Raw genomic sequence first — 115,343 nt, forward strand, 5'->3', positions numbered from 1 at the left:
CCGGCTTTATTCTGCACATAGTCGTTATCGGTGCGGATAAACACGCGGTAGTAGTAAATTTCCGGCTTCACCTCATCCTGAATGGTATCCGGCGAGATGCTCTCCACCACGCCGTTCAGGCCGCCATAAATGGCGTAGTCATAAGCTGAGATCTTCACTACCGCCCGCTGGCCGGGATGAATAAAGGCGATATCGCGCGGTGACAGGCGTGCCTCAATCAGCAGCCGATCGTTCATTGGCACGATGTTCATCAGCTCGCCATTCGGTGGCACCACGCCGCCCACGGTCGAGACTTTGATGTTTTTCACGATGCCGCGCATCGGCGAACGGATGGTTAATCGCGTCACCGTGTCTTCGCGTCCTCTCACAACTTGCGCCATGCTGTCGGCTTCGGCATTGGCTTTCGCCAGCTCCTCGCGCGCCTGCACGTAATATTGCGAACGCATATCGGTGAGTTTCAGCTCCAGATCCGATTTATCGCGCTGCAAACGCAGCACTTCCACGCTACTGGCGGCGCCGGTTTTCGCCAGGCGCTGCGTGATGGCCAGCTCGCGGTTGGCCAGCGCTAGCGACTCTTTAAACTGCGCGGTGGCATCAGTCAGCTGCGCGCGGCGGGTTTTGTACAGCCGCGTTTCTGAGGCGATCAGATCGGGAAACTTATTCAGCTCCGCCGGGAAACTCAGCGGCTGATCGTTCACTTCCGCATTGAGGCGCGAGGCGGCAGCCAATGCCGCACGATAGCGCGCCGCACTTTCCCCGACGTTAGATTCCGATCGCGTGGCATCCAGACGTGCCACCACTTGCCCGGCCTGTACCTGATCGCCTTCATGCACATACAGCTCGGTGAGAATGCCGCCTTCCAGCGATTGCAGCACCTGATCGCGCGAACTGGGGATCACTTTACCGGTACCGGTTGAGACTTCATCCAGCACGCCAAACCATGCCCAAATCACCGTAACGAGGATCAGTGCGGTGCTGATGACGATCAGTCGCACCGCGCCGGTGTAATGGGTTTCGGATCGCAGTTCACCCAGCAGATCGTCGGAGGAATCCACTTCTGCCGCCGTGACTAAACGCAGTCTTGCCGGTAATTGTTTGATCATGATTGCGCCTCCGGCGGAATGCCGTTCGCACGCGGTGCCGGCAAGGCGTTCTCTTTCGGGCTATCCATCACCAGTTGTCCCTCTTTCAACACCAGCACACGATCCACCAACGCGAGGATCGCCGCACGGTGCGTCGCCACGATCAAGGTGCGGCCGTTGAGCCACTGTCCGAGCCGTTCGATAAACTCTTTCTCGGTATGATCGTCAAGCGCCGCCGTCGGCTCATCCAGCAGAATAATGTTGGGATCGCGCAGCAGCATGCGCGCCAATAGCAGCGACTGACGCTGACCACCAGAAAGCCCGACGCCGCCTTCCATGATCGGATGATCAAGGCCGAGCGGCAGACGACGAATGAAATCCGCGCCGCCGCTGACGGTGAGTGCGCCGAAGATGGCATCATCAGTGGCGTGCGCCGCGCCCATGGTGAGATTTTCTCGCAGCGTGCCGTGGAACAAGCGCGCGTTTTGCGTCAGCAGGCCCACGTTGCGTCGCACATCCGCTACATCTATGTGCGGCAGGCTGAGGTTGTCCAGCCGCAGTTCACCGCCGACCAAATCGATGCCGCCGATCATCGCCTGCAGCAAGGTTGATTTGCCCGATCCGTTACGTCCCAGCACCGCGATGCGCTCGCCCGGTTTGATGGTCAGGCTTTTAATGCGCAGCGCGATGTTCAGCGAATCGGTGTAGTAACGGAACATTGCGTCAGTGAATTGGTAGTGACCAAACAGCACCGGCGTGTGAATGCGCGTTTCATCTTTGCTGTTTTCCACCGGCAAATTCATCAGCGCATCAAGGCTGCCTTTCGCCGCTTTCACCTGTTGCCAGCGCGCCAGCACGCCGCACAGCGTGGCCATCGGCGCAATCATGCGTGAAGAGAGCAGCGACGCCGCCACAATCGCACCGGTGGTGATGTCGCCGTTGATCACCATCGGCGCACCGATCACAATCACGCTGGCATACACCAAGCCCTGCACGGTGACGCCCCAGGTAATCAACGAGTGCATCACTTTGCGCATCTCCACGCCGGATTGCGCGGTAATGCGAATGTAGCTGTTCCACTGTTGCAGGAAGCGATCTTCCGCCTGCATCAGCTTGATATCCTCCAACCCTTGCACGCTCTCCACCAGCACCGCATTACGCAGCGTCGACTCTTTCAGGTTTTGCTGCGCCAGCTTCGAAAGCTTTTTCTGGCTCAGTACGCCCGGCAAGATCATCAGCAGCACCGCCACCGGCGCAATCCACGCCAGCTGCGGCGCGATAATCGCCATCACCAGCATGAACAGCAGGAAGAACGGCATATCGACAATCGCGGTCACTGTGGTTGAGGTGACCATTTCGCGGATCGCTTCCAGCTCGCGCAGCTGCGAGATAAAGGTGCCGGTCGAACGCGGCACCGCGCTGTTTCGCAGCCGCAGCGCGTGACCAAATACCCGATCGGAGACGCGCATATCGGCGCGCTTGCCCAGCAGATCGGTCACGTGATCGCGCCCGACGCGCAGGATGTAAGTGAACACCACCGAGATGATCACGCCAATATACAGCACGTAGAGCGTGGGATAGGACTGCGCCGGAATCACCCGATCGTACACCTGCATCGAGAAGATAATGCCGACCAGCGCCAGCAAGTTGATCAGGAAGGATCCGAGCATCACGTAGCCGTACGGCCGCAGATCGTGCAGCACCAGACGGCGCAGCCAATCCGGTTTCACCGTGGCGAGATAGCGATCGACGCGGCTGTCTTTGGCTGCGGTAACCGGACGCAGCGCGGCGGCAAAACGGATTTCCGGCAGCAAGGTTTCCAGCGCAATCGGCGCGGGCTGTTCATCACCCGCGAAATGCACCCGCACTTCATCATTGCCATCAAACTGGGTGATCACGCCCACCTGACCGTCGGCCAGTTCGATCGCCAGCGGCAAGCGCCAGCTGGTGATCTCCCACTTGTTCTCTTCATACAGCTGCAACGATAAACCGGCCTGGCGCGCCAGATGGCGCAATGCTTTATCGCGCGACTGTTTGCCCTGCCATTCGGCAGCAGCCATGATCATACCCGGCGAACAGGGCAAGCGATAATGGGTGGCAATCAGGATGATCGCGGTGGCCCATCCGTGTAAGGGCACGTTTCCCCCGGACGCGCTGTCGGGCGCGTCGGGGATCTGTAATTGCGTCATGGCTGGATCTCCACGGACTGGATCCGCTGATTATTCAAGGCAAACGCTGACCGCATATGCCCGGTGCTGTAGAGGCAATCGAGCTGCAGTGAGCGCAACTGGCTGATGGTTTGCTGGAGTGTAAAACGGGTCTGGAACACTTCCTGCTCGGCGTTGAGTACATCCAGCAGCGGACGCGTGCCGAGTTGCAGATACTGATCCTGATAGAGCGACTGGGTTTTCTCGCCCAGCGCCTGTTGCCGTCCCATGATCGCCAGGCTGAGCGACAGGCTTTGCGATTCGTTTTGCGACTCGCTCAGCTGCTGACGCGCTTTAAGCCGCGCCGAGTTAACCGCGGCATTGGCCGCCTGCAGCGCATTGGCGGCTGCGTCACGGCTGGCGGTGATGCCGCCGCCCTGATAAAGCGGCATTTCCACTTTCACAAATGCCGAATATTGCGTGCGATCCAGCGTTTCGCTGCCGGAGTAGTGATTGTTGAGATAATGCGTCACCTGCGGTTCCAGCGAGATGGTCGGCATGTTTTGCGCGTTAGCATTATCGAGTTTGGCCTGTGCCTGATTAGCCTGCGCCCAGGCGGCCAGCACCGACGGATTGAGCTTGTCATCGGCTTTCGCCACCTGACAGGATTGGGTGAGTTTGGTGGGGAAATCGTCGCTGACTTTTTTCACCAGCGGCCAGCCAAGATAGGTCGCCAGCGTGGCGCGCCAGCGGTCGAGGTTGGCTTGATACTGCGTTAAGGTGGTTCGCGCACCTTCGATACGCGCATCGGTTTGCGTGGCATCCGAAAGCGATGCCGCGCCCTCTTCATTACGCTGGCGCGCCAGATCGCCAATCTTGCTCAGCGCCGTGAGCTGCTGTTGCGCAATGATCACCAGTTGCTGATAACCCTGCACTTCCACCAGCGCTGCGGCGGTATCGTGCGCCACAGTATCAATGCTCACCAGCACGTTGGCCTGCTCCTGCGCCACGCCCGCTTCGGCGGATCGTACTGAACTGCTGACCTTGCCAAAGTCATACAGCATCTGTGAAACCGACAGCACAAACGACGGGCTGAAACCCTTTTCGCTGTAAGCGTTGCTGTAGCCGTTGTTCATGCCCGCGCTGATTTGCGGATAATATTTGGCTTTCGCCACATCAACCTGATTGGCCTGCTCCAGCATTTTCCCTACCGCCTGCGCGATATCGGGATGCCACTGAATGGCGCGCTGCACCGCCTGGTTGATGGTCAGAAAATCGGGGACATTAGCGAGGGCGGGTTCCGCCACCTCACCGGTTAATGAAGGCAGTTCTTGCTGTTGCGCTAAACCTGCTGAGGTGATTTGCCCCGCGCGGGTTAACGCCTCACTGGCCGCTAAAAGTTGAGAACTGTAAAGTAAAGCCATGCCCGCACAGAGAACGCCGAGCTTAAACGAACGGCGAAAAGTTGCGCCTGAGTGCATCAGTTCCATCGATAGTCCACCAGTCAATAAAGAGAAAGGGGCACATCCCTGTGCCCTCACTGCATCCCTGCATCACATAGCCATTAGGCCGTGTGGTTTTGGTGCGGTTGTTGCAGCAGTTCCTCCAGTGAAACGTTCACGCCTTCCAGCGTAATCAGTTGAGTACTGCTGTAACCCGTACCGGTACCATCACGGTCGATCGAGAGCACCGTATTGCCATCTGAAGTATGGTCCACTTTCACGAAATCATTAATATTACTTGTGGAATCGTTCCAGCCGATAAGCAAGTTACTGACGTCAATTTTGTCGCCTTGTGCAACATTGAAGTCGGTCCAGGTATCGTGACCGTTACCGCCAGTCGCATCCGCGCTCGCCAGCAAGTGATAAACCAGGGTATCTGCGCCAGCACCGCTGGTGATGGTGTCGTCGTAGGCACCGCCGGTCAGCGTGTCAGCCCCCGTGGTTCCTGTGATGGTTGGATGCAGCTCGATGGTGAACGACTGCGTGGTGAGGGTGCCATCGCTTGCCGCCAGGGTGTAACTGAACACCTCTTTATGGGTAATGGATTGTCCATCCACGCCCGCATTCAGTGAGTAGGTGTAGCTACCGTTGGCCGCAATACTCAACACACCAAAGTCCCCCGCAACCGACGTATTACCCACGCTGTGAACCGTGGTGATATCACCGTGTTCATTAGTGATACTCAAGGTTCCGGTATGCGTGCCGGTTGACGAGCCATAGATGCTGCCGCTGGCGTCGTGGTCGCTGGTGTTTTCCGCCACCAGACTGTTAGTCGCCAGCAGCGTGCTGGTTGACGCACCGTTGTGCAGGTTCACCGTCAGGCTGGCCGAGGTCACCGCGCCGCTGGCATCACGCACCGAATAGGTGAAGGTGTCCGCGGCTGGCAGGGTATCGATGTTCAGGCCCGCCTTGAGGGCATAGGTATAATTGCCATGAGAATCAATGGTCAGCGTACCGTAGCTGCTATTGATTACCGTGTTACCCGTTGCACTCACCACATTGCCAGAGACCGTTGTCACCGCCGTTCCGGAAGGTATGATGCCCGCCAGCGAACTGGTGTCGTTCGTCAGCAGGTTGCCCGTGACGGTCGCCGCCACGGTTACCGCCAGGGTGGTGATATCCGACACCGTTGAAATGGTGGAGGTCGGCAGCAAACTAACGTTAACCGTTGAACCAACTATCACCGCATAGGTGCCGGTACCCAGGTTGTTATAGGTCACGTTGGCCCCTTTCAGGGTGCCAAGCGATAGCACGGCTCCAAGGTAGTTGGAGGTGATGTTCACCAGCAACCACGTACCGTTGCTTTGCTGCTCGTAAAGGTTCAATGAGTAGTTGGTCAGCAAGCCAACACTGCTTATTGAGCCGTTCAACGTTACCGTACGCGTATCGTCAGGACCGACGTTGAAAATATAGGCATTGCCACTGGACAATACGCTCGCCTGCAGCACGTTACCGAGCCCCACAGTAAGCAGCGCGGTGTGCGAGACACTGGTGGTGCCATTATTAAGGGTGCCAATTTGGGTGGTGTAATCCACTTCATTGACATCATTGGCCGCCACGATACGAATCGCACCGGTCAGTGACGAGCTGGTCGATACGTTGCCCGCGCGGTCGGTCTGAATCACCGACAGCGACGCTCCGGTGGTCTGCGCCGTGCTCAGGCTCACCGACCACGTACCGCCACTGCTAACCGTCGCCGTACCCAGCGCGTTACCGCCCGCATCACGTACCGTTACCGTTGCCCCCACTTCACCGCTACCGGTCACCGTGGTACCGATATCGTTGATCGCCAGGCCGCTGACAGCCGCCGGTGGCACGGTATCAACGTTCACCGTCACCGCCGTGTTACCGGTACTGACGTTACCCGCCGTATCGGTAACCGTTACGCTCAACGGATGCGCGCCGTTCGCCAGCGCGGTTGGGGTGTAAGTCCAGCTGCCACCCGCACCAACGGTTACCGAGCCAAGCGCGGTGGTGCCATCATAGATAGTGACAATCGCCCCCACTTCAGCCGTGCCGTTCAATACCGGCGTGGTGTCACGGGTGTACGCGCCATTGGTCAGCGTCACCGGCGTGCTGCCAGCGTCGTCGGTAATGGTGAGCGTACTGGCCGCTGGCGCAATGGTGTCGATGGTCAGCGTGGTTGAGGCATTCGGACTCACGTTGCCCGCCGCATCGGTCGCCGTCACGTTCAGCGTGTGCGTGCCGTTGCTCAGCGTAGTCGAGACGAAGCTCCAGGTTCCGCCGCTGCCCACCGTAGTGGTGCCGAGCAATGTGGTGCCGTCGTACACGCTGATCCTTGCGCCGACTTCGCCGTTACCGGTCAACAACGGCGTGCTGTCGTTGGTGATGCCATTGTTCGGGATGGTCACCGCCGTGCTGCCGTTGTTATTGGCGACAACAAGGTTGGTCACCGCCGCTGGCGGCGTGGTATCGATAATCACCGAGGCCGACGTCGTGCCGCTGACGTTACCGGCAGCATCTGTCACCGTCACGCTCAGTGGATGCGTGCCGGTGGTCAATACGCCAGTGGTGAAGGTCCATGCGCCGGTGCCATTGGCAATCGCCGTTCCCAGCAGCGTGCTGCCATCGTAGATGGAGACACGGCTGCCCGCTTCCGCCACGCCACTCAAGGTTGGCGTGGTGTCATTGGTGGAACCGCCGCTCGGCACCGTGGTGTTGGCGACGTCGTTGGTGATCACCAGCGTTGACGCCGCTGGTGCCACGGTATCCACGGTAATGGAAACCGTCGCCGACGCGCTGCTGATGTTACCCGCCGCATCGGTCACGGTGACGCTCAGTGGATGCGTACCGTTGCTCAGCGTGGCGGTCGTGAAGCTCCATGCACCCGAACCATTGGCGGTGGTGGATCCAATCACGGTCGACCCGTCGTAGATGGTGACAATCGCGTTCGCTTCCGCCGTGCCGCTCAGGGTTGGCCTGGCGTCATCGGTGACTGCACCGTTCGCCAGCGCCCCCTGAATCGAGCCGACATCATCGGTGATCACCAGATTGGTCACCGGATTTGGCGCCACGGTATCAATCGTCAAGGTGGTTGAGGCGTTCGGGCTCACGTTGCCCGCCGCATCGGTTGCCGTGACGTTCAGGGTGTGCGCACCGTTGCTCAGCGCGGTTGAGATAAAGCTCCATGTGCCGTTGCTGCCCACCGTGGTGGTGCCCAGCAGCGTGGTGCCGTCGTAGACGCTGATGCGTGCACCAATCTCGCCAGAACCGGTCAACAGCGGCGTATTGTCGTTGGTCACGCCGTTGTTCGGAATGGTCACCGCCGTACTGCCGTTGTTGTTGGCGGCAACCAGGTTAGTGACAGCCGCTGGCGGCGTGGTATCAATGATTACCGAGGCCGAGGTGCTGCCGCTGACGTTTCCGGCAACGTCTGTCACCGTCACGCTCAATGGGTGCGTGCCGGTGGAGAGCACGCCGGTAGTGAAGGTCCACGCGCCCGTACCACTGGCAATCGCCGTTCCCAGCAAGGTGCTGCCATCGTAGATAGAGACACGACTGCCGGCTTCGGCCACACCGCTCAGGGTTGGCGAGTTGTCATTGGTGGAACCCCCGCTCGGCACCGTGGTGCCGGTGATGTCGTTGGTGATCACCAGCGTTGACGCCGTTGGTGCCACTGTATCCACGGTGATCGAAACCGTCGCCGATGCGCTGCTGGTATTACCGGCCGCATCTTTGACCGTCACGCTCAGCGGATGCACGCCGTTGCTCAGCGTCGCGGTGGTGAAGGTCCATGCGCCGCCCGTTCCGGCTACCACTGAACCCAACACGGTAGTGCCATCGTAGATGGTGACAATCGCATTGGCTTCTGCCGTACCGCTCAAGGTTGGCGTGGCATCATCGGTCACCGCACCGTTCGCCAGCGGCCCCTGACTTAATCCCACATCATCGTTGATCAACAGGTTAATAACGGGCGCCGGTGCCACGGTATCCACCGTCAGCGTCAGCGTTGCATTCGGGCTAACGTTGCCCGCAGCATCTCTCGCCGTGACGTTGAAGGTGTGCGCACCCTCCGCCAACGTTGGCGTGGTGAAGCTCCATGCGCCGTTACTGCCGGCGGTGACAGAACCGATAATCGAGTTGCCATCGCGGATGATCACCTGGCTGCCCGCTTCTGCCGTACCGCTCAGCGCTGGCGTGTTGTCATTGGTGCTGCCGTTATTGGCAATCGCTACCGGCGTGCTGCCGTTGTTGTTGGCCGCAGCCAGACCGGTTACGGCCACCGGCGCGACGGTATCAATAATCACCGTCGCCGAGGTGCTGCCGCTGACATTACCGGCGGCATCTGTGACCGTGACGCTCAGTGGATGCGAACCTTGCGCCAGCTCTGCGGTGGTGAAGGCCCATGCGCCGGTGCCACTGGCAATCGCCGTGCCGAGCAGCGTGCTGCCATCGTAGATCGACACGCGACTACCGGCTTCCGCCGTACCGCTCAGCGTTGGCGTGCTGTCGTTGGTTGAACCGCCATTCGGCACCGTGGTGCTGGTGACGTCGTTGGTGATCAACAAGGTTGAGTTGGCTGGTGCCACCGTATCGACATTGACCGTAAAGTTGGTCGCCGCGCTGGTGTTGCCTGCCGCATCGCGCACCGTCACGCTCAACGGATGCGATCCGTCGCTCAGCGCGGCGGTGGTGAAGCTCCACGCACCGCCCGTTCCGGCCACCACAGAACCCAACACCGTGGTGCCTTCCGAGATAATCACGATATTGCCGGCGGTTGCGGTACCGGTCAGCGTTGGCGTGTTGTCATCGGTAGAGGCACCGCTGGTGAGCGGTCCTTGTGTCGCACCCACGTTGTCAGAAACCACCAGATTGGTGACCGGCGTTGGCGCAGCTGTGGTTACGGTGAAACTGATGGACGCATTTGGACTGACGTTACCGGCGAGGTCGGTAGCCGTCACGTTCAGAGTATGCAAACCATCCGCCAGCGTTGGTGAGGTGAAGCTCCACGCGCCGTTGCTGCCAGCGGTGACAGAGCCGATAACATCTGTGCCATCGCGGATCACCACTACGCTGCCCGCTTCCGCCGTGCCGCTCAGCGCTGGCGTGTTGTCGTTGGTGTTGCCTCCTGCAGCAATCGACACTGGCGAACTGCCATTGTTGTTGGCTGCCGCCAAACCGCTCACAGCCGTTGGCGCGACGGTATCCACGATCACCGTGGCAGTGCTGGAGGCCACGCTGGTGTTACCCGCTGCATCGGTCACGCGGACGGTGAGTGGATGGCTGCCTTCGCCCAGTTCCGGTGAAATAAAACTCCATGCGCCGCCTGTTCCGGCAGCAACCGAACCGAGCAAAGTGGTGCCGTCATAAACGGTAATCACGCTGCCCACTTCCGCCGTGCCGCTCAGGGTTGGCGTGTTGTCGTTGGTCGAACCGCCATTCGGCACAATCGTGCTGGTGACGTCGTTGGTGACCACCAGCGTCGAAGCGTTTGGCGCCACGGTATCGACCGTGAGATTCACTGCCGCTGAACGTGGTCCAATGTTCCCCGCCGCATCCGTCACGGTCACGCTCAGCGCATGTCCGCCCTGGCTCAGGGTTGGCGACGTGAAGCTCCATGCGCCGAGGCCATTGGCGGTGGTCGAGCCGATGACGGTATTGCCATCATAAACAGTGACAATGCCGTTGGCTTCGGTGGTACCGGTAAGCTGCGGTGTGCTGTCGTTCGTCGAGCCATTATTGGCAATCGGCACTGGCGAACCACCGTTGTTATTGGCGGCGGCCAGGTCAGTGACAGCGACAGGGGCAACGGTATCGATGGTGATCGTAATTGGATCCGATGGCACCCCATTGTTACCGGCGGAGTCAGTGACAAGAACCGAAAGCGCATGAGAACCGTCAGGTAATGCCGCTGGCGTATAGGTCCATTGCCCGCCGGCACCGGCGGTGACACTTCCCAGTTCGGTTGCCCCATCGAAGATTCTGACAATGTTGCCCGCCGTCGTCAGCCCGCTCAACACTGGCGTGCTGTCTTTGGTATTTGCACCATCGCCCAGAGCCACCAAGGTGCTACCGCTGTTATCAGTGATCTGCAATGTGGTGGTTGCAGGCGGCAGGCCCGCTTCAACAGTGATTGTAAAGTCTGCGGAAGCAGGTCCCACGTTTCCGGCTAGATCTTTGACGGTAACCGTAAAGGTATGATCGCCATTACTGAGCGCAGTAGGCGTAAATGTCCAGGTACCATTAGTGGCAGTAACCGTGCCCAGTAACGTAGTGCCATCGTAAACAGACACCACGCTGCCAGTGGCGGCTGAACCACTTAATGTCGGTGTGTTGTCATCAGTGATTGCGCCATTAGTTAATTCGCCAGTGCTACCACCCACGTTGTCGTTAACCACCAAATCGGTGACCGCAGCCGGTGGCACGGTATCGATATTGATCGTAATCGGCGTGGCTTCTGGCCCGGTGGTACCGGCGGCGTTAGTGACCGACACGGTGTAGCTGTGTTGACCATCCGCGCGCACGCTGGTTTCGAAACGCCATACGCCGTTATCACCTACCGTGGTGGTGCCGAGTAAGGTGGTGCCTTCGTAGATGTTAATGGTGGTGCCTGCGACGCCGGTACCGCGCAACACTGGCGTGTTGTCATTGGAGTAACCGTTATTCGCCACCTGCGAGGCGGTGGTATTGGCGTTGTTGTAGACGCCAAAGGTCAGTACCGCCGCTGGAGTAGAGGTATCCACCGTCAGGGATACCGAGGCATTGGAGCTAATATTGCCCGCCGCATCGGTCACAGTGACATTCAGTGTGTGAGTCGCATCAGTCAGCGTGCTGGTGGTGATGCTCCATGCGCCGTTGCTGCCTGCCACGGTTGAGCCAACTAAGGTGGTGCCGTCGTAAACCCGCACGATGGCATTGGCTTCCGCCGTGCCGCTGATGGCTGGCGTGTTGTCATTGGTGATACCGCCATCCGCAATGGTTATTGGTGAGCCACCATTGTTGTTTTGCAGCAGCAGGTCGTCAGCAGGCTGTGGGGCGGTGGCATCCACCACCACGGTAAAGCTGGAGGATGGCGCACTGACGTTGCCGACCGCATCGGTCACGGTGGCGGTCAGCGTATGCGAACCGTCGGTTAGGGCTGGAGAACTAAAGCTCCAGGTTCCGCCTGCCGTGGCCGTGGTGGTTCCGATTACCGTAGTGCCATCGTAGACAGTGACCAAACTGCCCGCTTCCGCATTCCCGCTCAGCAACGGCGTGTTGTCGCTGGTGGTTGCGCCATTCGGTACCAGAACAAGCGAGCCGCCATTGTCATTATTAACCACCAATGTAGCGACCGCCGGAACCGTGGTATCCACGGTGAAGCCAATTGCCGTTGATGCCGGGCTGGCATTTCCTGCCGCATCCACCACGGTGGTGGTCAGACTGTGCAGACCATCGCCCAAGGTTGGCGATGTGAAGCTCCACTGGCCGTTGCTGCCCACCGAAGCGCTGCCGAGCACCGTGGTGCCATCACGAATAATCACCGTGCTGCCCGCTTCGGCAGTACCGGTGAGGAATGGCGTGTTGTCATTAGTGAAGCCGCCGTTGGTAATCGCCACCGGCGACGTGCCTTCATCATTGCTGGCAACCACGTTCAACGCTGCAACCGGTGGTGTGGCATCAATCACCACTCCGATGGTGCTCGGCGCACTGACGTTACCCGCCGCATCGCTGGCCGTGACGCTAAAGGTATGGGTGCCATCCGCCAGCGCAGTCGCCGGCGTGAAGGTCCAGGTTCCGCCCGCGCCGACGGTAGTCGATCCCAGCACGCCGTTCTGATCCGACACGGTGATGATGCTGCCCACCTGGCCAGAACCGCTCAGCACTGGCGTGCTGTCGTTGGTGAGACCACCGTTTGGAATGTTAACTGGCGTGCCGATATCGTTGGTTAGCGTCAGACCTGTTGCAGCTGGCGGTGCCACGGTATCAACGGTAACGGTGATGGTGCTGCTGGCCGGTCCGGTGTTACCCGCCGCGTCACGTACCGTCACGCTCAGGTTGTGGGTGCCATCGGTCAGGTTCGGTGAGAAGCTCCAGGCGCCCTGCGCGTTGGCAACAGCGCTGCCGAGCACGGTGGTGCCGTCAGACACAATCACGATGCTGTTCGCTTCCGCCGTACCACTCAGCACTGGCGTGTTGTCGTTGGTGGTGCCGTTATTGGCAATCGGCACCGGCGAACCGCCATTATCGTTGTTCAGCGCCAGACCGGTCGCTGCAACCGGCGCTACGGTATCGACGGTAAAGGCAATCGCCGGAGATGCAGGACCCACGTTACCCGCAGCATCTGTGACAGTCGCCGTCAGGCTGTGTTCACCTTCACCCAGTGTTGGCGAAGTGAAACTCCACTGGCCGTTACCGCCGACAATCGCGGTGCCCAGCACGGTGCTGCCATCCAACACGGTGACTGTGCTGCCCACTTCGGCAGTGCCGCCCATCACAGGTGTCGCATCGTTTGTGGTACTGCCAGCGGCAATCGCCACCGGCGAGCTGCCGTTGTTATTGTTGAGCGTAATCGCGGCGGGTGCCACTGGCGGGGTGGTATCGATATTGAAGTTCAGGACTGCGGACGGAGAACTGATGTTACCCGCAGCATCGGTCACGGTAGTGGTCAGGCTGTGCGCACCCTCGCCCAGAACTGGCGAAGTAAAGCTCCAGGTGCCGCCGCTGCCGACTACCAGCGAACCCAGCACATTGCTGCCATCAGAGACAATCACGATGCTGCCCACTTCAGCGCTGCCGCTCAACACCGGCGTGGTGTCGTTGGTGGCACCGCCTGCAGCAATCGGCACCGGCGTTTGGCCGGAATCATTGCTCAGTTGCAGACCGGTCGCCGCATTCGGTGCCTGCGTGTCGACGGTAAAGGTGATCGCCGCAGAGGGATCGCTGATATTGCCAGCCGCATCGGTAACGGTCGTCGTCAGGCTGTGTTCGCCCTGGCTCAGCGCCGGAGTGGTGAAACTCCATTCCCCGCTGCTGCCCACAATCACCGATCCCAGTACGGTGGTGCCATCACGCACGATAACAATACTGTCCGCTTCGGCAGTACCACTCAGCACTGGCGTGGTGTCGTTAGTCGCGCCACCCGAAGCAATTGGGGTTGGCGTGCTGCCTTCATCGTTATTAAGTGCCAAATCAGCCGCGGCTGGCGGTGGCGTGGTTTCGATAGTAACCGCGTACGGCGTTGATGCCGGGCCGGTATTACCCGCGGCATCGGTGACGGTGGCGGTCAGGCTGTGTGTGCCCGGATCCAGCGGCGTGCCAGGCGTGAAGCTCCATTTTCCATCGGTGCCCACGGTGGTGCTGCCCAACACCTCGGCACCATCACGCACGGTGACGACGCTGCCCACTTCGGCGCTACCGCTCAGCACTGGCGTGGTGTCGTTGGTGAGTCCTCCGGTATCAATCGGTACGGCAGTTCCACTGTTGTTGTTACTGAGCTGCAGATCGGTCGCGGCCGCTGGCGGTGTGGTATCCACGGTAAAGGTGAGAGGGGCAGACGCATCGCTGCTGTTGCCTGCCGGATCGGTGACGGTGGTGGTCAGGCTATGCGCGCCCTCGCCCAGCGCGGTAGCTGGCGTGAAGCTCCAGCTACCGTCGCTGCCCGCCGTGGCGGTGCCCAGCACCGTGGTGCCGTCGCGCACCGTGACGGTGCTGCCCGCCTCCGCCGTGCCACGCAATATCGGCGTGCTGTCATTGGTGATGCCGCCCGTGGCAATGAGGGTGCCGCCATCGTTGCTCAACTGCAGGCCGGTTGAGGTGGCTGGAGCCTGGGTATCAACGGTGAAGTTGATTGGCGTAGACGGATCGCTGACGTTACCCGCTGCGCTGGTGACGGTGGTGGTCAGGCTATGTGCGCCTTCGCTCAACGCTGGCGTGCTGAAGCTCCAGCTGCCACCACTACCGACGACCACGGTGCCCAGCACGGTGCTGCCATCCAGCACCGTTACCGTGCTGCCCGCCGCCGCCGTACCGCTGATCACCGGCGTGGTGTCGTTGGTGGCGCCGTTATTCGCGATAGGCACTGGCGTGCTGCCATTATCGTTATTCAGCACCACGCTGCCTGCCACTGGCGGCTGTGTAGTGTCGATGTTGACAGTGATTGGCGTCGAGGTTGGACCGACGTTACCGGCTGGATCGGTGACGGTGGTGGTCAGCGTATGCTCACCCGCCGTTAACGGTGTGGTTGGCGTCACGCTCCACGATCCATCGCTGCCAACGGTCGCGCTGCCAATCACGGTGGTGCCATCACGTACCGTGACGATGCTGCCCGCTTCTGCGATGCCGCTCAGCGCTGGCGTGGTGTCGTTGGTGGTGCCGCCTGCGGCAATCGGTATCGGCGTCGTGCCTTCGTTGTTGCTGAGCTGCAGACCCGTCGCCGCTGCAGGTGGCGTGATATCCACGGTGACCACAATTGGCGTAGATGGCGCACCGGTGTTGCCCGCTGGGCTGGTAACGGTGGCGGTCAGGCTGTGACTGCCCTCGTTGAGTGCTGGCGTGGTGAAGCTCCATGTTCCGCCATTGCCAACGGTCACGGTGCCGAGCACGGTACCGCCATCAGAAACGGTAATGGTGCTGCCCGCCGCTGCGGTGCCGCTCAATACTGGCGTTGCATCGTTGGTGGCCGCGCCAGAGGTAATCGGAACTGGCGTACCGCTGGTGTCGTTACTCAGCTGCACACCGCCCGGTGCTGGCGGTGCCGTCGTGTCGATGGTGAAGGTTAACGGCGTGCTCGCCGCGCCGGTATTGCCCGCCGCATCGGTCACGGTGGTGGTCAGGCTGTGCGAGCCATCGCCGAGCGTTGGAGAGGTAAAGCTCCAGTTGCCATCGTTGCCGACGGTAACCGAACCCAACGGCGTGCCGCCATCGGAAACCGTCACAATGCTGCCCGGCTCCGCGCGACCACTCAATACTGGCGTCACATCGTTGGTGGTGCCGCCATCCGCAACCGGCACCAGCGTGCCGCTGCCATCATTGCTGAGTTGCAGGTCGGTGGCGGCCGCGGGTGGTGTGGTATCAACAATCACAATCACCACTGACGAGGACGGGCCGACGTTACCGGCCGTATCAGTGACGGTGGTGGTGAGATTGTGCTGTCCTTCAGCCAGCGGATCGGTTGGCGTAAAGCTCCAGTTGCCGTCGGTGCCGGTGGTTGTGGTGCCCAGCACAGTGGTGCCATCGCTCACCGTAACGGTGCTGCCCGGTTCGGCGGTGCCGTTCAGGGTTGGCGTGGTGTCGTTGGTGGTGCTACCTGAGGCCAGCGGCGTTCCGTCGTCATTGGTGAACTGCACATTGCCCGCCGCCGCAGGCGGTTGGGTATCAATGGTCACGGTCACCGGCGTTGAAGCCGGACCGGTATTGCCCGCAGGATCGGTAACGGTTGAAGTCAGGCTATGACCGCCATCGCTCAGCGGTGGCGTGGTGTAACTCCAGGTGCCGTCTGTACCCACTGTGGTGGTGCCAAGCACGGTGGTGCCATCCAAAATGGTCACAATGCTGCCAATTTCACCGCTGCCGGTGATCGTTGGTGTGTTGGTATTGGTGCTGCTGCCATCCGGGATCGGCTCGCCAGCACCATCTTCCAGACCCACGCCGGTTGGTGCGGTTGGCACCACGGTATCGATGGTGATGTTGATGGTTGGCGAATCGGTCTCCACGCCGGTGGTGGCATTGGTAGCGACAGCGTGGAAAGCGTAGTTGCCATCGGCCAGCGCGGCTGGCGTGAAGTTCCACTGCCCATCGCTGCCCGCGACGGTGCTGCCAATAACAGTGGTGCCGTTATACAGCGTGATGAGATCCCCCGCGCCCGCCAGTCCGCTGAGAATTGGCGTGGTGTCGTGGGTGCTGGCGTTGTTGGGCAGTTCAACCAGCGTGCTGCCGCTGTCGTCGGTGACCACCAGTAAGCTGCTGGTCGCCGGAACGCCGGCATCGACATTCAGGGTGAATACTGGCGATGACGGGCTCACGTTGCCTGCCGCATCGGTAACCGTGGTGGTCAGGCTGTGTTGGCCGTTCGTCAGCGCGTTATCTGGCGTAAAGCTCCAGCTGCCGTCGCTGCCTGCTGTCGCCGAGCCCAGCAATGTGGTGCCGTCATACACACGCACTACCGATCCCGCTTCGGCGGTGCCGGTCAGGGTTGGTGTGCTGTCGTCGGTGATCGTGCCAGAGGTCAACGGGCCGGTACTGCCGCCAACGTTATCGTTGACCACTAGTCCACTGACCGGCGCTGGCGCGAGGGTATCGACACTGAAAGCGATCGGTGTGGTCGCCGGGCTGACGTTACCCGCCGCATCGGTGACGGTGGTGGTCAGGCTGTGATTGCCCTCCGCCAGCGTCGGCGTGGTAAAGCTCCAGTTACCGTCGCTGCCCACAGTAACGGTGCCGAGCACGGTGTTGCCATCCAGAATGGTGACTTTGCTGCCTGCTTCCGCCGTGCCGCTCAGCACTGGCGTCGCATCATTGCTGGCCCCTCCCGCAACAATCGGCTGCGTAATGCTGCCCGCGTCGTTGGTGAGTTCCACACCGGATGCCGCATCCGGCGCGATGGTGTCCACGATGATGTTGATGGTTGCAGTATCAGTAACGTTGCCGTTGGCATCGGTAATGGTGCCATGCAGCGCGTGCGGACCATCCGTCAGACCGCTGAGGTAGAAGATCCATTGGCCGTTACTGCCCGCCGTGGTGCTGCCCAGCACGGTGGTGCCGTCATACAGTGTGATGATGTTACCGGCACCCGCCACCCCGCTTAATACCGGGCTGTCGTTGTTGGTGCTGGCACCGTCAGTCAGCTGAGCCACGGTGTTGCCGTTTTCGTCCGTCACTTCCAGCGACGAGGTGGCAGGAGGAATATCTGCATCGACGGTGATAACGATCGGCGGGCTGGCTGGGCCGACGTTACCGGCCGTATCGGTTGCCGTGACGGTAAAGGTGTGATCGCCGTTGCTCAGCGCTGGCGTGGTAAAACTCCATGTGCCATCGGTGTCCACGGTGGTGTTGCCCAGCAGCGTGGTGCCATCGTAAATGCTGATGGTGGCATTCGGCTCGCCGGTGCCGCTCAGGGTTGGTGCACGGTCATCGGTGGTGTCGCCGGAGGTTAACGGCCCTTGCACCGCGCCCACGCTGTCTTCGATCACCAAATTGCCCACCACGGCTGGCGGCGTGGTATCTACCGTCACGGTGACCGGTGACGATGCCGGACCGGTATTGCCAGCGGGATCGGTGACGGTGGTGGTCAGGCTGTGATTACCCTCCGCCAGCGTTGGCGTAGTGAAACTCCAGTTGCCATCGCTGCCAACGGTTGCCGTGCCGAGCACGGTGGTGCCATCCAGCACCGTCACGGTGCTGCCCGGTTCGGCGGTGCCGCTGAAGGTTGGCGTATTGTCATTGGTGGTGCTGCCAGCGGCAATCGGCACCACGGTACTGCCATTGTTGTCGCTCAGTTGCAGATCGGCTGCCGCCGCAGGTGCAACGTTATCAATGGTGATAGTGAGCGTGCCGGAGTCGGTCACATTACCGGTGGTATCTGTCGCGGTGGCGTGGAAGGCGTAAGTCCCGTCTGGCAGCGCGCCAGGCGTGAAGCTCCATTGCCCATCGGCACCTGCCACGGTACTGCCCAGCAGCGTGGTGCCGTTATACAACTCAATCACCGCGCCCGCTGACGCCAGGCCGCTGAGAATTGGCGTGGTGTCAGGCGTGCTGGAGCCGTCTGGCAGGATTTTCAACGTACTGCCGCTGTCATCGGTGATTTGCAGCGTGCTGGTGGTCGGCGCGACGCCCGCATCAACGGTGAAGTTCACCCCGGTTGTCGCTGGACTGACGTTGCCCGCCGCATCGGTCAGTGTCACGCTCAGCGTGTGCTGGCCATTGTTCAGCGCTGGTGTTGTGAAACTCCAGGTGCCATCACTGCCGACAGTAACGCTGCCGAGCAGCGTGCTGCCGTCGTAAATTTTAACGATGGCATTAACTTCGCCGTTGCCGCTCAGCGTCGGCGTGTTGTCATCGGTCGTCGAACCCGCAGTGATCGGGCCAGTGGCTCCGCCGACGTTATCGCTGATCACCACATTGCTGGCCCCTGCTGGAGCCTGGGTATCCACGGTGAAGGTGATCGGGCTGGAAGTTGGACCGACGTTCCCTGCCGCATCGGTGACGGTGGCAGTAATGCTGTGGCCGCCTTCCGTCAGCGTTGGTGAAGTGAAGCTCCATGTGCCGTTGCTGCCCACGGTAGCGGTGCCGAGCACGGTATCGCCATCACGCACGGTGACGGTGCTGCCCGGTTCTGCGGTGCCGCTCAGTACTGGCGTGGTGCTATTGGTCGCACCACCGGAGGCGATCGGTTGCAGCGTGCTGCCATCGTTATCACTCAGCGTAACGCCACCGGCCGCAGCAGGTGGCACGGTATCCACGGTGATGGTGATAACCGGCGTTTGCGTCACGTTGCCAGAGGTATCGGTTACCGAGGCGTGGAATGCGTAACTGCCATCTGCCAATGCGGCTGGCGTAAAGGTCCACTGTCCATCGCTGCCCGCGACCACGCTGCCCAACACGGTGCTGCCATTATACAGCGTGATCAGTGCGCCAGCAGTTGCCAAACCACTCAAGGTGGGTGTGTTGTCGTGCGTGCTGCCGCCGTTGCTGAGCTGCACCAGCGTATTACCGGAATCGTCGGTGATTTCGAGCGAGGTGGTGGCCGGTGGAATACCGGCCTGCACGTTGATGTCATACGGTGCTGAAGGCGCACTGACGTTGCCCGCCGCGTCGGTTAAGGTCACGCTCAGGCTGTGGCTACCGTTGCTCAAGGCTGTGGTGGTGTAACTCCAGGTTCCATCGCTACCCACAACCGCCGTACCCAGCAAGGTTTGCCCATCGTAAATGCTGACAATCGCGCCCACTTCACCGCTGCCGGTAAGCGTTGGCGTGTTGTCATCGGTAATGCCGCCATTGGTTACCGTACCGGAACTGCCGCCCGAGTTATCGTTGACCAACAGGTCAGTTACTGCTGTCGGCGCTTGCGTGTCCACAGTGAAGGTGATGGTGGTGGCTGGGCTGGTATTTCCTGCTGCATCGGTTGCAGTGATGCTTAATGTGTGACTGCCCTGACTAAGTTCCGGGCTGGTGAAGCTCCATGTACCGTTGCTGCCGACAGTGACACTGCCGAGCACCGTATCGCCATCGCGGATGGTGATAATCGAGCCCACTTCAGCGGTTCCGCTCAGCACTGGCGTGGTGTCTTTGGTCGCGCCGCCGTTGGTGATTGGCTGCGCAGTGGTACCGCTGTTGTTAACTACGCTCAAGCCGCCAACGGCGGTTGGCGCGACGGTGTCCACGGTGAAATCTACCGGATTGGTTGACGGGCTGGTGTTACCCGCCGCATCGGTGACGGTGGCGGTCAGGCTGTGCTGACCATCCGCCAACGCAGGCGTGGTAAAGCTCCAGCGGCCATCCGCGCCAACGGTCACCGTACCGAGCAGCGTCGTGCCATCGTAAATGCTGACAATTGCACCCGCTTCCGCGGTGCCGCTTAAGGTTGGCGTGTTGTCATCGGTAATCGCGCCCGCACCAATCGCGCCCTGATACGGCCCAACCGTGTCGTTAATCACCAAATCCGTGATGGCGGTAGGCGGCGTAGTGTCATCGCCACCACCGGGATTGGTTGGGTTGGTAGGATTTGTAGGATTGGTCGGGTTGGTGGGATTGCCGCCGTTGTTACCGTCATCGGGATTGGTCGGCGAGGCATTACCGCCACCACCACCGCCCGAACCGGCAAACATCGCGCCCAAACCGGCCAGCGCCGCACCACCGATACCGAAGGCGGCGATGGTGCCGTCATTGGTGGTGTTTTCCGCTAACAGCCCTTCGGTGCTGTCGATTGAAACGTACTGGAAACCTTCTGTACCGGGATCTTCAACCCACCACATGGCGCCGCGATCGTCCTGCAGAACCAGATCGCTGTCACCATTCGGGCTATAAAAATTATGAATAACAACCACTTCACCAGATTTTGTGGTGACGACTAAATCATTACCATTGCGTGTGAAAGACTTAATATCAGACTGATTAAGATGCAGCTTCACCAAACTCGGAGCGGTCAAATTAACTTGATTTCCACTCAGCTCAGAAGCAACGGTCCCACCTTTTGGGGTTACTGAGATATTATTCATGTTATCGAGATCCCGCAGTTTCCATAATCACGCCCGGCATCAGCAGACACCGGCTTTTACAGCGAATAATCGCGACGATTATTCACTTCTTCTCTTGATCGATTTCATACAGGCTGAGAATGAAATCGCGTTGAGTTTTGTTTAGCCGCCATCCTGATAACTGATTGGTTTTATTTCTTAAAATCACCACGGGAAAAATATATTTATTCTCAAGCGGCCGGGCACAAATGACGTGAAACGCATAAAGCCCAGGCTTTGACATTTTTTTACTTCCCCGAGGGATGAAACCAACTCAATAATTTCAGGATTAAGCTAATAAATCATCGAGATAGACGCTCTGCCACAAATAGCCCTGCATGCCATAAATTGCTTTATGCGCCAGCAGGTCGACCTGTTGTTGATTTTCAACACCCTCAACGATGACGCCGTTGCATAATTCGTTGAGATGGTTGAGCAGAATGTCAAAGGTGCGACCGTTGCCAAATTGCCAAAAAAATTCTTTGTCAATCTTGACGATTTCAAATATTCCGCTATCAAACATGGAAAGGTTGGAATAACCCGGACCAAAGTCATCGAGCCATAAAGGGGCCGGCGTCACTTTCGCGACACCTTTTAAAATCAACAGATCGGCGCTATTAAATCGCGCAGTAAAGAATGCTGATATTTCCAGACGCAACAGCGTCAGTTGAGCCAGTTTTTCTTGCATTTCAGCATCTTTAAAAATGCTGGCTACGATATCTCTATCAACATTGACACTGACAATCTGGTCAAACCCTTTCTGGTATAGCTGAATAAGTTTTTCGATCTGGTGGAGGAATAACTGCCATTTAACGTCAGCAGAAAGCTGACTGAAGAACCCAACATCCCTTTCAGGGTTACGCTTATTATTGATATCTGCGTCGTCTGCAAGACGCGTTAACAATTCCCTGGCAATCACCTGGCCGGACAAATCGTAAACCGGCTCCAACAAGAACACTGCCTTCGGTTGATTGCTCATTTCATATCCTTACTGCAACTGCCTGATAGCCTTAAACTGTCAGGATTTCTCATGTAAGAAGTAAGGTAAACATTGATAAAACTTAATGTCTTAACTGAAGGTTAACGTACTACTTACACTTTGAGAAATAGATTTCAGTAAACACTTCAGGCAACTTCAATCGTTTAAATCAATCAATAACGTAAGTAAATTTCTCTAAAATTCACAAAAGCTCAGAAAATTCTTAATCTAATTTAACTTATCGTTTACTTTAATAGATCTGTAAAAACATTATCGAATTGAAAAATAATGATAAAAAAAGATTCCGCACGATTTGATAGCTCTCCTTAACTCAAATTGCAAAATATTTTATCTGGCATCTATGCTTCCAAAAAGCGCCAATAACCACTAATTTCTATGGTGACTATTAAAACCTTAATGTTTAAATTTTTATTATGCATTGCAAAGAATACATAACAGAATAACTGCTTAATCCATGATGAATCAGTAAGTAAGGTAAGGATATTAAGAAAATAATCAGCGTTGCCGACTCGCTTTATTAGAGAAAAGAAGGAGATAGCATTTGGGGAGGTAAATGTGGGATTTACGTGGCGGGTTACAAATAAGCCAAAGGTGATCGTCTTCACAAATCAAATTAAATTATTGTTGCCAGGCGCGGATATAGCAGGAAAAGCGAAAACCGAGCCCTTGCGAGCTCGGTTTAAGAACAATTAATTACTCATCTTCTAAATAGGTATAACCGTACAAGCCACTCTCGAATTCAGACAAGAATTGCGCGCGCAGCTCTTCATCTATATCCGTTTGTTGCGTTACCTGATCGCGGAACAGCGTCATCAAATCGTTAGGATTCAGCTGCACGTACTCAAGCATATCCGCTACGGTATCGCCCTCATCCGACAGCTGCACTTCCACGCTGCCATCCGGGAACGCAAACACATCAACCGCTTCGGTATCACCGAACAGGTTATGCATGTTGCCGAGAATTTCCTGATACGCGCCCACCATAAAGAAGCCGAGCATCGGCGGATTGTCGATGTCGTATTCCGGCATCGGCATGGTGGTGGCAATGCCATCGCCATCGACGTAGTGATCGATGGTGCCATCGGAGTCACAGGTGATGTCGAGCAATACCGCGCGACGCTTCGGCATCTTATTCAGCCCTTCCAGCGGCAGCACCGGGAACAGCTGATCGATGCCCCACGCATCCGGCATTGACTGGAACAGCGAGAAGTTGACGTAAATCTTATCCGCCATACGCTCCTGTAGCTCATCAATGATCGGGCGATGCGCGCGGTTGCTTGGGTCGAGATGCTGCTGAATATAGTGGCAGATGCTCAGATAAAGCTGCTCTGCCCAGGCGCGCTGACCGAGATCGTAGGTGCCAGAAGAATAACCGGTATGGATGTCGAACAGATCCATTTGGCTATCGTGCAGCCATTCGCGCAGCGAACGACGCACGTCAGGTTCGTGCATCTCTTGCCACGTATCCCACAAACTCTGAATCGGACGCGGTGAATCGGCATCCGGTGCCACCGGCGTGCTGAACTCATTACGCTCAACACCAATAATGTTGGACACCAGCACGGTGTGGTGCGCCGTCACCGCACGACCTGACTCGGTGATCACGGTTGGATGCTCCAGACCGTTCTCTTCACAGGCATCGCCGATGGCCCAAATCACGTTGTTGGCGTATTCATTCAGACCGTAGTTGACCGAGCAATCTGACTGCGAGCGTGTTCCTTCATAGTCCACGCCCAAACCGCCGCCCACATCGAAACATTTGATGTTGACACCCAGCTTCGCCAGTTCAACGTAGAAACGCGCCGACTCACGCACGCCGGTGGCGATATCGCGGATGTTGGACATCTGCGAACCAAGATGGAAGTGCAGCAGCTGCAGGCTATCGAGACGACCCGCTTTGCGCATAATGTCGACCAGCTGCAACACCTGCGATGCCGCCAGACCAAACTTCGATTTCTCACCGCCGCTCGACTGCCACTTGCCCGAGCCCTGCGACGCCAGACGCGCGCGGATACCAAGACGCGGAATCACGTTCAGGCGCTCGGCCTCTTCCAGCACCAGACGCACTTCGGTCATCTTCTCGATCACCAGATAAACTTTGTGGCCGAGCTTTTCACCGATCAGCGCCAGACGGATGTATTCGCGGTCTTTATAGCCGTTGCAGACAATCACCGAACGGGTTTTGCCGGCGTGGGCCAGCACCGCCATCAGCTCGGCTTTCGAACCGGCCTCTAAGCCCAGCGGTTCGCCAGAGTTGACCAGCGATTCAATCACGCGCTTATGCTGGTTAACCTTGATCGGGTAAACCAGGAAGTAGTCACCTTTATAGCCGTAAGATTCACGCGCGCGTTTGAAGGCAGCGTTAATCGAACGCAGACGATGCTGGAGAATCTGCGGGAAGCAGAACAGCGCTGGCAGACGTTGGCCGTCGGCTTCGCGCTCTTTCACCAGTTTCGCTAAATCAACGCGCACTTCCGGCTGATCCGGATCGGGACACACGCTGATGTGCCCCAGCTCGTTGACGTCGTAATAATTGTTTCCCCACCAGGCAATATTGTAGGTACGCAGCATTCTGCTCGCTTCCTGATCGTTCATTGCCACCTCCTGCATGGAGCGGAGTACGCCTTGTTCGCCAGCTGACGAACCCTTGATATTCTTCATGTCGTCAGACATCGCGAACCTCAATTTTCCGTTGAAATATGAATTTGTTACCGAGTTTTGTCATGGTGGCGCCAGGTAAAAATTGCCTCATCCTGCTTGCTGCCTCTGTAAGGTTGCAGTGTACAAAGCTGACTCTAAGTGTAAAACACCGCACCGAAGTCGGGGCAAATAGCCTGAGACTTCCACGGTCTGTAGACAGCGAAATGCAGTAATAGATGCAGAGAAATGTTAACCGGCGCGCGTGTCGGGAGAATGAACACAACGTCGATAGGAGAAAAGAACGGGTTTGGAGTGTGAAAGGAGTGCCAGCGCGCCGCAACAGCGCAGTGAACCAAAGCGAGAGAAAGAGTGGTTCATTACTTTAATCACCTCCATCGCCTGCTTAAAGCATGCGAGAAACGGCTTGGGTGAAGGTCAGATTAAATGGCATCTGACGGCGCGACGCACGGCGGCGTCATCCTTTGCGGCTGTGGTCGACAGCAGCGGCGTTTTATACAGCCACGCGGGGTAAAATGCAAAATCTTTGTCAGGTAACTGCGCGCGGTGTCAGGAAATGATTCCACTTATGATGTTGCGGAAAATGCGGGATCGGAAAAAGCACTGGAAAAGTGCTCACTGAGTAACCTAGAATAGCCGTCCAGATGGTTTTCCATCTAAACTGATTAACATCCAGGCGGTGTGAGTTAATGCTCTCGCTGCCACTGCTTGCGGCTTTGCCTGAAGGGGCGTCGAGTCGGTCTGATCCCGCTTACGCTATGCAGTCGTATTCAAACCATTTTTAAGGTAAAGAACAGAATGGCTAAACACCTTTTTACATCTGAGTCCGTATCAGAAGGACATCCTGATAAAATCGCTGACCAAATTTCCGATGCCGTGCTGGATGCGATCCTCGAGCAGGATCCTAAAGCGCGCGTGGCCTGCGAAACTTACGTGAAGACCGGTATGGTGCTGGTTGGCGGTGAAATCACCACCAGCGCTTGGGTGGATATCGAAGAGATCACCCGTAATACCGTACGTGAAATCGGCTATGTCCATTCCGATATGGGCTTTGATGCGAACTCTTGCGCAGTGCTGAGCGCGATTGGTAAGCAATCTCCAGACATCAATCAGGGCGTTGACCGTACCGATCCGCTGGAACAAGGCGCGGGCGATCAGGGCCTGATGTTCGGCTACGCCAGCAACGAAACCGATGTGCTGATGCCAGCGCCGGTCACCTACGCGCACCGTCTGGTGCAGCGTCAGGCTGAAGTGCGTAAAAGTGGTTCACTGCCGTGGCTGCGTCCGGATGCAAAAAGCCAGATCACCTTCCAGTACGATGACGGCAAAATTGTCGGTATCGATGCGGTTGTGCTGTCAACTCAGCATGCTGAAGATGTGACCACCGCCGATCTGCGTGAAGCGGTGATGGAAGAGATCATCAAGCCGGTTCTGCCGACTGAGTGGATCACCGCCAGCACCAAATACCACATCAACCCAACAGGCCGTTTTGTCATCGGTGGTCCAATGGGCGACTGCGGTTTGACCGGTCGTAAAATTATCGTTGATACCTACGGCGGCATGGCGCGTCACGGTGGCGGCGCGTTCTCAGGTAAGGATCCGTCAAAAGTTGACCGCTCTGCCGCTTACGCCGCACGTTATGTGGCGAAGAACATCGTCGCGGCTGGCCTGGCTGACCGCTGTGAAATCCAGGTTTCTTACGCCATCGGCGTGGCTGAGCCAACCTCCATCATGGTTGAAACCTTCGGTACCGAGAAAGTTTCTACCGAGCAGCTGACGCTGCTGGTACGCGAGTTCTTCGACCTGCGTCCATACGGCCTGATTCAGATGATGGATCTGCTGAAACCGATCTATAAAGAGACCGCTGCATACGGTCACTTTGGTCGTGAGCACTTCCCGTGGGAGCAGACTGATAAAGCGGCGCAGCTGCGCGAAGCGGCGGGTTTGAAGTAACAGACTCCTCTGCGGGCTGATGCCGTTCTCTGCGGCCTGATGCCCTCACCCCGGCCCTCTCCCACGGGAGAGGGAGACGCTGCACGATTTGACATCGAAGCTCGCTTTTGGCGGGCTTTTTTTATGGCTTTGCATCGGCAGGCACATTTTTCTCCACTGTCTACACTTCTTTCACCTCGCTTACAACTTGGTGATAACGATTACATTTTGAAATCCTTTAACAATCGGCAATTTAGAGATTTTTCAGCGTAGTTATTAACGTGAAAATGCGTTATTTTCAGCGTCCTCTGATTGCCGGTATTTAGTGCGATGTCAGAAACTTAAAGGGTGCTATACCTTACTGGTTACGTAACTATTTCGGGCGGAAAATGCTGGATTGCAGGGTTTCAGCGTGTGTAACCGATTACACTGATGTGATCTTACTCACTTTTTTCCGCCGACAGGTTTCATAACATTGATAACAACAACGATGGATAAACTTTGGAGGCTTCATGCCTGGTAATACTAATAAGAGCAGAACTTCAAATAAGGTCATGACCTTGTTTGTCTGCTTTTTAGCGGCGCTGGCCGGCTTGCTGTTTGGATTGGATATCGGTGTGATCGCCGGTGCGCTGCCTTTCATCGCGAAAGACTTCAACGTCACCGCACATCAGCAAGAGTGGATCGTCAGCTCAATGATGTTTGGTGCTGCTGTTGGTGCTGTGGGAAGCGGCTGGATGTCATCGCGTCTCGGTCGTAAAAAAAGCCTGATGGCCGGTGCGATTCTGTTCGTTATCGGTTCGCTGTGGTCTGCCGGCGCAACCAGCCCGGAAATGCTGATCGCCGCACGTGTGGTGCTTGGCCTGGCCGTTGGTGTCGCCTCTTACACCGCGCCGCTGTATCTCTCTGAAATCGCGCCAGAGAAGATTCGCGGCAGCATGATTTCGCTGTACCAGCTGATGATCACCATCGGTATTCTGGCGGCGTATCTCTCCGATACCGCGTTCAGTGATGCTGGCGCATGGCGCTGGATGCTGGGCATCATCACCATTCCAGCGGTGCTGCTGCTCATCGGGGTATTCTTCTTGCCGAACAGCCCACGCTGGCTGGCGGCTAAAGGTGATTTCCGCAGTGCTGAGCGCGTGTTATCGCGTCTGCGTGATACCAGCGAGCAAGCAAAACGCGAGCTGGATGAAATCCGTGAAAGCCTGAAAATCAAACAGTCAGGCTGGCAGCTGTTCCAGAGCAACAGCAACTTCCGCCGCGCGGTGTTCCTTGGCGTGCTGTTGCAGGTAATGCAGCAGTTCACCGGTATGAACGTCATCATGTATTACGCGCCGAAGATCTTCGAAATCGCTGGCTTCGCCAACACCACGCAGCAAATGTGGGGCACGGTAATTGTCGGCCTGGTGAACGTACTGGCCACCTTTATTGCTATCGGTCTGGTGGATCGCTGGGGCCGTAAACCAACGCTGGTGCTGGGCTTCATGGTGATGGCGATTGGTATGGGCATCCTTGGCACCATGCTGCACATTGGCATTCACTCGCCAGAAGCGCAGTACTTCGCGGTGGCGATGCTGCTGATGTTTATCGTTGGTTTTGCGATGTCTGCCGGTCCGCTGATTTGGGTCCTGTGTTCCGAGATTCAGCCGCTGAAAGGCCGCGACTTCGGTATCACGGTTTCCACCGCGACCAACTGGATTGCCAATATGATCGTGGGTGCCACCTTCCTGACCATGCTGAATACGCTGGGCAACGCGCCAACCTTCTGGGTTTACGCCGGTCTGAACGTGTTCTTCATTCTGCTGACGCTGGCGCTGATTCCAGAGACCAAAAACGTCTCGCTGGAGCACATCGAGCGCAACCTGATGCAGGGCAAAAAACTGCGCGATATCGGTCAAAAGTAATCCCGATAAGCGAATGCAAGGGCTGCCAACTGGCAGCCCTTTTTTACAGGTTCGCCATTAATGGCGACCACTGCACACTCAGTTGATTCAACCGCTGCAAACTTTTATGCTGCCCCACATGAAAACACCACGCCTTCCCATCGCCTTACAGCAAGCCGTCATGCGCTCACTGCGCCATTATTTGCAGCTGGCTAACGAAAAGCTGGAACGCCGTTTTGATGAGCCCTCTTTGATCTATCAGCAGCGCGGCACCGCTGCGGGCACCGCATGGCTGGAGAGGTGGGAAATCCGCATCAATCCGGTGCTGCTGCTGGAGAATCAGCAGGCATTTGTTGATGAAGTAGTGCCGCACGAACTGGCGCATCTGCTGGTGTGGAAAACTTTTGGCCGCGTGCCACCGCACGGCAAAGAGTGGAAATGGATGATGGAGAGCGTGCTCGGTGTGCCTGCGCGTCGCACCCACAAGTTTGAAATCGACTCGGTGCGCAGCAACACCTTTCCCTATCGCTGCAGCTGCCAGCAGCATCAGCTTACGGTACGTCGCCATAACCGCGTGCTGCGCGGTGAAAGCGAATATCGCTGCGTACACTGCAAATCGCTGCTGCAACCCGGTGAGTTTTTATCGAAATAGTTTAGCAATAGAGTTTGTAATATAGTTCAGCAACATAGCCTAATCTCATATCCCGTACGTGATCATTCTGTTACCCTGCCGCCCTTTTTCAGGACCAGGTTAATTTTTGGAATATGTCTCGCAAAACGCTGCTGTTACTTACCTTATTAGTTGCCCCGCTTAGCGCTTATAGCCTCAGTTTTACTCACTATCATCAAAACAATTTTAGTCAGGCCAAAACTTATGCCGCGCAGATCAACGCTGATGCGCCCGCCGACTTTTACTGCGGCTGCAAAATCAGCTGGCACGGCAAAAAGGGCGTGCCCGATTTAAACAGCTGCGGTTACAGCGTGCGTAAGAATGCTAATCGCGCCGAACGTATTGAGTGGGAACATGTGATGCCCGCATGGGAGTTCGGCCATCAGCGTCAATGCTGGCAGAACGGCGGACGCAAAAGCTGCAGCAAGGATGCCGATTACCGTCGCATCGAAAGCGATCTGCACAACCTGCAGCCCGCGATTGGTGAGGTAAACGGCGACCGCAATAACTTCCAGTACAGCCAGTGGAACGGCGGCGAACAGCAGTACGGTCAATGCAGCATGAAGGTTGATTTTAAGCAGAAACTGGCGCAGCCGCCGGAGCGTGCGCGTGGCGCCATTGCCCGCACTTACTTCTATATGCGCGACCAATATCATCTGCGCCTGTCGCGCCAGCAAACCCAGCTGTTTACCGCGTGGGATAAGCAATATCCGGTGACGACGTGGGAGTGCGAGCGCGACAATCGCATCGCCAAAGTGCAGGGAAATCACAATTCCTACGTACAGCAGGCTTGCCAGCGCTAAAAGCGCTACCCTACACTAGCTTTTTTCGATTGCGCCGTGTCTGCTGACACGGCATAACGCTGGCAGGAACCGCATGCGTATACCTCGCATTTATCATCCCGAATCTCTCGAAGTTAACAGTGACGTCTTCCTCGATGAGGATGCCGCTAACCATGTTGGACGCGTGCTGCGCATGACGGCCGGTCAGCAAATTGAGCTGTTTGATGGCAGTAATCTGACTTTTAGCGCCGAAATCACCCAGGCTGATAAAAAGCGTGTAAAAGTAAGGGTCCTTGCCAGTCAGGCTGATGACCGTGAATCCCCGCTGCATTTACACCTCGGCCAGGTAATGTCGCGCGGTGAAAAAATGGAATTCACTATCCAGAAATCGATCGAACTTGGCGTGAATGTGATTACGCCCTTGTTTTCTGAACGCTGCGGCGTAAAGCTGGATGCCGAGCGACTGGCGAAAAAGATTCAGCAATGGCAGAAAATCGCGATCGCCGCCTGTGAACAGTGCGGCCGTAATCGTGTGCCGGAAATTCGCGAACCGATGACGTTACAAGCCTGGTGCGCGGAAGCCGAAGACGGTTTGAAGCTCAATTTGCATCCGCGCGCCAGCCACAGCATCAACACATTGCCGCAGCCGGTTGAGCGTCTGCGCCTGCTGATTGGCCCGGAAGGTGGCTTAACCGCCGATGAAATTGCCATGACTGCGCAGCAGGGTTTTACCGATATTCTGCTTGGACCACGCGTGTTGCGCACCGAAACCACCGCACTCACCGCCATTACGGCACTTCAGGTGAGGTTTGGTGACCTCGGTTAAGCGATACTTTCGGGTTCGAACGTAACTTCACAGCACAACGCTTTCGGGGTAGTTGCTTCCCCATTTAGGAGAGAATAATGATTAAGCTTGGCATCGTTATGGACCCCATTTCGTCCATCAACATTAAAAAAGACACCAGCTTCGCCATGTTGCTGGAAGCGCAGCGCCGTGGTTACGAAATTCATTACATGGAGATGAGCGATCTCTCCCTGCGCGGTGGCGTGAGCTATGCGCGCACCCGTCTGCTGAGCGTTGAGCAGAACTACGACAACTGGTACACGTTTGGCAGCGAGCAGAATATCCCGCTGGCCGATCTTAACGTGGTGCTGATGCGTAAAGATCCGCCGTTCGACACCGAATTTATCTACGCCACTTACCTGCTGGAACGTGCAGAGGAGCAAGGCACGCTGATCGTTAACAAACCGCAGAGCCTGCGCGACTGCAACGAGAAGCTCTATACCGCGTGGTTCGCCGACCTGACGCCTGATACGCTGGTCACACGCAATAAAGAGCAGCTGCGCGCCTTCTGGCAGGAACATGGCGACGTGATCCTGAAGCCGCTGGACGGCATGGGCGGCGCATCGATCTTCCGCGTGAAGCAGGACGATCCCAACTTCGGCGTGATCACTGAAACTCTAACCAATCACGGCCAGACCTTCTGCATGGCGCAGAACTATCTGCCAGCGATTAAAGATGGCGACAAACGTGTATTGGTGGTGGATGGCGAACCGGTGCCGTACTGCCTGGCGCGTATTCCGCAAGGCGGCGAAACGCGCGGCAACCTGGCGGCCGGTGGCCGTGGTGAAGCGCGTCCGCTGAGCGACAGCGACTGGGAAATTGCGCGTCGCGTCGGCCCAACGCTGAAAGCTAAAGGGCTGATTTTTGTCGGCCTGGATATCATCGGTGATAAACTGACTGAAGTTAACGTGACCAGCCCAACCTGCGTATGTGAAATCGAGGCCGCGTTCCCGATATCGATCACTGGCATGCTGATGGATGCCATTGAGAAACGCCTGGGCTGATGCCGTCGGAGTCTCCACTCCGTGAACACCCAAAACCGGCGCTGCCGCGGCTGCGCCGGTTATTTTTGGTATACGAGTGATAATGAATTTACAGCATCATTTTTTAATTGCGATGCCGTCGCTGCAGGACCCACTGTTCAAACGCTCGGTAGTTTATATCTGCGAGCACAATGAAGATGGCGCCATGGGTTTGATCGTCAATAAGCCGATGGATAACCTGACGGTCGAAGGCATTCTGAAAAAGCTAAAAATTAGCGCATCCGAACGCGATCCTGCCATTAAACTGGACAAGCCGGTGTTTGCCGGTGGTCCGCTGGCGGAAGATCGTGGTTTCATCCTGCACTCGGCGCAGCACATTTACTCCTCGAGCATTCGTATCTCAGACACCACGGTGATCACCACCTCGCGTGATGTGCTGGAAGCGATCGGTACCACTTCACAGCCCGATAACGTGCTGGTGGCGCTGGGATATTGCGCCTGGGAGAAAGGTCAGCTTGAAGATGAGCTGCTGGAGAATGCCTGGCTCACCTCACCGGCTAACACCAATATTCTGTTCCAGACGCCCATCGCTGAGCGCTGGCGTGAAGCGGCACGCGGTTTAGGTGTCGATATTCACAATATCGCCACCGATGCAGGACACGCCTGATGGCCAGTGAAACCTTACTGGGCTTCGATTTCGGCACCAAAAGCATCGGCGTTGCGGTGGGTCAGCAGCTAACGGGCACCGCCCGTGCGCTGACGGCGCTAAAAGCGCAGGATGGCACGCCGGACTGGAAGCTGATCGAAAAGCTGCTGAAAGAGTGGCAGCCCGATTATGTGGTAGTGGGTTTGCCGCTGAATATGGATGGCACCGAACAGGAGCTCACCGCGCGCGCGCGTAAGTTCGCCAATCGCCTGCATGGCCGTTTTGGTGTACGCGTCGAGATGCAGGACGAGCGTCTGAGCACCGTTGAAGCGCGTGCCGACCTGTTTGAACGCGGCGGTTTCCGTGCGTTGCAGAAAGGCCAGGTCGATTCCCAATCTGCAGTGATCATCCTCGAAGATTGGTTTGATACGCATTAAAGCCCGCATTTTCGTAGGGTCGCCATTCATGGCGACCAATATAACAACATGTTAAATCATCCCCGCCAACTGCCGCGCCTGCTCGCTCTGCGCAAATGTCTGCATGCCCGCCTGCGCACCGGTTTGCAACACGCCGGGCAACTGATGCATCTTGCCTTCGCGAATCAGGTTCGCCACCGCCGGCGTCGCCACCAACACTTCAAACAAACCCACACGCCCGCCCGCTTTCGCCGGCACTAAACGTTGCGCCAGCACCGCTTTCAGGCTGCCCGCTAATTGGGTACGCACCAGGTTTTTCTCCTCGGCGGGAAACACATCCACCAGCCGATCGACCGCCTGGGTTGCGCCGCGCGTATGGAGCGTAGCCAGCACCAGATGCCCGGTTTCTGCCGCAGTGAGCGCCAAACGGATCGTGTCACTGTCGCGCAATTCTCCGAGCAGAATCACATCAGGATCTTCACGCAGCGCAGCTTTCAGCCCGTGTTGAAACGACGCGCAGTGCGCGCCGACCTCGCGCTGCTGAATCAGCGAGCGCTGGCTGTGATGCACGAACTCAATCGGATCTTCGATCGTCAGGATATGCCGCGCCTGCTGGCGGTTCAGGCAATCCACCATCGCCGCCAGCGTGGTGGATTTACCGCTGCCGGTGGCGCCAGTAATTAAAATTAGCCCCTCTTCCAGCTGTAACAGCTGGTTCACCACCTCCGGCAAATGCAGGCTGCTGAGATCGGGCACCTGGCTGGCAATCAGCCGCAGCGCCAGCGATAAACCGTGACGCTGCATAAACAGATTGGCGCGCAGTCGAATGCCGCTGGCAAGCGTGATGGCAAAGTCAACGTGGCCGTCCTCCTCCAGCTCGGCCTGTTGCGGTGGCGTCAGCCACTGCTGCATAAAGGCTTCCAGCCAGCCGCCATCCAGCGCGCTCTGCTGCGGAATCGGCTCCAGCACACCTTGTCGCCGCCAGTGCGGCAAATGTCCGCTGCAAAGGTGCAGATCGGCGGCGTTATGCTTTACACTAAGGGCCACAATTTCATCCAACTCCATTTAACTTCTCCTGACTATGACTTCCATTGAGCACAACTTACAGCAAGTGCGTGAGCGTATCGCCGCTGCCGCCGCACGTTGCGGCCGCGCGCCAGAAGAAATTACGCTGCTTGCAGTGAGCAAAACCAAACCTGCGAGCGCGGTCGCAGAAGCCATTGCCGCTGGACAACAAGCGTTCGGTGAAAATTACGTGCAGGAAGGGGTTGAAAAAGTGGCTGAGCTGGCCGCACATCCTGATTTGCAATGGCACTTTATCGGCCCGCTGCAATCCAATAAAAGCCGTCTGGTGGCGGAAAACTTCGCCTGGTGCCACACCGTTGACCGCCAGCGCATCGCGCAGCGCCTGAACGATCAGCGCCCGGCGTCGTTGCCGCCGCTCAACGTGTTAATTCAGGTAAATATCAGTGACGAGAACAGCAAATCTGGCATCATGCTGGAGGCGTTGCCGGAGCTGGCGCAGCAGATCGCCACATTACCGCAGCTGCGCTTGCGCGGGCTGATGGCGATTCCGGCGCCGGAGTCAGACTACGCGCGGCAACTGGCGGTGTGTCAGCAGATGGCCGCCGCGTTTCATGCCTTAAAACAGGATTATCCTGACGTCGATACGCTTTCTCTGGGAATGAGCGACGATATGGATGCGGCTATCGCCGCGGGCAGCACCATGGTGCGTATTGGCACCGCCGTTTTTGGCGCGCGGGATTATGCGCGACCTTCACAACAATAATTGAGGAACCTCATGTTAACACTGACGTTTTTAGTCAAAACGCTGATCGATTTGTACGTGATGGTGCTGCTGCTGCGCATCTGGATGCAGTGGTCGCGCTGTGACTTCTACAATCCGCTGGCGCAGTTTGTCGTGAAGATCACCCAACCGATTATCAAGCCGCTGCGCCGCGTGATTCCGGCAATTGGGCCGATTGATACCGCATCGCTGCTGCTGGCCTTTGTGCTGACGACGCTGAAATATCCGATCCTGCTGCTGATTCAGGTTGGCGTGTTCTCGGTTGATCCCACCAACCTGCTGGTTGGCCTGTTGTCGCTGGTGAAATCCGCCGGTTATCTGGTGTTCTGGGTGATCATCATTCGTTCGCTGATGAGCTGGATCAGCCAGGGTCGCGGCCCGGTGGATCAGGTTTTGATGCAGCTGACTGAACCGCTGATGTCGCCAATTCGCCGTATTCTGCCGGCGATGGGCGGTATCGATTTCTCTGCCATGATTGTGATTCTGGTGCTGTACGCGCTGAATTTCCTCGGCATGGACCTGTTCCCAGGTCTTTGGTATTTGCTGTAATTCGTCTATCTGGAACTGTTATGCAAAAAGTTGTTCTCGCGACCGGTAATCCGGGCAAAGTTCGTGAACTGGCCGATCTGTTAGCGGCCTTCGGGCTTGATATCGTGGCGCAAACCGAACTCGGCGTTGAGTCGGCGGAAGAAACCGGCCTGACCTTTATCGAAAACGCCATTCTGAAAGCGCGCCATGCGGCGGAGATCACCGGCTTACCGGCGATTGCCGACGATTCCGGTCTGGCGGTCGATGCGCTGGGCGGCGCGCCGGGGATTTACTCCGCGCGCTATGCGGGCGTTGATGCCAGCGATCAGCAAAATCTGGATAAGCTGCTACTAGCATTGGAAAAGGTGCCGGATGGCGAACGTCAGGCGCAATTCCACTGCGTGCTGGTTTACGTGCGTCACGCCGCCGATCCAACGCCGCTGGTGTTCCACGGTAGCTGGGCCGGTGAAATTACCCGTGCGGCAGCGGGCGTTGGCGGTTTCGGTTACGATCCCATCTTCTATGTCCCTGAATCAGGTAAAACGGCGGCAGAGCTGAGTAAAGACGAAAAGCGCGCCGTCTCTCACCGTGGTAAAGCATTGACGCTGCTGCTGGAAGCGATGCGCAATGCCTGATTTTTTACCTGAGTTGCCGCCTTTAAGCCTGTACATCCACATTCCGTGGTGTGTGCAAAAGTGTCCGTACTGTGATTTCAACTCTCACGCGTTAAAAGGCGAGGTGCCGCACATTGAGTATGTGCAGCACCTGCTTAACGATCTCGAACAGGATTTGCCGCTGACCGGCGGGCGTGAAGTGCGCACTATTTTCATCGGCGGCGGTACGCCAAGCCTGCTAAGCAGTAATGCGATGCAGATGCTGATGGACGGCGTGCGTGCGCGTTTACCGCTGGCGGCCGAGGCGGAAATCACCATGGAAGCCAATCCAGGCACCGTGGAAGCCGATCGCTTTAGCGCCTACCAGAGAGCCGGTATTAACCGTATTTCGATTGGCGTGCAGAGTTTCAGTCCGCAGAAGCTGGAGCGCCTTGGCCGTATTCACGGGCCGGAAGAAGCGGTGCGCGCGGCACAGCTGGCGGAAGGTTTAAGTCTGCGCAGCTTTAACCTTGACCTGATGCACGGCTTGCCGGATCAGTCGCTGGAAGAAGCGCTGGATGATTTACGCCAGGCGATTGCGCTCAATCCACCACATCTGTCGTGGTATCAGCTGACGATTGAGCCGAATACCTTATTCGGTTCGCGTCCGCCCAAACTGCCGGATGACGATGCGCTGTGGGATATCTTTGAGCAAGGCCATCAACTACTGAGCGCTGCGGGTTATCAGCAGTATGAAACCTCGGCGTATGCCAAACCGGGTTATCGCTGCGAGCACAATCTCAACTATTGGCGTTTCGGTGATTACCTCGGCATTGGCTGTGGCGCGCACGGCAAGCTGACGCAGGCCGATGGTCGCATTGTGCGTACGGTGAAAACCCGTCATCCGCGCGGCTTTATGAAAGGCACCTATCTCGATAAGCAGCACGACGTCGCCGAGAACGACAAACCGTTCGAATTCTTTATGAACCGTTTCCGCCTGCTGGAAGCGGCACCGCGCGCCGATTTCCGTCGCTATACCGGCATGGATGAGCAGGTGATTCGCCCGCAAATTGATGCGGCGATAAGTGCGGGATACGTGGTGGAAACCACTGAGAACTGGCAAATTACAGAGAAAGGGAAACTGTTCCTGAACTCGCTGCTGGAGCTGTTCTTAAGCGAAGATGAGTGAGTAAAAAAGGCCGGGAAACCGGCCTTTTAGTTTTTTAACCTTTAACGCCCTGCATCAAGCCTTTACGCTGATCTTCCAGCACGGTAACGCGGTTACACACTTCGTGGCCGAAGTTCTGGAAATCCTGTTCCTGCTTATTCCATTCCGCCTGCACCGACTGCTGTAGGCCGCCAAGGTTTCCCATGATCGCCTGCAGTGGATTGCTGCCATTTGCCGCCTGGCTGCTGCCCATTTCGTTGAGGCTATCCTGCATGATGCCGCCGAGCGTGCTCTGCACCAGCTTCTCGCCTTCCGCGCGCACCTGATCGATGGCCTGATGATGGAAGGTCAAACCGTCTGGACGATGCTCGATAATGCGGTTCATTTGTTGCTTAAGCTGACCATCCAGCTTGGTGAGGCGATTACGTACGTTGCTGTTCTCGCCGAGCTTCTCGACAATCACTTTATCCAGCGCCACGCGGCTGCGCTCCAGACGCGAGGTCGCGCCGCTATCGATCCACGGCAAATCGCGACGCAGCGCGTTTTGATAATCGATGGCTTTCTGGCGCGCGGCGTTATCCACGTTGATCTTCTGACCATTGAACTGCACATCGCCCTGCGGAGTGATTTCGAGGTTGCCGTTGGTTCCCACCACCTGCACGCTCTGCGGTTTAATGATCACATCATCCTGTGGCTTGACGCTGCACTCGTATGCAGCCTGAGCCTGAGTTGCCGCCAGCAGCAGCGCGGCGATAAGTGCCTTACGAACCATGAAATCTCCCATAAACGAAAAACCGCCGATGCCTTGCCTTTCGTACAGGTCAGGCGTCGGCGGCGCAGCGATTTTGGTGGCGGGAAGCCGCAAGCATCCGGAGCGTACATTAGTACGTGAGGAATGCGCGCACTGCCCGGTGCCAAAATAGCAAGTGAGCTAGCCTGAAGCGATTACTCAGAAGAGCAGTATATTAGTCCCACCAAACGTCGAAGAGTTCAGTCACCTGCACATCGGTCAGGTTGTGGGCTTCCAGCCACTTACGCACCAGCTCGCGGTGCTCATCAGTGCATTTGCCGGTTTCCTGCAAGCACACCAAACCTTCCCACACCAGATAACCGCTGCCGTCATACGCCAGACCATTCGGCGCGATCACTTCATTAATGAACTGATCAACAGTGGCGTCGATTTGCTCCTCGGTGGTGCCTTCGGCAAAACGCCAGGCGACGGAGAAACCTAATTCCTGAAACTCATCAATATGCAGTTTTTTACGCAAACGACGGCTACGCTGTACGGCCATTATTTCACCCTCTCAAACATCAGATCCCACACGCCATGGCCCAGTCGCTGCCCGCGCTGCTCAAACTTGGTTAACGGACGCGTTTCTGGACGCGGCACGTAATTGTTACTTTCCGACTGATTTTTATATCCGTCGATGCTGCTCATCACTTCCAACATATGTTCGGCGTAGGCTTCCCAATCGGTCGCCATATGGAACACGCCGCCCAGCTTCAATTTGCGCATCACCAGCTCAGCAAACGGCACCTGTACGATGCGGCGTTTGTTATGGCGCGCTTTGTGCCACGGATCCGGGAAGAACAGCTGCACCATACGCAGCGAGTTATCCGGAATCATCTTCTGCAGCACTTCCACCGCGTCGTGACACATCACGCGCAGGTTTTCCACGCCCGCTTCCTTCGCCGATGCCAGGCAAGCACCCACGCCCGGCGCATGCACTTCCAGGCCGAGGAAGTTCTGATGCGGATTATTCTGCGCCATGGTCACCAGCGAGGCGCCCATGCCGAAACCGATCTCCAGCACCACCGGCGCGTCTCGGCCAAACAGCGTCACCAGATCCAGCGGCTCCTGCTGGAACTCCACGCCCATCTCCGGCCATAAATTATCGAGCGCGAGCTGCTGTCCTTTCGTTAAGCGCCCCTGACGGCGCACAAAACTGCGGATACGGCGTAATGGCCGCCCGTTCTCATCAAATTCTGGGGTGATGACGTCATTAATCATGTTGAAGCCTGCTGGTTAGCCTGTTCTGGGAAACGGGCATTATGCAAAGTTAGGAAGCAGAAGCAAGCCTTTGCAATGTTCCGGTTTACACCCTGAGGTCTCTGTGCTGGAATTCCTGCCTGATTGTAGAGTAAACACGGAAAATTTCCTTCTTATGATGCAAGCGCCGACGTTCGCGCAACAAGTGCTGGATTGGTATCAGCGCTTTGGTCGCAAAACCCTGCCGTGGCAGCAGGAGAAAACGCCGTACAAGGTATGGCTCTCTGAAGTGATGCTGCAGCAAACCCAGGTTGCTACCGTCATTCCCTATTTTGAACGCTTTATGGCGCGCTTCCCAACGGTGGCCGATCTGGCGGCTGCGCCGCTGGATGAAGTGCTGCATCTGTGGACCGGTCTCGGCTATTACGCGCGTGCGCGTAATCTGCACAAAGCCGCGAAACAGGTGGTGGAGATGCACGGCGGCGAGTTCCCGCGAAACTTTGACGATGTTGCGGCGCTGCCGGGCATTGGTCGTTCGACTGCGGGCGCGGTGTTGTCGCTGTCGCTGGGTCTGCACTTCCCGATTCTGGATGGCAACGTAAAACGCGTGCTGGCGCGCTGCTACGCGGTGGGCGGCTGGCCGGGTAAAAAGGACGTTGAAAAACGGCTGTGGCAGATCAGCGAAGAGGTCACGCCAGCGGCAGGCGTCAGCCAGTTCAATCAGGCGATGATGGACCTTGGCGCGTTAGTATGTACTCGCTCACGCCCTAAATGCGAAATCTGCCCGCTCAATAGCGGATGCGTTGCTTATGCCAACAGCAGCTGGGCTGAATATCCCGGCAAGAAACCTAAGCAGACTTTGCCAGAACGCAGTGGCTGGATGTTGATGATGCAGGATGGTGATGATGTGTGGTTAGAGCAGCGTCCGCCGGTTGGCCTGTGGGGCGGATTGTTCTGCTTTCCGCAGTTTACAACTGAGCAAGCGCTAACTGACTGGCTAACCGAGCGCGGCATTCATGCCAAACCGCAGCAGCTCACCGCATTCCGCCACACCTTCAGCCATTTCCACTTAGACATTGTGCCTATGTGGCTCGCATGGCCTTCCGCTGGGTCGCTGATGGATGAAGCGGGCGGTCTCTGGTATAACTTAGCGCAACCACCGTCAGTGGGTTTGGCGGCGCCGGTTGAGCGCTTGCTGCATGAAATGCGCCATCCCCAGCAGCTTACGCGTCGAGCAGACGCGACCGAAGAGGAAGAGTAATGAGCCGCACCATTTTTTGTACTTATCTGCAACGCGACGCTGAGGGTCAGGACTTTCAGCTCTATCCTGGCGAGCTGGGTAAGCGCATCTTTAATGAGATCTCCAAAGAAGCCTGGCAGCAGTGGATGTCCAAGCAAACCATGCTGATCAATGAGAAGAAATTGAGCATGATGAACCCGGAAGATCGCAAAGTGCTGGAGAAGGAGATGATCAATTTCCTGTTCGAAGGCAAAGATGTGCACATTGAAGGTTACACCCCGCCAGAAAAATAACCGTTCAGGGCTTCCCTTTGAGGCCCTCTTTTTCGATTCAGGCACGCATTAACAATGAATAAAAAACTGATAGCGCTCTTGGTGATTGCACCACTTTTGGTCTCCTGCTCCGGACAAAAAAAATCGCAGTACCATGAAGAGTGGGTCAAGGACACCAACGGTTTTGATATTTTGATGGGTCAGTTTGCCCACAATATTGAAAACATTTGGGGAATCAATGAAGTTCTGATCGCCGGACCGAAAGATTACGTCAAATATAGCGACGGCTATTACACCCGCAGTCACATCAATTTTGACAGCGGTAGCATCACCATTGAGACCATTTCCGGCACCGATCCGATGGCCAGCCTGCGTCAGGCGATCATCACCACGCTGTTGATTGGCGAAGATCCGGGCAATGTCGATCTCTACTCCGATGCCAACGATATTCAAATCAGTAAAGAGCCGCTGCTGTACGGCCAGGTGCTGGATAATACCGGCCAGCCGATTCGCTGGCAGGGCCGCGCCGGTAGCTTTGCTGATTACCTGATTCAAAACAAACTGCAGAAACGCACCTCCGGATTGCACGTCATCTGGTCGGTTACCATTCCGATGGTGCCCAACCACCTCGACAAGCGTGCGCACAAATATCTGCCGATGGTGCGTAAAGCCGCTGAGCAATATGGCGTCGATGCGTCACTGATTCTGGCTATTATGCAGATTGAATCGAGCTTCAACCCGTATGCGGTGAGCCATGCTGATGCGCTGGGACTGATGCAGGTGGTGCAGCATACCGCCGGTGTCGATGTGTTCCGCATGAAGGGCAAAGGCGGCAAACCAAGCCGCAGCTATCTGCTTGATCCTGAGAATAATATTGATGCGGGCACCGCGTATTTATCGCTGCTGCAGAGAAGTTATTTAGGTGGGATTCAGGATCCGACATCACGGCGTTATGCGGTGATTACGGCCTACAACGGCGGTGCGGGCAGCGTGCTGCGCGTGTTCTCCAGCGATAAGGATCGCGCGTTCTCGTCGATAAATAGTATGTCGCCGACGGAAGTTTACCAGACGCTGACCACCAACCATCCATCGGCGGAATCGCGTCGTTATCTGTATAAAGTGAGCCAGGCGCAGCGCAGTTATCGTCGGTTTTAAGCTGGTGCGGTTTGCCCCTCATCCCAACCTTCTCCCGCCTGCGGGAGAAGGAGCTAAAAATTCCCTCTCCCGCTAGCGGGAGAGGGTTAGGGTGAGGGCAATCAGCTCACCATCATATTCGCCACTAGACACAAACGCCCGCTCTCATCTTCTTCGGTGTAAACCCCTTGCAGCTCAGGCGAGAAGCCCGGCAGCAGGTTGATGCCCTCTTCCAGCGCAAGGAAATAGCGCTGCACCGCGCCGCCCCACACTTCGCCAGGTACTACGCACAACACGCCCGGCGGATACGGTAACGCACCTTCGGCCGCAATGCGCCCTTCGGCTTTGGCAATCGGCACCAGCTCCACTTCGCCACGAATGTAGGCCTGATGCGCATCCTGCGGATTCACTTTCACCGGCGGGAAGCAGGCTGAACGGAACATCGCTTTCTGCAGATCCTTAACGTCGAAACTGACGTAGAGATCGTGCATCTCCTGACACAAGCGGCGCAGCGTGTAACCTTTGTAGCGCTCGATATTCTTGCGATACACGCTCGGCAGCACTTCCGCCAGCAGCGCATCCTCGCGTACGTGCTGCTCAAACTGCACCAGCATCGCCACCAAATGCGCCATCTTCTCCGGCGTTTCCGCTGGCGTCAGCAGGAACAGAATCGAGTTGAGGTCGCACTTCTCCGGCACGATGCCGTTCTCGCGCAGATAGTTGGCCAGAATAGTCGCGGGAATCCCGAAGCTGGTGTACTCACCGCTGGCGGCATCGATGCCCGGCGTGGTAAGCAGCAGCTTGCACGGATCAACCAGATACTGTTGTTGCGCGTAACCTTCAAAGCCGTGCCACTTCGCGCCCGGTTCCAGGCTGAAGTAAGCGGGATCGGCGGCGATGGCTTCCGTTTCCGCCGCTTGCCACAGTTTGCCGTGGACCTTCTCCGGCAGGAACGGCTGGATCATCTCACAACGTTCCAGAATCGCTTTGCGCGCATCAATGCCGATAGTGACGCACTCGTGCCACATGCTGCGTCCCGCTTCGCCTTTGTGCATGCGGGCGTTGATATCCAGCGCAGCAAACAGCGGATAGAACGGGCTGGTTGAGGCGTGCAGCATAAACGCATTGTTAAGACGCTTGTGCGGACAGAAACGCTTCTGCCCACGGATGTGATTGTCTTTCTTGTGAATTTGCGACGTCTGCGAGAAACCGGCCAGCTGCTTGTGCACCGATTGCGTCACAAAGATGCCCGGATCGTTCTCGTTCAACTCGAGCGTCAGCGGCGAACAGCCGGCCATCAGCGGAATAAACTGCTCGTAGCCAACCCACGCCGAATCGAACAGGATGTAATCGCACAGATGACCGATGCGATCGACCACCTGACGCGCGTTGTACACCGTGCCGTCGTAGGTGCCGAGCTGAATAATCGCCAGGCGGAAAGGTCGCTGATCGTTGGCACGATCGGGTGCCACTTTGGCGATTTCTTCACGCAGATAAGCATCGTCAAAACAGTGCGCATCAATGCCGCCGATAAAGCCAAACGGATTGCGCGCCGCTTCCAGATAGACCGGCGTCGCGCCCGCCTGAATCAGCGCGCCATGATGGTTGGACTTGTGGTTGTTACGGTCAAACAGCACCAGATCGCCGCGCGTTAGCAGCGCGTTGGTCACCACTTTGTTGGCGCTGGAGGTGCCGTTAAGCACGAAGTAGGTTTTATCGGCGTTAAACACTTTCGCCGCGAACTTCTGCGCGTCTTTGGCTGAGCCTTCGTGGATCAGCAGATCGCCGAGCTTAACGTCGGCGTTGCACATATCAGAACGGAAAACGTTCTCGCCGTAGAACTCATAAAACTGACGTCCCGCCGGATGTTTGCGGAAGAAAGCGCCGCCCTGATGTCCCGGACAAGCAAACGTGCTGTTCTGCATATCGACGTAGCGCGTGAGCGTGTCGAAGAACGGTGGCAGCAACTCGGCTTCATAGGCCTGCGCGGCGTCTTCCAGCGCGTCCCACTCTTCTGGCGCACCGTTAATTTCACCGGTGACGCCGGGCAGCTTCAGCACTTCTTCATCGAACGCATTGGCGACAAACACCGGCAGATTAAAGCCGATTTTGCGTAACAGCGTCAGCACGCCACTGCGCGTGTCCGACAAGGTGATCACGACCGCAGCGACATCGGTAAAGTCGGTATTGTCCAGCGTCACCACGTCGCGCGCAGTGTTCAGACTAAGGGTTGGCGCTACAGCAACGCTGGCAGCAATTTTCAATGGGTTCATAACACAAATCCCTGAGAGAGGATGAGTGGGTGCCGATGGCACAGCAATGAGGAGGTTTCCTCGGCGAAGTAAATCTGGGAGTTGATCACTAACTGGGGCGCAATCATGTCATCTTTTTTTTGCGGGAACAACCGCTGCGCGGCCCCTCACCCCAGCCCTCTCCCGCAAGCGGGCGAGGGAGCCGATTGAGCCGTTCTTAACATTCCCTCTCCCTCTCGTGGGAGAGGGTTAGGGTGAGGGCAAAAAAGGAGTACTATTACCCCACTTTCCTCAACCAGCCGGAGGCTGCATGTTCAAGGCATTGGTCATTGAAAATGATGAACAGGGATACCGCACATCCCTGAAAGATCTGTCAGAAAAACAACTGCCCGATCAGGATGTCACCCTCGAAGTAAGCTACTCCACGCTCAACTACAAAGACGCACTCGCCATCTGCAACAAAGGCCCGATTGTGCGGCAATTCCCGATGGTGCCGGGCATCGATTTTGTTGGCCGGGTGATCAGCAGCCGCCATGCCGAATGGCAGCAAGACGATGTGGCGCTGCTCACCGGCTGGGGCGTAGGCGAAAAACACTGGGGCGGACTGGCGCAGAAAGCCAGCGTTTCGGGCGACTGGCTGGTGAAAGTGCCGGCCGCACTTAGCCCGCTACAAACCATGGCGATTGGCACCGCTGGTTTAACCGCCATGCTGTGCGTACTGGCGCTGGAAAAACAGGGCATCACGCCGCAGCACGGCCCGGTTTTAGTCACCGGCGCGAGTGGCGGCGTGGGCAGTTTCAGCGTCAGCTTACTGGCGCGTCTCGGCTATGAGGTTATTGCGTCCAGCGGTCGCGCCAGCGATAGCGATTACCTGATCAACACGCTTGGCGCTACATCGATCATCGATCGCGCAGAGCTGAGCGAGCCGGGCAAACCGCTGGCGAAAGAGCGCTGGGCGGCGGCGATTGATAGCGTTGGCAGCCACACGCTGGCCAATGTGTTAGCGGGCATCAAGCGCGATGGCGTGGTGGCGGCATGCGGCATGGCGCAAGGTTTGGATCTGCCGACCAGCGTCGCGCCGTTCATTCTGCGCGGCGTGGTGCTGGCGGGCGTGGATAGCGTGATGTGCGCCAAACCGCTGCGTCAGCAGGCGTGGCAGCGCCTGGCGGAACTGGTGGATGGCGACCTGCTACAGCAGTTAACCAAAGTGATTCCGCTGAGCGAAGCGCGTGAAGGTGCCGAGCAGCTGCTGGCCGGTAAAGTACGCGGCAGATTGATCGTCGATTGCCGCTGAGTAGGGCCGCCATTCATGGCGACCTTATACACATCAATCACGGCCTGGTGGGCATAAATGCCCACCCTACGAAACATTATGCACGTAACTGAATCTGCGGCCTGCCCTTCTCATCCTGCAGCATCACATCCAGCTCCGCCTGATACCAGCGCGTCAGCGTGTGTTCGGTCATCACTTCATGCGGCGCACCTTCCGCCACCAGCTTGCCCTGATGCAGCAACAGCACCCGATCCGACCACAGCGATGCGAGATTAAGATCGTGCAGCACGGTACAGACGCTGAAGCGTCCGTTGCGCGTCAGGCGATGCAACAAGCGCAAACTGTGCTGCTGCCAGAACAGATCCAGCGCGGAAGTGGGTTCATCGAGAAACAGCCAGCCGCGCGGGCCATCGTCATGCCACAACTGAGCCAGCACGCGCGCCAGCTGCACGCGCTGCTGTTCACCACCGGAAAGCGATCGATAATCGCGCTGTGCCAGCTCAAGGCTGCCGGTAATCTGCATCACTTCTTCAATCACCGCTTTGGATTGAGCGGCAGGCCAGGGCGCACGCCCCATCGCCACCACATCGGCGGCGGGCAGCGGAAAACTCACGCTATTTTGCTGACGCATCACCGCGCGGCGCTGCGCCAGCGGTTCGCGCGGCCAGCTGTTTAGCGGACGATCGCCGAGCCAGCACTCGCCCGCTTCTGGCGTGAGAAACCCGGTGAGCAAACGCAGCAGCGTGGATTTCCCCGCGCCGTTGGGACCAATCAGCGCAATCATTTCGCCAGGCTGCAAAGTCAGGGAAACGTCGTCGATCAAGGCGCGTGAGCCGTGGCTAAAACGCAGACCGTGCGCCTGCATGCAGTCACTCATTCATCCCCCTTGGGCTCACGCAGAATCAGCCAGAGAAACCACGGGCCGCCCAGCAGACTGGTTAACAGGCCAACCGGCATTTCCGCCGGCACTACCACGGTGCGCGCCAGCGTATCGGCCAGCAGCAGCAAAATCGCGCCCGCCAGCGCCGAACCCGGCAGCATCCAGCGATGATCGCTGCCGAGACAGAAGCGCATCAGGTGCGGCACCACTAAACCGACAAAGCCGATAATGCCGCTCACCGCCACGGCCGTGCCCACCAGCAACGCACTCAGCACCAGCAGCTGACGCTGCGTGCGCTTTACGTCGATGCCCATGTAATGCGCGTCTTCTTCACCGAGTTGCAGCAAGTTGAGACGGCGCGCGCGCAGCTGAATCGCCATCAGTGCCGGCAGAATCAGCACTGCGCACACCAGCAAACTCGGCCACTGCGCCGCGCTTAAACTGCCCATGCCCCACAGCGCCAGCTGACGCAGCTGCTGATCGTTACTCAGCCACGACAGCACGCCAACCGCCGCGCCACATAAGGCATTGATGGCGATGCCGACCAGCAGCAAGCGCGATAAATTTCCCAACGCCAGACGGCTAAAACTGAAGATCAGCAGCGTCACCACCAAACTGCCCATAAAGGCAGCGAGAGTTGGCAGCCACAGCGCCAGCAGCGGCGGCAAGCCGAGTGGGATAACGATCGATATCGCCACCGCCAACCCCGCTCCGCTGCTGATGCCGAGCAAACCGGGATCGGCCAGCGGATTGCGAAACAATCCCTGCATCACCGCGCCGGACACTGCCAACGCCATGCCGAGCAGCACCGCCAGCAGCACGCGCGGCAGGCGGATGTTGATCCAGATTTGCCACGCCATATCGCTGAGCGGCGCACGCAGCAAGGTGCGCATTGAAAGCGGCATCGCGCCGAAGTTGGCGGCCAGCAGCATACACATCACCATGCTGATGCCCATCACACACAGCCAGCGAAGCATGGAGGTATTAGTCATGTTTTACTGCTTCAGCGGCACGACGCAACTTCACAATCGCGCCCGGCGTATCAAGACCAAAGCTCAGCAGCGCCATCTCATCAACCACCAGTAAAGCGCGATGCTGACCGGCTGGCGTCAATGCCAAACCGGGCAGCGCCCACACTTTCTCTTCGCCGCCCAGCGTACGCAGGCCATCTTCACCCACCACGATCAAATCCGGTGCGGCGGCGACCACGCCTTCCTGCGACAGCTGCTGATAGTGCGGCACCACCGCCATCGCGTTGATCAGACCAGCGCTGCGAATCGCGCCATCCGCGCCGGTTTGCGCGCCTGCCGCCTGAGTGCGCATGCCGCCGTGCGCCATGATAAACAGCACTTTAACTGGCAACGGTTGTTGCGAGATCTGCGCGCGTTGTTTGTTGACCTTTTCGATCAGCGCGTTGGCTTCATCTTCACGATGCAGCGCCTTGCCGATGGTGGCGATTTTTTCCGGGATGGCGTCAAGGCTGTTTTTTCCAGTGACATCCACCACCTTCACGCCCGCCTGCTCCACCTGCTGCAATACCAGCGACGGTTTTGCCAGCTCGCTGCTCAGCACCAGCGTCGGCTTCAGCGCCAGAATCCCTTCGGCATTCAGCTGACGCATATAACCGATATCCGGCAGCTTGTTGGCCTGCGCCGGATGCTGGCTGGTGCTGTCGCGCGCCACCAGATCCTGCTGCGCACCCAATGCGTAGATGATCTGCGTGACGTCGCCGCCAATCGAGATCACCCGCTCGGCCGCTACAGCCGGCAGCGCCAGCGCCGTCAGCAGCAACAGAAGTTTTTTCATGCTAACGCCTCCAGCGACATTACCTGCTCGCGCCAGCGCGCCTGCTCCGGCGTGCCTTCGCTGCGCTGGCCGTACAGCTGCGCGATCTGCGTGCCGTCGGCAGCAAACAGTTCCAGGCTGGTGACGAAGCCGTCGCCGCTCGGTTTGCGCGTCACCCAGCTTTCGCTGATGTGATCCGCCATCAAATGCAGCGTGAAGGTCGGATTGAAGATGTTGATCCAGTTATCCATCGGCATCAGCTTCTCTACCGCGCCGGTGAAGATCTGCGTGCAGCCACGGTTACCGATGAAAATCATGATTTCGTTGCCATCCTGCTGCGCCAGATCCAGCAACTGCGCCAGCGAGTCATTGCTCACCTGACGTGCCAGATCGTCCGCCACCGCGCGGAACGCTTGCGGGCGCGAAATGTTACGGCGCTTCAGCAGACCAAAGAACTGATGCACATCGGTGATGGCGCGCCATTCGGCTTCCACTTTGCTGGCATCAATCGCACTGCTGTATTGCGGCGCGCTGGCGGGTTGCGGATCTAACGCCGCCGCGTTCTCTTGCACGAACGCCGCAATCAGTGCATCCCACGCGGCGAAATCGGTGTTGTCGGTGGTGTAGATTTTCAGCACCGCATCAGCGTGGCGATCAAAAATCTGGATGCTTTGACGTTCTCCGTGAGCGCTCTGCTCGCGCAGGAAGAACGCGCTGTGCCACTGACTCGGGAACAGGCGCTGATCGAGCGCGCGCGGGTTGAGAATCAGTCCGGCGTGTTCGCCGAGGTGCAGGTTTTCATATTTGCCCACCTGCTCGTGAACTGCATATTCATTGCGGGTAATGCTTTTGGTTTCACCTATCGCCGCCAGTGCCGCCAGCAGCGCTGGGAAATCGGCTTTTAACGCCTTTGCATCATGACCGACACGCGCTTCACACAGCTGCGCTTCGCCAATGCCCATCAATGCTGCGAGATCGCGCGCGTACTTTTTCGGATGCTCGCCTTTCAGCGCCAGATAGTGATCGTAACGTGGGTTCATTGCCTTGCTCCATGAAAATGCCCTGCGCTGCCGCAGGGCGAAAAGGGATTAGAAATCGACGTTCACACCCAGCTGGAAGGTGCGGCCTGGCATTACCGCCAGGTTGATGTCGTTGCGTTCCTGGGCATTGCTGCTGGTCAGCGTGCGGCTGCTGGTGTAATCCCAGTATTTGCGATCGGTAATGTTATAGATGCCGCCGCTCAGCTTGACGTTTTTCGTCGCCTGCCAGTAAGCCGTCGCATCTACCATGCCGTAACCCGGTACGCGCATATATTCCGAGGTGGAGTCGGTGATCGCCGTGCCGGTGTTGGTGTAGCTTTCGCGGTTGGTCGCCGTGGCCTGCTTACCTTTCACGAAGGTGGCGGTCAGCGCTGCGCCGTAGCCGCGCGCTTTGTCATCCCACGCCAGACCGACAATCGCTTTCAATGGCGCGACGCTATCGAGATCGATGTACTTGTCACCGGCGTAGCTGGACTTGGATTTACCTTCGTTGTAGCCCAGCGCAAAGGTGCTGCTCAGGCCATCCACTTGCGGGAACCAGGTGCCGTAATTCACTTTGGTGGCGATCTCAGCACCATAAATGTAGGCCTTATCGCGGTTTTCGGCCTGATAGCTGGTGTAGATGTTGCTTGGGACGTTGAGGAACATCTCCGGATTGGCCGAGCGACGATAGCGGGTGTAAGCGATGAAGTTTTTGTACTGGTTGTAGAACACCGAGGTGTTGACCGTTACGCCTTCAGTCGCCTGCCCTTTCAGGCCCCACTCGAAGTTGTTACTGGTTTCAGTTTTCAGATCGGTGTTACCGATCAGCGCATACTGCGCGCTACCCGCGTAGCTGGAGCCAAGGTTCCATGATCCATACAGCTGGCTGGTGGTAGGGAACTGCACGCCGCGTTTATATTGCAGATAGGTGGTCAGCGCTGGCGTTAAGTCGTACTGGAAGGTCAGCGATGGCAGCACTTGGGTATCGGAGTTGGTTTTGCCGTACAGCGCATCAACCTGCTCTTCGGTCAGCACCGTGCTGCCGTTAGTCAGATCGCCCAGATCCTTGGGTTTGGTGCTTTGATACATTACGCGCACGCCGGGAATAACCGCGAAGTTGTGGCTATCAACATCGAAATTGATCTTATCTTGCAGATAACCCGCCACCGCGAAGGTGCGGCTGTCAGACTGCGGCTGTGTGATGGCGCTAAAGGCGCTCGGCGTTGGTTCCTGACGGAATGGACGCTCGCTGTTATCCAGGCGCGCGTTGACACCAGCACTCAGCTCGTGACGGCCCAGCGTTTTGGTGCCGCGTGTGTCGAAGCCATAGGTATCGACGTTGAAATCGGAATAGACAAAGCCATACTGGCTAGCGCTGGTGGGCAGATACGTATTGTCGTGCGCCTGCGTTTGCTGCCAGTAAAGGCGTGTGGTCAGCGTATCGATAAAGTCGTTGTACGGCGTCCACTCATCCGCCAGATTGATACCCCAGCGGCGCGTATCACTCTGCTGCTGCGCGGTGCCCCAAACCGTGTTGCCGCTGGTGTCCCAGGTATCGTAATGGCTGTGATTGGTTTTGTGATAGTAATCGAAAGTAGCGCTCAGCTTGTGCTGATCGTTCGGCTGCCAGATGCCGGACGTCATAAAGGCGTCAGAGTGCCAGTTGGCCGGATAAGCATCGATCACGCCGCTGTTGTTCTCGGTTTCCTGACCGTCGCGACGGCTGTAAACAAACAGGCCGCGTAGCTCATCATCGCCGGCGGCGGCGGTGATGCCGTTGTGCCAGCTACGATTCGATGAGTCGTAACCGCTCTGATAACCGAAGTAGGTTTTTTTGTCGCTGCTAAGGTAATCGTCGGCGCTTTTGTTATGGAATGAGACGTTACCGCCAATCGAGGTATTCGGTTGATCCACCGCCGTGGCGCCCTTCTCGATATCAACGCTGCCGAACATGTAGGGATCGATGTAATCACGGCCAATTCCAAAGGTGTTGTTGCCGGTTCGGCTGACGTAAGGACGGCCGGTGGCATCTGGAATCGGAATGCCGTCGATATCCATGCCGACGCGGTTACTCTCCAGACCACGAATGTTGTAACCGGTATAGCCCGCGCGGTCGAAACCGCTTTTGCCGGCCGAGGATCCGCCGCTGGATCCGGTGGCGCTGATCAGCGGCTCATAACGCATGATCGAACCGAAATCATTCGCACCGCGTTTTTGCAGCTCTTGTGCCGTGATGGTGGTTTTATTGCCGGCCTGCTGTTTTGGCGCGGTGACGGTGAGAACCGGTTCATTGCTGGTACTGTCGCTGGCGGCAAAACTGCAAGCGGCATGAATGGCTGAAGATAAGATGGCAACTTTGAAAAGACGTTGCTGGGCCGTTCCCTGAAAGAGTGAAGACATGCGCGAAATACCTGGTTAATTGTTAGTATTCGCTCACTTGCTTGCTGCCTGAAAGTACGGGCTTGGGTTAAAAGACCGTAAAAAAATATGGACTTATTTTATGTAATAAATGATGTCGACAGGAATGTAATGCAAGTGGTAATCATTATCAACTAGCAGTAAGCTAAGATGTATCTTGGACCGCACATTTTGTTAACTTATATATCTAAAAGAGACAGGTTATGTCACAGAAACCAGCGATTACCATTCATTACTGCACACAATGTAACTGGCTGCTGCGTTCCGCCTGGATGGCGCAGGAGTTGCTGCATACGTTTGCCGAGGATTTAAGTGCGGTAACGCTACAACCGGGAACCGGCGGCGTATTTGAGATCACCATTGATGGTCAGGTGATTTGGGAGCGTAAGCAGGAAGGCGGATTTCCGGATGCGGCCGCGCTGAAGCAGCGCGTACGCGATGTTTGCTGGCCGGATCGCGCGTTGGGGCATGTGGATAAGAAGAAGAGTTGATTTTGGTTGGTGCGATTTTCTGGACGGTCGCCATGAATGGCGACCCTACGTTCGTAATGCTAACTTTTGGCGATTTTTTCCGCCGCTTCGTGCAGCGCGCTAATGACTATCTCCAGCGCCTCATCCGAAATATCTTCCTGCGCCAGACGATGATTCAAGGTGTGTTTGATCAGGTGAATCGCCTGCTCAACCTGCGGAATGCTGCGGTTATTCACCAGAATCGCCAGTGAGGTTAAGCGCTCGATAATCGCATCCACATTGTCACGATTCTCTGCCAGCAGCGCCACGCCGCTCTCATTCAGTGCATAGGCTTTGCGTGATGCCTGCGCATCGACCACGCGAATCGCATCCATCTCTTCGAGCAGCGTCAGGTTGGGATAAATAATGCCGGGACTCGGGGAATATTCCCCTTTGGAGAGCTCTTCAACCGATTTGATCAGCTCATAACCGTGCGCAGAACTGTTGGCCAGAAAGTGCAGCATTAACAGGCGGATATCGCTGGCATCCAGCATCCGCTCCCGACGCTTCTTACGTGCGCCTGCACAGACGGTACGCTGTGCGTGATCGGATTGCCATGGAAAATCCCGCTGCTGTTTCATTGCCTTCCTGAGCGCTAATTAAGGGAGGTTGATAGTAGTCTGCCACCTGGCAAAATTCAACACAGGCGGCAGCGCGCGCAGCATTACCGTTATTTCTGATGCCAATAAGCTACGGCGCGCACGAAATCGGTATTTGCACCGCGTCCCTGGGTGAAGTAATCGCTCAGTAATTTCACCGCTTCGCCCTCGCCGGTCAGCCAGATGAAGTATTCAGTGGCGGGCAGCGCAATCTGATCCAGCTGTGCCGTTATCGGTGCCAGGTTATCGGCCTGCATGCTGCCGCTTCCCAACCAGCTCACCTGCACATTTGGCAAATCACCGAGATAATCGCGGCCGGTGGCTTCATCGGCATAGGCCAGCAGGTGAATTTCCTGCGCCTGCATTTCGCTGTAACGACGTTTAAAGGCAGGCAAACCGGTCTCATCGCAGACGTAAATCTGGCAGGCATAATCCGTTGGTATCACCAACGAACCGCGCGGGCCGCCCATCGCGATTTGATCGCCCACTTTGGCTTGGTTTGCCCAGCTGCTGGCAACGCCGCCATCGTGGACGTAGAAATCGATGGTCAGGGAATCGACGCCGTTAAATTCCAGCGGCGTGTAATCACGCGCGGCAGGTCGCACGCCATTCGGCCAAACGATGCCTTCATCGGTGATCTGCGGCAGCGCCAGCTCAGCGCCGGCATGTTCCGGGAAGAACACTTTGATGTGATCGTCAAACGATGGCGAGTTGAAGCCGGCCAGATCGCTGCCGTTGAAAACAATGCGCCAGAATTCACCGGCAATCAGCGTTTTGCTGACCACGGTGATATGGCGGAAGCGCAGTTCATTGCGCACGCGGCGTGGCACGCGTTCGGAAGGGGTAGTTTGCACGTGGTGTCTCCCTAAAAGATAGTGAAAGTCATTCTCATCTGATGGGGAGAGAATAGTTATGATATATCTTCGATGCAATGCCGAAAAATGCTATCTGTGTGTTTGGTCGCCAGAATGGTACGCGCCATCGCAAAGGTCGCCATGAATGGCGACCCTACGGAAGGCATGTGCGAATGTAGGGGCGTCATTTATGACGACCTTCATAAAGGATGTAGCAGATTGGAATTTTGTGGCGGGACGAGATTACGCCTGGTGATTGCCGCAGGTTACGAAACTGCCATCATCCTGGCTGTGTTTCGGCAGCACATTGTCGCCCAGAATTTCATGCTGCGCGCAATGGGGTTGATGCGGATGCAGACCGCCTGGCGGTGAAAAAGGCTCGGCCATTTGTGCACTTGCCAGCGAAGAAAACGCTACAAGCGCTGTCATGAGGAACAACGGTAGAAGTCGCATAATTTTTTTGTCTGTTCACTATAGCGGCCCGGAATGGACCAGAAATGCAGGTGATTATCCAGCCTGATGTGTGGCGGCTGGTGATTTACGCGGCCAATCAGGTTTCGATGGAGAATTTTACGCCGATTACCGCCTTGAGTTTATAAAATCGTGCGGTTTGTCACGGTTTACCGCACGAATTATGCATTACATATCCGCCACCGGAATATAGAAGGTGCCCTGCAACAGATCGGGCGTACTGTATTTCAGATCCAGCTTGAGCAAATCTTTGCCCGCACGGCGTGCTACGCCCAGCGCTGGCAAGTGGTTGTAGTAAATCTCCGCGGTGAACGCGTTGATCTCTTCCGGCGCGCCGTGCCAGTCAATCTCCGCATACAAACCACTTTCTCCGGTCCAGTTCTGCACATTACGCGGCAGCACATCGGCGTACTGACTTTCCAGCGCCTGGAACAGGCTGATGTGTTGCTGATCGGCGGAATGTAGGCCCGGACTGAACTGGAAGCCCAGCCAGCCGCGATTTACGTGCTGACCCGCAAAAGCGATGAAATCACGCGTGTGCTGCGCCACCACATGGTTATGGTGATCGATGTATTCGCCGAAGCGGCATTCCCACTCAATCACTTCACCACACAGCTGAATTTCCGGCTTCTGCGCCAGACGCGCATTGACCCACTCGCGCTGCGTGGAGATGCGGCTGTGGAAATCCTTCATCAGCATCTCTGGAATGCGGCGATAGGCACCCGGCGTCATCGAGAAGTGACTTTTAAACACGCGGGTAAAATTCTGCTGATTATCAAAGCCAAAGCGCACCGCAATGTCGATCAGCGGCATGTTGGTCAAACGCAGCGCCATCGCCGCCATGGTCAGACGACGTTTGCGCGTGTAGGACGCCAGCGTTTGCCCGGTCATCTCTTTGAACATGCGCTGCATGTGCCATTTCGAGTAACCGGATTTCAGGGTAATCAGATCGATGTTGAGTTCGTCGGTCAGGTTCGCTTCTATCCAGTCCACCAGATCGTTGATGTACTGTTTTTTTACATTCAGGCTGAGCATGATTTTGATGGTCGAATGAGGTGGTTAACGTCATGAATTTGCGTTATTCGTCACATAAATATAACAAAAACGTATTACTAACGTAAGGAAGAGTAAACGTACCGAAGCGGGAAAAGCATTAATTGCTTAGGTTACTAACGTTTTTTTGATCGCAGAAAAGAAAAAGGTCGCCATGAATGAACTGAACCCCATAACCTGGACCGTTTAGTTAAAGCGCTGCGTAATGCTGAGTCCTGTACGCTACCGGACTCAGCCCACCCAGCCCCATTTTTATCCGCTTAGTATTCCAGAAGTGGATATAGTCTCCGATGTCCTTCTCCAGCTCCTCTACGTCACGGTATTTCTTCAGGTAAAACATTTCCGACTTCAGATGACCGAAGAAGTTTTCCATCACCGCGTTGTCCAGGCAGTTTCCTCTGCGCGACATGCTCTGTTTTATCCCGTTTTCCGCCAGGCGCCGCTGATACTCCGGCATCTGATACTGCCAGCCCTGATCGCTGTGAAGAAGCGGACGCTGCTCGCCCGTCAGATGCTGTAAGGCTCTGCTCAGCATACCGTTTATCATCGGCATCAGCGGCTTACGCGCCGTTTCCCAGCCCACGATTTCGCCGTTATACAGGTCCAGAACCGGGGACAGGTAGCATTTTTCACCCGCAACGCTGAACTCCGTTACGTCCGTTACCCACTTCTCGTTCGGTGCCTGTGCCCGGAAGTTGCGCTGCAGCACGTTGCCGGCTGTCCGCCCCTCGGGCCCGCGACAGGACCGGTATCTCTTCTTTCTTACCGGCGACTGCAGACCCAGCGCCGACATCAGCTTCAGCACGGTTTTCCCGCTCAGCGCCCAGCCGTGCTGCCTGAGCAGGCAGCCCATGCGCCGGTAGCCATAAACACTGCGATGCTCCTCTGACAGCCTGACGATAAGCGTCTTCACCTCTGCGTACTTATCCGCTGCCTGCTGGCGGGCAAGCTGATAAAAAAAAGTGCTTTTTGGCAGCCGCGATACGCTCAGCAGCACCGGCAGGCGATGCCGCGTGCGCAGCAGCGTCACGGCTGCGGCTTTTTCTCCCGCTCCCGGCGCTTTTTTTCCAGGATAATCTCCTGCATGACCTTCAGATAGTCGTTTTCGGCACGCAGGTATTCGAGCTCCTTAAGCAGCTCTTCCGGCGTCATTGACCCGACTGGTTTTGGTGATTTTTCTTTGCCTGACATTGGTGTTCTCCGCGTGCTGTTTTCGGGCGGGAAAGCATAGTGACCTTTAAGGCTGTACTGGCGGACCCAGGATTCAACCGTTTTGTGTGAGCTGATATTAAAACGCGCCGCAACCGCAGCGTATGACTCACCGGTATGAGCCAGAGCATAATGCGCCACCTGGACCCTGAAGTCAGAAGAATAACGCCGGTGCCCGCGGGGAAGCAAAGCCTGCTCACCGTGATGCTGATAGCGCGCAACCCAGCGGCGGAGGTTAGTAGGGGCAATGCTGAAGTGCTTAGCCGTTCCATCAATACCGGCATGGCCGCTAAGAAAATAGTGAATGGCCGAGAGTTTAAATTCGATGGGATATTTTGTTGTCATAGAGCTGCACCTTCAATGTCAGATTATGGTCCAACATTTGGGGTGCAGTTCATGAATGGCGACCCTACGGTGATATCAATGGGTTCTGTTAATGCGGGGACTCAATGCGAACGCATGCCCGCTGCCGTCATCATCATACGAAACAGTGATGCCACCACACCGAGTGCCAGCACGCTTGCGCCGTAAATGACTACCAGCCACATCACCTGCTTCCACCACGGAATCTTAGTTTCAGAGTGAGTTTTCATGTTGCTGACCTCGGTTTTCATATCAATGGTATCCTTCGTCGGCTTTGATTTTTCCGCGGAACACGTAGTAACTCCAGAAGGTGTAACCCAGAATGACCGGAATAATCAGCAAGCCGCCCACCAGCATAAACGCCTGGCTGCTCGCCGGAGACGCCGCCTGCCAGATGGTGATGGACGGTGGAATGATGTTCGGCCAGATGCTGATGCCAAGGCCCGAGAAGCCCAGGAAAATCAGCGCCAGCGTCAGGATGAACGGCGAGTAATGCGCTTCACGCTTGATGGCGCGCACAATCCCCCACGAACAGAGCACCACCAGCACCGGAACCGGCAGGAACCAGAACAGGTTCGGACGCGAGAACCAGCGCTGCGCGATATCCGCATGCGTCAGCGGCGTCCAGATACTGATAATGCCCACCACCAGCAGCAGCGTCAGCGTCAGCGGTGTCGCCAGCGCAGACATCTTACGGTGCAGGTCGTGTTCGGTTTTCATGATCAGCCAGGTACAACCCAGTAGCGCATAAGCGATCACCAGACCAACGCCGCAGAACAGCGGGAACGGCGCTAACCAGCTCATCGCTGAACCCGCATATTCACGGCCAATCACCGGGAAACCATTCAGGATGGCGCCAACGGCCACGCCCTGGCTGAAGGTGGCCAGCAGTGAACCGGCAATAAACGACTTATCCCAGAACGGACGGTGTTCTACCGTGGCCTTGAAGCGGAACTCAAAGGCTACGCCGCGGAAGATCAGGCCAATCAGCATCGCCGTCAAAGGAATCGACAGCGCATCCAGCAGCACCGAATACGCCAGCGGGAATGCGCCGTACAGCGCCGCGCCGCCCAGTACCAGCCAGGTTTCGTTGCCATCCCAAACCGGGGCAACGGTGTTCACCATCATGTCGCGTTCGATGGGATCTTTGTTAAACGGCAGCAGCAAGCCAATGCCGAGATCGAAGCCATCCATCACGATGTACATCAAGGTGCCAAACACGATGATGGCAAACCAGATAATTGAAAAGTCGATCATCTTAGTGCTCCCCACTCTTTTCGCTATGGGTTTTGGCCGCCGACAACGGACGCGCTGGCGTGTGATGCTGACCCGGACCACCGTGATCAACCTCTTTACCTTCGCCGGTCACCGGACCCTCTTTGATCAGACGCATCATGTAGAGGTAACCAACACCAAACACCGACGAGTAGACCAGAATGAACGCCAGCAGGCTGATGCTCATATGCATATCGCCATGCGCGGAGACCGCATCAATGGTGCGCTGCACGCCATACACCACCCAAGGCTGACGTCCAATTTCGGTAGTAAACCAGCCGGCCAGAATGGCGATTAAACCCGATGGCCCCATCAGCAGCGTGAACCACAGGAACGGACGCGAGTGGTACAAACGGCCTTTGAAACGCAGCCACAGAGACACCACGCCGAGCGTAATCATCAGCAGGCCCAGCGCCACCATCACGCGGAATGACCAGAAGATGATGGTGGAATTCGGACGGTCCTCTTTCGGGAAGCTCTTCAACGCAGGAATCTGCTTGTCGAGGCTGTGCGTCAGAATCAGGCTGCCGAGGTACGGGATTTCCAGCGCGTACTTGGTGCGCTCTTGCTCCATATCCGGCACACCGAACAGAATCAGCGGCGTGGCTTCACCCGGCTTGTTTTCCCAGTGTCCTTCAATCGCCGCGATTTTCGCTGGCTGATGCTCAAGGGTGTTCAGGCCATGCGCATCACCGATCATTGCCTGAATCGGCGCGACGATCAGCGCCATCCACAGCGCCATCGAGAACATCTTACGAATCGCTGGATTGTCGTTACCGCGCAGCAAATGCCAAGCGCCCGACGCGCCGACAAAGAAGGCGCTGGCGAGGAAGGCACCCACCGACATGTGGAACAAGCGATAAGGGAACGAAGGGTTAAAGATGATTTTCAGCCAATCTTCCGGCACCACGATGCCGTTCTGGATGATGTAGCCCTGCGGCGTATGCATCCAGCTGTTCGACGCCAGAATCCAGAAGGTGGAGAAGATGGTACCGAGCGCGACCATGCAGGTTGCAAAGAAGTGCAAGCCTGGACCGACGCGGTTCCAGCCAAACAGCATCACGCCAAGGAAGCCCGCTTCAAGGAAGAACGCAGTTAACACTTCATAGGTGAGCAGCGGGCCGGTAATACTGCCAGCAAACTGTGAGAAACCACTCCAGTTAGTACCGAACTGGTACGCCATCACCAATCCGGATACCACACCCATGCCGAAGTTAACGGCAAAAGCTTTCGACCAGAAATGGTAGAGATCGCGATAGGTCTCGTTACGGGTTTTCAGCCACATCCCTTCAAGCACCGCCAGGAAACTGGCGAGACCGATGGTGATGGCTGGAAAGATAATATGGAAGGAAACAGTAAATGCGAACTGAATCCTGGCCAGATGAAAGGCGTCTAATCCAAACATTGCTTACCTCATTGCCACAAATTACACCGAATTTTTACTTATAATTAACAAGCAGAGCGCAGCGGTTATTCGCCGTGCTTAAAGAAATGTCGCGCCAATGTAAAAGGAAGTGGTGCGAACAAAAAGATACAGGGGAGTTCGGTAAAACTATAACAGTGTTTTTTGATTTCGATCATTGTTTTCAGCAGAAACTAATACTTTAAAATCACCACGTTAAGGTTAAACACCCTCACTCATTGTGACAATATTGTTATTGTTTTCCGCTTATTCTCGCTGTGCTCAGCTGGTAACCACTTCATTTATTTATTTTTTAGTGCAAAGCGAAAAGATGATATTTATGGCGTTTGAATGAAACATGTAAATATTTCCGGACAGCGCGAGGGGATCATAATTGTTAATTAAAAGATAATATTTTTATAATAAAAAGATATATTCCTGCTGATTAATTATGCCGTGATGTAAACGTGGTGACGTTAACCTGCTGCGGCATGGCATTTGCCAGCGGCGACAAGCTGTGCTTTTTTAGAGCAGTAATCAACCAGTTAAACAGCGAAGGAGAGGTTATGGCCCGTCTTACTGCACAGGATTTCCCTCAGGAACTGCTCGAGCTTTACGATTACTACGCCCATGGCAAAATCAGCAAACGCGAATTTATCTCGATGGCGGCGAAATTCACCGTTGCGGGTATGGCGAGCGCAACATTATTGAGCGCCATGAGCCCCAATTATGCGCTGGCGCAGCAGGTGGAATTTACCGATCCGGCGATCAAACCGGAGTACATTCACTATCCGTCACCGCAAGGTCACGGCGAGGTGCGCGGCTATCTGGTACGACCGGCCAATGCCTCCGGCAAAGTGCCTGCGGTGGTGGTGGTGCACGAGAATCGTGGCCTCAATCCCTACATCGAAGACGTGGCACGACGGGTAGCGAAAGCCGGTTATATCGCGCTGGCACCGGATGGTCTGAGTTCGCTGGGCGGTTATCCGGGCAATGATGATGAAGGCAAAACGATGCAGGCCAAAGTCGATCCAACCAAGTTGATGAATGACTTTTTCGCCGCGATTGATTTCCTGATGCATCACGAGGAAGGCACCGGCAAAGTGGGCATCACCGGCTTCTGCTACGGCGGTGGCGTAGCGAATGCGGCAGCGGTCGCGTTTCCCGATTTGGCCTGTGCGGTGCCGTTTTATGGCCGTCAGCCTAAAGCCGAAGATGTGCCGCGCATCAAAGCGCCGCTGTTGTTGCACTATGCCGCGCTGGATAAAGGTATCAACGAAGGTTGGCCAGCCTATGAAGAGGCGTTAAAGGCCAATCATAAAGTCTACGAAGGCTACGTTTATCCCGGCGTGAATCATGGCTTCCATAATGATTCGACGCCGCGTTACGACAAAGCCGCCGCCGAATTAGCCTGGAGCCGCACGCTGGGCTGGTTTGAGAAGTATTTGCACGCGTAATGCCGCTGTGGTCGCCATTGATGGCGACCTTCTCAATCCGCCTTCAATATCCGATGTACATTGCTTTCCAGCCAATCTGCCAGCCCGGTCACCTGCCCTTCCACCTCGCGGCCTAACGACGTCAAACGATACTCGACGTGCGGCGGCACCACTTCATAGGCGATGCGCTCAACAAAACCATCCTCTTCCATATAGCGCAGCGTCTGCGCCAGCATGCGTTCGCTAACACCGCCAATCTTGCGACGCAGCTCGCTAAAGCGCAGGGTTTCTTCGCGCAGCGCCAGCAAAATCAGTACGCTCCAGCGGCTGGTAATGCGTTTTAGCACTTCGCGCGACGGGCAGTTCACGTTAAGCAACTCACCGCGCGTAAATTTTTCACTCATCTTTTCAGACATTTAACTCATCTACCTCAAACTAACAAATCTGTAAGTACTTACTAAAAGTTAGTTTATCGCTTAGGCTGTTTTCATACCAGTTCAAAAGGAGAACAACATGATTGCGATTACAGGTGCCACCGGCCAACTGGGCCGTTTGGTGATTGACGCGTTACTGAAAAAAGTGCCGGCTAGCGAAATCATTGCAGCGGTGCGTTCGCCGGAGAAAGCAGCCGATCTGCAAGCATTGGGCGTGACGCTGCGTGCGGCGGATTACGGCAAACCGGAAACGCTGCACAGCGCCTTTGCTGGCGTCGATAAGTTGCTGCTGATCTCCTCCAGTGAAGTCGGCCAGCGTGAAGCGCAGCACAAGGCGGTGATCGAGGCGGCAAAAGCCGCCGGCGTTGGCTTTATCGCCTACACCAGCCTGCTGCACGCCGACACGTCGCCATTGGGTTTAGGCATTGAGCATCGTGCGACTGAAGCGCAGCTGAAAGCTTCCGGCATTCCGTTCGCGCTGCTGCGTAACGGCTGGTACACCGAAAACTACGCGGCGAGTATTGCGCCAGCGCTGGCGCATCATGCCTTTATTGGTGCGGTCGGTGAAGGTCGCATCGCCTCGGCGGCGCGCGCTGATTATGCGGCGGCGGCAGCCGAAGTGATCAGCCGTGACGATCAGGCTGGCAAAGTGTATGAACTGGCTGGCGACGACAGTTACACGCTGGCGCAGTTCAGCGCCGAGATTGCCAAACAGTCGGGCGAGCAAGTGGATTACATCAACCTGCCGCAGGCCGAATTTGCCGCAGCGCTGAAAGGTGCCGGTTTGCCGGATGGCTTGTCCGAGATGCTGGCAGATTCAGATGCCGGTGCTGAAAAAGGTGGATTGTTTGATGATAGCCATACGCTGAGCAAACTGATTGGTCGCCCAACCACGCCGTATGCGGAAGTGATTAAGGCGGCGTTGCAGAAGTAAGGTGCGGCCTGATGCCCTCACCCCGGGCCTCTCCCACGGGAGAGGGAGACGCTGCCACATGTTAGCTCGATCGGTTCCCTCTCCCGCCTGCGGGAGAGGGTTAGGGTGAGGGAAATACAGCTCAGTTCCCGCTGCGTATGCCATCAATTGATCAAGCCATCCCGCGCTTTTTCGCGCAAATTTTAGCGATTTTCTTAAATACAGATAATTCTGCGTACCTATTTAAACATCAATCTTAAACGCCGCTTTCATTTCCTGAAATATAGTCCGTTGTAATCGCTGAAAAATCGTAAAAACACCGGATCCATCGACATGATTTATTACGTTCATAGATAAATCGCATTGTTGTTTCGCCCGTTCAGAGCTCTATAATTTGTTCTTTACGCATTCAAGAATTTACCAGGAGGCTGCTATTAATACTAACCAACAGCAATATAACGCTTTCGAGGATCGACGCGCTGATGCTGAACTGGAGTATCAATATAATCCTCATGAGTTCGTTCGCGAAGGTATGCAGGATTCGGAGCCGGAACCCGAGCTGATTGAAGGTCTGCCCGCGCCGGATGCGCTGACGCCTGCCGATCGCTACATGGAACTGTTTGAGCAGGTGCAAACATCGCACATATTTGCCGACAGCAAAACGTTCCCGGACTGCGCACCAAAATTCGATCCGCTGGATATTTTAATTCGTTTTCGTCGTCGTAAACGCGCAGTGGATTTTGATCTGGAAGCATTCGTGCATGAACATTTTTATTCACCCCAAGTGAATGAGAGTTTTTATGTTTCCAATCCAGATAAAACCTTAACCGAACATATTGACGATCTGTGGCCGGTGTTAACCAAAATGCCGCAGCAACATTTAGCGCATTCATCGCTGCTGCCGTTGCCGAAACCGTATGTGGTGCCTGGCGGTCGATTCGGAGAAACCTATTACTGGGACTCCTACTTCAGCATGCTCGGTCTCGCCGATGCAGGCCGCGACGATTTGCTGCGTCACATGGCGGATAACTTTGCCTGGCTGATTGATAACTACGGTCACGTGCCGAACGGCAACCGGACTTACTACCTCAGCCGCTCGCAGCCGCCGGTATTTGCGCTGATGGTCGAACTGTTTGAAGAGGATGGCATTCGCGGTGCGAAACGCTATCTCGATCAGTTGATGAAAGAGTACCAGTTCTGGATGGATGGCGCGGGCGAGTTGATGCCGCATCAGGCCTATCGCCACGTGGTGCGCATGCCTGATGGTTCGCTGCTCAACCGTTACTGGGACGATCGCGACACGCCGCGCGATGAGTCGTGGCTGGAAGATATTGAAACCGCGAAGAAATCCGGTCGTCCGGCGAATGAGGTTTACCGCGATCTGCGTGCCGGTGCCGCATCCGGTTGGGATTACTCTTCACGCTGGCTGCGCGATCCGCAGCGTCTGGCGAGTATCCGTACCACACAATTTATTCCTATCGATCTCAACGCGTTCCTCTACAAGCTGGAGCTGATGATTTCGACGTTGTCCCATGCCAAAGGCGAAGAATTGACGGCGCTGGCGTGGCAGAAAAAAGCCGATGCGCGTAAGCAGGCGATTCACCGCTATCTGTGGGATAACACCGCTGGGGTGTATCGCGATTACGACTGGCGTCGCGAGCGCTTTGGCGCCTTTACCGCTGCGGCGGTGGTGCCGCTGTTCCTTGGCCTCGCCTCGCCCGAGCAGGCACATTTGCAGGCCGTTGCGCTACGTCATCTGCTGTTGACGCAAGGCGGTTTGCTGACCTCGATGGTGGAAAGCGGTGAACAGTGGGATAAACCCAATGCCTGGGCGCCGCTACAATGGATGGCGGTTGTCGGTTTGAATCACTACGGTGAAGAGACGCTGGCGACAGAAATTGCCGTTAACTGGCTGAATACGGTGAACAATTTCTACTCACTGCATCATAAGTTGGTGGAGAAGTATGACATCAGCGGCGATCGCGCCCGTCCGGGTGGCGGTGGTGAATATCCGCTGCAGGACGGTTTCGGCTGGACCAACGGCGTGACGCGCAGATTGATGACCATGTATGGGCATTTGCTGGCGGATTAAGGATGGTGCGGTTTGATGCCCTCACCCTGGCCCTCTCCCACAGGGAGAGGGAAACGCTGCCACATGTAAGCTCGATCTATTCCCTCTCCCGCCTGCGGGAGAGGGTTAGGGTGAGGGCAAAGCTACCCCGCCAACCCAAATCCCTGCTTACCGTTCTTCTTGATCTGATACATCGCCTCATCCGCCCGCATCAGCGCTTCATCGAAGCTGTCGCGTTCCTGCACCTGAGCAATGCCCATCGATGCGCCAATCTGTGCGTGACCGTTATCAATATCAAACGGTGTTAGCGCGGCATCCAGCACCGCCTGCAGCAGAATGCGTACTTTCGGGTAGTCGATCAGGAACGGCATCAGCAGTACAAACTCATCGCCGCCCAAACGACCAATCACCACGTTTGGCGGCAGCACATCGGTGATGCGCTGACTCAGCTGAATCAATACCTCATCCCCGCTGCGATGTCCCAGCGTGTCGTTGACGTGTTTGAAGTTATCGAGATCGATAAACGCCACGCATAGCGGCCCCAGCGCTTTCATCTTGCTGTACTGCGTGTGCAGCGCATGGCGGTTGGTCAGTCCGGTAAGCGGATCGTGATGCGCCAGCGATGAGAGCTGCGCTTCATACTGCTTCTCTTTGGTCATGTCGATGTGCGTGCCAGTGACTTTGATCGGATTGCCCGCTTCGTCCCATTCGGTGACGCGTCCGCGATCCAACACCCATTTGATGCTGTCGTCCTTGCCCAGCATACGGTGCAGCGCTTCGTAGTAAGGCGCGCGCCCTTCGATGTGATCGTAAAAGGCTTTCAGCACTTCGTCTGCGTCATCCGGATGCAAGCGATCGCGCCATACATCGAACTGGGCTTTGGTCTCTTTCGGCTGGAAACCCAGCATCGCGCCCCAGCGACGGTTAAAAATCACCAGTTTGCCGCTGGGAATATGCAATTGCCACAAACATAAACCGGTTCCATCCAGCGCTGCACTCAGCTTATTACGCGCGTCATGCGCTATACGCTTTAATCGCGCATTATGCTTTTTCAGGTTCTGAATCTGCTGACGCAGCGCTTCTTCTGACATGGTCGGCTGAAGGAGAGGAAATAAGCGCTATTTTGCCTGCCGGGAAATTTCTGTAAATAAAACAAATGAAAAGCCGATTAGCAGCGGTAAATTGGAGAAATTTCAGGAGTTACGTCGAAAGTTTCCAGTGAAAACAGCTGACTAAACTTACTTAAGAGCCAGCCTTAACTAAACCCCCGCCTACAGACGTAAGAATTTTCCTAAATACCATTTAATAACTGTTTAGTTTCGTGCCGCTGTGAGGAGTCAACTGGCGCATCAAAGCACCGCCAGAAGGCCGCACCGCCGCACGGCAGTGCCTGACTGCAACAATGAAAACTGAGAATCAACTCGTGGGCAAACGCATTCTAAGCATGATGTTTCTGTTGGGGTTTTGCCTGTCGGCATGGAGTGCCACCACTCTAAAATTCACGCCGCGTTATGGACTGGTTTCCCCCGAAGTGACTTTGGATGCTGAAAGCCATCGCTGGCTACAACGCCATCCAGTGCTGCGCGTTGGCGTGTGGAGCCACACGTTACCCCCCTACTCGGTTGAATTCGAAGAAAATACCTTTGAAGGTTTATCCGCCGATTATCTGGCTATCATCGCGAAAACGCTGAATCGCCCCGTGGAAGTAAAGCGTTATAAGACCCGTATTGAACTGGTTAACGCGCTCAGTAACAAACAAGTAGATTTAATCCCTTACTATCCGCAGGCCGCCAATCACGAGAGCAAACTGGCGCTGAGTACGCCCTATTCGCTGGCGCAGAGCGTGTTAATCAGCCGTCGCCAGGCAAAATTTGATCGTCAGTTAAACGACCGTCACTATCGCCTGATGTACTACGGTGACGACGAACTCAAGGCGTTGCTGCATAAACGCTATCCCAAAACGATCCTGGAGCCTGCCTCACCGCCGCTTTGGGCGTATACGGATACCGCATTTAACGAAAACACCGTGTTCTGGAGTAACTCCGCCACGCAACGCTATCTGTCACAGCGCGGCTTGCAGAACATCATTGAAGGGCATAGTACGCCTTACATTAATGATGTCGATGCACGCTTTGCCACCCGCGCCGATAACTCATCGCTCATTGATGCCATCAATGAAATCCTCAAAAACATTCCTCTGCGCAACGCCGTACAGATCGCCGAAGCGTGGGGGCTGGATTATCAGTCCGTGGTGAAAAACCATCCGCTGGATCTTACTGAAGCGGAAGCCAACTGGCTGGAGCAGCACCGCGATATCACGGTGCATTACGATCCTACACATCTGCCTTTCACTTTTCTGGATGGCAAACAGCGCGTCGCCGGATTAAGCGTTGATCTACTAAATCTTATCTCGCAGCGTACTGGGATCCGCTTTCATTACAATGAGATACACAGATTAAGTGCCATGCGTGATGCGCTGGTGAGTCAACGTAATTCTCTGATTGTCGTGAGTGACGGCGCGTCAAAACAGAATCCTCAGATTCAATACACGCGTTCATACCTCTATTCGCCGTGGGTGGTGATGACGCGCAGCGACAGTAACTGGCGCAGTTTCGATGAGATGGCGGGCAAGCGTATTGGCATCTACGAGCGCTCATACTATCGCTTCGATTTACGCCGTCGCTGGCCTGAAATCGATTTTAATGAAAATGCCGTTTCTATTGATTCACTCGGACAGCTGCAGGATAAGCAGGTTGATGGCTTTATCGTGCCCTATGAATCCGCGCAGTATTTGCTGAATAACCACTTCAACGATCGCTTCAAAGTGGCTTTTGTCGCGCCGTTGCCGATGTTTCGCATGGCGATAGCAACCAACGTTGCTGATGAACATCTGAACGCGATCCTGAATAAAGCGTTATCCGATATTCCCCAGCCCACCATGCAGTCGCTGATGGAACGCTGGATCAAGTACACGCCGCCCGCCACCAGCACGTCCTGGCAGAGCTATCGCAGTTACGTGCTACGCATTATCGGCGTGGCTGGCATATGCCTGTTGTTCTTCTTATGGCGTAATCATTTACTGAAGTCGTCACTATCGAAGCAGCGTCAGCATGAGCGCGAAATAAGCAGCCAGCTGCATTACATCGAAACGCTACTGGAGGATGTGCGTAAAGCCAAGCGCGCGGCGCTGCGCTCAAGCGAGGCCAAAAGTACTTTCCTTTCACATATGAGCCACGAAATTCGCACGCCGCTGGCGGCGCTGATTGGCCTGCTGGAAATCGAACACCTGGGTCAAAGCGACGAACCGCAGCGCCAGAAGAATATCGATTTGGCGTGGGAATCCTCACGCTCGTTACTCTCGCTGGTAGGCGATATTCTCGACCTGGCAAAAATCGAATCCGGTCATTTCAGCATTCGTCATGTACCGATGTCGCTGAGTGACGTGGTGCACGATACCGAAGCACTGTTCCGTCAGGTAGCACATAACAAAGGGCTATCGCTCAATGTGATGCTGGAAATTGATCAGGACTGCGTGCTGTTTGATCCGGTGGCGTTAAAGCAAATTCTCGCCAATTTAGTGAGTAACGCCATCAAGTTCACCGCTCAGGGTGAAGTCGAGGTGGCGTTGTATCAGGCCGATCCCAGCAAGCCCGAATACGTATTGGAAGTGTGTGACAGCGGCATTGGCCTGACGCCTGAACAGCAGAAAGCCATTTTCGACCCCTTTATTCAGGTTGAACAAAGTACTAATCGCGTTAGCGGCACCGGGCTAGGTCTCAATATTTGTCGCCGCCTGGCGGTGATGCTGGGAACCGAACTGCACGTTGAGAGCGAGCCCGATGCCGGCAGCGTATTTATGCTGCGCTTCACTGCCCAACCTGCCGCTGTGCTGGAGACCGAAAGCCAGCATCCGCCGCTGGAGGAGCTGGCACAGATTTCGTTACGCATGCTCATTGTTGACGATAACGCCACCAATCGTCTGTTGCTTGCACAGCAATTGCGCTATGCCGGACACCACGTTCTGGTGGCTGATGGTGGTGAAACGGCGCTGACGCTGTGGCGAGAACACGAGATTGATCGTGTCATTACCGATTGCAATATGCCCGGCATGGATGGCTTCGAGTTTACCCGCCAGCTACGCATCGAAGAGAAATTACTCAATCGCCGCGCAGTACCGATTTATGGCCTGACGGCGATGGCGGAAGAGCGTGTCGCGCAGCTTGCCACACAAGCAGGTATGGATGGTTGTCTGTTTAAACCGCTGGAGCGCACGCAGCTGCTTAAAGTGTTAACCGGAGCGCCAACCAACCAGATACGTTCTGACACGTTACTCACGCTGGAAAACCTGGCCGCCAACGATCCGCAAGCCTGGTGCGATCTGGTGACAACAGCCCGACAGCAAAATGCACGCGATCTGGCTCAGTTGCAGCAGGCTGTAGCGGAGACGAATTTCGCCAGCGCGCGCCATGCGGCACATCAACTGCTGGGCAGCGCAAAATTGCTGCGCGCCGAGGCATTACAACGCAGTTGCCTTGCGGCGGAGCAAGCTGCAGAGCAACAAGATGGTGCATGCTTAGCGCAACAATTGCCAGGCGTGATCGCTGCTGTCGCTGAATTGGAAAAACTGTTCCAGAACGCACTCGAAAATACCCCCATTAATGAGGTGAACCCATGAAAGATAGCGCCATTTGGCAAGTTGCCGTATTAGATGATCACCCGCTGATTGGTAAAGCGATCCAGTATCGATTAGCGCAAGAGCCCGAGTTGGCGTTGGTCGGCGCTTTCGCGCAGCGCCAACAGTTGATGACTTTCCTGCAGCGCAATGCTGTGGATGTGTTAGTGCTGGATTACATCCTCGGCGATGATGAACTGGATGGCTTACAGATGGTGAAACAGCTGCGAATGCGCTATCCGCAACTTAAAATCCTCATCTCTTCCGCTGTCGAAAAACCGGCGATTGTGCAGCTGTTGTTGAAAGCCGGTGTGCAGGGTTTTGTTGGTAAAAGCGAAGATCAGGAAGTGTTGATCAAAGCGCTACATCAGGTGTGCCGCAACAAACTTTTCCTCACGGCAGACATGCTGCTGGAGATGGACAAATTCAAGGAAAGCGACAAAGAGATGCACGATTATCTGCTGCCACGAGAGATGGGCGATGACATTACGCTGTTACTGCGCGAATTGAGCCCTCGCGAGATCGAAGTGATTCGCTGCTATCTGGATGGATTAAGCATCACGCAAATCGCCGGCAAATATGCACGCAGTCGTAAAACCATCAGCGGGCAAAAACAGACAGCCTTGCGCAAATTGGGTCTGCGATCCGATCTTGAATTATTTAAATACAAAGAGCATTTCAGCGGAATTGTGCTGAACCATAATGCTTAAATTGTGTTCTGTGACGCGGATCAAGGCTTATTCACCGCATCACACTGTCATGATGTTTACTAGAATGGTAGTTTACCAGTCATCACAGATACGATAACGGTGGATGACAGTATGCAACTGACAATGCGTTGGTTTGGTCCGAAAGAAGATAAGGTTTCGCTGGAATATATTCGTCAGGTGCCGGGCGTGCGCGGCGTAGTGGGCGCGCTGTATGACGTGCCAGTGGGCGAAACCTGGCCGAAAGAGAAGATTAACGCGCTGGTTGAGCAGGTGCATGCCGCCGGGCTAACCGTGGAAGTGATCGAAAGCGTCAATATTCACGACGACATCAAAATCGGTTTGCCGAGCCGCGATCGATATATCGAAAATTATAAGCAGAGCATCCGCAACCTGGCCGAGGTTGGCGTGAAGGTGATTTGCTACAACTTCATGCCGGTATTCGACTGGATGAAGACCGACATGAACTACGTGCTGCCGGATGGCTCGCTCACCATGGCGTTCGAGAAGAAAGGCATCGATAAGAGCCTCGACGAGGTGGTGCAGGAAGTGCTCGGCAACTCCAATGGTTTCGCCCTGCCGGGCTGGGAACCGGAACGTCTGGCAAAAGTGCAGGATCTGTTTGCCCAGTATAAAGATGTGGATGACGCGAAACTGCGCGAAAACCTCGCTTACTTTCTGAAAGCGGTGATCCCGGTATGTGAAGAAGTGGGCGTGAAGATGGCGATCCACCCGGACGATCCACCGTATTCGATCTTCGGCCTGCCGCGCGTGGTGAAGAACCGCGACGATCTCGACTGGATCTGTAACGTGGTCGATTCTGAGGCCAACGGCATCACGCTGTGTACCGGATCGATTGCCGAAGATCCGGGTAATGATGTGTACGCCATTCTGGCCGAATTCTCGCGCCGCAAACGCATTCCGTTTGCCCATGTACGTAACATCAAGATTATTCAGGATAAAGATTTCTACGAGTGCGCGCACCCAACGGAATACGGTTCGCTGGATATGTATAAAGTGCTGCAGTCGATGCATGACAACGGCTTCGATGGTTACATCCGCTCGGATCACGGTCGCTTTATCTGGGGTGAAACCGGTCGTCCGGGCTACGGTTTGTACGACCGCGCGCTGGGCACCACCTATCTGCTGGGATTGTGGGAAGCACTGGGTAAGCGTTAAATTTGGCCAGATGCGCATAAATGCGCCGTCGTAAGGTCGCCATTCATGAATGGCGACCTTTTCACATTGAGCTCAGCGCCAGCGGGCGTGCACCCAGCTATCGCGAAAGTCTCTGGCACACTTTCGATCAGATCCTGCGCGCTATCGTTGTCGTATTATATGAAGGTGCGCATGAATGCGCACCCTACGAAAACCTGTCCAAACGATCGTTTTACGCATAACTGACGTGCATCAGAAAACCTATTGCCAGGCTTTAAACAACAAACTGGCATTCACGCCGCCAAAGCCAAAACCGTTGGAGAGCGCATAGGTCATCGCCGTCGGCTGTGGTTTCAGCGCCACCAAATTCAGGCCAGCAGCCGCTTCATCCGGATGCTGCAGATTCAGCGTCGGCGGCGCAACCTGATCGCGCAGCGCCAGAATCGAGAAGATCGCTTCCACGCCGCCCGCTGCACCAAGCAAATGTCCGGTGGCCGATTTGGTGGAGGTAATCGCCACCTTGCTGCCAGCGAACAGCGCGCTAATTGCGGCCAACTCGCCCTTGTCGCCAACCGGCGTCGACGTGGCATGCGCATTGATATGCTGCACCTCGCGCGCGGTAATACCCGCCTGCGCCAGCGCGGTTTCCATCGCCCGACGCGCGCCCTCACCATTTTCCGGACCGGCGGTGAGATGGTAAGCATCCGCGCTGGTGCCGTAGCCCACCAGCTCCGCCAGCGGTGTCGCGCCGCGCGCCTGCGCATGTTCCAGCGATTCAATCACCAGCAATCCCGCGCCCTCGCCCATTACAAAGCCGTCGCGGTCGCGATCGAACGGACGCGAAGCCTGCTCGGGACGATCGTTAAAGCCGCCCGACATTGCTTTCGCCGCCGCAAATCCGGCCAGGCTCACGCGATGGATCGCCGCTTCAGTGCCGCCGCACAGCGCGATATCCGCTTCGCCGCTGCGAATCATTCGTGCCGCATCACCAATCGCCTGCGCACCCGCCGCGCAAGCCGTCACCGGCGCGCCAATCGGCCCACGAAAACCGTGCGCAATCGAAACGTGTCCGGCCGCCAGATTGGCGAGGAACGAAGGAATGGTAAACGGCGACAGACGGCGCGGCCCACGCGCGGCGGTGGTTTCGACCGCGTTGGCGATCTCATTAAACCCGCCGATGCCGGTGGCGATCACCGTGGCGGTGCGCTGCTGCTGCGCGTTGTCCTGCGGGTACCAGTTAGCTTGCGTCAGCGCTTCATGCGCCGCCACCAGCGCGAACTCAATAAAGCGATCCATCTTCTTACGATCTTTGGCGGCAATAATGCCGTCGGGATTGAAACCGTGCAGCGCATCCTGCTCCAGCGTCGGCACCTGTCCCGCCACTTTGCAGGCGATGTCTTGCACCATTTCCGCTGGCAAGGCGCTGATGCCCGATTTTCCCGCCAGCAGCGCCTGCCAAACCGCTTCCGTGCCGCATCCCAGCGGCGATACCAGCCCCATGCCGGTAATGACAATTCGTTTCATCTTTAACTCCTTCATCTGCAGGTGCTCGTTGCACGTCAGCGTGATGATTGCAGCGCCGGCGGCGCAAATTTTTGGGTGCTATCTCCAGCGCGTTTTTTCTGCAGATAATCATGGCGATAGTGCATCATCGGCTCCGCTGCCGGGCCGGGCACCATCTGATATTTATCCAGCGTCAGCGGCTGTCCGTTTTCGCTATCAACCAGTTGCATCTTCACCGGACGCTGCGTGGCGGTTTCCACCAGCTGCATCTGACGACCTTCCGGCGAGAAATGGGTGTTGCCCCACTCGGCGAGCGCCAGAATCACGCCGCGAAAATCGCGGCCTACAGCCGTCAGGTGATATTCAAAGCGTGCCGGGCTGGTGCTGTAACACACCTTCTCCAGCAAACCATCGTCCACCAGCGCTTTCAGCCGCCGCGACAAGATGTTGGGCGCCACGCCGCTGCTTTTCTGGAATTCATCGAAGCGGGTAAAACCGGCCAGCGCGTCGCGCATGATCAGCATGCTCCAGCCATCGCCAATGCGCCCAAGGCTGCGCGCGATGGGACAAGGCATGTTGTTGAGCGGTTGGTTTTTCATGACTGGGTATCCGACATCGGTATGATGGCGGATACTGTTGCAGAGTGACTTTCATTTTGCAAGTAACTTGCAGAATGAAAGTTTATAGCGAGCATAAAAAAAGGTGCGCATGAATGCGCACCTTACAGGGTTTCGTAGGGTCGCCATTCATGGCGACCTGGCTTTACGTCCGCACCCGCAACCTCGCCTCGATCTTGTCGGCGATCTTGGTCACCACATAGGCAATCACCATGTAAAACACCACCGCCACCAGGAAGGCTTCGAGGTAATAGAAATTCAGCGCCGCCGTCAGCTGCGCTTGGGCAAAGATATCCACCACTTCAATGGCAAACGCCAACGACAACGCTTTCATGATCACCATAAAGGCGTTGGCCAGATCGGGAATCGCCGCCACGATAATCTGCGGGAACATCACGCGGCGGAACAGCTGACCGCCGCTGTAACCCAGCGACAGCGCCGCATCCGATTGTCCGCTATCAAACGAGTTAAGTGCGCCCTTCCACACTTCCGCCTGAAACGCCGCGACGCAGGCACTCAAGGCGACGATGATGATCACCCAATTCGGCAGTGAGTGCGCATTCACTTTCACGCCAATTATTGTGGCGACGAAGTCCAGCGCCGGCGGCAAACCGTAATAGGCGAGGAAAATCACCACCACCATCGGCACGCCTTTGAAGGCAATCTTGTACGCGATCACCAACTGGCGCAGCACTGGAATGCGGCGATGTTCAATAAAGGCAAACAGCCCGCCGAGCAGCGTCGAGCAGATAAACACCGTCACCGCCATCAGCAGCGTCACCGGCACCGCATCGAGAATGCTCCAGAAGTCCGGCAGCAAAACCTCAAGATCAAACATGGTTTCTCTCCCTTATCAGACGCTGGTGAATTTGACGCGTGCAGCGGTTTTCGAGCTGTACTTCGCGTGACGTTGTTCGAAGAAACGGATAATCAACCAGGCCACGCCGCACAGCAGCGAATAGAGCACCGCCAGCACCAGATAAGTGCCGAACTGATATTGGTTGTAGTCGCGTTCCATGATCAGATGCGCCGTCGCCATCACATCTGCCGCACCGATGTACATCACCAGCGCCACGTTATGAATCAGATAGATAATCGCATTGCCGTAGCCCGGCAGCGCATAGTGGACCGCTTGCGGACCGACAATGCGCAGCATTTTCTGGCGGAAGCTGTAGCCCATGCTGTCGGCGGCGTCATGCTGGCCGTTCTCCACGGCGAGAAACGCCGGGCGCATCACTTCCGACAGATAACCGCCGTGATACAGGCTCAGGCCAATCATCGCCGCGATATTGGCGGTGACAAAATCGCTGAAGCCAAACTGCTCGGCCACCAGCGGCAAGCCATAAAAAGCGACAAACAGCTGTAGCACCACCGGCACGCTGCGCGCGTACGAGACGTACAAATCGACAAATTGGCTGATGACCGGGATGCGGCGCACGCGGAATACGGTGGCGATTAGCGCCAGGAAGAACCCGACGATCATCGCGACAAACATTATGCCAAGCGTCAACGGCAGTGCCGAGAGCAGCTCGGGAATCATCGAAGTCAGATTCACGGTGAAACACTCCTGCTAACAATGAAGCTGCGCCCGGCTCAGCGCCGGGCGCAGCTTTAATGAATCCTTACTTCATGTACTTCGTGACGTCTTCGCCAAACCACTTCTGCGCCAGCTTATCCAGCGTGCCGTCGGCTTTCAGCTGCTGCAGCGTTTTGTTGATGTCATCATTCAGCGCCTGGTTCTCGGCAGAGCGGTGAATCAGCACGTAAGTGTTGTTGATAGCCACCGGCTCGCTGGCTTTGATCGCCAGTTTCTGGTTGTCGATCACCGTTTGCTCGCCGAGGTTCGAAGGCAGGATCAGCGCATCATATTTGCCACGCTGCACCTCTTTCAGACGATCCGGATAAGGCACGCCAGCGCTCGAGGCTTTGATCTCAACCTTGTCGTTCGGGTTTTCCTGCTGCCACTGCGTCACGAATTTGTACACGCCGCCGCCAGCGGTGACCGGTACGATGTTCTTGCCGACCAGATCTTTCATGCTGTTGATGGTGCTATCGCTGCGGCTGTAGATCTTCATCAGGCTGGCACCGATTGGCGCATCCGGGATCAGGAACTGTTTGCTGCGCGTTGGCGCTTTGTAGTAACCGCCGGTCGCCATGTCATATTTGCCGGTGGCAAGGCCGGTTTCCTGGGCGATATCCGCCGCACCTTCCATCACAAATTTGTACTGCGGCAGTTTGGCGTTGATGGCTTTCAGCACGTCCGGCTCGTAGCCCTGCGGCTCGTGACCAATCGCGCCCCACGACAGCGGTTTAGATTCCGCTGCGGTGGCAATTTTGATGGTGCGCACCGCGTCGGCGAAGCTGTTACCGCTGATCAGTGCCAGCGCGATGATGCCAGGCGCGGCCAGGCGACGTAAGGTGGTTTTGATTGCAGGCATGTCGTTGATTCCTTTAATTATTAGAATACACGTTCTGAATTGAGGAACTGAGCAAGTCGCGGCAGGGTTGGATTATCGAACATCTCGGTCGGGCTGCCCTGCGCGGCCACCACGCCCTGATCCATAAAGACGATGCGGTTCGAGATGCTTTTGGCAAATTGCATTTCGTGCGTCACCAGCAGCGAGGTAATGCCGGAGGACGCCACATCTTTAATCACTTTCAGCACCTCGCCCACCAGCTCTGGATCGAGCGATGAGGTCGGTTCATCAAACAGCATCACATCAGGTCGCACCGCCAGCGCACGGGCGATGCCGGTACGCTGCAGCTGGCCGCCGGAAAGCTGCGACGGATAGTGATCCAGCTTGGCACCCAATCCCACGCGATCCAGCTCCTGCACGGCGATATCGCGCGCTTGCTGCTTGCTTTTGCGTTGAATGACGATCAGCGGATCCATCACGTTTTCCAGCACCGTCATGTTTTTGAACACGTTGAACTGCTGGAACACCATCGCGGTGCGCAGGCGGATCGCCTGGATCGCCGCTTTATCCGGTGTTTGATAATCCATGCGGATCTGATCGAGCTGAATGGTGCCCGACGCCGGTTTCGCCAGATAGTTAATGCAGCGCAGCAGCGTGGTTTTACCGGTGCCGCTTGGCCCGATGATCGACACCACATCGCCGCGTTTCACCGACAGATCGACACCTTTCAGGATCGGCGTGCTGCCGTAAGCGAGCGTAATATCGTTGAGTTCTAACATGCAGCAGCCCTTATTTGTTCAGGTCAGCATGGCCAAGCACATGCATCAGACGGTTGGCCCAGCCAAAAATGGCGATGGCGTGGATCAGATCGATAATTTCCTGATCGTTCATGCCGACCGCGCGCAGTGCCGCCATATCCTCGGCGCTGGCTTCGGACGGCGTCACCGACAGGCGACGGGCAAAACGGTAGATCGCCGCATCACGCTCGCCGAGCACATCCGCACGATCAAAGTAGATGGCGCTCACCACCGCATCACTCTCGGCCAGCTGCGCATGGCGACGCGCGTGTACCACCGCGCAATATTTGCAGCCGTTGACGATCGACGCGCCCAGCGCACCGAGTTCACGATCCGCACGATCCAGCCCGCCATCGACATACATAATGGCGTTGAACAGCACGGTACGCGCCACGTAGCTGTCGGGATCGTGCGCTAACGTGCGCACATATTCGGAGATCTTCTTATTGGATGGCGTCACTTTCATCGCATCGAGCTGCGCGGGCGTGGCATCTGCCACCTCAACCGGCGCGATATACGGATGCCAATGCAGTGGCTTGAGATTAACCGACGGAATCATGCAGACCTCAACAAACGTAATCCGGCCGCGACGCGCGTCTGGAAGTTAACAAAAGCGATCAGCTCGGAGAGCGCCACAATCTGCGGATTACTCAAGCCAGTCTGCTCCAGCAAGTGAATGTGCTGCTCGGTGGCATTCATTGGCTGCTGGGTAACGAGATCGGCATGGCGTGCAATCGTCGCCAGCGGTTCTGGCAGATCGCTTGCGCCTGCCGCCAGCGCCAGCAAATCATCCGAAGGCTGCAACGCCGCCAGCTGCGTCTGATAATCCTGTTGCAGAGCGGCATCATGATTGAGCTGCGCCATGCGCTGTGCCAGCGCCAAACGCACATCCGGCGCTAAGCCCTGATTGTCGTTTGGTGCCAGCACCGAGAGGCGGCACTGTTCCGCGCCGTCAACAAATTCCGGGCGCAGGCGGCGCGTGCCGTACAGCGCATCTTCAGCGTTTAAGCCGACTGCGCGATCAATTGCGTCACTCACTGCGCGTTCTCCTGGTTGAGTAAGGGCGTGGAATCCACCCATTCATCGCCCTGCAATTCAGGGGTATCAAAAGCCTGTAAGTTGGCATAATGCTGCTCGACGTCTTCGGCAAACAGCGAAGCGGTGATGCCGCGCACCAGACGATCGGCACCGGCGCTCACCGCCGGAATATCGCCGGAGACTTTGCCGTGCGTCAGCATCGCCGCATCGTTGAAACAGTGAATGTGCGCCAACAGCGGACATGCGCCTGGCGTCAGTTCGCGGAATTCAAAAGCGGGGCCGAGATCCGGCGCTTCCAGCAAACCTGGACGCGGCGCGCCCATTTCTGGTTGATAGCGTCCGTCACGCCAGCTGCGGATATGCGGCGCGATGACGGCAAACTCCGGGCGGCCGTGGAAATCGTTGCTAAAGCCGGTCGCAGCAATCAGGTAGTCGTAGCGCAGCGGGCCTTGCGTGGTTTCGATCAGCAGGCCATCGGCTTCTTCTTTCACCGCATTGATGCCGCAATCAAGCAAGAAGCGCGCATTGGCATGGCGCGACACGCGCAGCGTTGAGGAGCGCGGCGGCGGCGTTTGCGTGGTGGCGGTGTAATCGACAAACTTCCACTTCCACGCGTCCGGCAGCTGATGCATGCCGTGCACCACGCCCTGACTGCCGATGCCGGTCATTTTGTTGATGCGCGGCATCTGCTTACGACGAATCAGCAAATCTACTGCGCCCGCGCCGTGTTCCAGCGCGGTGGCGGCGTTATCCATCGAGGATGCGCCCGCGCCAATCACCGCAATGCGTTTGCCTTTTAAGGCAGCGAAATCAATGTCGTCGGCGGAGTGCGCCCAGAACTGGCGGCCAACACCTTGCAGGAAATCCGGCACGGCGAAACCGCCAAGGCCAGAACGTCCGGTGGCCAGCACTAAACGGCGGGTATAAATACGGCCGGTTTCGGCACCGCTGAGATCGAGAGCAATCAGATCATCGGCAAAGGCAATGTTGTTGACGCGCACATTGTTGCGCACCGGCAGATTCAGCACCTTGCGATACCAAATCAGGTAATCCATCCACTGCGCTTTGGGAATTTTATCCAGCGCTTGCCAGGCTGCTTTGCCCCACTGCGCGGTGAACCACGCGCGGAACGTCAGTTGCGCCATACCAAGCGCCGGGCCGTGCAGGGATTTCGGTGAACGCAGCGTTTCCATGCGCGCAAAGGTCACCCACGGACCTTCCAGCCCGGCGGGTGCGGCGTCATACGCCACCACATTGCTGATGCCGGTGAACTGCAATTTCGCCACTGCCGCCAGCCCGCACATGCCCGCGCCGATCACCACCACGTCACGCACCGGCGCGCCGTCCTGCGTGCGCTCGGGCACCCAGGATTTCGCGGGCAGTTCAAGATATTCCAGATCCTGCTGAAGCTGAGCTTCCAGCGCGGCAAGGCCATCGGCGGCATAAGTCATACACGTTTTCCCAGAAATAAGCGGCCGCCAGAGTGCGGACGAAACCACTAAAGCGCGTTAGTTACTATGCATTTCCATTATCCTGATAACACATAGTTAATGGGTAATAATCACTAAACCGCATAGTAAGAGCTAAGGATTCGCATAATCCTCTTGCCCTAAAACAGAGTCAATATTCTCGCTCAGCTTTTGACCAATGGATTTCTTATATCTTATGCCGGAAATGTTATAAGCGGGTTTGATGGCCATACGAGGGTCGCCATTCATGGCGACCTCGCTAATCACCGCACAATACTTTATTCCTGATTAATCAACCGCATAATACGCGGATGCTCGCTCGCAGGCAGACGCTCAAAACCAGGCAACAGAGTGGCGGCAGCATCGGCTAACGCCTCAACCAACGCCTGCGCAGCAGAAGAAATCTGGCGCCCCTGCGGCGTAATCACGCCAAAATAATAAGGAATATCCTCCTCCAGCGGACGAATCGCCACACCGGCCAGCGGCATGCCCCATGCGGTGACCGGTTCGAGGATCGCCACGCCCAGCCCGGCGCGCACACAGCCGAGAATATTGGCGGAGGAGTTGGTTTCGATGGTTTCGTGCAGCGGCGTTTTGACCTTTCTCAGCGCTTTTTCGTAGCGTCCGCGCAGCCGCTGCGGGCTCCACGGCGCAATCAATCGCCGTCCCGCTAGGCTGCTCAACGACAGTTGAGATTGCGCCGCCAACTCGTCGTTCTCCGGCAGCGCCACCACGCACTGCGACTGCCCAATCCAGTGCAGCTCCACCGCGTGATGCTCGAGCGGCAAACTGCATAAACCGAGATCGGCTTCGGCAGTGATCACCGCATGCGCCGTCTGCACCGCCGATTCGCTGATGATCTGCACTTTGTTCTGCAAATTGAGCGCGGCCAGCGCCTGCGGCAGCAAACCCGCCGCCAGTGCAGGCGTGGCGGCAATGCTCAGCGGACGATGCTGCTGATGGGCGATCTCCTGCGCACGCAGACGAATCTGCTGCAATGAGAGCAACGCTTTCTGCACGTATTGATGCAGCTGCAGCGCCTCTTCCGAGGGGTGAATACGCGGCCCGTTGCGGATAAACAGCGGATAACCCAGCGATTGCTCCAGCTCCTGAATCAAACGCGACACCGCCGGCTGCGAGCGATTGAGCGCCTTCGCCGCCGCGGTGACGCTACCGGCAGAGATCACCGCCGAGAAGGCTTCCAGCTGCCGCAAATCCAGGTCGTTTAAAATGGTCATCGCGCGATTTTTCCCTAACTCATTGATCAGTCCCGACATTGGTGCGGGAAAGTTTTCATCATAGAGAGAGTCGTGGGAATTAGCCACAGGGGGAAAGTGCGCGTTGTCCCTCACCCTAGCCCTCTCCCGCAGGCGGGAGAGGGAACAATTAGGTGGGAGAATATGCCACCCCGCAGCAGACAGTTCCCTCTCCCATTTATGGGAGAGGGTTAGGGTGAGGGCCAGCGATCACAACTTCGCCGTCAGCTCACGTTGATGCTCATGCAACAAACGCAGCATATCCAGTAGAAAACGATCTTCGTTGCCCTTCTGCCAGGCAATGCTCAGCGGCAAACCTTTAATCTCTTCCGGCAGATCCAGCGCGATATAACTGACGCTGTCGCTGTTCATGGTGCGATACGAAGCGGGCACCACCGCCAATCCCAGCCCGGCAGAAACCAGGCTCAGAATGGTTTGCTTCTCTTCAGCAAACTGCGCGATGTGCGGCGTGAATCCCGCCAGTTTAAACAGGCTCATGGTGAGATCGTGACTGTGCGGGCGTGTGCGGCGATCGGGAATGATCATCGCTTCATGCTGAAAATCGGCCACCGCCACGCGTTCGCGCTGCGCCAGCGCATGCTGGATTGGCACCGCCAGCACGCAGCTTTCGCGGGTAATAAAGCGCACTGCTAATGTCGCATCAATACTTTGCGGCTCGCGAATAAAAATCATATCCAGCCAGCCCGACTTTAATTTCGGCATTAAATTAATGGTCTTGTCTTCAATAATATGAATATCGCTGTGCGGATGCAGCGGAACAAATAAATTAAGTAACGCCGGAACTAATCCACGCGCGGCACTATCAATTGCGCCAATACGTAATGTGCGACGTTCATCTTTTAATCCCACTTTAAAACGTTTAGCCAGCGCATCAAATTGATCGATTAATTTGCTGGCGTCGTCAAAAAAGAGTGCGCCTTCGGCGGTTAATGAAACATTACGCGTCGAACGATTTAACAGACGCACGCCAAGGTCCTCTTCAAGTAAACGAATGAAGCGAGAAAGTGACGCAGGCATCATTTCCATCTTTTGTGCGGCGCGGCCAAAATGCAGTTCTTTACCCACCGCAACAAAGCAACGCAATTGATTTATATCCACATTCCCCTCACCCGTTGATTATGCAAATAGTTTATATAATCCACATCTGATGATAAGCCAAAGCAAAACTGCATACTGAACTCGATTACAAAAAAATAACACCACCCTACACAATCTGGAGCACTTTAATATGAACTCTCACCTCGAAAAAAGGGTGATGCGTAAAGTGACGTTACGCATTGTGCCCTTCATCATGCTGCTCTACTTCATCGCTTTTCTCGATCGCGTCAATATTGGTTTTGCTGCATTAACCATGAATCAGGATTTAGGTTTCTCGCCCACGGTATTTGGCTTTGGCGCCGGAATATTTTTCCTCGGTTATTTTCTGTTTGAAGTGCCGTCGAATTTAATTCTGCATAAAGTTGGCGCCCGCATCTGGATTGCGCGCGTGATGATCACCTGGGGATTGGTTTCCGGCTGCATGGCTTTTGTGCAGGGCACCACCAGCTTTTACGTGTTGCGCTTTCTGCTGGGCGTGGCGGAAGCCGGATTCTTCCCCGGCATCATCCTTTATCTCAGCTACTGGTTCCCGGCGGCGAAACGGGCGCAGGTCACCGCCATCTTTATGGCTGCCGCGCCGCTTTCCACCGCGCTGGGATCGCCCCTCTCCGCCGCCCTGCTGCAGATGCACGGCCTGCTGGGCTACGCCGGTTGGCAATGGATGTTTGTGCTGGAGGCGGTTCCGGCGCTGCTGTTCGGCTTCGTGGTGCTGTTTTACCTCACCGACCGCCCGGCAAAAGCCAAATGGCTGACCGATGAGGAGCGTGCGTGGCTGGAAACCACCATGCAGGCCGAAGAGCAGGCGCGCGCCGTCAAAAATAGCCACAGCAGCGCATGGCGCGGATTGATGGATAAACGGGTGTTAGCGCTGGCGCTGGTTTACTTCGGTACGTCAGCGGGTTTGTACACGCTCGGCATCTGGTCGCCGCAGATCATCCGCAGCTTCGGCGCATCCTCGATGGAGATCGGTTTCCTTAATGCCTTCCCGGCGGTGATCGGCGTGATCGCCATGATCCTGTGGGCGCGCCACTCCGACCGCACCAAAGAGCGTAGCTGGCATGTGATTGGTGCCTGTTTGCTGGCGGCGGCTGGCCTGATTTATGCCGGTAACGTCAGCACGCTGTTCACCGTGATTATCGCCCTGACGCTGGTCACCGTCGGCATCAGCGCCTCAAAACCGCCGCTGTGGAGCATGCCGACCTTGTTCCTGAGCGGTCCGGCGGCGGCGGCGGGCATCGCCACTATCAACTCCATCGGCAACCTTGGCGGCTTTGTCGGCCCGATGATGATTGGCGTGATCCGCCAGCAAACCGGCAGCTATACGTGGGGCCTCTATTTCGTGGCGGGACTGCTGGCGCTGTCGGCCATTGTGGTTCTGCTGCTCGCCACCAGCGGTAACCGACCGCAAACGGCGAAAATCCCCTATCCTCATACTCATTGATCTGGAGAAACAACATGCGTAACTATTCGATTGCCGCGATTCCTGCGGATGGTATTGGCCCGGAAGTGATCTCTGCTGGCGTGGAAGTGCTGCACGCGTTGACGCGTCACGATCCGCAGCTCAAGTTCAACGTGCAGACGTTTGACTGGGGCTCGGATTACTACAAGCAACACGGCATGATGATGCCGGAAGATGGCCTGCAAACGCTGAAGACGTTTGATGCGATTTACTTTGGCGCGGTCGGTGCGCCCGACGTGCCGGATCACATCACCTTGTGGGGTTTGCGTTTGCCGATTTGTCAGGGCTTTGACCAGTACGCCAACGTGCGTCCCACCAAAATTCTGCCGGGCGTCACCTCACCGCTGCGCAATCGCGGCCCCGGCGATCTCGATTGGGTGATTGTGCGAGAAAATTCAGAAGGCGAATATTCCGGTAACGGCGGCCGCGCGCATCGTGGTTTGCCGGAGGAAGTTGGCACCGAAGTGGCGATTTTCACCCGCGTTGGCGTGACGCGCATTATGCGTTATGCCTTCAAACTGGCGCAGTCGCGTCCGCGCAAGCTGCTGACGGTGGTGACCAAATCCAACGCCCAGCGTCACGGTATGGTGATGTGGGATGAGATTGCCGCCGAAGTTGCGCATGAGTTCCCGGACGTGCAGTGGGACAAAATGCTGGTAGATGCGATGACGCATCGCATGACGCTGCATCCGCAGAGCCTTGATACCATCGTCGCCACCAACCTGCACGCCGATATTCTGTCAGATCTGGCCGGTGCGCTGGCGGGCAGTTTAGGCGTTGCGCCTACCGCTAATATTGATCCTGAACGTCGCTTCCCGTCGATGTTTGAACCGATTCACGGCTCGGCGTTCGATATCACCGGCAAAGGCATCGCCAATCCCATCGCCACGTTCTGGACAGCGGTGCAGATGCTGGAGCACCTCGGCGAGCGCGACGCGGCGGCGCTGATTATGCAAGGGATTGAATATGTCTGCGCGCAGGGCATTCTGACACCGGATGTTGGCGGCACGGCGAATACCGCAGAAGTGACGAAAGCGGTGGTGGCGTTTATTGAGGCCAAAGCTAGCGTGGCTGAGGCCGTCTGATTTAACCACGTGCGTATGGTTGTGGTCGCCATGAATGGCGACCCTACGACGGCATCAACATTTTGCTAAACAATTCGGTTTGCACCTGCCGCGCTTTTCATTAAAAGTCTTTGCATCCTTCTGTTTTCGCAGGTCCACGCATGATCGACTCAGGCAGAGAAGCCAAACCGAATTCCTATCGCACCCTGCTGTTAGCATTATTGGTCGCAGTAACCTTCTTTATGGAAAACCTCGATGCCACGGTGATCACCACCGCGCTTCCGCAGATGGCGCGCGATTTCGCCTCCAGCCCGGTGGCGCTGAACATTGGCGTCAGCGCCTATTTACTGGCGGTGGCAGTATTTATTCCGATGAGCGGCTGGCTGGCGGAGCGCTTTGGCGCGCGAACCGTGTTTGCCAGCGCCATCCTGATTTTCACCCTCGCCTCAATTTTGTGTGGCTTCAGCGAAACGCTGGCGATGTTCACGCTGAGCCGTATTTTGCAAGGTATTGGCGGCGCGATGATGGTGCCGGTCGGTCGCATGGTGGTGCTGCGCGTCACCGAAAAAAAGGAGATGGTGAAAACCATCGCCTTTATTACCTGGCCGGGTTTGATTGCGCCGGTGCTCGGCCCGCCGCTGGGCGGTTTGATTGTCACATACGGCCATTGGCCGTGGATTTTCTGGCTCAATATTCCGCTCGGCATCCTTGCCATCATCGCCACTGCTTATCTGGTGCCCCAGTTCAAAGCCGAACAGCGGCGGCCGTTTGACGTGCGCGGCTTTGCGCTGACCGCCACCGCCTGCACCTCTTTGATTATTGCGCTGGAAGCGCTCGGGCAGATGCATCTCAATTTTGGTATTCCGTTGTTGCTGCTGGGCGTGTGGTGCAGCTGGCTGGCGTATCGCCACAGCTTCCAACATCCGCAGCCGCTGCTGCCGTTTAGCGCGATGAAAATTGCCACTTTCCGCAATGCGGTCATTGGCGGCTCCTTCTTCCGCGCTTCGATCAATGCCGTGCCCTATTTGCTGCCGTTGCTGTTTCAGCTGGGCTTTGGCTGGAGCGCGGCGCAGGCCGGTGCGATGGTGTTGTGGGTATTTGCCGGTAATCTGGCGATGAAACCGGCGACAACCTGGCTGATGAAACGCTGGGGCTTCCGTCGCGTGTTGATGATCAATGGCGTAATCAGTTTGGTGGCGATGCTCGGCTGCTTGCTGCTCAAGCCGTCGCTGGGTTACTTCGCCATCGCCGCGATTCTGTTTATCGGCGGGCTGTCGCGCTCGCTGCAGTTCAGCTGCTACAACAGCCTGGGCTTTGCCGATGTACCGCAAAACAAAATGAGCGATGCCTCAGTGGTGTTCAGCATCTTCTTCCAGTTCAGCATGAGCGCGGGCATTGCGCTGGCGGCGCTGTTCTTGCGCGCATCGATGTTGTGGCAGGAACATAGCGAAATCGCGCAGAGCGATATTCATATCGCCTTCGCCGGTGTGGCGTTGTTGGTGCTACTGTCACTCTTTGACGTGTTGAGGCTGGAAAAAAATGCCGGTGCGCAAGTGCTGGTAAAATAATATTCGCGCATAGATTAACGTTAAAAACATTAATCTATGCGCTTCGCTAAAAATAATCACCCTTATATAAGGATTTATATTTTTTATATCCATTTTGAGATAATGGCTAATGATGAGAATGTTAATCAAACCTTAAGTAAAAAAAACAAAAATCAGGAATATTGATTCATTTCATCACATTGAAGAGTAAATATTTTAAATTCGAAGCGTAAATTTATTTTCAATAAACAATGGTCACGAAAAAATAATTATCACCCTCTTAATTTACCCTCCTTGCCGAAGAAAAATACCTGAACAATATCAACACAGATAAGATAAATCCTAATAACCCTTGATGCGCGTTAGGCTTTAACGACTAACCTTAAAGGGTAAGTGAAATATGCGTTATCCCCATTATCTGAGGTATTCATGATGACAACACCAAGAGGCGGTTCTGGCAATTTTGCCATGGACCCGGAAAGAGCCCGCGAAGCGGGAAAAAAAGGCGGCCAATTAAGTGGCGGCAATTTTCGCAATAATCCAGAACGTGCAATTGAAGCCGGGCGAAAAGGCGGGAAGAAAAGCCGTCGCGTCGTCGATAAATCTCCCGAATAACGTTATTGCGGCGGGCCGTTAATTTGGCTTACCGCCGCATTTTCGCACTCTTAAACAGGACCACATATTATGAGTAATAATAGCGAAGCACACTTTCTGGATTGGGTGAGAGATGCCCACGCCATGGAAAAACAAGCCGAGAAAATGCTGGAAAAAATGGCCTCGCGCCTCGAACACTATCCCGACCTGAAGCTGCGCATCGAGCAGCATATTGTTGAGACCCGTGAACATCAGACGTTGGTGCAAAGCGTGATCGATCGCTACTCCACTTCTCAGTCGGTATTGAAAGATATTGCCGGCAAAATCTCTGCCTTTGGTCAGTCGATTGGCGGCGTGATGGTGGAAGATGAAGTGGTGAAAGGCGCGATCAGCGGCAATGTTTTCGAACACCTTGAGATCGCCAGCTACACCTCATTGATCGCGGCGGCACAGCACCTAAACGACCATGGAAGTGCCGATATCTTCTCACGCATTCGCGAGCAGGAAATCGCCATGGCCGACTGGACCTTGACGCATTTGCCTGACGTGACCGAACAGTATTTGATTCGCTCCGCTACGCCTGGCGTTGAAGCCAAAAAGTAGTCCGCCTCTGATTCTTCCATTTTTCGCAACAATGACTTCGCTAACCCAGCTATTCTGCCGCTAAATTGTCTGTGCGAACCTTATGGCAAGGCTCGGGATCATCCCGAGCAACACCTAAGGAACCGCAATATGAAACTCTATCACTTCCCGCTTTCTGGCCATGCTCACCGCGCACGTCTGTTCCTGTCGCTGCTGGATTTGCCGCATGAGGTTATCGATGTCGATCTCAAAACTGGCGAAAACAAAACGTCGGAATTTCTCGCCATGAATCCGTTTGGTCAGGTGCCGGTGCTGGAAGATGACGGCGTGTTTATTGCCGACTCCAACGCCATTCTGGTCTATCTGGCGAAGAAAAGCGGTCGCAGCGAATGGCTGCCGGAAGATGCGCTGGGCGCGGCGGCGGTACAGCGCTGGCTCACCGTGGCAGCCGGTGATATCGCCTTTGGTCCGGCTGCGGCGCGTTTGATTACCGTATTTGGCCGCCCGTTCAATCCAGAAGAGGTGATTGCCCGCGCGCATCTGGTGCTGTCACGCATTGAGCAGCATCTCGAAGGCCGTGAATGGCTGGTCGGCGATGGCCCGACAATCGCCGACATTGCGCAGTACAGTTATATCGTCGGTGCGCCAGAAGGCAATGTCGATCTCTCCGGCTATCCGGCGGTGAACGCGCTGTTGCGTCGTATCGAAGCGCTGCCGGGCTTTATGCCCTTCCCGCAAACTGCGGCTGGCCTGCGCAGCATCGCCTGAGTCCACCATCATGAGCAAGAAACTATCGGTTTGGCATCAGGGTGAAATCGCGCTGCAGCAGCAGGCGGGCGTGGCGGAACGCATGGCGGACGTCGGCCAGCGCGTAATCCGCGATCACATGCCCGATCAACATCGAGACTTCTACGCACAGCTGCCGTTTATTGTGGCGGGCAGCGTTGATGCGCACGGCGATGCGTGGGCCACGCTACTGGAAGGCCAACCCGGTTTTATCTTCTCGCCGAATGCCAGCACGCTGGATATTGAGGCGCGTCCGCATCAAGGCGATCCGGCGGCGGCGGGCATGCAGGATGGCGCGCCGGTTGGGCTGCTCGGCATCGAGCTGCACACGCGGCGTCGTAATCGCATGAACGGCGTGCTGCAGACGATTGGCGGTGGCTTTCGCGTGCAGGTGGAGCAGAGTTTTGGCAACTGCCCGCGCTATATCCAGCTACGTGATTTTCACTATGCTCGCGATCCCGCCGAGCCTTATCGCGGAGAGGTGGAAACCCTGAGCGCGCTGGATGATGCCGCCCACGCCACCATCGCTGCAGCCGATACCTTCTACGTCGCCACCTATGCCGAACGTCAGGTTGATGCCTCGCATCGCGGCGGTAAAGCGGGCTTCGTGCGCGTCAGCGAAGATGGCCTGATGACCATTCCCGACTTCAACGGCAACTTGTTCTTCAACACGCTCGGCAACATTCATCAGAATGGCAAAGCGGGATTGCTGTTTGTCGATTACGCCAGCGGCGACACGCTGCAACTGAGCGGCGATGCCGAAGTGATTCTCGACTCGCCAGAGATCGCCGCCTTTCAGGGTGCCGAACGGCTGTGGACGTTTCGCCCACGCCGCATCGTGCGTCGTCGCGCCGCTCTCGCCTTGCGCTGGTTCACGCCGCCGGATGGTATCGCACCCAGTTCGCTGATGACCGGCGACTGGCAAGCTGCCGACCAGCGCCTGCGTGCGGTGGAGCTGGCAGCGCGCTGGCGACCGTTCAAGGTGATGAAGGTGGTGGATGAGAGCGCCACCATCCGCTCGTTTCATTTACTGCCGGATGATGGCGCGGGTTTATTGCCGCATCTGGCGGGTCAACATCTGCCGATTCGCGTGCAGCTGCCTGGAAGCGAAAAGCCGCTGATGCGCGCCTATACACTTTCGGTCGCGCCGTCGGATGGTTTTTACCGCATCAGCGTCAAGCGCGATGGCGTGGTTTCGTGCTACCTGCACGATCATCTCCACACCGGAGATACGCTGGAAGCGCGTGCGCCGGCGGGTGATTTTACTCTCGACGCCAGCGAACCGCGTCCGGCGGTGCTGCTTGCCGCTGGCGTGGGCATCACGCCGATGCTGGCGATGCTGCGACATCTGATATACGAAGGAGTGCGCAAACAGCGCCTGCGCCCTACGTTTCTGTTTCAGTCGGCGCGCAGCAAAGCCGAGCGCCCTTTTGTGCGCGAACTCGACCAGTTGCTGGCGGCGGCGCATGGCGCGGTGAAGCTAGTGCGCGTGCTGAGCCAGACGGCGGACGCAGAAGCGGATATTGATTACGATTTTGCCGGCCGCATCGATATGGCGCTGCTCTCACAGGTGCTGCCGTTTAACGATTACGACTTCTATTTGTGTGGTCCACCGCAGTTTACCCAAGCGCTGTACGACGGGCTACGCACCTTCAATATCGCCGATGATCGCATTCACGCCGAGGCTTTTGGCCCGTCGTCGCTGCAGCGTTCCCGCGATGTGGTGGCCGAAGAAAACCCGCTGTTGCCGGTGGCAACGCAATCGGTGCCGGTGAAGTTTATGGATTCGCTGAAAGAGGCACGCTGGACGCCAGATGCCGGTTCGCTGCTGGAACTGGCGGAAGCGCGAGGCCTAAGCCCGACGTATAGCTGTCGCGCCGGACATTGCGGCAGCTGTAAAACCAAACTGCTGCAAGGTGCGGTGACTTACCCAACGCCTCCGAGCGCGCAAGTGGCGGATGATGAAGTGCTGATCTGCTGCGCAAGACCGGCGCAGCAGGAAGGTGAAGTGCAGGTGATTCAACTGGCGTTGTGAGAAACGAGGTTTATCGCGCTTTGCCTTTATAGATGGTAATACTAATTTTCATTAAAAACTCATGGCAAGCCCCACGCCATATCCCTGCGTATTATTTCCGAACATATAACGTGCCACTATTCGTGTACGACTGATAAAAACCGGATATTTACTACTATCAAGCTCGAGCCCAACACCTAATGAATTTAAACTATCGAATCCTAATTGGCCACGCTGCTCACCCAAATACTCAGTGCGTGCAGCTTCAAGCACATAGCGCAAAGGACTGCCTAATAACGTCCAATCTGAAATTGGAGCACGACGACGCAAATAGAGTCCGAGATTTTCCGCCGTAGCACTCCCACTTACCGCATCAGAAGTATTGCCGAAACTATTGAGCTCTTGGTATGAGTAGCGCAACTCAACATCAATATCCTGCTCTTTGCTAAATAATTCATAATCCAGCATTAGCGATCCCCCCAAGCCATACGCATTGAGCCGGCCACCATCCAGAAATTTGTAGTCTGCATCATTAAATTTTTTTTGCAGAACAAAAGCGCCAATACGCAGATCACTGGCCATTGTACCTAAGGTGAAATTTGCGATGGGTCGCAGCACCCAATTGCCGCCGAGCTTATCCGTATGAAGTTTTATATCCCAGCCAATACCGCCAGTCGCAGTTAAGCTATTCCATTTAACCGGAATTTTGCGGCTTTCATTGCCATTAGAAACAACAAATTGAGGATCATAACGGCTGTAACCGAGTGTACCTTCGAGATAGAGAGGAAATTCTTCACTAAGCGTTGCACCGCCGCCAAACTGCGTAATTGAAAGCGAGTTTTTTTCTTTGGTGTCAGCACCGATATTGAGGTCACTTGCGGTGACATCCGGTACCACCGTGTAGCTCATCAGAGAAAGAACGGCATTCGCGCGACTTTTTAGAGGGGTATCATCTGCAGCAAAACTGGTATAACTCGTTAAAAGCATTACGCTAATTTGAATAATTGTTATACGAGACAAGAAAAGAGCCATGTTTTACCCCAGATGTCACACCTCATGAGTGATGTTTTCTTATTGCATTGCAGCACCGCATATTTACTAATCAATCATTTACTTTATTTTAGACCGACCTTTCTAATCGAAGGTTATTTTCATCATTATTTTTCCATAAAGTGACAATAATAATAATAAGTATTCACTTATTGATAAGCGTTTGATCGAATGTCGCTCTCGGAATCGGTGATGATGACTTTAGTGATTATTATTTGCTATGTAAGGTAATTATTGAAACCTGGAGAATTTAGAAGTTTTTTCACTAGCGATGACTAAGGAACGAAATTAGGTCACAACGTTAGATGCCTCCCCTTAATGAACTCTAACAAATATTGGCACTGAACCCTGCCAGGCAAGCCTTCAATGATGTTCCGAGGATAAATTGAGGTTGTTACCAATGGCTCAAACACATGCCCGCTGGGTAGTTAAATGCGCATTCTTCCTTCTGGTATCGCTTGTCGTGGGGAGGTCACTCGGTGGCGAAGAAACCTACATTTCTCACGATTTCGCCCGGAAGGTGGCTGTATTGATAACCGGTGAATCCAATATCGAACCCCTCTATGACGCCTATTTCTACATGGATTTTGCCATCGTGTTGTTGGAGCAGATGTTTGAGAATCTGTCTTTGCCCTGACTGTCATCAATGATTTCAGCCGATACGCCACTGAACCCGGTTGGCGATAATCTGGCACTACAGGGTATTAAGCCGAATGAGCGCGGTGTATTAATGGATCTCCGTGATCGTGTTGGGCATACGTTAGGGGTTGGCGAAACGCTGCTGAAAGAGTTGCTGATCACGTAAGATATTCGACACGGCAGATTCACATCCTTTTAAGAAAGAATATTATTTTTTCCAGAACAGCCTCAACCTAATGCAACGAACGTGAATGACAGCTCACAGCGAATAGCGGACCTTTTCTCTGGATGAGAAGCAGATTTAGAATCATGTATTAAGTCGCAGTCATCCATTTATATATTCGTTTCAGAGCCCTTCCTCTATAAGCATCAGGATCATGAATCCCGCAAAAAACATAGCGGTTCCAAGTGGCGTATCACGATCACCTTTGTGAGCTTCCACCAATAGTTCTTCTGTCACCAGATAGAGCAAAGCCACGAGACCAAATGAGAGAAAATAGGTCAGCCAGAACTCGCCCAATTGTGCCACCGGCGTGCCTAACATGGAACCGATTGGTAGTAGGAGCGCGATACCGGCTATGGCAACCAGCACTCTCATTTTGCTGCCCAGCAAAGCTTTCAAATTGCCAACGACCGAAAGCCCAAGAAAAAGGATTTCAAGCGTCAGTGCCAGCGTAAGCATAATGCCGGTCTTCGCGCCTGCAGCGAAACTGATGCCCAATACTAAACCGTCAATAAAGATGTCTATGCCGATGGCTATCAGCATGCCTGATTTACTGGCCATGTAGTGGTCAACTAAAACTGGCCACCGCTTTAGAGTTTTTCCAGTATCGGTATTCCGATTCGTTCGGTGGTAATCCACCGTTATATTCATGCGGCCTGAGTGAGCTGTAATACCCGACGATATAGTCTGTGATCGCACGAGCTGCTTCGCTGAAGTTAATATAACCAGTCACCGGCACCCACTCGTTTTTTAGGCTTCTGAAAAACCGTTCCATTGGGCTATTATCCCAGCAGTTTCCACGACGGCTCATACTCTGTTTTATCCGGCATTTCCACAGCAACTGGCGGAACTCCGTGCTTGTATAATGACTGCCTTGATCACTATGGAACATCACACCAGATGGCCTTCCTCGCGTTTCCCATGCCATTTCCAGCGCTTTCATGGTCAGTTTGCTGTCGGGCGAGAATGACATTGCCCAGCCGATTGGTTTTCGGGAAAACAAGTCGAGGACAACGGCAAGATAAGCCCAGCGTTTGCCGCTCCAGATATAAGTGACATCGCCACACCAGATTTTGTTGGGTTCCGCTACAGCAAACTGGCGATCAAGCGCGTTTGGGATGGCAACATGTTCCTGGCCTCCTCGCTTATATCTGTGCTTTGGTTGCTGGCAACTGACTAAGCCTGCTTCCTTCATCAGCCGCCGGACAAGCCAGCGTCCCATCCTGCGACCACTGAGCGTTGCCATTGCCGCAATGCTTCTGGTGCCCGCCGAGCCGTGGCTGGCACTGTGTAGCTCCCGGACCAGACTGCGCAGCTGTACCCGCTCAGCATCGGGTTCAGCAGGACGACATCGCCAGTATTTAAAACTGCTTCGGTGGACTCCAAACACATGGCATAGCAGCGCCACAGGATAACGCGCCCTGAGTTCGCTGATTAGCGAGAATTGTTCAGGGAGTCTGACATCAAGAGCGCGGTAGCCTTTTTTAAAATATCGTTCTCCATTTCAATGCGTTGAAGCTTTTTCTTTAATTCACGTATTTCGATTTGTTCAGGTGTTATGGGGGAGGCTTTGGGTGTTTTACCCTGGCGTTCATCACGAAGCTGTTTTACCCAGCGCGTCATCGTGGAAAGGCCAATATCCATGGCTTTAGCGGCTTCAGCCACGGTGTAGTTCTGGTCGAGAACAAGCTGAGCGGATTCACGTTTGAACTCTGCACTGAAATTTCTTTTTTTCATTCGGACACCTGTGTTGTTCTGAGGTGAGCATATCACCTCTGTTCAGGTGGCCAAATTCAGTAAACCACTACACCACCTTCTCTCCGTAGTGTTGAATAAGCATCATCAGAACGACACCTGTCACACCTCCGGCAATGACTGCCATCATTGAATGCTGTTTTAGCCCTGGTAGCACTTCGGTAGCTGCTGCTGAGAAGATCACTCCAGCGGTAAAGTGATGTATCAGACTCATGGTTTTTTCGCCGGGCTGGCGGAAAAGCGCAGCACCGGCACCCGCTACAGCAGCGCTGACAGGAAAGAGGGTGTAAAGTAGCGTCATGAGCATGCGAAGGTCCTTTGGATGATAGTCAAGTTCCAGCGAGGAAGGGATATCACGATGTCAGGCTATTATTTACCAAAAGAAAGGCACGAATCATCGCGCCTGACATCGCTACTTGCTGAGTCAAATAGCGTTAAGAAAGAGAGGGAGTTCTTTAGTTAAGCAAACCCAGATGTTCAACGAGGATCGAGCTGCCAATACCGATAAGCACCAGACCGCCGAGAATTTCCGCCCATTTACCAATTTTTGCGCCAAGAAATCTACCCAGCAACATGCCGCTTGCCGCCATCAGTGTTGTCGCTGCACCGATCGTCAGTGCCGTCACCACGATGTTTACCTGCAGAAATGCCAGCCCTACGCCAACTGCCATGGCATCAAGGCTGGTAGCAATGGCTGTCGTGACAAGAAGCCAGAAACCATGACGATGTTGAACCACTTCTGGTTCGTTTGGATCTTTTCGGATGCCTTCCACGATCATGCGTGAACCCAGCACAAAGAGGAGTATGAACGCCACCCAGTGATCCCAGTTCATGATGAACTGGCTGGCCGCAAGCCCAATACCCCAGCCAATTACCGGCGTAATCGCTTCAATTATCCCGAAGATAAGTCCTGTGCGTAGCACTTCTTTAAAAGGTGGACGATGAAGTGCGGCACCTTTGCCAATGGCGGCGGCAAAAGCGTCCATCGACATACCAAAAGCCAGAATGATCACAGCATAAAAGCTCATAACTGATTCCAGGGACAGCTCTCGAAATGGAAAAAGAGAGCGTTAGATTTTAATAGGTCGCTATCCTGCCATAAATTAACAAATAAAAAAACCTTAAAATTCATCATCTTATAGACACGGCTAAGTTTAATAGCCCGTGCTATAGATGCCTGCAAATCAATCAGATTGGGAACTTTTTACTGGGCCATGAATGGCAATTGCCATTTAGCCCTTAATCTTGAGATAAGAATTGGCTGATATAGTGAGATAACTTTTCAGGTAGGAACCAATCAATGCTGAACAAATATGCTCGCCCACAAATCTATTTTCACTGGCTAACGGTACTACTACTCATCATTGCTTACGCCACAATTGAGTTACGCGGATTGGCAGATAAAGGTACCTGGCAGCGTAATGCTGTCATCATCACACATTTCTCCGCCGGTTTTTGCGTGCTGATTTGTATGGTTGCTCGTCTGTATATGCGCAGCCGCTACATTACCCCTGCCATAACGCCGCCGGTGTCGCGCTGGCAGACCGGGCTATCGCATCTCGTACATTCGCTGCTTTATGTGCTTTTCATTGTTTTACCTGTGCTGGGCCTGACGTCACGCTATCTGCGCGGCAAAGAGTGGTCACTGTTTGGACTGAATATGCCGGTCGCAACAATTCCCGATCCCGCCACAGCGTCAACACTCATTAGCTGGCATGAAACGTTAGCGCCATTGGGCTACTGGCTGATCGGTCTTCATGCGCTGGCGGCCATCTTCCACCACTACTTTCTGCGGGATAACACTTTGCGCCGGATGATGCCCTAAATAGACGGCTTTACTGATAGCGAATGTGAAGGATCGCATTATTTTAAAGCCGGTAATGAAGAATGGTCGGTTCTCTTCTCAAATCTATTAAAAAGAAATACGGCACGTGAGCGTTAATGAAGCCTGGTAACAGGATGGGCATTGTAATTGGCGTAAATAATACGCTCAGGTTGCAGGCCCAATTCTTCCACGAATCTGCCGAAGCGGTGCCCATCGCTGGAGCCGCGATGGGCAAAATAGAAAAAATCTGCCAACGCCCTATGCAATTAACGCCGGGTCTGCAGTCGAGAAGCGGAAGTTTGAAGTGGCTCTCACCTCTGATGAAGGTATGACTTAAAATTGCGGTGTTAATCAATGTGGCGCAAGTCATATAACTGGGATGCTTCGCGGTGTCGCGCTAGCACGTTTTATCGCCGTCAGCCCAGCGCTTGATATCAATTATCTTTGGCGACCGAATTCCCGTGCTCAAGACGTTCTTGGTTGTATACAGGGAGACCTGTGCGTTGTCACCATGCCGGCTTTCGATCTCAATTAGCGTGTTATTTATCAACAATCCCTGTGAAAGGAACTTTTGATTAATCTCCCCTGCTTTGCGCTCACCATCAAATTCGCTCAGTACGATGACCGGATTTCCTGAATATGCCTCATATTCGAGGCACTGTCTTGCCATGTACCTTAGGGTTCGATAAGTATCAGATGAGCCTGCCTTGTTCACGAAACTGCCGTCAAAAGAGGATTGGCTGCTTTTTAGTTCACTGACCGTAATAGCGCACCCGCTGAGTGAGAGCGAAATTAACAGGCTTGCAAGAACAACGTATTTCACGTTTAACTCCATCATTCAGGTAACGGCCATTCGCCGGGGCGGATCAACGTTGTCTTTGCTTTCAGGCGGACTTGTGATTTGGGAAATCAACCGAAACCATCAGCCCACCTTCTGCCGACGTACTGAGGCTTACGCTGATGTTGTGTTGCTGCGCAACGGCTTTAACGATGGCAAGCCCCAGCCCACTCCCGCTTTGCATCTGGTTAGGATCCCGAAAAAATCTGTCAAACACGCGCTCCCTCAATTCAACGGGAATGCCAGGCCCTGCATCTGAAACACGTAACTGCGTGGATTGATTTAAGGATCGTAATTCCACCTCAATGCTCCCGCCCCAGGGGCTATACTTCACGGCATTTTCAACTACGTTATCGATAAGCGACATCAACCGTTCCCTGACGCCAGTCACCCAGATTTCCTCTTCGGCGTAAAATTCAAGTTCAATCCTGCGTTCCGCCGCGAGCGGTACCAGCCCGGCCATGCGTTCTTGTATCAGTGTTGTCAGCGGCAAAGGCTCCATAACCATGTCAATGCGCGCTTCACTGTGCATCAACAGCAGCAACTGATTGACCAGACGAGCCGCACGGCTGTTGCTGCGAACAATGCCCGCAAGCAACTCTTTATGGCTGTCACTGCTCACATAAGACTCCAGCGCCTCAACATTGATTCGCATCGCCGCCAGAGGGGTACGTAACTCGTGAGCAGCATCGGCAATGAAAACGCGCTCCCGTTCAGTGCTTTCCCGCACCCTGGCAAGAAATCCATTAACCGCGTCAACCATCTGACGAAGCTCCCTGTGCTTTGGCACTGCTTTTAAGGGCGAGAGATCGTCAGGCGTGCGCAAGGACACTTCATTTACCACCTTATTCCATGGGCGCATTGCAATGCGGATCGACAGCCACGCGGGGAACAAGAGAAAAGGAATGCATACCAGCAGCGGCATCACGTAGTAGCCACGCGAGTTCAAGTAGATAAAGAAATTCCAGCCTCCAGCAGGGGTGATAAGCGTGACCTCTGTGTCGGCGTTCCCGGACTTTAAGGTACGGCTGTTCCAGGCGCGACCATCACTCTCCACTCGCTCAATTTTTCCATAACGGCTATTTATCACTCCGACTGGCGCACCATCAGAGGCATAAATTATCTCTTTATTCTCGCGTACGATAAGGCTGATTGAGAGTGCTGGATCTTCACCGCCGCCATAATTTTCCCGTACTGCCTTACTTAATGCAGCCAGCACATACGTTCGCTCCTGCGGGCGATCGTCCATACTCTTAACCACCGTAAAAATGGTTTCGTACGTCTTACTGCCCGTTAATATCGGCGGACTTCGTAAGTCCTCCCACAAAACGTAAGTCAGAAAAAGACACCAGAGCAGAGTGAGCAATAGCATCTGCGCTACCATAATTCGCCGTACGAACGTTGGGGTTCTCAGATGGCGCCAGACATTTCGCATCAACCTGCTCCCTTCTGAATGGCTACGGTATCAATGACATACCCAACGCCCCTCACCGTTCGCACATAGCCTTCGCCGATTTTGCGACGCAAATTCCCCATATGCACATCAAGCGCATTACTCATATTTTCTTTTGCGCCGAAGATCCTTTCTTCCAGAAAACTACGAGTCAGCACGCGGTCAGTGCGTAACATCAACGTTTCAAGCAGCGCGTATTCACTTGCCGTCAACTCAACATGCCGTGCATTCACGGTCACGCGTCGTGTGGGCACAAACAGTGATAATCCGCGAAGTTCTATCGCCTCGTTCTGAAAACCATAACTGCGGCGCGCAAGCGCTCTCACCCTCGCCAGCAACTCGGCGAGAACAAACGGTTTGACGAGATAGTCGTCTGCACCCGCGTCCAGCCCGGAAAGGCGATCGTGCAGTGTGCCTCGCGCCGTCAGGATGATGACGGGAATGCTCTTAAGCTGCTGACGCAAGCACCCCATCAGGCTCATGCCATCGCCATCGGGTAATCCGAGGTCGAGCAACACAAGTTCAGGCACACAGACATCAAGCTGACGCTGCGCATCCTCTTTGCGGCGAACCCATATAACATCAAACCCTTGATCTGCAAGGGCAATACGTATGCCGTTACCGAGATCCAGGTCGTCTTCAATTAGGAGTATTTTCACAATGGTTACGGTATCAGCAGTGAATGAAGAACGTCTGAAGAAAAAAACGGTATCAGGAAATCTATCAGCTTTGCAGCATCTGTGGTTGCTTCACCCTTTCTTCATTTTTGGCTCATGAGAACTTTAGCGGGCGCATCCAAAATGAACGTTCTGGCGGTTACAACCCGCTTGCATCGTAATCATTTGAATGCATAAGGACTTCTTTAATGAGAAATAGCACACTGCGTCATAAGTTCCCCCTTTCACTCACGGGGTGCAGCCTGAAAAAAATGTTGTCGGGCGCAGTCCTGGCGTTACTGGCCACCCCGATACTGGCGGCAGCACAGAATCAGGGCAACGCGTTGACGGTGGGAGGCGGCGCGAACGTGACGCCACGCTATTCTGGTTCGGACAAAAGCCGCGTCACGACTTCCCTGGTGCTTGATTACACCATGGAAAATGGTTTCTTCGTCAGCTCCACGCGGGGCATCGGTTATGGCAATAACATCGGCAAATTTGATTACAACGCGGCGGTGAGCTATCGCGCAGGCCGTAAGGATCGCGACGTGGACAGTGACTCCCTCAGCGATGGCAGCGACTATTTGCGTGGTATGGGCGATGTCAAAGGCTCGGCTCTCGGTGTGCTTGGCCTGGGATACGGGGTGACCGACTGGCTCAATTTGCAATTGCAGGCTGAAGTGCCATTTTCTGAACAAAACAATGGCACGGCACTGCATTTTGGCATTCATAGCCCGCTTTATACTTCACCGAATAATACGGTAACGCTGGCGCTGACCGGCAGTTGGGGGACGGACAAATACATGCAGACTTACTACGGAGTCAGTGCATCTCAATCGGCCGCATCAAGGTTTATCCGATATGATGCCGGATCGGGAATTTATGCCTGGTCGATGAATCTTGACTGGACACACAAGTTCAATGAAGACTGGAGCGTGATTGCCGCAGCAGGCGTTACGCAGTTAACGGGAGATGCGCGCAATAGCCCGTTTGTGCAACGAGAAACATCACCCACCGGAAGCCTGCTGGTAACATACCGCTTCTGATCGTTATTCAATGTGTGTTTCCCGCCAGCTTAGGGCACTAAGCGGACACGCAGACATCGTAGCGGCGATTTTAAAGGATGTCGGTCATCCATTCAGTAAAGGCACGCACCGTGGGAGAAAGGAAGCGTTGATGCGGGTATAGCAAAGTGACCGGGACTGAAGGCGGCTGCCAGTCGGCCAACACTTCGACCAGCGCCCCCTTCTGCAGATGTTCAGAGACAATATTCTCAGCAAGCTGCGCCAGTCCGAAGCCTTCAAGACACATTTTTATATAAAGACCCGTTTCATTCACAGCGGCGTTTCCATTTACTGCTACAGACCGTGTTTCATTGCCACGAACAAAATGCAGTTCATTTACGCGCCGGGTCGAGGCGGAAAAATAATGGATCGCACGATGCTTTAGCAACTCTTCAGGTGTCTCGGGAATCCCGTATTCATTGAGATAGTCTGGAGAGGCACAGGTTATCCATCGAAACCGGCCAAGCGGTCGGGCAACCAGCGAGGAGTCATTGAGCTCACTGGTTCTAATCACACAATCCACGCCCTCCTGAACCAGATCGACTTGTCGGTCACTTACACCGATCATCAGATAAATATCCGGATAATGTCGGTAAAAATCCTTGAGCTTCGGCATAACAATGAACTGAGCGATCCCACCGGGCATGTCAACTCGTAGACGCCCCTGAGGACGTTTGACAGACGCTGCAAGGCTGGATTCCGAGTGTTCTATTAATGACAGGATCTCCCGGCACTGTGCAAGATACTGTAGGCCTTCAGGGGTGAGGCTGACGCGCCTTGTCGTCCGGTTAAGCAGACGCACCTTCAGGTATTTCTCCAGGTTTTTAATCGTACTGGTGACGGTGGAAGAAGGCAGTGACAGTGTTTCTGCAGCGCGTACAAAACTCCCGGCTTCAGCAACCCGTGTGAAAACCTGCATAGCCTGAATCCGATCCATCGTGTTTCTCCCGGATGAAGTTAGTCTGATTGTTCGGGAATTATGAATTATGAAAACGTTTTACGCATCTTTTTAAGGTCAATGGCGTGGCGTATCGTTTCCCCATTAATCAGAAAAGAGGCCGGTTTAATGACCGATTACATCAGAAATATTATTCATAATCAGAATGTCACTTCACAGGCCACGTTGATTCGTGGCGCTACCCTACTGAGCATGGACGAGAACGTCGGTAACATTGAACGCGGTGATATTCTTATTAACGGCTCAATGATTACCGCAGTGTGCCAGCACCTTGAAGCCCCGGGTGCGCAGGTCATTGATGCCACCAACATGATCGCCATGCCGGGAATGGTCGATTCTCATCGTCACGCATGGGAAGGACAGCTGCGCCGAATTAACCCAAACGCTACCTGCCTGGACGACTACAGCAACGCCACGCACTTCTCCTTCGCTAAATATTACCGTCCTGCCGATATCTATGTTGGCAATCTGCTGACGGCGCTGGGCGCGATTGACGCGGGCATTACCACGATGATCGATAACTCACACAACAGCCGAACCGCAGCGCATTCCGATGCCGCCGTCGAAGCCTTGCTTGATGCCGGCATTCGTGCCATTCATGCTTCCGGCGCACCGGTTGCTGGCGAATGGGATAAAGCGCACTGGCCGGGAAACTGGCAGCGTCTGCAGGATAAGTATTTCAGCGACAACCCTGAAAGCCTGGTCTCTCTCGCCGTCATGGCTCAGCTGGAGCCGGAGTTATGGGCCGAGGCCCGCAGGCTGGGACTGTCGATTGTCACTGAGTTCTTTGGCGCTGAGATGGGGTCTGAACTTGAGTCGCTGCATCAGCAGGGGCTGCTGGGTCCGGATAATATTTTCAATCACTGCACGGCGCTGCCCGACCGGGGATGGAAAATTCTCCAGGAGGCCGGTGTCCGGGTTAATGTCTGCCCGCGCTCAGATTCGCACTATGGCATCGAAAGTGGGATGTTCGCCATTGAGGCCGCGCAGCGTCATGGCATCAATCCTGGCCTGAGCGTAGACAATGAAACCTCGTACAGCACCGATATGTTTATGGAGATGCGCGTCGCCTTTTACCTGCAGCGCGTGATGGGCATGCATCAGCAGCAGTGCTGCGATTCTGAACATGCGCTGAAAACGCTTCCGGCGGCGCAACTTCTTAAAGCTGCGACTCTTGATGGCGCTGCCTGTGCAGGGCTGCAGGACAAAGTGGGCAGCCTGACGCCGGGCAAACAAGCCGACCTGGTGCTGATTAGCGTCAGTGATCTCAATCTTTACCCGTCCGGCAATGCCTTTGGCACGGTGGTTCATGCCGCCGAGCGCAGCAACATCGATACTGTCATGATTGGGGGACGCATCGTTAAACAGAACGGTAAGGTGCTGGGCGTAGACAGCGCGCGACTACGAGCGGCGATTGATGAGTCGCGTGAGCACCTTTTTGCAGCCTCTGGCTACCAGCCTGACATTTTTGCTGACACCTTCCTACCGCTGGTGCAGGCCGACTGACCAGGATGAAAAGTATGGGTATGATCTATTACGTAATCGCGTTTGCCGCAGGTCTGGGGATCACCCTGCAGACGCCCCTGAACAGCCAGCTGGCAAAGGGGTTGGGCGGCGGCCCGGTCACTGCGGCGTCCGGTTTCGTTACTCAGGCTGGGGGGTATGGTTGTCATGCTGTTCGGACTTGCCGTCATGCTTTTCGGCGATCGGCTCTCTGCACGTTTTCTGCAGTAACAGCGTTATCCACTTTTGCCATCGTGCAGGACCTTTCATATCTGAAGGATTATCATGTTTTCAATTGCAGCTGAGGTCAGGAATACGCTCGGAGAGTGCCCGCTGTGGTGTGAAAGAACTCACCGGCTCCTTTGCACTGACTTAACGAGGCTGGCTTTCTATAATCTCAACAGCAGGTTAATTAGTCCAATAGCCGCCTCTCCGGGAGACACCGGCACCAAACTCACTCACCTTTAAAGCCAGAACATGCGGGAAGGACGTTTTTGTCATGCTGTTACAACGTATCCATTAATTCTCCAAGGGAAAACATTTTGTCCAGTTGTAATTGACCTTAGCCAATATAAGTTCTTCGGCAACATCGCCGAAATTCATAGCCTGACGTTCAATGAAAAATTGACGCACGGTTGCAGGTAAAAAAGCAGCGCGGTAGCGCAGAATTGTGCTGTGCCAGAAGGGGGCGGGTAAAGGGCCACCGGTGTGCCGCGTCAGCAACTCATTATTCCACTGTGAATCCAGAACTTTTTCACAAAACGACCGGCGCATATCTATCGCAGAACAATCAGGAATCCCAGCAAGCAATAACTGACTGGGCAACGCGACTAACCGGAGTTGCCGGATAATAATTTTTTTCGCGTGATATTCGGTCCAAATATTCGTTAATTGATCCACTTTCTCTGGCAATGGTTCGTTCACTTTATACAGGGGAAGGGTCAGGGGTAAGAAAGTAAAATGAAAACCCTGAGTTGGCAGCGTGTCGGCGAGAGAATCATCCTTTGTGAGACCATTCAGTTCATCAATTAGCTGTGAGACACAATCTGGCACAGTAGGCTTAATGCCCGCTGCAAGAGCGAGTTTTAGCGGATCGTAATAGTGATCTTTTTTGCTATCCCCAATCCCACGATTTTTCATCCAGCTAGCGATAGTGTTCTGGTTTGTAGAAAGATACATCTTTTGCAGGCTTTCTGATTGCATAACAGACCTTATGATAGAAGTGTGAAAACAGGTAGCAGATGGCCAATCATATTTCTTTCAGCCATAGCTGTCGTTGTGTATGAATCGTAAATATATAATTTAGACCGCACTTAATTTTAATTTTTCCTGAAAATCTCCCGGCACTTATCGTGAAGAAATAAAACCAGGATATAAGATAGTTAGATGATAATTTTCCAAGCCCAGCAGGTAATCTCATGATCTTAAGTGCCAATCACGTCGGTTTTTCAGTTAAAAATGTTGAAGAATCATTATTCTTCTGGACTCATATTCTTGGAGGTAAAGTATTACGCGAAGGAAAAATGTCTGGACCGATTATTGATGAAGTAACAGGCGCAAGAGGTGCTGATGTACGAATGGCTTTGCTTGAACTGGCTGGGATGAAAATCGAATTACTGCAATACAATAACATTGAACAGCCAGAAGAGCCCTCAGCACCCTACATTCCTGGCTACGCTCACCTTGCGTTTATAGTCGAGGATCTTGATACGCTTTTGAGCAAAGTTTCGGACTATGGCTGGAAGACGCCAGGGAAACCTCAGACAGTCCTGGCAGGGCCCCTGCAGGGGACCAGAGTAATATATTTACAAAGCCCCGATGGTCAAACGCTTGAATTGATGGAATGCAGTCAATGAAGTCCACATGTTATGACCCGTTAACTTCTTATTAGAAAGTGATACTTGCAATGTCCGTTTCTGGCACTTAGCGGACATTTTGGGGCTTCTTATCGAATTAGAGTATTGAACTCAAATGGCCGTTGAAATGATGTTCGCAGATATGGGGACAATAGATTAAAAGTATTAGCCAGGGATAAATAAATTGGTATCGATCAATGCTGAATAATCAACGTGTAGGGAAGGAAAGGAGGCAGTGGTTGAGATTAGCAAACGCAGAAAAGCAAAAACCCAGCCATAAGCTGGGTTTTCAGAATGTTGGTGCCCGGACGCGGAATCGAACCACGGACACGGGGATTTTCAATCCCCTGCTCTACCGACTGAGCTATCCGGGCAACGGGGCGCATTAAACCCTACTCGCGCGGCACCGTCAAACGCTTTTCGGCAAAAATCAGCTGACTGATGCCTTTTACAGCAACCTCCAGACCAACAGGTAAAAATTTATTCACCTATCGCTGCTATAGGTGAATTTTTAATCTCTTGTGCCGATAACCGTGCTGACATCCTATACCAATAATAAGGTTCGCCCCATGTTCAGCACAATTGCATCAGGAATCTTGTCACGTCTTGCGTGGCAGAAGCGCAGTAATAGCATGGCAACGCTCAGTTCGCTGCAAGACGCTATCGCTATGATTGAATTCACTCCAGAAGGAAAAATCCTCACCGCTAATGAGCTGTTTCTCGAGCGTATGGGTTATTCGCTCAAAGAGATCGTCGGCCAGCATCACAGCATGTTCTGTACCGCAGATTTGCTCAACTCGCCGCAATACCGCGACTTCTGGCGACGCCTGAATCGCGGTGAAGGCTTCAGCGATAAGTTCCTGCGCGTGGCAAAACACAGCCGCCCTATTTGGCTGGAAGCCAATTACGTGCCGGTGCAGGATCGCAGCGGTCGGGTGATTAAAATCATCAAGCTGGCGAGCGATATCACCGCGCGCATCATGGATGCACAAGAGCAGCGCGCCATGACCACCGCGATTGAGCGTTCGATGGCGGTGATTGCCTTCAATCTCAAGGGCGAAGTGTTGATGACCAACAACAACTTCCTGAAAACCATGGGATACAGCGCGTCAGAAGTGATTGGTGTACATCACAGCCAGTTTTGTCCTCCGGAGATGCGTAATAGCGACGAGTATCGCCGTTTCTGGCACAAGCTGAATCAGGGCGAATTTATCTCCGGCCAGTTCCAGCGCGTGAATAAACGCGGCCAAACGGTATGGCTGCGCGCCACATACAACCCGGTATTTAACGAAACCGGCGAGCTGTACAAAGTGGTGAAGTTCGCCACCGATGTCACCGCGCAGGTGGAGAAGAATCAGCAAGAGCGCGAAGCGGCGCAGCAGGCGTATCAAACCGCGCTGCAAACCAGCGAAAGCACGCGTCTTGGTGCCACGGTGATTGAGAATAGCGTGCAGACCATGAATGATTTGGCCGGCGAGCTGCATGGCATTTCCGGCGATATCAACGATCTGAGCGAATCTTCAGACCGCATCGGCGCGATTGTCGAGAGCATCCGTCGGATTGCCGATCAAACCAACCTGCTGGCGCTTAACGCGGCGGTGGAAGCGGCGCGCGCCGGTCAGCACGGTCGTAGTTTTGCCGTGGTCGCCAATGAAGTACGCACGCTAGCGGCCAACATCAACCGCGCCACCACCGAGATTGAGAACAGGGTGCAGCAGAACCATACGCTGGCGGAGAAAGCACTGAAAGGTATCGCATCCAACCTGAAACGTGCCGATCAAGGCGTGGTGCTGGCGAAGGAAGCCGGTGGCATGATGGCGGATATTCGCGGCAGTTCCAGCGAAGTGGTGCGCGCGATTGGGCACGTTACGGCGGCGCTTAAGGAAGAGTGATTTGTGGGCAGGTCGCCATGAATGGCGACCCTATGGATCATAAAAGTGTCACAGGGGCGCAGTAACCTAAGATAATTCCTAATCAACGTCAGATTCTTCTATGCAGCTGCCTGATTTACGCGCAGGCCTTGCCTCCTTGTCGAGTCGTTCTCGTGCGCGTTCGCTGTGCATTGCCGTGCCGTTTGTCAGTCCCGCGATGGACAACACTGCAGTGATGGCGTTGTTTACCGAGCACAAAGATCTGATTGGTTTGCCGGTGATCGAAAACGGTACGCCGTTTGGCATGATCAACCGCCATATCTTCCTGTCGCAAATGTCGCGCCCGTTTTTCCGTGAACTCTACGATCGCAAAAGCTGCATCGCCTTTATGGATAAAGAGCCGCTGGTGATTGATGCAGATACCGAGCTTGATCAGGTAGCGCAGCAAGTGGTGGCGACCGGCGATAAATCGGTCACCGACGGCTTTATCCTCACCGAGCAAGGCCGCTACATCGGCATCGGGCTGGGTATCGATCTGATCCGCACCGTGTCAGATTTGCAGCATCAACAGCATCAGCAAATTTTGCAGAGCATCGATTACGCGCGCGTGATTCAGGACGCGATGCTCGATCGGTCCAGGCAGCAGATGGCGCAGCAGCTCAGCGATTGGTGCCTGCACTGGCAGCCGCGCGATGGCGTCGGCGGCGACTATTACGCTTTTCATCAGGATCAACACGGTTGGCTGGCGCTGATTGCCGACTGCACTGGCCACGGCATTCCCGGCGCGTTTATGACGGTGATCCTGCAATCGGCGCTGGAAAATGCGCTGCAGCAGAATCGGCGTGGGCCGTCCGACGTGCTGCAATCGCTCAATCGCCATATCAAGCAAACCCTTGGCCAGCTCAACGCTTCACAGCAAACCTCGCTGTCGAACGACGGCTGCGATGCCATCGCGCTGCGTCTGGATAGCGAAAATCATCAGCTTTCATGGTCGAGCGCGCGCATGCACGCGTTGCTGCATAGCGCTGGCGGCGAGGCGGAATCGCTGAAGGCCGACCGCGTTGGCGTTGGCTATACCGATACGCCGCAGGATTACGTCTGGCCGCAGCAGCAACGCACGCTCAATCCCGGCGACATGCTGCTGGTGATGACCGATGGCGTCACCGATCAGCCCGGCGGTGAACGTCACATTATGTTTGGCAAAAAGCGCATCCAGACGCTGCTGAATCATTATCAAACGCTGCCGATGCCGGCGCTTTCCACGGCATTCGAGCAGGAATTTCTTCGTTGGCAAGGCAACCAGCCGCGACGCGATGACGTCACCTGGTTTGGCTTCCGCTATTAGAGTCACGTTATGACACCAGCTTCGAACCTCAGCCGCGTCCCACCCGACAGCGTGGCGCTGCACTACACCGGCCTCTTTTCGCCGCAGAACATCACCGCGATGGGCGAAGTGATCAAAGTGTTTCTTGAGAATCAGCAGGCGCCGGTCAAAGTGCGGCGTCGCTTGTTCTCCAGTTTTGTCGAGATCGTGCAAAACATCCTGCGCTATTCACAAGACAGCCGCAGCACCAGTCACGCCGAGCAGGATTTCCGCTTCGGCACGGTGACGCTGCACGTTGAAGGCGACAACTACGTGCTGGAGAGCAGCAATCAGGTGGATGAAGTCGCCTGCGAGCAGCTGCGCTACTGGCTCGATCTGCTGCGCACCATGAGCAACGAAGAGATCAAACAGGCGTATCGCGTGGGATTGCGTGCCGAGAGCCCCGCCACCAGCAAAGGGGCCAACATTGGATTATTAACGCTGGCGCGCGACGTCAGCGAACCGCTGGAGTATGAACTGCGTCCGTTGGCCGCCAACGGTTACGCCACGTTTTGGCTGAAAGCCACCATTCACCAGGATTGATCGATTGATGCAAAACCTTGTTATTGCTGCCACAGAGAGCACGCCCGAAGTGAGTTTTGATTTTGCCGCCGGTCAGTTTGCCCTGCGCGGTGAATCCTGGCCGGAGAACGCGGCGGCGTTTTACCGTCCGCTGCTGGACGCCTTAGAGAACTGGCAGCCGCAGCCGGGCGGCGATGTTGAAGTGAATATCGCGCTGCGCTACTTCAACAGCTCGAGCACCAAAATGCTGTTTAGCCTGTTTGATCTGTTTAACCAGCTTGCGCAGAGCGGACAAACCGTGGCGCTCAACTGGTTCTTCGACGCCGAAGATGATGTCTCCGAAGAGTTTGGTCAGGAGCTGGCGCTGGACTTCACCGATCTGCAGGTGAATCTGCAGGCGGAAATGGCATCGTGATGGACCTCAACGAGCTGTTCCGCGAAGAGAGCGATGTGCTTAATCGCTCGCAGGATGTGGCGGCTCAAACCACGCTCAGCGCTGAGGATTATCGCGATGCGCTGCTGATGGTGAATCGCCATTATCAGCGCCTGATGCGTGAAACCTATCGCATGATCTCGCGCAGCGACCGCGCCGAGCGTGAGCTCAATCGCGTCAACGAACAGCTGCATCAGCTGGCGCAGGAGCTGGAGTATAAAGCCAGCCACGATCCACTGACGGCGGTGTGGAATCGTGGGGCGATTATTCAGCGCATTACGCAAACATTGAGTAACGGCGCAGCGGCGCTGATCATTCTGGATATCGACCACTTCAAACGCATTAACGACGAATTCGGTCATCCAATGGGCGATAAGGTGATTTGCGCGCTGGTGTCGCGCATTCAGGCGCACTGCCCGGCAGAAGCCAGCATTGGGCGCATTGGTGGCGAAGAGTTTACCGTGCTGCTGCCGCACTATCGCCTATCCGATGCGGTGATTGTGGCGGGCGCGATTCACGCCTCGCTGAATGCTTCACCGTTGGCAGTGTTGCCCGGCCAGCTGGTGACCGCCAGCCTTGGCGTCAGCTACGGCAAGCCGGGTTCCGATTTCGAGACGTTGTATAACAATGCCGATGTGGCGCTGTACGACGCCAAAAATCACGGCCGCAATCGGGTGTTCTTCCGCTGATTATTTTGCCACTGTCGCCACCGGCGGCGGCGTGGCTTCCGGCACAAAGATGTGGTCGAGAATATTGCGCATCAGCGGCGCCGCCGTGACGCCTTCGTTGCCACCGTTTTCCAGAATCAACGCCACCGCGACTTGGGGATCGTTAAACGGCGCAAACGCGGTGTAGAAGATATGGTCACGCAGGCGCATTGGCGTCATTTTGGCGTTATAGATCTGGTTCTTTTTCAGGCTGAATACCTGTGACGTACCCGATTTCGCCGCTATGCCGTACGGCGCGGTGTGGAAGTATTTGTAGCCGGTGCCGTTTGGCGCATTCGCCATGCCGAACATGGCATGGCGCACCAGCGACCAGTACGGCGATTTGGCATCGCCAATCTGCGGCTGCGGCAATTTTGCCTGATACGGCTGCACCACCGTGCCGCGCTGCGATTTCTCCAGCAGATGCGGATTGATGACGCGGCCATTATTCAACAGTGCCACCAGCGCTTTCACCATCTGAATCGGCGTCGCCACCCAATAACCTTGCCCAATCCCAACCGACACGGTATCGCCCTGATACCACATCTTTTTGTGCACTTTTTGCTTCCATTCACGGCTTGGCAATAATCCGGCGTACTCTTCGTTGAGATCGATGCCGGTGGATTTGCCGTAACCAAACTGGCTCAACATGGTGTGGATGCGATCGATGCCCATCATGAACGCCACCTGATAGAAGAAGCTATCCGCCGACTCTTCGATGGCTTTCGTCACGTCCAGCATGCCGTGACCGGTTTTTTTCCAGTCGCGATATTTACGATCGGTGCCCGGCAGCGTCCAGGTGGGCGCGCCAAATATCGTGAAACTCGGCGTGATGACTTTGGTCAGCAGCGCCGACATCGCCATATAAGGTTTTACCGTGGACGCCGGCGGATACAAGCCTTGAGTGACGCGGTTGATCAGCGGCAGGTCTTTATTCTGCAGCAGGGTTTTATAGGCTTTGTAGCTGATGCCTTTGACGAACGGGTTGGGATCGTAGCTCGGCGCGGACACCATCGCCAGCACGCTGCCGTCGTGCGGATCTTCAATCAGCGCCGCCGCACGTTGCCCGGCCAGTTGGCTCTCGACGTATTGTTGCAGATGCAAATCGAGCGTCAGCGTGATGTTCTGACCGGCCACCGGCGGCACCTCTTTCAGCACGCGCACGATGCGGCCGTGGTTATCCACTTCCACTTCCTGATAGCCGGTTTTGCCGTGCAGCAGCGATTCGTAATAGCCTTCAATGCCCTGCTTACCGATGTTGTGGTCCGCCGCGTAGTTCTCGCCAACGCCTTCTGCATTCAGGCGTTTGTAGTCGTTATCGTTGATTTTCGAAACGTAGCCGAGCACGTGCGCCAGGTCGGCACCGTACGGATATTCGCGGTCCTGATAGGTATCGACGGTAACGCCGGTAAAACGGAATTGATTGACGGCGAAGCGCGCCACTTCTTCGTCAGTCAGTTCCGCTTTCAGTTCAACCGGCTTGTAGCGGCTGTTCTGTTTGAGCTCGTGCTCGAAGGTTTCAATCTCTTCCGGCGTGAGATCGACAATCGGCGTCAGCTCCTTCAGCGTTTCCTGCATGTTGTCAATTTTGTACGGCGTGATGTGAATGTCATACCAGCTGACGTTGCGCACCAGCGGAATGCCGTTGCGATCAAAGATCAGCCCGCGCGTGGGCGCGATGGGGATCATTTTGATGTCGTTCTCGTTGGAACGCGTCTGGTAATAGCTGTGCTGATCGACCTGCAGGCGATACAGGTTGATGCCTAAAATGGTAAAGCAGATGACAACCAGGGCAAAAGCGACAATCGCACGGCGGGCAAACAGCTTTTCTTCTGCTTCGAAATTACGGAAATTCATCAGGTGGGCTTAGTCTCTTTGTTATCACGCTAATGATAAGCAGAGATTGCTTTAGAGCCAGCACGAAGATGCACAAGCCTGGGTAAAAGTGTGTCAGATGTTTACGGGATGGTGCGGTCTGGTGCCCTCACCCCGGCCCTCTCCCACGGGGAGAGGGAGAAAAACGCTCCGATCTGTCCCCTCTCCCGCTTGCGGGAGAGGGTTAGGGTGAGGGAAAAAGGAATCAATCGCCCAGCAGCACGGACTCCAGCGCGATTTTAATCATATCGTTGAAGGTGGTCTGACGCTCAGCCGCGGTGGTCTGCTCGTGGGTGCGGATGTGATCCGACACGGTACAGATGGTCAGCGCTTTGGCACCAAACTCTGCTGCCACGCCGTAAATACCCGCCGCTTCCATCTCCACGCCCAGAATGCCGTACTTCTCCATCACGTCGAACATCTGCGGATCTGGCGTATAGAACAGATCGGCGGAGAAGATGTTACCCACGCGCGCATCAACGCCCAGCGCTTTCGCGGCATCAACCGCGTTACGCACCATGTCGAAGTCCGCAATCGCGGCGAAGTCGTGATCCTTGAAGCGCATACGGTTCACTTTGGAATCGGTGCAGGCACCCATACCAATCACCACGTCGCGCAGTTTCACGTCTGCACGCACCGCGCCGCAAGAACCCACACGGATGATCTTCTTCACGCCGAAATCGGTGATCAGCTCTTTGGTATAGATCGAGCAGGATGGAATGCCCATACCGTGGCCCATCACCGAAATCTTGCGGCCTTTATACGTACCGGTGTAACCCAGCATGCCGCGCACGTTGTTCACTTCCACCACATCTTCAAGGAAGGTTTCAGCGATGTGCTTAGCGCGCAGCGGATCGCCCGGCATCAGTACGACGTCCGCGAAATCACCCATTTCTGCATTAATATGAGGCGTTGCCATGGTTATTTTCCTTATTAAATTTGGGGCGCTGTTTTACAGCATGCTCTTGCCGTAGTCCATGCTGGACAGGCCGAAATATTTTGCGATGGTCTGGCCGATATCAGCGAAGGTATCGCGGTATCCCAACGATCCCGGCTTCACATTCGGGCCGTAGATCAGAATCGGGATGTGCTCACGCGTGTGCTCGGTGCCTTTCCAGCTGGGATCGCAGCCGTGATCGGCGGTGAGGATCAGAATGTCACCCTCTTTCACCAATTCCATCAGCTCTGGCAAGCGACGATCAAAGAATTCCAAACCGCCTGCATAACCGGCGATATCGCGACGATGTCCCCACGTTGAATCAAAATCAACGAAGTTCGTGAACACAATCGAGTTATCAGGCGCTTTATTCATCTGCTCGATGGTGGCGTTGAACAGCGCGTCTAAGCCGGTGGCTTTGACTTTCTGCGTGATGCCCTGCTCGGCGTAGATGTCGGCGATTTTACCCACCGAAATCACTTCACCGCCCTTCTCATCGACCAGCTTTTTCAGCATGGTCGGCGCTGGCGGTTCCACAGCCAGATCATGACGGTTGCCGGTACGCTCGAAGTTGCCCGCTTTGTCGCCGACGAACGGACGCGCAATCACGCGGCCAATGTTATAGCCGCCATTGGTCAGCTCTTCACGGGCGATTTCGCACAGTTCGTACAGGCGATCGAGGCCAAACGTCTCTTCGTGGCAGGCAATCTGGAACACCGAATCCGCCGAGGTGTAGAAAATCGGCTTGCCGGATTTCATGTGCTCTTCGCCGAGCTGGTCGAGAATCACCGTGCCCGATGAGTGACAATTACCGAGATATCCCGGCAGATCGGCACGTTTCACCAGAATATCCAGCAACTCCTGCGGGAAGCTGTTCTCTTTGTCGCTGAAGTAGCCCCAATCAAACAGCACCGGCACGCCGGCGATTTCCCAGTGGCCCGACGGCGTATCTTTACCGGACGACAATTCGCTGGCGTAAGCGTACGCACCGATGATTTCCGCGTTGGGATCGAGGCCTGGCGGGAAACGACCGGTGGAGAGCTCAGCCGCTTTGCCGAGGCCCAGTTTAGTCAGGTTAGGTAAGTGCAGCGGGCCTTCGCGGCCTTCATTGGCGCGGCCTTCGAAACAGGCTTCGGCGATATGGCCGAGCGTGTCCGATCCTTCATCACCGAATTTATCGGCGTCTTTACTGGAGCCGATCCCAAAGGAGTCGAGAACCATAATAAAAGCACGTTTCATGCAAGTCTCCTGCGCAATGCGCGATGACAAGTCAAAAAAAAGCGATCAGATCAGTATACCCGAACGGCCGCTGCCTGGCACGAAGAAGCGCCAGTTATTCGCTGACGCGGCGATAAACCACCGGCGTGATCGCTGGCGCAGTATCGCTCAGCGTAATGGCCGCTTTAACGGCGGCGGCGGCCTGTTGCCACTGCGCTTCCGACGCGGCATGGATAATCGCCAGCGGGCGCTGCGCATCTACTTCCGTGCCGAGCGTGATCATGTCGCTCAGACCCACGCTGTAATCAATGCTGTCGCTGGCGCGCTGACGGCCTCCGCCAAGCGCAACCACCGACATGCCAAGCGCACGCGTATCCATCGCGCTGACAATACCCGCACCATCGGCGTACACCGCTTTGCTCAGCGTTGGCGCTGGCAAATAGCTGTCCATGCGCTCGATGAAATCGACCGGACCATTTTGCGCCGCCACCATGCGGGCAAACACGTCAGCGGCTTTGCCGTTATCCAGCACCTGCTGCAGTTTTTTACGTGCATCGGCGTCGTTTTCAGCCAGTTTGCCGGAGATCAGCATTTCCGAGCACAGCGCCATCGTCACGTCCAGCAGGCGCGGATTGCGCGCTTCGCCGGTCAGGAACTGCACCGCTTCACGCACTTCCAGCGCATTACCCGCAGTAGAAGCCAGCACCTGATTCATGTCGGTGAGCAGCGCAGTGGTTTTGCAACCTGCGCCGTTCGCCACGCCCACAATCGCCTGCGCCAGATTTTCTGAAGCTTCGAAGGTTGGCATAAAGGCACCGGAGCCCACTTTGACGTCCATCACCAGCGCATCCAATCCTTCCGCCAGCTTTTTGGCGAGGATCGACGCGGTGATCAGCGGAATGGAATCCACGGTGGCGGTGATATCGCGCGTGGCGTAGAAACGTTTGTCGGCCGGTGCCAGTGAGTTGGTTTGGCCAATAATCGCGATGCCGACGTCTTTAATAATCTGGCGGAAACGATCGTCGCTCGGGAAGATATCGAAGCCCGGAATCGCTTCCAGTTTATCCAGCGTGCCGCCGGTGTGGCCGAGGCCGCGCCCGGAGATCATCGGCACATAACCGCCGCACGCCGCCACCATCGGGCCGAGCATTAGCGACGTGACATCGCCGACGCCACCGGTGGAGTGCTTATCAACAATCGGACCGTTAAGATTGAGCGATTTCCAGTTCAGCACCGTGCCGGAGTCACGCATCGCCATGGTCAAGGCCACGCGCTCGTCGAGCGTCATATCATGGAAATAGATGGTCATCGCCAGCGCGGCAATTTGACCTTCCGAAACGCTGTTATCGCGCACGCCGTTGATAAAGAAGCGGATCTCCGCTTCACTCAGCGCCTGACCGTCGCGTTTTTTACGAATAATTTCTTGTGGCAGGAACACAATGGCCTCCCCGGAATAGAGAGGTCGCCATAAATGGCGACCCTACGAACATCGATATGAACTTAATAACCGGCTTTGCTGGTCGCGGTTTCGTGGCCAAGCGTATTCAGCAGGCTTGCCAGCAGGCTGGAAGCGCCAAAGCGGAAATGACGCGCATCCGCCCAGCCTTCACCCAGCAGGTCGTCCGCCAGCTTCAGATACAGCGCCGCGTCTTCCGCAGTGCGCACGCCGCCGGCCGGTTTGAAACCCACCTGCTGCTTCACGCCTTTATCGCGGATCACTTGCATCATGATCGCCGCCACTTCTGGCGTCGCGTTGACCGGCACTTTACCGGTTGAGGTTTTAATGAAGTCCGCGCCCGCATCGATAGCGATTTCCGAAGCTGCACGAATCAGCGCTTCGTCTTTCAGCTCGCCGCTTTCGATGATCACTTTCAGCAGCACATTTGCCTCTGCGCAGGCTTCTTTACAGGCTTTCACCAGCTCGAAACCGATATCGCGGTTGCCGGCAATCAGCGCACGATACGGGAACACCACATCCACTTCGTCAGCGCCGTAGGCGATGGCCGCGCGGGTTTCAGCCAGCGCGATCTCAACATCATCGTTGCCGTGCGGGAAGTTGGTGACGGTGGCGATGCGGATTTCCGGCGTACCCTGCTCGCGCAGCGCTTTACGTGCCGCTGGGATGAAACGCGGATAGATGCAGATGGCAGCGGTGTTACCGGCTGGCGATTTCGCCTGACGGCACAGCGCGATCACTTTCTCGTCAGTGTCGTCTTCGTTCAGGGTGGTTAAATCCATCAGTTGCAATGCGCGCTGTGCTGCTGCTTTCAGGTCGGTCATGATGCTCTCCAAAATTCAGATCGGCGGGCACAACCCACCGGGTAATGTGATAATTCTAACAACTACCGTGACAACGAATTGCGCTTCATGTCACACGAAAAAGAAAACCTGTTATTTAAATACAGTTATTTAGTGATTCTAATCACAAATAATCACCAGTCAGGCCGAAATGCGCCGCGATGGCTGTTGTTATTATTATCACAAAAATGGGCGAGAAAGTGTACTCTCAGCTTTATCAATGTAGCTAATCAGGCGTAAGGCAGCGTAAATGCAGAATCTGTCGGGGGGAGAATCAGGCAGGCAAGGCGAACAGTTGCTGGCTGTTATGCCACAGCGCGTCGGCAATCACTTCGGGGGATTCACTGCGTAACTGGCACAACACGTCAAACACATTGCGCGCCCGCTCCGGACGATTGGGCTGGCCCTGAAAACCGTGCAACGGCATATCGGGCGCGTCGGTTTCCAGTAATAACGCACTGAGCGGCAGGCTGGCGATGGTGTTGCGGGTTTTACTGGCGCGTTCATAAGTGATGGTGCCGCCCACGCCAATCGCGTAGCCGAGCTGAATAAAGCGCTCCGCCTGCTGCTGGCTGCCAGCAAAGCCGTGTACCACGCCACGTCGCGGCAGATCGTGACGACGCAAATGCAGCGCCAGCTGATCGTGGGTGCGGCGCGAGTGCAGGATCACCGGCAGATCGTACTGCTTCGCCAACCTGAGCTGCTTATCGAGCAGCCGCGTCTGTTTGGCGAATTGCGCATCGTCCATATAGAGATCGAGACCTATCTCGCCGATCGCCACCCGCTTGCTATCTGGCTTTTTCAACCAGCGCTCTAACTCATCAAGGTGTGCATCTTCCTGATGCTCAGCAATGTTGATTGGATGCAGGCCCAGCGCGGCATACAGCGACGGATGCTGCTGCGCCAGTTGCGTCACAAGCGCGAAACGGCTGGCATCCACGCTCGGTACAATGATGCGTTCCACGCCGGCCTGCGCAGCGCGTGCAATGCTGGCGTGCGCATCATCAACGAACGGCGGGAAATCGAAGTGGCAATGCGTGTCGATAAACTTCATGCCAGCGAACCTTTATCAAAATCGGCATCGTTTTCCGCCAGCGCGGGCGTAATCAGTGGGCGATTGTCGGGCGCATTCGCCACCGCTGCCGGCGGCGTAACCGTGGTTGAACGCACCAGCGGCTCAGCATCACTCAACCATTGACCAAGCGTGGCGAGGAAATAGCGCCCGCTGCGTCGGCCTAAATGGTAATCCTGATTCAGCGATGACAAGCGGCTGCCAAGCGCCATGCTCGCCAGCGGTTTTGGCGGACAGATTTCGATGATGCGCAGATTATCCGGCGGCTGCTCGATGAACTGCTGAATCTCGCGATAGCTCTCTTCATGCTGATGCAGGATGTTGATCATCGGCTGCAATGCGCTGTCGGACAAAAAGCGTTCCATGCGTTTAAACCACTTCGGCGTGTAGGACACCTGCGACGGCACGGTGCGGATCACCACAATGGTGTCCGCGCCACGGCGCGCAGCTTCGCGTACCGGAATGGCATCGCTGATGCCGCCGTCAAGATAGCTCACGCCATCCATCTGCACGCCGCTGCGGTAAAAACCGGGGATCGCGCTGGACGCTTTTAGGATGTCGTGCCAGTTGGTGCTGATCGGGTTGAAGTACTCGGCGCGGTAATCGTCGCTGCGGCAGGCACACATATAGAATTCGCTGCCTTTGGCAAACAGCCCTTCGGCGGTGTTGAGCGCCAGCGGGAATTCCTGTTTGGTGATATCGATCAGCCAGTCGAGATCGATAAGATGCCCGCCGCGCACGAATCGTAGCGGATCAA

96 protein-coding genes, 1 tRNA gene and 1 pseudogene (2 of these 98 running past the window's edge) are annotated in these 115,343 nt (G+C 55.5%); 43 read left to right on the plus strand and 55 right to left on the minus strand.

All coding sequences use genetic code 11. From position 1 onward, the window contains the following. From NQH49_RS15695 to speA, 6 genes are all read right to left on the minus strand, one after another. Positions 1-1,103, minus strand: the 5' portion of a protein-coding gene (locus NQH49_RS15695) for an HlyD family type I secretion periplasmic adaptor subunit (RefSeq protein ID WP_256697320.1). Its footprint begins 124 nt before the window's first position; 1,103 of the gene's 1,227 nt are visible here — the first part of the coding sequence; its start codon is at positions 1,101-1,103; its stop codon lies beyond the left edge, outside the window. Then, positions 1,100-3,271: a type I secretion system permease/ATPase gene (locus NQH49_RS15700; RefSeq protein ID WP_256697321.1), complete on the minus strand. Its 2,172-nt coding sequence runs from the start codon at positions 3,269-3,271 to the stop codon at positions 1,100-1,102. Before NQH49_RS15700 ends, NQH49_RS15695 begins: the two co-directional genes overlap by 4 nt. Further along, positions 3,268-4,719 (minus strand): TolC family outer membrane protein, encoded by a 1,452-nt coding sequence (locus NQH49_RS15705; RefSeq protein WP_256697322.1) that lies wholly within the window; start codon positions 4,717-4,719, stop codon positions 3,268-3,270. The genes NQH49_RS15700 and NQH49_RS15705 overlap by 4 nt, the downstream gene beginning before the upstream one ends. Before the next feature lie 74 nt (positions 4,720-4,793). Continuing rightward, the gene (locus NQH49_RS15710) at positions 4,794-20,885 is read right to left on the minus strand and encodes an Ig-like domain-containing protein (protein ID WP_256697323.1); all 16,092 of its coding nucleotides are present in this window, start codon (positions 20,883-20,885) and stop codon (positions 4,794-4,796) included. Positions 20,886-21,192: 307 nt separating this feature from the next. Next, positions 21,193-21,882: an EAL domain-containing protein gene (locus NQH49_RS15715; RefSeq protein WP_256697324.1), complete on the minus strand. Its 690-nt coding sequence runs from the start codon at positions 21,880-21,882 to the stop codon at positions 21,193-21,195. A gap of 714 nt (positions 21,883-22,596) precedes the next feature. Continuing rightward, complete coding sequence (gene speA / locus NQH49_RS15720) at positions 22,597-24,576, minus strand: biosynthetic arginine decarboxylase (RefSeq protein ID WP_101761914.1); 1,980 nt, start codon at positions 24,574-24,576, stop codon at positions 22,597-22,599. A 783-nt stretch (positions 24,577-25,359) separates the two neighbouring features. Here speA and metK point away from each other — a divergent pair. The 8 genes from metK to ruvX all read left to right on the plus strand — a co-directional run bounded on the left by metK (position 25,360) and on the right by ruvX (position 32,741). After that, positions 25,360-26,514, plus strand: coding sequence for a methionine adenosyltransferase (gene metK / locus NQH49_RS15725; protein WP_061720231.1), 1,155 nt, complete (start codon positions 25,360-25,362; stop codon positions 26,512-26,514). A 491-nt stretch (positions 26,515-27,005) separates the two neighbouring features. Next, positions 27,006-28,400, plus strand: a complete 1,395-nt coding sequence (locus NQH49_RS15730) for a sugar porter family MFS transporter (protein ID WP_256697325.1) — start codon at positions 27,006-27,008, stop codon at positions 28,398-28,400. A 118-nt stretch (positions 28,401-28,518) separates the two neighbouring features. Further along, complete coding sequence (locus NQH49_RS15735) at positions 28,519-29,031, plus strand: SprT family zinc-dependent metalloprotease (RefSeq protein ID WP_256697327.1); 513 nt, start codon at positions 28,519-28,521, stop codon at positions 29,029-29,031. A 113-nt stretch (positions 29,032-29,144) separates the two neighbouring features. Further along, positions 29,145-29,852, plus strand: coding sequence for a deoxyribonuclease I (gene endA, locus NQH49_RS15740; protein WP_256697328.1), 708 nt, complete (start codon positions 29,145-29,147; stop codon positions 29,850-29,852). A gap of 73 nt (positions 29,853-29,925) precedes the next feature. Next, entirely contained in the window at positions 29,926-30,657 is a 732-nt protein-coding gene (rsmE, locus tag NQH49_RS15745) for a 16S rRNA (uracil(1498)-N(3))-methyltransferase (protein ID WP_256697330.1), read from the plus strand. A gap of 77 nt (positions 30,658-30,734) precedes the next feature. After that, positions 30,735-31,679: a glutathione synthase gene (gene gshB / locus NQH49_RS15750; RefSeq protein ID WP_256697331.1), complete on the plus strand. Its 945-nt coding sequence runs from the start codon at positions 30,735-30,737 to the stop codon at positions 31,677-31,679. Between the two features lie 82 nt (positions 31,680-31,761). After that, entirely contained in the window at positions 31,762-32,325 is a 564-nt protein-coding gene (locus tag NQH49_RS15755) for a YqgE/AlgH family protein (RefSeq protein WP_256697332.1), read from the plus strand. Next, a complete protein-coding gene (ruvX, locus tag NQH49_RS15760) occupies positions 32,325-32,741 on the plus strand; it encodes a Holliday junction resolvase RuvX (protein ID WP_256697333.1) in 417 nt (138 codons plus the stop codon). Before NQH49_RS15755 ends, ruvX begins: the two co-directional genes overlap by 1 nt. 51 nt (positions 32,742-32,792) lie before the next feature. Here the strand turns inward: ruvX and NQH49_RS15765 are convergent, their stop codons facing one another. Continuing rightward, the gene (locus NQH49_RS15765) at positions 32,793-33,785 is read right to left on the minus strand and encodes a type IV pilus twitching motility protein PilT (RefSeq protein WP_256697334.1); all 993 of its coding nucleotides are present in this window, start codon (positions 33,783-33,785) and stop codon (positions 32,793-32,795) included. A 16-nt stretch (positions 33,786-33,801) separates the two neighbouring features. Here NQH49_RS15765 and NQH49_RS15770 point away from each other — a divergent pair, with 16 nt between their 5' ends. Genes NQH49_RS15770 through hemW form a run of 4 tightly spaced genes read left to right on the plus strand, consistent with a single transcriptional unit; the run spans position 33,802 to position 36,837 of the window. Further along, entirely contained in the window at positions 33,802-34,509 is a 708-nt protein-coding gene (locus NQH49_RS15770; protein WP_256697335.1) for a YggS family pyridoxal phosphate-dependent enzyme, read from the plus strand. A gap of 12 nt (positions 34,510-34,521) precedes the next feature. Next, complete coding sequence (locus tag NQH49_RS15775; protein ID WP_008107240.1) at positions 34,522-35,076, plus strand: YggT family protein; 555 nt, start codon at positions 34,522-34,524, stop codon at positions 35,074-35,076. Between the two features lie 20 nt (positions 35,077-35,096). Further along, entirely contained in the window at positions 35,097-35,690 is a 594-nt protein-coding gene (locus NQH49_RS15780) for an XTP/dITP diphosphatase (protein ID WP_256697336.1), read from the plus strand. After that, positions 35,683-36,837 (plus strand): radical SAM family heme chaperone HemW, encoded by a 1,155-nt coding sequence (hemW, locus tag NQH49_RS15785; RefSeq protein WP_256697338.1) that lies wholly within the window; start codon positions 35,683-35,685, stop codon positions 36,835-36,837. Before NQH49_RS15780 ends, hemW begins: the two co-directional genes overlap by 8 nt. A gap of 34 nt (positions 36,838-36,871) precedes the next feature. Here hemW and NQH49_RS15790 read toward each other — a convergent pair whose 3' ends face one another. From NQH49_RS15790 to trmB, 3 genes are all read right to left on the minus strand, one after another. After that, entirely contained in the window at positions 36,872-37,588 is a 717-nt protein-coding gene (locus NQH49_RS15790; RefSeq protein ID WP_256697339.1) for a YggN family protein, read from the minus strand. A 193-nt stretch (positions 37,589-37,781) separates the two neighbouring features. Beyond that, positions 37,782-38,108 (minus strand): YggL family protein, encoded by a 327-nt coding sequence (locus NQH49_RS15795; protein ID WP_008107231.1) that lies wholly within the window; start codon positions 38,106-38,108, stop codon positions 37,782-37,784. Then, the gene (gene trmB, locus NQH49_RS15800; protein WP_008107230.1) at positions 38,108-38,827 is read right to left on the minus strand and encodes a tRNA (guanosine(46)-N7)-methyltransferase TrmB; all 720 of its coding nucleotides are present in this window, start codon (positions 38,825-38,827) and stop codon (positions 38,108-38,110) included. Before trmB ends, NQH49_RS15795 begins: the two co-directional genes overlap by 1 nt. Before the next feature lie 154 nt (positions 38,828-38,981). On the opposite strand from trmB, the gene mutY reads away from it, so the two are divergent. Genes mutY through mltC form a run of 3 tightly spaced genes read left to right on the plus strand, consistent with a single transcriptional unit; the run spans position 38,982 to position 41,473 of the window. Then, positions 38,982-40,067, plus strand: coding sequence for an A/G-specific adenine glycosylase (gene mutY / locus NQH49_RS15805; protein WP_256697340.1), 1,086 nt, complete (start codon positions 38,982-38,984; stop codon positions 40,065-40,067). Further along, positions 40,067-40,339: an oxidative damage protection protein gene (locus NQH49_RS15810; protein ID WP_007890330.1), complete on the plus strand. Its 273-nt coding sequence runs from the start codon at positions 40,067-40,069 to the stop codon at positions 40,337-40,339. The genes mutY and NQH49_RS15810 overlap by 1 nt, the downstream gene beginning before the upstream one ends. A 54-nt stretch (positions 40,340-40,393) precedes the next feature. Further along, positions 40,394-41,473, plus strand: a complete 1,080-nt coding sequence (gene mltC / locus NQH49_RS15815; RefSeq protein ID WP_008107227.1) for a membrane-bound lytic murein transglycosylase MltC — start codon at positions 40,394-40,396, stop codon at positions 41,471-41,473. Between the two features lie 101 nt (positions 41,474-41,574). Here mltC and NQH49_RS15820 read toward each other — a convergent pair whose 3' ends face one another. Beyond that, on the minus strand, positions 41,575-43,725 hold the full coding sequence (locus NQH49_RS15820) for an ornithine decarboxylase (protein ID WP_256697342.1): 2,151 nt from the start codon (positions 43,723-43,725) through the stop codon (positions 41,575-41,577). 289 nt (positions 43,726-44,014) lie between these two features. Here NQH49_RS15820 and acuI point away from each other — a divergent pair, with 289 nt between their 5' ends. Further along, positions 44,015-44,998, plus strand: a complete 984-nt coding sequence (acuI, locus tag NQH49_RS15825; protein ID WP_256697343.1) for an acrylyl-CoA reductase (NADPH) — start codon at positions 44,015-44,017, stop codon at positions 44,996-44,998. Positions 44,999-45,074: 76 nt separating this feature from the next. Here acuI and NQH49_RS15830 read toward each other — a convergent pair whose 3' ends face one another. Genes NQH49_RS15830 through NQH49_RS15850 form a run of 5 tightly spaced genes read right to left on the minus strand, consistent with a single transcriptional unit; the run spans position 45,075 to position 51,064 of the window. Next, positions 45,075-45,854, minus strand: coding sequence for a heme ABC transporter ATP-binding protein (locus tag NQH49_RS15830; protein WP_256697345.1), 780 nt, complete (start codon positions 45,852-45,854; stop codon positions 45,075-45,077). After that, positions 45,851-46,849 carry a FecCD family ABC transporter permease gene (locus tag NQH49_RS15835; RefSeq protein ID WP_256697346.1) on the minus strand — a complete coding sequence of 333 codons (999 nt, stop codon included), beginning with the start codon at positions 46,847-46,849 and terminating at the stop codon, positions 45,851-45,853. The genes NQH49_RS15830 and NQH49_RS15835 overlap by 4 nt, the downstream gene beginning before the upstream one ends. Next, complete coding sequence (locus NQH49_RS15840; RefSeq protein WP_256697348.1) at positions 46,842-47,663, minus strand: heme/hemin ABC transporter substrate-binding protein; 822 nt, start codon at positions 47,661-47,663, stop codon at positions 46,842-46,844. The genes NQH49_RS15835 and NQH49_RS15840 overlap by 8 nt, the downstream gene beginning before the upstream one ends. Next, the gene (locus NQH49_RS15845; protein WP_256697350.1) at positions 47,660-48,682 is read right to left on the minus strand and encodes a hemin-degrading factor; all 1,023 of its coding nucleotides are present in this window, start codon (positions 48,680-48,682) and stop codon (positions 47,660-47,662) included. Before NQH49_RS15845 ends, NQH49_RS15840 begins: the two co-directional genes overlap by 4 nt. A gap of 48 nt (positions 48,683-48,730) precedes the next feature. Then, entirely contained in the window at positions 48,731-51,064 is a 2,334-nt protein-coding gene (locus NQH49_RS15850; RefSeq protein WP_256697351.1) for a TonB-dependent receptor domain-containing protein, read from the minus strand. A 221-nt stretch (positions 51,065-51,285) separates the two neighbouring features. Here NQH49_RS15850 and NQH49_RS15855 point away from each other — a divergent pair, with 221 nt between their 5' ends. After that, the gene (locus NQH49_RS15855; RefSeq protein ID WP_192412075.1) at positions 51,286-51,573 is read left to right on the plus strand and encodes an Rdx family protein; all 288 of its coding nucleotides are present in this window, start codon (positions 51,286-51,288) and stop codon (positions 51,571-51,573) included. Between the two features lie 59 nt (positions 51,574-51,632). Here the strand turns inward: NQH49_RS15855 and NQH49_RS15860 are convergent, their stop codons facing one another. From NQH49_RS15860 to NQH49_RS15870, 3 genes are all read right to left on the minus strand, one after another. Continuing rightward, complete coding sequence (locus NQH49_RS15860; RefSeq protein ID WP_256697352.1) at positions 51,633-52,172, minus strand: PadR family transcriptional regulator; 540 nt, start codon at positions 52,170-52,172, stop codon at positions 51,633-51,635. A gap of 89 nt (positions 52,173-52,261) precedes the next feature. Next, positions 52,262-53,044 carry a siderophore-interacting protein gene (locus tag NQH49_RS15865; RefSeq protein ID WP_256697353.1) on the minus strand — a complete coding sequence of 261 codons (783 nt, stop codon included), beginning with the start codon at positions 53,042-53,044 and terminating at the stop codon, positions 52,262-52,264. A 243-nt stretch (positions 53,045-53,287) separates the two neighbouring features. Next, on the minus strand, positions 53,288-53,431 hold the full coding sequence (locus NQH49_RS15870; RefSeq protein ID WP_162129952.1) for a hypothetical protein: 144 nt from the start codon (positions 53,429-53,431) through the stop codon (positions 53,288-53,290). Between NQH49_RS15870 and NQH49_RS23530 the strand changes: the two genes are divergently transcribed. After that, on the plus strand, positions 53,432-53,488 hold the full coding sequence (locus NQH49_RS23530) for an SEC-C metal-binding domain-containing protein (RefSeq protein ID WP_137386906.1): 57 nt from the start codon (positions 53,432-53,434) through the stop codon (positions 53,486-53,488). A 195-nt stretch (positions 53,489-53,683) separates the two neighbouring features. On the opposite strand, the gene NQH49_RS15875 is transcribed toward NQH49_RS23530, so the two are convergent. The 5 genes from NQH49_RS15875 to NQH49_RS15895 all read right to left on the minus strand — a co-directional run bounded on the left by NQH49_RS15875 (position 53,684) and on the right by NQH49_RS15895 (position 58,820). Further along, the gene (locus tag NQH49_RS15875; protein ID WP_256697354.1) at positions 53,684-54,550 is read right to left on the minus strand and encodes a helix-turn-helix domain-containing protein; all 867 of its coding nucleotides are present in this window, start codon (positions 54,548-54,550) and stop codon (positions 53,684-53,686) included. Positions 54,551-54,758: 208 nt separating this feature from the next. After that, a protein-coding gene (locus tag NQH49_RS15880; protein ID WP_256696421.1) for an IS3 family transposase occupies positions 54,759-56,122 on the minus strand; the annotation gives its coding sequence in 2 pieces (ribosomal slippage) (positions 54,759-55,627 and positions 55,627-56,122; 1,365 coding nt in all). A 101-nt stretch (positions 56,123-56,223) separates the two neighbouring features. Then, on the minus strand, positions 56,224-56,391 hold the full coding sequence (locus NQH49_RS15885; protein WP_101761885.1) for a DUF2474 domain-containing protein: 168 nt from the start codon (positions 56,389-56,391) through the stop codon (positions 56,224-56,226). A 1-nt stretch (position 56,392) separates the two neighbouring features. After that, entirely contained in the window at positions 56,393-57,397 is a 1,005-nt protein-coding gene (gene cydB, locus NQH49_RS15890) for a cytochrome d ubiquinol oxidase subunit II (RefSeq protein ID WP_256697355.1), read from the minus strand. A gap of 1 nt (position 57,398) precedes the next feature. After that, positions 57,399-58,820 carry a cytochrome ubiquinol oxidase subunit I gene (locus tag NQH49_RS15895; RefSeq protein WP_256697356.1) on the minus strand — a complete coding sequence of 474 codons (1,422 nt, stop codon included), beginning with the start codon at positions 58,818-58,820 and terminating at the stop codon, positions 57,399-57,401. 563 nt (positions 58,821-59,383) lie between these two features. On the opposite strand from NQH49_RS15895, the gene yghX reads away from it, so the two are divergent. Then, positions 59,384-60,274, plus strand: coding sequence for a YghX family hydrolase (gene yghX, locus NQH49_RS15900; RefSeq protein WP_256697357.1), 891 nt, complete (start codon positions 59,384-59,386; stop codon positions 60,272-60,274). Between the two features lie 32 nt (positions 60,275-60,306). Here yghX and NQH49_RS15905 read toward each other — a convergent pair whose 3' ends face one another. Then, positions 60,307-60,669, minus strand: a complete 363-nt coding sequence (locus NQH49_RS15905; protein WP_256697359.1) for a winged helix-turn-helix transcriptional regulator — start codon at positions 60,667-60,669, stop codon at positions 60,307-60,309. A gap of 97 nt (positions 60,670-60,766) precedes the next feature. Here NQH49_RS15905 and NQH49_RS15910 point away from each other — a divergent pair, with 97 nt between their 5' ends. Beyond that, on the plus strand, positions 60,767-61,621 hold the full coding sequence (locus NQH49_RS15910) for an SDR family oxidoreductase (RefSeq protein WP_256697361.1): 855 nt from the start codon (positions 60,767-60,769) through the stop codon (positions 61,619-61,621). Positions 61,622-62,033: 412 nt separating this feature from the next. Further along, positions 62,034-63,692 carry an alpha,alpha-trehalase TreF gene (treF, locus tag NQH49_RS15915; RefSeq protein ID WP_256698445.1) on the plus strand — a complete coding sequence of 553 codons (1,659 nt, stop codon included), beginning with the start codon at positions 62,034-62,036 and terminating at the stop codon, positions 63,690-63,692. 122 nt (positions 63,693-63,814) lie between these two features. On the opposite strand, the gene NQH49_RS15920 is transcribed toward treF, so the two are convergent. Continuing rightward, a complete protein-coding gene (locus NQH49_RS15920) occupies positions 63,815-64,762 on the minus strand; it encodes a sensor domain-containing diguanylate cyclase (protein ID WP_256697362.1) in 948 nt (315 codons plus the stop codon). Between the two features lie 353 nt (positions 64,763-65,115). On the opposite strand from NQH49_RS15920, the gene NQH49_RS15925 reads away from it, so the two are divergent. The 3 genes from NQH49_RS15925 to uxuA all read left to right on the plus strand — a co-directional run bounded on the left by NQH49_RS15925 (position 65,116) and on the right by uxuA (position 70,229). Beyond that, positions 65,116-68,346, plus strand: coding sequence for a transporter substrate-binding domain-containing protein (locus NQH49_RS15925; RefSeq protein WP_256697363.1), 3,231 nt, complete (start codon positions 65,116-65,118; stop codon positions 68,344-68,346). Further along, positions 68,343-69,053, plus strand: a complete 711-nt coding sequence (locus NQH49_RS15930) for a response regulator (RefSeq protein ID WP_256697364.1) — start codon at positions 68,343-68,345, stop codon at positions 69,051-69,053. The genes NQH49_RS15925 and NQH49_RS15930 overlap by 4 nt, the downstream gene beginning before the upstream one ends. Positions 69,054-69,164: 111 nt before the next feature. Continuing rightward, positions 69,165-70,229: a mannonate dehydratase gene (gene uxuA, locus NQH49_RS15935; RefSeq protein ID WP_256697365.1), complete on the plus strand. Its 1,065-nt coding sequence runs from the start codon at positions 69,165-69,167 to the stop codon at positions 70,227-70,229. 240 nt (positions 70,230-70,469) lie between these two features. Here uxuA and fabF read toward each other — a convergent pair whose 3' ends face one another. The 11 genes from fabF to NQH49_RS15990 all read right to left on the minus strand — a co-directional run bounded on the left by fabF (position 70,470) and on the right by NQH49_RS15990 (position 80,424). Further along, positions 70,470-71,747, minus strand: a complete 1,278-nt coding sequence (gene fabF / locus NQH49_RS15940; protein ID WP_256697366.1) for a beta-ketoacyl-ACP synthase II — start codon at positions 71,745-71,747, stop codon at positions 70,470-70,472. 20 nt (positions 71,748-71,767) lie between these two features. Further along, positions 71,768-72,310 carry a winged helix-turn-helix transcriptional regulator gene (locus NQH49_RS15945; RefSeq protein WP_256697368.1) on the minus strand — a complete coding sequence of 181 codons (543 nt, stop codon included), beginning with the start codon at positions 72,308-72,310 and terminating at the stop codon, positions 71,768-71,770. Positions 72,311-72,473: 163 nt separating this feature from the next. Continuing rightward, entirely contained in the window at positions 72,474-73,166 is a 693-nt protein-coding gene (locus NQH49_RS15950) for an amino acid ABC transporter permease (RefSeq protein WP_256697369.1), read from the minus strand. Positions 73,167-73,181: 15 nt separating this feature from the next. Continuing rightward, on the minus strand, positions 73,182-73,868 hold the full coding sequence (locus NQH49_RS15955; protein WP_256698446.1) for an amino acid ABC transporter permease: 687 nt from the start codon (positions 73,866-73,868) through the stop codon (positions 73,182-73,184). Between the two features lie 82 nt (positions 73,869-73,950). Next, complete coding sequence (locus tag NQH49_RS15960; protein ID WP_256697371.1) at positions 73,951-74,766, minus strand: transporter substrate-binding domain-containing protein; 816 nt, start codon at positions 74,764-74,766, stop codon at positions 73,951-73,953. Between the two features lie 20 nt (positions 74,767-74,786). Continuing rightward, positions 74,787-75,524 (minus strand): amino acid ABC transporter ATP-binding protein, encoded by a 738-nt coding sequence (locus NQH49_RS15965; RefSeq protein ID WP_256697372.1) that lies wholly within the window; start codon positions 75,522-75,524, stop codon positions 74,787-74,789. A 10-nt stretch (positions 75,525-75,534) separates the two neighbouring features. Then, positions 75,535-76,101: a peroxidase-related enzyme gene (locus NQH49_RS15970; RefSeq protein WP_179452163.1), complete on the minus strand. Its 567-nt coding sequence runs from the start codon at positions 76,099-76,101 to the stop codon at positions 75,535-75,537. Continuing rightward, the gene (locus tag NQH49_RS15975) at positions 76,098-76,580 is read right to left on the minus strand and encodes a CMD domain-containing protein (RefSeq protein ID WP_256697373.1); all 483 of its coding nucleotides are present in this window, start codon (positions 76,578-76,580) and stop codon (positions 76,098-76,100) included. The genes NQH49_RS15970 and NQH49_RS15975 overlap by 4 nt, the downstream gene beginning before the upstream one ends. Beyond that, positions 76,577-78,031, minus strand: a complete 1,455-nt coding sequence (locus NQH49_RS15980; protein ID WP_256697375.1) for an NAD(P)-binding domain-containing protein — start codon at positions 78,029-78,031, stop codon at positions 76,577-76,579. The genes NQH49_RS15975 and NQH49_RS15980 overlap by 4 nt, the downstream gene beginning before the upstream one ends. A 296-nt stretch (positions 78,032-78,327) precedes the next feature. Continuing rightward, positions 78,328-79,287, minus strand: coding sequence for a LysR family transcriptional regulator (locus tag NQH49_RS15985; protein WP_256697376.1), 960 nt, complete (start codon positions 79,285-79,287; stop codon positions 78,328-78,330). A 228-nt stretch (positions 79,288-79,515) separates the two neighbouring features. Further along, positions 79,516-80,424 (minus strand): LysR family transcriptional regulator, encoded by a 909-nt coding sequence (locus tag NQH49_RS15990; RefSeq protein ID WP_256697377.1) that lies wholly within the window; start codon positions 80,422-80,424, stop codon positions 79,516-79,518. Between the two features lie 130 nt (positions 80,425-80,554). Here NQH49_RS15990 and NQH49_RS15995 point away from each other — a divergent pair, with 130 nt between their 5' ends. From NQH49_RS15995 to NQH49_RS16025, 7 genes are all read left to right on the plus strand, one after another. Then, positions 80,555-81,865, plus strand: a complete 1,311-nt coding sequence (locus NQH49_RS15995; protein ID WP_256697378.1) for an MFS transporter — start codon at positions 80,555-80,557, stop codon at positions 81,863-81,865. Between the two features lie 14 nt (positions 81,866-81,879). Continuing rightward, a complete protein-coding gene (locus NQH49_RS16000) occupies positions 81,880-82,968 on the plus strand; it encodes a tartrate dehydrogenase (RefSeq protein ID WP_256697379.1) in 1,089 nt (362 codons plus the stop codon). A 140-nt stretch (positions 82,969-83,108) separates the two neighbouring features. Next, the gene (locus NQH49_RS16005; protein WP_256697381.1) at positions 83,109-84,515 is read left to right on the plus strand and encodes an MFS transporter; all 1,407 of its coding nucleotides are present in this window, start codon (positions 83,109-83,111) and stop codon (positions 84,513-84,515) included. A 411-nt stretch (positions 84,516-84,926) separates the two neighbouring features. Continuing rightward, positions 84,927-85,109, plus strand: a complete 183-nt coding sequence (locus tag NQH49_RS16010) for a con-10 family general stress protein (RefSeq protein WP_007893075.1) — start codon at positions 84,927-84,929, stop codon at positions 85,107-85,109. A 69-nt stretch (positions 85,110-85,178) separates the two neighbouring features. Beyond that, positions 85,179-85,691, plus strand: a complete 513-nt coding sequence (locus tag NQH49_RS16015; RefSeq protein WP_256697383.1) for a ferritin-like domain-containing protein — start codon at positions 85,179-85,181, stop codon at positions 85,689-85,691. Between the two features lie 129 nt (positions 85,692-85,820). After that, positions 85,821-86,438, plus strand: coding sequence for a glutathione S-transferase family protein (locus NQH49_RS16020; RefSeq protein ID WP_256697385.1), 618 nt, complete (start codon positions 85,821-85,823; stop codon positions 86,436-86,438). Positions 86,439-86,448: 10 nt separating this feature from the next. Further along, a complete protein-coding gene (locus NQH49_RS16025; RefSeq protein WP_256697386.1) occupies positions 86,449-88,491 on the plus strand; it encodes a 2Fe-2S iron-sulfur cluster-binding protein in 2,043 nt (680 codons plus the stop codon). 51 nt (positions 88,492-88,542) lie between these two features. Here NQH49_RS16025 and NQH49_RS16030 read toward each other — a convergent pair whose 3' ends face one another. After that, complete coding sequence (locus NQH49_RS16030) at positions 88,543-89,457, minus strand: hypothetical protein (RefSeq protein WP_372340037.1); 915 nt, start codon at positions 89,455-89,457, stop codon at positions 88,543-88,545. A gap of 463 nt (positions 89,458-89,920) precedes the next feature. Here NQH49_RS16030 and NQH49_RS16035 point away from each other — a divergent pair, with 463 nt between their 5' ends. Together NQH49_RS16035 and NQH49_RS16040 are read left to right on the plus strand one after the other, a co-directional pair. Beyond that, positions 89,921-90,157: a hypothetical protein gene (locus NQH49_RS16035; protein ID WP_256698478.1), complete on the plus strand. Its 237-nt coding sequence runs from the start codon at positions 89,921-89,923 to the stop codon at positions 90,155-90,157. Positions 90,158-90,166: 9 nt separating this feature from the next. Continuing rightward, positions 90,167-90,325 carry a hypothetical protein gene (locus tag NQH49_RS16040; RefSeq protein WP_256698479.1) on the plus strand — a complete coding sequence of 53 codons (159 nt, stop codon included), beginning with the start codon at positions 90,167-90,169 and terminating at the stop codon, positions 90,323-90,325. Positions 90,326-90,505: 180 nt separating this feature from the next. Here the strand turns inward: NQH49_RS16040 and NQH49_RS16045 are convergent, their stop codons facing one another. The 4 genes from NQH49_RS16045 to mntP all read right to left on the minus strand — a co-directional run bounded on the left by NQH49_RS16045 (position 90,506) and on the right by mntP (position 93,165). Continuing rightward, the gene (locus NQH49_RS16045; RefSeq protein ID WP_256697390.1) at positions 90,506-90,943 is read right to left on the minus strand and encodes a ZIP family metal transporter; all 438 of its coding nucleotides are present in this window, start codon (positions 90,941-90,943) and stop codon (positions 90,506-90,508) included. Positions 90,944-90,950: 7 nt separating this feature from the next. Then, positions 90,951-92,119, minus strand: a protein-coding gene (locus NQH49_RS16050; RefSeq protein ID WP_192415075.1) for an IS3 family transposase whose coding sequence is annotated in 2 segments (ribosomal slippage) — positions 90,951-91,870 and positions 91,870-92,119 — 1,170 coding nt in all. Because the reading frame shifts where the segments join, the coding sequence is not laid out codon by codon here. A 67-nt stretch (positions 92,120-92,186) separates the two neighbouring features. Beyond that, positions 92,187-92,444 (minus strand): ZIP family metal transporter, encoded by a 258-nt coding sequence (locus NQH49_RS16055; RefSeq protein WP_256697391.1) that lies wholly within the window; start codon positions 92,442-92,444, stop codon positions 92,187-92,189. 148 nt (positions 92,445-92,592) lie between these two features. Then, positions 92,593-93,165, minus strand: coding sequence for a manganese efflux pump MntP (mntP, locus tag NQH49_RS16060; RefSeq protein WP_256697393.1), 573 nt, complete (start codon positions 93,163-93,165; stop codon positions 92,593-92,595). A 272-nt stretch (positions 93,166-93,437) separates the two neighbouring features. Between mntP and cybB the strand changes: the two genes are divergently transcribed. After that, positions 93,438-93,962 carry a cytochrome b561 gene (gene cybB, locus NQH49_RS16065; protein WP_256697394.1) on the plus strand — a complete coding sequence of 175 codons (525 nt, stop codon included), beginning with the start codon at positions 93,438-93,440 and terminating at the stop codon, positions 93,960-93,962. Positions 93,963-94,359: 397 nt separating this feature from the next. Here the strand turns inward: cybB and NQH49_RS16070 are convergent, their stop codons facing one another. Genes NQH49_RS16070 through NQH49_RS16080 form a run of 3 tightly spaced genes read right to left on the minus strand, consistent with a single transcriptional unit; the run spans position 94,360 to position 96,912 of the window. Further along, positions 94,360-94,797, minus strand: coding sequence for a hypothetical protein (locus NQH49_RS16070; protein WP_372340038.1), 438 nt, complete (start codon positions 94,795-94,797; stop codon positions 94,360-94,362). A 49-nt stretch (positions 94,798-94,846) separates the two neighbouring features. Beyond that, entirely contained in the window at positions 94,847-96,235 is a 1,389-nt protein-coding gene (locus tag NQH49_RS16075) for a sensor histidine kinase (protein WP_256697397.1), read from the minus strand. After that, positions 96,235-96,912 (minus strand): response regulator, encoded by a 678-nt coding sequence (locus tag NQH49_RS16080; RefSeq protein WP_256697398.1) that lies wholly within the window; start codon positions 96,910-96,912, stop codon positions 96,235-96,237. Before NQH49_RS16080 ends, NQH49_RS16075 begins: the two co-directional genes overlap by 1 nt. A 206-nt stretch (positions 96,913-97,118) precedes the next feature. Between NQH49_RS16080 and NQH49_RS16085 the strand changes: the two genes are divergently transcribed. Further along, positions 97,119-97,955: a MipA/OmpV family protein gene (locus NQH49_RS16085; protein WP_256697399.1), complete on the plus strand. Its 837-nt coding sequence runs from the start codon at positions 97,119-97,121 to the stop codon at positions 97,953-97,955. Positions 97,956-98,025: 70 nt separating this feature from the next. Here NQH49_RS16085 and NQH49_RS16090 read toward each other — a convergent pair whose 3' ends face one another. Then, complete coding sequence (locus NQH49_RS16090; RefSeq protein ID WP_256697400.1) at positions 98,026-98,910, minus strand: LysR family transcriptional regulator; 885 nt, start codon at positions 98,908-98,910, stop codon at positions 98,026-98,028. Positions 98,911-99,039: 129 nt separating this feature from the next. Here NQH49_RS16090 and NQH49_RS16095 point away from each other — a divergent pair, with 129 nt between their 5' ends. Together NQH49_RS16095 and NQH49_RS16100 are read left to right on the plus strand one after the other, a co-directional pair. Next, positions 99,040-100,437, plus strand: coding sequence for an amidohydrolase family protein (locus tag NQH49_RS16095; RefSeq protein ID WP_256697401.1), 1,398 nt, complete (start codon positions 99,040-99,042; stop codon positions 100,435-100,437). Positions 100,438-100,451: 14 nt separating this feature from the next. Beyond that, positions 100,452-100,665 (plus strand): annotated as a pseudogene (locus NQH49_RS16100) (hypothetical protein). A gap of 288 nt (positions 100,666-100,953) precedes the next feature. Here the strand turns inward: NQH49_RS16100 and NQH49_RS16105 are convergent. Beyond that, the gene (locus NQH49_RS16105) at positions 100,954-101,637 is read right to left on the minus strand and encodes a hypothetical protein (RefSeq protein WP_256697402.1); all 684 of its coding nucleotides are present in this window, start codon (positions 101,635-101,637) and stop codon (positions 100,954-100,956) included. Between the two features lie 215 nt (positions 101,638-101,852). Here NQH49_RS16105 and NQH49_RS16110 point away from each other — a divergent pair, with 215 nt between their 5' ends. Continuing rightward, on the plus strand, positions 101,853-102,290 hold the full coding sequence (locus NQH49_RS16110; protein ID WP_256697404.1) for a VOC family protein: 438 nt from the start codon (positions 101,853-101,855) through the stop codon (positions 102,288-102,290). Between the two features lie 298 nt (positions 102,291-102,588). Here the strand turns inward: NQH49_RS16110 and NQH49_RS16115 are convergent. Next, positions 102,589-102,664: transfer RNA gene (locus tag NQH49_RS16115), tRNA-Phe, on the minus strand. Positions 102,665-102,859: 195 nt separating this feature from the next. On the opposite strand from NQH49_RS16115, the gene NQH49_RS16120 reads away from it, so the two are divergent. The 5 genes from NQH49_RS16120 to NQH49_RS16140 all read left to right on the plus strand — a co-directional run bounded on the left by NQH49_RS16120 (position 102,860) and on the right by NQH49_RS16140 (position 107,168). Beyond that, on the plus strand, positions 102,860-104,182 hold the full coding sequence (locus NQH49_RS16120) for a methyl-accepting chemotaxis protein (RefSeq protein WP_256697405.1): 1,323 nt from the start codon (positions 102,860-102,862) through the stop codon (positions 104,180-104,182). 100 nt (positions 104,183-104,282) lie between these two features. Further along, positions 104,283-105,506, plus strand: a complete 1,224-nt coding sequence (locus tag NQH49_RS16125) for a SpoIIE family protein phosphatase (RefSeq protein ID WP_256697406.1) — start codon at positions 104,283-104,285, stop codon at positions 105,504-105,506. A gap of 9 nt (positions 105,507-105,515) precedes the next feature. After that, positions 105,516-106,067 (plus strand): SiaB family protein kinase, encoded by a 552-nt coding sequence (locus tag NQH49_RS16130; protein ID WP_256697407.1) that lies wholly within the window; start codon positions 105,516-105,518, stop codon positions 106,065-106,067. Between the two features lie 7 nt (positions 106,068-106,074). After that, entirely contained in the window at positions 106,075-106,461 is a 387-nt protein-coding gene (locus NQH49_RS16135) for a DUF1987 domain-containing protein (protein ID WP_256697408.1), read from the plus strand. Beyond that, positions 106,458-107,168: a GGDEF domain-containing protein gene (locus NQH49_RS16140; protein ID WP_256697409.1), complete on the plus strand. Its 711-nt coding sequence runs from the start codon at positions 106,458-106,460 to the stop codon at positions 107,166-107,168. The genes NQH49_RS16135 and NQH49_RS16140 overlap by 4 nt, the downstream gene beginning before the upstream one ends. On the opposite strand, the gene mrdA is transcribed toward NQH49_RS16140, so the two are convergent. The 7 genes from mrdA to NQH49_RS16175 all read right to left on the minus strand — a co-directional run. Next, the gene (gene mrdA / locus NQH49_RS16145; RefSeq protein WP_256697410.1) at positions 107,169-109,043 is read right to left on the minus strand and encodes a peptidoglycan DD-transpeptidase MrdA2; all 1,875 of its coding nucleotides are present in this window, start codon (positions 109,041-109,043) and stop codon (positions 107,169-107,171) included. It abuts the gene before it with no gap. A gap of 223 nt (positions 109,044-109,266) precedes the next feature. Then, entirely contained in the window at positions 109,267-109,980 is a 714-nt protein-coding gene (deoD, locus tag NQH49_RS16150) for a purine-nucleoside phosphorylase (RefSeq protein WP_008103284.1), read from the minus strand. Between the two features lie 33 nt (positions 109,981-110,013). Continuing rightward, the gene (gene deoB / locus NQH49_RS16155) at positions 110,014-111,237 is read right to left on the minus strand and encodes a phosphopentomutase (RefSeq protein ID WP_256697411.1); all 1,224 of its coding nucleotides are present in this window, start codon (positions 111,235-111,237) and stop codon (positions 110,014-110,016) included. 94 nt (positions 111,238-111,331) lie between these two features. After that, positions 111,332-112,654, minus strand: a complete 1,323-nt coding sequence (deoA, locus tag NQH49_RS16160) for a thymidine phosphorylase (protein ID WP_256697412.1) — start codon at positions 112,652-112,654, stop codon at positions 111,332-111,334. Between the two features lie 62 nt (positions 112,655-112,716). Then, on the minus strand, positions 112,717-113,496 hold the full coding sequence (gene deoC / locus NQH49_RS16165; RefSeq protein ID WP_256697413.1) for a deoxyribose-phosphate aldolase: 780 nt from the start codon (positions 113,494-113,496) through the stop codon (positions 112,717-112,719). 292 nt (positions 113,497-113,788) lie between these two features. Continuing rightward, entirely contained in the window at positions 113,789-114,568 is a 780-nt protein-coding gene (locus tag NQH49_RS16170) for a TatD family hydrolase (RefSeq protein WP_256697414.1), read from the minus strand. After that, positions 114,565-115,343, minus strand: partial view of a patatin-like phospholipase family protein gene (locus NQH49_RS16175; protein ID WP_256697415.1) — the 3' portion only. 274 nt of this gene lie beyond the right edge of the window; 779 of the gene's 1,053 nt are visible here — the last part of the coding sequence; its start codon lies off the right edge, out of view — the gene reads right to left on this strand; its stop codon occupies positions 114,565-114,567. Before NQH49_RS16175 ends, NQH49_RS16170 begins: the two co-directional genes overlap by 4 nt.

The sequence above is a fragment of the Pantoea trifolii genome (genome assembly GCF_024506435.1).
Taxonomy (GTDB): domain Bacteria; phylum Pseudomonadota; class Gammaproteobacteria; order Enterobacterales; family Enterobacteriaceae; genus Pantoea; species Pantoea trifolii.

Coding starts and splice junctions, on each gene's coding strand:
- NQH49_RS15700 (WP_256697321.1), bottom strand. CDS start 3,271: ATGACGCAATTACAGATCCCCGACGCGCCCGACAGCGCGTCCGGGGGA.
- NQH49_RS15705 (WP_256697322.1), bottom strand. CDS start 4,719: ATGGAACTGATGCACTCAGGCGCAACTTTTCGCCGTTCGTTTAAGCTC.
- NQH49_RS15710 (WP_256697323.1), bottom strand. CDS start 20,885: ATGAATAATATCTCAGTAACCCCAAAAGGTGGGACCGTTGCTTCTGAG.
- NQH49_RS15715 (WP_256697324.1), bottom strand. CDS start 21,882: ATGAGCAATCAACCGAAGGCAGTGTTCTTGTTGGAGCCGGTTTACGAT.
- speA (WP_101761914.1), bottom strand. CDS start 24,576: ATGTCTGACGACATGAAGAATATCAAGGGTTCGTCAGCTGGCGAACAA.
- metK (WP_061720231.1), top strand. CDS start 25,360: ATGGCTAAACACCTTTTTACATCTGAGTCCGTATCAGAAGGACATCCT.
- NQH49_RS15730 (WP_256697325.1), top strand. CDS start 27,006: ATGCCTGGTAATACTAATAAGAGCAGAACTTCAAATAAGGTCATGACC.
- NQH49_RS15735 (WP_256697327.1), top strand. CDS start 28,519: ATGAAAACACCACGCCTTCCCATCGCCTTACAGCAAGCCGTCATGCGC.
- endA (WP_256697328.1), top strand. CDS start 29,145: ATGTCTCGCAAAACGCTGCTGTTACTTACCTTATTAGTTGCCCCGCTT.
- rsmE (WP_256697330.1), top strand. CDS start 29,926: ATGCGTATACCTCGCATTTATCATCCCGAATCTCTCGAAGTTAACAGT.
- gshB (WP_256697331.1), top strand. CDS start 30,735: ATGATTAAGCTTGGCATCGTTATGGACCCCATTTCGTCCATCAACATT.
- NQH49_RS15755 (WP_256697332.1), top strand. CDS start 31,762: ATGAATTTACAGCATCATTTTTTAATTGCGATGCCGTCGCTGCAGGAC.
- ruvX (WP_256697333.1), top strand. CDS start 32,325: ATGGCCAGTGAAACCTTACTGGGCTTCGATTTCGGCACCAAAAGCATC.
- NQH49_RS15765 (WP_256697334.1), bottom strand. CDS start 33,785: ATGGAGTTGGATGAAATTGTGGCCCTTAGTGTAAAGCATAACGCCGCC.
- NQH49_RS15770 (WP_256697335.1), top strand. CDS start 33,802: ATGACTTCCATTGAGCACAACTTACAGCAAGTGCGTGAGCGTATCGCC.
- NQH49_RS15775 (WP_008107240.1), top strand. CDS start 34,522: ATGTTAACACTGACGTTTTTAGTCAAAACGCTGATCGATTTGTACGTG.
- NQH49_RS15780 (WP_256697336.1), top strand. CDS start 35,097: ATGCAAAAAGTTGTTCTCGCGACCGGTAATCCGGGCAAAGTTCGTGAA.
- hemW (WP_256697338.1), top strand. CDS start 35,683: ATGCCTGATTTTTTACCTGAGTTGCCGCCTTTAAGCCTGTACATCCAC.
- NQH49_RS15790 (WP_256697339.1), bottom strand. CDS start 37,588: ATGGTTCGTAAGGCACTTATCGCCGCGCTGCTGCTGGCGGCAACTCAG.
- NQH49_RS15795 (WP_008107231.1), bottom strand. CDS start 38,108: ATGGCCGTACAGCGTAGCCGTCGTTTGCGTAAAAAACTGCATATTGAT.
- trmB (WP_008107230.1), bottom strand. CDS start 38,827: ATGATTAATGACGTCATCACCCCAGAATTTGATGAGAACGGGCGGCCA.
- mutY (WP_256697340.1), top strand. CDS start 38,982: ATGATGCAAGCGCCGACGTTCGCGCAACAAGTGCTGGATTGGTATCAG.
- NQH49_RS15810 (WP_007890330.1), top strand. CDS start 40,067: ATGAGCCGCACCATTTTTTGTACTTATCTGCAACGCGACGCTGAGGGT.
- mltC (WP_008107227.1), top strand. CDS start 40,394: ATGAATAAAAAACTGATAGCGCTCTTGGTGATTGCACCACTTTTGGTC.
- NQH49_RS15820 (WP_256697342.1), bottom strand. CDS start 43,725: ATGAACCCATTGAAAATTGCTGCCAGCGTTGCTGTAGCGCCAACCCTT.
- acuI (WP_256697343.1), top strand. CDS start 44,015: ATGTTCAAGGCATTGGTCATTGAAAATGATGAACAGGGATACCGCACA.
- NQH49_RS15830 (WP_256697345.1), bottom strand. CDS start 45,854: ATGAGTGACTGCATGCAGGCGCACGGTCTGCGTTTTAGCCACGGCTCA.
- NQH49_RS15835 (WP_256697346.1), bottom strand. CDS start 46,849: ATGACTAATACCTCCATGCTTCGCTGGCTGTGTGTGATGGGCATCAGC.
- NQH49_RS15840 (WP_256697348.1), bottom strand. CDS start 47,663: ATGAAAAAACTTCTGTTGCTGCTGACGGCGCTGGCGCTGCCGGCTGTA.
- NQH49_RS15845 (WP_256697350.1), bottom strand. CDS start 48,682: ATGAACCCACGTTACGATCACTATCTGGCGCTGAAAGGCGAGCATCCG.
- NQH49_RS15850 (WP_256697351.1), bottom strand. CDS start 51,064: ATGTCTTCACTCTTTCAGGGAACGGCCCAGCAACGTCTTTTCAAAGTT.
- NQH49_RS15855 (WP_192412075.1), top strand. CDS start 51,286: ATGTCACAGAAACCAGCGATTACCATTCATTACTGCACACAATGTAAC.
- NQH49_RS15860 (WP_256697352.1), bottom strand. CDS start 52,172: ATGAAACAGCAGCGGGATTTTCCATGGCAATCCGATCACGCACAGCGT.
- NQH49_RS15870 (WP_162129952.1), bottom strand. CDS start 53,431: ATGGCCGAGCCTTTTTCACCGCCAGGCGGTCTGCATCCGCATCAACCC.
- NQH49_RS15875 (WP_256697354.1), bottom strand. CDS start 54,550: ATGCTCAGCCTGAATGTAAAAAAACAGTACATCAACGATCTGGTGGAC.
- NQH49_RS15885 (WP_101761885.1), bottom strand. CDS start 56,391: ATGAAAACCGAGGTCAGCAACATGAAAACTCACTCTGAAACTAAGATT.
- cydB (WP_256697355.1), bottom strand. CDS start 57,397: ATGATCGACTTTTCAATTATCTGGTTTGCCATCATCGTGTTTGGCACC.
- NQH49_RS15895 (WP_256697356.1), bottom strand. CDS start 58,820: ATGTTTGGATTAGACGCCTTTCATCTGGCCAGGATTCAGTTCGCATTT.
- yghX (WP_256697357.1), top strand. CDS start 59,384: ATGGCCCGTCTTACTGCACAGGATTTCCCTCAGGAACTGCTCGAGCTT.
- NQH49_RS15905 (WP_256697359.1), bottom strand. CDS start 60,669: ATGTCTGAAAAGATGAGTGAAAAATTTACGCGCGGTGAGTTGCTTAAC.
- NQH49_RS15910 (WP_256697361.1), top strand. CDS start 60,767: ATGATTGCGATTACAGGTGCCACCGGCCAACTGGGCCGTTTGGTGATT.
- NQH49_RS15920 (WP_256697362.1), bottom strand. CDS start 64,762: ATGTCAGAAGAAGCGCTGCGTCAGCAGATTCAGAACCTGAAAAAGCAT.
- NQH49_RS15925 (WP_256697363.1), top strand. CDS start 65,116: ATGATGTTTCTGTTGGGGTTTTGCCTGTCGGCATGGAGTGCCACCACT.
- NQH49_RS15930 (WP_256697364.1), top strand. CDS start 68,343: ATGAAAGATAGCGCCATTTGGCAAGTTGCCGTATTAGATGATCACCCG.
- uxuA (WP_256697365.1), top strand. CDS start 69,165: ATGCAACTGACAATGCGTTGGTTTGGTCCGAAAGAAGATAAGGTTTCG.
- fabF (WP_256697366.1), bottom strand. CDS start 71,747: ATGAAGGAGTTAAAGATGAAACGAATTGTCATTACCGGCATGGGGCTG.
- NQH49_RS15945 (WP_256697368.1), bottom strand. CDS start 72,310: ATGAAAAACCAACCGCTCAACAACATGCCTTGTCCCATCGCGCGCAGC.
- NQH49_RS15950 (WP_256697369.1), bottom strand. CDS start 73,166: ATGTTTGATCTTGAGGTTTTGCTGCCGGACTTCTGGAGCATTCTCGAT.
- NQH49_RS15955 (WP_256698446.1), bottom strand. CDS start 73,868: ATGATTCCCGAGCTGCTCTCGGCACTGCCGTTGACGCTTGGCATAATG.
- NQH49_RS15960 (WP_256697371.1), bottom strand. CDS start 74,766: ATGCCTGCAATCAAAACCACCTTACGTCGCCTGGCCGCGCCTGGCATC.
- NQH49_RS15965 (WP_256697372.1), bottom strand. CDS start 75,524: ATGTTAGAACTCAACGATATTACGCTCGCTTACGGCAGCACGCCGATC.
- NQH49_RS15970 (WP_179452163.1), bottom strand. CDS start 76,101: ATGATTCCGTCGGTTAATCTCAAGCCACTGCATTGGCATCCGTATATC.
- NQH49_RS15980 (WP_256697375.1), bottom strand. CDS start 78,031: ATGACTTATGCCGCCGATGGCCTTGCCGCGCTGGAAGCTCAGCTTCAG.
- NQH49_RS15985 (WP_256697376.1), bottom strand. CDS start 79,287: ATGACCATTTTAAACGACCTGGATTTGCGGCAGCTGGAAGCCTTCTCG.
- NQH49_RS15995 (WP_256697378.1), top strand. CDS start 80,555: ATGAACTCTCACCTCGAAAAAAGGGTGATGCGTAAAGTGACGTTACGC.
- NQH49_RS16000 (WP_256697379.1), top strand. CDS start 81,880: ATGCGTAACTATTCGATTGCCGCGATTCCTGCGGATGGTATTGGCCCG.
- NQH49_RS16005 (WP_256697381.1), top strand. CDS start 83,109: ATGATCGACTCAGGCAGAGAAGCCAAACCGAATTCCTATCGCACCCTG.
- NQH49_RS16010 (WP_007893075.1), top strand. CDS start 84,927: ATGACAACACCAAGAGGCGGTTCTGGCAATTTTGCCATGGACCCGGAA.
- NQH49_RS16015 (WP_256697383.1), top strand. CDS start 85,179: ATGAGTAATAATAGCGAAGCACACTTTCTGGATTGGGTGAGAGATGCC.
- NQH49_RS16020 (WP_256697385.1), top strand. CDS start 85,821: ATGAAACTCTATCACTTCCCGCTTTCTGGCCATGCTCACCGCGCACGT.
- NQH49_RS16025 (WP_256697386.1), top strand. CDS start 86,449: ATGAGCAAGAAACTATCGGTTTGGCATCAGGGTGAAATCGCGCTGCAG.
- NQH49_RS16030 (WP_372340037.1), bottom strand. CDS start 89,457: ATGCTTTTAACGAGTTATACCAGTTTTGCTGCAGATGATACCCCTCTA.
- NQH49_RS16035 (WP_256698478.1), top strand. CDS start 89,921: ATGGCTCAAACACATGCCCGCTGGGTAGTTAAATGCGCATTCTTCCTT.
- NQH49_RS16040 (WP_256698479.1), top strand. CDS start 90,167: ATGATTTCAGCCGATACGCCACTGAACCCGGTTGGCGATAATCTGGCA.
- NQH49_RS16045 (WP_256697390.1), bottom strand. CDS start 90,943: ATGGCCAGTAAATCAGGCATGCTGATAGCCATCGGCATAGACATCTTT.
- NQH49_RS16055 (WP_256697391.1), bottom strand. CDS start 92,444: ATGCTCATGACGCTACTTTACACCCTCTTTCCTGTCAGCGCTGCTGTA.
- mntP (WP_256697393.1), bottom strand. CDS start 93,165: ATGAGCTTTTATGCTGTGATCATTCTGGCTTTTGGTATGTCGATGGAC.
- cybB (WP_256697394.1), top strand. CDS start 93,438: ATGCTGAACAAATATGCTCGCCCACAAATCTATTTTCACTGGCTAACG.
- NQH49_RS16070 (WP_372340038.1), bottom strand. CDS start 94,797: ATGGAGTTAAACGTGAAATACGTTGTTCTTGCAAGCCTGTTAATTTCG.
- NQH49_RS16075 (WP_256697397.1), bottom strand. CDS start 96,235: ATGCGAAATGTCTGGCGCCATCTGAGAACCCCAACGTTCGTACGGCGA.
- NQH49_RS16085 (WP_256697399.1), top strand. CDS start 97,119: ATGAGAAATAGCACACTGCGTCATAAGTTCCCCCTTTCACTCACGGGG.
- NQH49_RS16090 (WP_256697400.1), bottom strand. CDS start 98,910: ATGGATCGGATTCAGGCTATGCAGGTTTTCACACGGGTTGCTGAAGCC.
- NQH49_RS16095 (WP_256697401.1), top strand. CDS start 99,040: ATGACCGATTACATCAGAAATATTATTCATAATCAGAATGTCACTTCA.
- NQH49_RS16105 (WP_256697402.1), bottom strand. CDS start 101,637: ATGCAATCAGAAAGCCTGCAAAAGATGTATCTTTCTACAAACCAGAAC.
- NQH49_RS16110 (WP_256697404.1), top strand. CDS start 101,853: ATGATCTTAAGTGCCAATCACGTCGGTTTTTCAGTTAAAAATGTTGAA.
- NQH49_RS16120 (WP_256697405.1), top strand. CDS start 102,860: ATGTTCAGCACAATTGCATCAGGAATCTTGTCACGTCTTGCGTGGCAG.
- NQH49_RS16125 (WP_256697406.1), top strand. CDS start 104,283: ATGCAGCTGCCTGATTTACGCGCAGGCCTTGCCTCCTTGTCGAGTCGT.
- NQH49_RS16130 (WP_256697407.1), top strand. CDS start 105,516: ATGACACCAGCTTCGAACCTCAGCCGCGTCCCACCCGACAGCGTGGCG.
- NQH49_RS16135 (WP_256697408.1), top strand. CDS start 106,075: ATGCAAAACCTTGTTATTGCTGCCACAGAGAGCACGCCCGAAGTGAGT.
- mrdA (WP_256697410.1), bottom strand. CDS start 109,043: ATGAATTTCCGTAATTTCGAAGCAGAAGAAAAGCTGTTTGCCCGCCGT.
- deoD (WP_008103284.1), bottom strand. CDS start 109,980: ATGGCAACGCCTCATATTAATGCAGAAATGGGTGATTTCGCGGACGTC.
- deoB (WP_256697411.1), bottom strand. CDS start 111,237: ATGAAACGTGCTTTTATTATGGTTCTCGACTCCTTTGGGATCGGCTCC.
- deoC (WP_256697413.1), bottom strand. CDS start 113,496: ATGACCGACCTGAAAGCAGCAGCACAGCGCGCATTGCAACTGATGGAT.
- NQH49_RS16170 (WP_256697414.1), bottom strand. CDS start 114,568: ATGAAGTTTATCGACACGCATTGCCACTTCGATTTCCCGCCGTTCGTT.